At 66.4% G+C, this 113,908-nt stretch carries 93 protein-coding genes, 2 tRNA genes and 13 pseudogenes (1 of these 108 cut by a window edge); 54 read left to right on the top strand and 54 right to left on the bottom strand.

Annotation, left to right across the window (positions count from 1 at the left end; all coding sequences use genetic code 11):
• The 3 genes from ACFQE0_RS00540 to ACFQE0_RS00530 all read left to right on the top strand — a co-directional run.
• Positions 1–184 carry the 3' portion of a hypothetical protein gene (locus tag ACFQE0_RS00540; RefSeq protein WP_378966061.1) on the top strand. 65 nt of this gene lie to the left of the window's left edge, so 184 of the gene's 249 nt are visible here — the last part of the coding sequence; its start codon lies off the left edge, out of view; its stop codon occupies positions 182–184.
• Between the two features lie 4 nt (positions 185–188).
• Positions 189–413 carry a hypothetical protein gene (locus tag ACFQE0_RS00535; protein WP_378966058.1) on the top strand — a complete coding sequence of 75 codons (225 nt, stop codon included), beginning with the start codon at positions 189–191 and terminating at the stop codon, positions 411–413.
• An 87-nt stretch (positions 414–500) separates the two neighbouring features.
• Positions 501–1,388 carry a cation diffusion facilitator family transporter gene (locus tag ACFQE0_RS00530; RefSeq protein ID WP_378966056.1) on the top strand — a complete coding sequence of 296 codons (888 nt, stop codon included), beginning with the start codon at positions 501–503 and terminating at the stop codon, positions 1,386–1,388.
• A gap of 45 nt (positions 1,389–1,433) precedes the next feature.
• Here the strand turns inward: ACFQE0_RS00530 and ACFQE0_RS00525 are convergent, their stop codons facing one another.
• From ACFQE0_RS00525 to coxB, 10 genes are all read right to left on the bottom strand, one after another.
• Complete coding sequence (locus ACFQE0_RS00525; protein WP_378966054.1) at positions 1,434–2,708, bottom strand: SfnB family sulfur acquisition oxidoreductase; 1,275 nt, start codon at positions 2,706–2,708, stop codon at positions 1,434–1,436.
• A 22-nt stretch (positions 2,709–2,730) separates the two neighbouring features.
• Entirely contained in the window at positions 2,731–3,846 is a 1,116-nt protein-coding gene (gene sfnG / locus ACFQE0_RS00520; RefSeq protein WP_378966052.1) for a dimethylsulfone monooxygenase SfnG, read from the bottom strand.
• Positions 3,847–4,080: 234 nt separating this feature from the next.
• Positions 4,081–4,824, bottom strand: coding sequence for an SURF1 family protein (locus ACFQE0_RS00515; protein ID WP_378966050.1), 744 nt, complete (start codon positions 4,822–4,824; stop codon positions 4,081–4,083).
• Positions 4,821–5,180 carry a DUF983 domain-containing protein gene (locus tag ACFQE0_RS00510; RefSeq protein ID WP_378966048.1) on the bottom strand — a complete coding sequence of 120 codons (360 nt, stop codon included), beginning with the start codon at positions 5,178–5,180 and terminating at the stop codon, positions 4,821–4,823. Before ACFQE0_RS00510 ends, ACFQE0_RS00515 begins: the two co-directional genes overlap by 4 nt.
• Before the next feature lie 121 nt (positions 5,181–5,301).
• On the bottom strand, positions 5,302–6,159 hold the full coding sequence (locus tag ACFQE0_RS00505) for a cytochrome c oxidase subunit 3 (RefSeq protein ID WP_378966046.1): 858 nt from the start codon (positions 6,157–6,159) through the stop codon (positions 5,302–5,304).
• Between the two features lie 109 nt (positions 6,160–6,268).
• On the bottom strand, positions 6,269–6,886 hold the full coding sequence (locus ACFQE0_RS00500) for a cytochrome c oxidase assembly protein (protein WP_378966044.1): 618 nt from the start codon (positions 6,884–6,886) through the stop codon (positions 6,269–6,271).
• A gap of 11 nt (positions 6,887–6,897) precedes the next feature.
• Positions 6,898–7,065, bottom strand: coding sequence for a hypothetical protein (locus ACFQE0_RS00495; RefSeq protein ID WP_378975727.1), 168 nt, complete (start codon positions 7,063–7,065; stop codon positions 6,898–6,900).
• A gap of 3 nt (positions 7,066–7,068) precedes the next feature.
• Positions 7,069–8,004: a heme o synthase gene (locus ACFQE0_RS00490; protein ID WP_378966042.1), complete on the bottom strand. Its 936-nt coding sequence runs from the start codon at positions 8,002–8,004 to the stop codon at positions 7,069–7,071.
• Between the two features lie 204 nt (positions 8,005–8,208).
• Positions 8,209–9,840, bottom strand: coding sequence for a cytochrome c oxidase subunit I (gene ctaD / locus ACFQE0_RS00485; protein ID WP_378966039.1), 1,632 nt, complete (start codon positions 9,838–9,840; stop codon positions 8,209–8,211).
• 51 nt (positions 9,841–9,891) lie between these two features.
• Positions 9,892–10,731: a cytochrome c oxidase subunit II gene (coxB, locus tag ACFQE0_RS00480; RefSeq protein ID WP_378966037.1), complete on the bottom strand. Its 840-nt coding sequence runs from the start codon at positions 10,729–10,731 to the stop codon at positions 9,892–9,894.
• A 235-nt stretch (positions 10,732–10,966) separates the two neighbouring features.
• Between coxB and fdhD the strand changes: the two genes are divergently transcribed.
• Positions 10,967–11,752 (top strand): formate dehydrogenase accessory sulfurtransferase FdhD, encoded by a 786-nt coding sequence (gene fdhD / locus ACFQE0_RS00475; protein WP_378966035.1) that lies wholly within the window; start codon positions 10,967–10,969, stop codon positions 11,750–11,752.
• A gap of 12 nt (positions 11,753–11,764) precedes the next feature.
• Here fdhD and ACFQE0_RS00470 read toward each other — a convergent pair whose 3' ends face one another.
• Positions 11,765–12,547 (bottom strand): hypothetical protein, encoded by a 783-nt coding sequence (locus ACFQE0_RS00470; RefSeq protein WP_378966033.1) that lies wholly within the window; start codon positions 12,545–12,547, stop codon positions 11,765–11,767.
• Between the two features lie 549 nt (positions 12,548–13,096).
• Between ACFQE0_RS00470 and gltB the strand changes: the two genes are divergently transcribed.
• Positions 13,097–17,791 (top strand): glutamate synthase large subunit, encoded by a 4,695-nt coding sequence (gltB, locus tag ACFQE0_RS00465; protein ID WP_378966031.1) that lies wholly within the window; start codon positions 13,097–13,099, stop codon positions 17,789–17,791.
• A 106-nt stretch (positions 17,792–17,897) separates the two neighbouring features.
• The gene (locus tag ACFQE0_RS00460) at positions 17,898–19,331 is read left to right on the top strand and encodes a glutamate synthase subunit beta (RefSeq protein WP_378966029.1); all 1,434 of its coding nucleotides are present in this window, start codon (positions 17,898–17,900) and stop codon (positions 19,329–19,331) included.
• A gap of 12 nt (positions 19,332–19,343) precedes the next feature.
• Here the strand turns inward: ACFQE0_RS00460 and ACFQE0_RS00455 are convergent, their stop codons facing one another.
• From ACFQE0_RS00455 to galE, 3 genes are all read right to left on the bottom strand, one after another.
• Positions 19,344–20,735: an SGNH/GDSL hydrolase family protein gene (locus ACFQE0_RS00455; protein ID WP_378966026.1), complete on the bottom strand. Its 1,392-nt coding sequence runs from the start codon at positions 20,733–20,735 to the stop codon at positions 19,344–19,346.
• 76 nt (positions 20,736–20,811) lie between these two features.
• Entirely contained in the window at positions 20,812–21,999 is a 1,188-nt protein-coding gene (locus tag ACFQE0_RS00450) for a lytic murein transglycosylase (RefSeq protein WP_378975177.1), read from the bottom strand.
• 3 nt (positions 22,000–22,002) lie between these two features.
• Positions 22,003–22,995 (bottom strand): UDP-glucose 4-epimerase GalE, encoded by a 993-nt coding sequence (gene galE, locus ACFQE0_RS00445; protein WP_378966024.1) that lies wholly within the window; start codon positions 22,993–22,995, stop codon positions 22,003–22,005.
• Positions 22,996–23,161: 166 nt separating this feature from the next.
• On the opposite strand from galE, the gene ACFQE0_RS00440 reads away from it, so the two are divergent.
• Positions 23,162–24,028, top strand: a complete 867-nt coding sequence (locus ACFQE0_RS00440; protein WP_378966022.1) for a UTP--glucose-1-phosphate uridylyltransferase — start codon at positions 23,162–23,164, stop codon at positions 24,026–24,028.
• Positions 24,029–24,230: 202 nt separating this feature from the next.
• On the opposite strand, the gene ACFQE0_RS00435 is transcribed toward ACFQE0_RS00440, so the two are convergent.
• Positions 24,231–25,142 carry an N-formylglutamate amidohydrolase gene (locus ACFQE0_RS00435; protein ID WP_378966020.1) on the bottom strand — a complete coding sequence of 304 codons (912 nt, stop codon included), beginning with the start codon at positions 25,140–25,142 and terminating at the stop codon, positions 24,231–24,233.
• Positions 25,143–25,352: 210 nt separating this feature from the next.
• Between ACFQE0_RS00435 and cpdR the strand changes: the two genes are divergently transcribed.
• The 4 genes from cpdR (at position 25,353) to ACFQE0_RS00415 (ending at position 27,392) form a co-directional block, all read left to right on the top strand.
• Positions 25,353–25,709: a cell cycle two-component system response regulator CpdR gene (gene cpdR / locus ACFQE0_RS00430; RefSeq protein WP_003603128.1), complete on the top strand. Its 357-nt coding sequence runs from the start codon at positions 25,353–25,355 to the stop codon at positions 25,707–25,709.
• Positions 25,710–25,812: 103 nt separating this feature from the next.
• A complete protein-coding gene (gene grxC, locus ACFQE0_RS00425) occupies positions 25,813–26,082 on the top strand; it encodes a glutaredoxin 3 (RefSeq protein ID WP_378966018.1) in 270 nt (89 codons plus the stop codon).
• Positions 26,075–26,914 carry a carbon-nitrogen hydrolase family protein gene (locus ACFQE0_RS00420; protein ID WP_378966016.1) on the top strand — a complete coding sequence of 280 codons (840 nt, stop codon included), beginning with the start codon at positions 26,075–26,077 and terminating at the stop codon, positions 26,912–26,914. Before grxC ends, ACFQE0_RS00420 begins: the two co-directional genes overlap by 8 nt.
• A 19-nt stretch (positions 26,915–26,933) precedes the next feature.
• Positions 26,934–27,392: a DUF1178 family protein gene (locus tag ACFQE0_RS00415; protein WP_378966014.1), complete on the top strand. Its 459-nt coding sequence runs from the start codon at positions 26,934–26,936 to the stop codon at positions 27,390–27,392.
• Here ACFQE0_RS00415 and ACFQE0_RS00410 read toward each other — a convergent pair.
• Both ACFQE0_RS00410 and ACFQE0_RS00405 read right to left on the bottom strand, forming a co-directional pair.
• Positions 27,389–27,877 (bottom strand): disulfide bond formation protein B, encoded by a 489-nt coding sequence (locus ACFQE0_RS00410; RefSeq protein WP_378966011.1) that lies wholly within the window; start codon positions 27,875–27,877, stop codon positions 27,389–27,391. The two genes, ACFQE0_RS00415 and ACFQE0_RS00410, sit on opposite strands and share 4 nt — an antisense overlap.
• A gap of 2 nt (positions 27,878–27,879) precedes the next feature.
• Complete coding sequence (locus ACFQE0_RS00405; RefSeq protein ID WP_378966009.1) at positions 27,880–28,461, bottom strand: YqaA family protein; 582 nt, start codon at positions 28,459–28,461, stop codon at positions 27,880–27,882.
• Between the two features lie 162 nt (positions 28,462–28,623).
• Between ACFQE0_RS00405 and ACFQE0_RS00400 the strand changes: the two genes are divergently transcribed.
• Positions 28,624–28,708 (top strand) — tRNA-Leu (locus tag ACFQE0_RS00400).
• Positions 28,709–28,717: 9 nt separating this feature from the next.
• On the opposite strand, the gene ACFQE0_RS00395 is transcribed toward ACFQE0_RS00400, so the two are convergent.
• Both ACFQE0_RS00395 and ACFQE0_RS00390 read right to left on the bottom strand, forming a co-directional pair.
• Complete coding sequence (locus ACFQE0_RS00395) at positions 28,718–29,233, bottom strand: hypothetical protein (RefSeq protein ID WP_378966006.1); 516 nt, start codon at positions 29,231–29,233, stop codon at positions 28,718–28,720.
• Between the two features lie 29 nt (positions 29,234–29,262).
• A complete protein-coding gene (locus tag ACFQE0_RS00390) occupies positions 29,263–29,793 on the bottom strand; it encodes a hypothetical protein (RefSeq protein WP_378966004.1) in 531 nt (176 codons plus the stop codon).
• Positions 29,794–30,191: 398 nt separating this feature from the next.
• Between ACFQE0_RS00390 and ACFQE0_RS00385 the strand changes: the two genes are divergently transcribed.
• The 4 genes from ACFQE0_RS00385 to ACFQE0_RS00370 all read left to right on the top strand — a co-directional run bounded on the left by ACFQE0_RS00385 (position 30,192) and on the right by ACFQE0_RS00370 (position 34,175).
• Entirely contained in the window at positions 30,192–30,842 is a 651-nt protein-coding gene (locus ACFQE0_RS00385) for a metallophosphoesterase (protein ID WP_378966002.1), read from the top strand.
• A 561-nt stretch (positions 30,843–31,403) separates the two neighbouring features.
• Positions 31,404–32,921, top strand: a complete 1,518-nt coding sequence (locus ACFQE0_RS00380; protein WP_378966000.1) for a chromosome partitioning protein ParA — start codon at positions 31,404–31,406, stop codon at positions 32,919–32,921.
• A gap of 28 nt (positions 32,922–32,949) precedes the next feature.
• A complete protein-coding gene (locus ACFQE0_RS00375; RefSeq protein ID WP_378965998.1) occupies positions 32,950–33,420 on the top strand; it encodes a hypothetical protein in 471 nt (156 codons plus the stop codon).
• A 266-nt stretch (positions 33,421–33,686) separates the two neighbouring features.
• A complete protein-coding gene (locus ACFQE0_RS00370; protein ID WP_378965996.1) occupies positions 33,687–34,175 on the top strand; it encodes a hypothetical protein in 489 nt (162 codons plus the stop codon).
• 24 nt (positions 34,176–34,199) lie between these two features.
• Here ACFQE0_RS00370 and ACFQE0_RS00365 read toward each other — a convergent pair whose 3' ends face one another.
• Positions 34,200–35,342 carry a ceramide glucosyltransferase gene (locus ACFQE0_RS00365; RefSeq protein ID WP_378965994.1) on the bottom strand — a complete coding sequence of 381 codons (1,143 nt, stop codon included), beginning with the start codon at positions 35,340–35,342 and terminating at the stop codon, positions 34,200–34,202.
• A 141-nt stretch (positions 35,343–35,483) separates the two neighbouring features.
• On the opposite strand from ACFQE0_RS00365, the pseudogene ACFQE0_RS00360 reads away from it, so the two are divergent.
• Positions 35,484–36,388 (top strand): annotated as a pseudogene (locus tag ACFQE0_RS00360) (histone deacetylase family protein).
• A 312-nt stretch (positions 36,389–36,700) separates the two neighbouring features.
• Here ACFQE0_RS00360 and ACFQE0_RS00355 read toward each other — a convergent pair.
• Positions 36,701–37,150 (bottom strand): hypothetical protein, encoded by a 450-nt coding sequence (locus ACFQE0_RS00355; RefSeq protein ID WP_378965991.1) that lies wholly within the window; start codon positions 37,148–37,150, stop codon positions 36,701–36,703.
• A gap of 133 nt (positions 37,151–37,283) precedes the next feature.
• Here ACFQE0_RS00355 and ACFQE0_RS00350 point away from each other — a divergent pair, with 133 nt between their 5' ends.
• Positions 37,284–37,460 carry a hypothetical protein gene (locus ACFQE0_RS00350; protein ID WP_378965989.1) on the top strand — a complete coding sequence of 59 codons (177 nt, stop codon included), beginning with the start codon at positions 37,284–37,286 and terminating at the stop codon, positions 37,458–37,460.
• A 30-nt stretch (positions 37,461–37,490) separates the two neighbouring features.
• On the opposite strand, the pseudogene ACFQE0_RS00345 reads toward ACFQE0_RS00350, so the two are convergent.
• The 3 genes and pseudogenes from ACFQE0_RS00345 to ACFQE0_RS00335 form a co-directional block, all read right to left on the bottom strand.
• Positions 37,491–40,800, bottom strand: a pseudogene (locus tag ACFQE0_RS00345) (error-prone DNA polymerase).
• On the bottom strand, positions 40,773–41,912 hold the full coding sequence (locus tag ACFQE0_RS00340) for a DUF6504 family protein (protein WP_378965987.1): 1,140 nt from the start codon (positions 41,910–41,912) through the stop codon (positions 40,773–40,775). The pseudogene ACFQE0_RS00345 and the gene ACFQE0_RS00340 overlap by 28 nt, the downstream one beginning before the upstream one ends.
• Positions 41,913–42,215: 303 nt before the next feature.
• A complete protein-coding gene (locus ACFQE0_RS00335; RefSeq protein ID WP_378965985.1) occupies positions 42,216–42,962 on the bottom strand; it encodes an ImuA family protein in 747 nt (248 codons plus the stop codon).
• A 384-nt stretch (positions 42,963–43,346) separates the two neighbouring features.
• Here ACFQE0_RS00335 and ACFQE0_RS00330 point away from each other — a divergent pair, with 384 nt between their 5' ends.
• From ACFQE0_RS00330 to ACFQE0_RS00300, 7 genes and pseudogenes are all read left to right on the top strand, one after another.
• Positions 43,347–43,601, top strand: coding sequence for an acyl carrier protein (locus ACFQE0_RS00330; protein ID WP_378965983.1), 255 nt, complete (start codon positions 43,347–43,349; stop codon positions 43,599–43,601).
• Positions 43,598–44,764: an acyl-CoA dehydrogenase family protein gene (locus tag ACFQE0_RS00325; protein WP_378965980.1), complete on the top strand. Its 1,167-nt coding sequence runs from the start codon at positions 43,598–43,600 to the stop codon at positions 44,762–44,764. The genes ACFQE0_RS00330 and ACFQE0_RS00325 overlap by 4 nt, the downstream gene beginning before the upstream one ends.
• Positions 44,764–45,733: pseudogene (locus tag ACFQE0_RS00320) on the top strand (amino acid--[acyl-carrier-protein] ligase). Before ACFQE0_RS00325 ends, ACFQE0_RS00320 begins: the two are co-directional and overlap by 1 nt.
• Positions 45,734–45,756: 23 nt before the next feature.
• Positions 45,757–46,708, top strand: a pseudogene (locus ACFQE0_RS00315) (DUF1839 family protein).
• Positions 46,709–46,712: 4 nt separating this feature from the next.
• Positions 46,713–48,689 (top strand): glycosyl hydrolase 2 galactose-binding domain-containing protein, encoded by a 1,977-nt coding sequence (locus tag ACFQE0_RS00310; RefSeq protein ID WP_378965978.1) that lies wholly within the window; start codon positions 46,713–46,715, stop codon positions 48,687–48,689.
• A gap of 16 nt (positions 48,690–48,705) precedes the next feature.
• Entirely contained in the window at positions 48,706–49,152 is a 447-nt protein-coding gene (locus tag ACFQE0_RS00305) for a glycoside hydrolase family 2 protein (protein ID WP_378965975.1), read from the top strand.
• A 4-nt stretch (positions 49,153–49,156) separates the two neighbouring features.
• A complete protein-coding gene (locus tag ACFQE0_RS00300) occupies positions 49,157–50,866 on the top strand; it encodes an alpha/beta fold hydrolase (RefSeq protein ID WP_378965973.1) in 1,710 nt (569 codons plus the stop codon).
• 1 nt (position 50,867) lies between these two features.
• Here ACFQE0_RS00300 and ACFQE0_RS00295 read toward each other — a convergent pair whose 3' ends face one another.
• The 3 genes and pseudogenes from ACFQE0_RS00295 to ACFQE0_RS00285 all read right to left on the bottom strand — a co-directional run.
• On the bottom strand, positions 50,868–51,947 hold the full coding sequence (locus ACFQE0_RS00295; RefSeq protein ID WP_378965971.1) for a glycosyltransferase family A protein: 1,080 nt from the start codon (positions 51,945–51,947) through the stop codon (positions 50,868–50,870).
• Positions 51,948–52,217: 270 nt separating this feature from the next.
• A complete protein-coding gene (locus ACFQE0_RS00290) occupies positions 52,218–53,267 on the bottom strand; it encodes a TSCPD domain-containing protein (protein WP_465264085.1) in 1,050 nt (349 codons plus the stop codon).
• A pseudogene (locus tag ACFQE0_RS00285) lies at positions 53,244–55,921 on the bottom strand (vitamin B12-dependent ribonucleotide reductase); the annotation flags it as partial. The gene ACFQE0_RS00290 and the pseudogene ACFQE0_RS00285, both read right to left, overlap by 24 nt.
• Before the next feature lie 483 nt (positions 55,922–56,404).
• Here ACFQE0_RS00285 and ACFQE0_RS00280 point away from each other — a divergent pair.
• Positions 56,405–56,818: an NADH:ubiquinone oxidoreductase subunit NDUFA12 gene (locus ACFQE0_RS00280; RefSeq protein WP_378965968.1), complete on the top strand. Its 414-nt coding sequence runs from the start codon at positions 56,405–56,407 to the stop codon at positions 56,816–56,818.
• A 158-nt stretch (positions 56,819–56,976) separates the two neighbouring features.
• A complete protein-coding gene (locus ACFQE0_RS00275; RefSeq protein ID WP_378975173.1) occupies positions 56,977–57,555 on the top strand; it encodes a DUF2155 domain-containing protein in 579 nt (192 codons plus the stop codon).
• 51 nt (positions 57,556–57,606) lie between these two features.
• Here the strand turns inward: ACFQE0_RS00275 and aat are convergent, their stop codons facing one another.
• The 4 genes from aat to ACFQE0_RS00255 form a co-directional block, all read right to left on the bottom strand.
• Positions 57,607–58,287 (bottom strand): leucyl/phenylalanyl-tRNA--protein transferase, encoded by a 681-nt coding sequence (aat, locus tag ACFQE0_RS00270; protein WP_378965966.1) that lies wholly within the window; start codon positions 58,285–58,287, stop codon positions 57,607–57,609.
• A 59-nt stretch (positions 58,288–58,346) separates the two neighbouring features.
• Positions 58,347–59,699: an acetyl-CoA carboxylase biotin carboxylase subunit gene (accC, locus tag ACFQE0_RS00265; protein ID WP_378965964.1), complete on the bottom strand. Its 1,353-nt coding sequence runs from the start codon at positions 59,697–59,699 to the stop codon at positions 58,347–58,349.
• A 20-nt stretch (positions 59,700–59,719) separates the two neighbouring features.
• Positions 59,720–60,187: an acetyl-CoA carboxylase biotin carboxyl carrier protein gene (gene accB, locus ACFQE0_RS00260; RefSeq protein WP_378975171.1), complete on the bottom strand. Its 468-nt coding sequence runs from the start codon at positions 60,185–60,187 to the stop codon at positions 59,720–59,722.
• Positions 60,188–60,347: 160 nt separating this feature from the next.
• Positions 60,348–61,124 carry a DsbA family protein gene (locus tag ACFQE0_RS00255; protein WP_378965962.1) on the bottom strand — a complete coding sequence of 259 codons (777 nt, stop codon included), beginning with the start codon at positions 61,122–61,124 and terminating at the stop codon, positions 60,348–60,350.
• Between the two features lie 122 nt (positions 61,125–61,246).
• Between ACFQE0_RS00255 and ACFQE0_RS00250 the strand changes: the two are divergent.
• The 3 genes and pseudogenes from ACFQE0_RS00250 to ACFQE0_RS00240 all read left to right on the top strand — a co-directional run.
• A pseudogene (locus ACFQE0_RS00250) lies at positions 61,247–61,390 on the top strand (pyridoxal phosphate-dependent aminotransferase); the annotation flags it as partial.
• A 64-nt stretch (positions 61,391–61,454) separates the two neighbouring features.
• Positions 61,455–62,620, top strand: a protein-coding gene (locus ACFQE0_RS00245) for an IS3 family transposase (protein ID WP_089231777.1) whose coding sequence is annotated in 2 segments (ribosomal slippage) — positions 61,455–61,719 and positions 61,719–62,620 — 1,167 coding nt in all. Because the reading frame shifts where the segments join, the coding sequence is not laid out codon by codon here.
• 30 nt (positions 62,621–62,650) lie between these two features.
• Positions 62,651–63,667, top strand: coding sequence for a pyridoxal phosphate-dependent aminotransferase (locus ACFQE0_RS00240; protein ID WP_378975169.1), 1,017 nt, complete (start codon positions 62,651–62,653; stop codon positions 63,665–63,667).
• A gap of 6 nt (positions 63,668–63,673) precedes the next feature.
• On the opposite strand, the pseudogene ACFQE0_RS00235 reads toward ACFQE0_RS00240, so the two are convergent.
• Positions 63,674–64,352 (bottom strand): annotated as a pseudogene (locus ACFQE0_RS00235) (HAD family hydrolase).
• 161 nt (positions 64,353–64,513) lie between these two features.
• Here ACFQE0_RS00235 and ACFQE0_RS00230 point away from each other — a divergent pair.
• From ACFQE0_RS00230 to ACFQE0_RS00200, 7 genes are all read left to right on the top strand, one after another.
• On the top strand, positions 64,514–64,978 hold the full coding sequence (locus ACFQE0_RS00230; RefSeq protein ID WP_378965959.1) for a hypothetical protein: 465 nt from the start codon (positions 64,514–64,516) through the stop codon (positions 64,976–64,978).
• Between the two features lie 127 nt (positions 64,979–65,105).
• On the top strand, positions 65,106–65,816 hold the full coding sequence (rpiA, locus tag ACFQE0_RS00225) for a ribose-5-phosphate isomerase RpiA (protein WP_378965957.1): 711 nt from the start codon (positions 65,106–65,108) through the stop codon (positions 65,814–65,816).
• A 29-nt stretch (positions 65,817–65,845) separates the two neighbouring features.
• Positions 65,846–66,460 (top strand): DUF2059 domain-containing protein, encoded by a 615-nt coding sequence (locus tag ACFQE0_RS00220; RefSeq protein WP_378965954.1) that lies wholly within the window; start codon positions 65,846–65,848, stop codon positions 66,458–66,460.
• A gap of 157 nt (positions 66,461–66,617) precedes the next feature.
• Positions 66,618–67,610: an O-antigen ligase family protein gene (locus ACFQE0_RS00215; protein WP_378965952.1), complete on the top strand. Its 993-nt coding sequence runs from the start codon at positions 66,618–66,620 to the stop codon at positions 67,608–67,610.
• Positions 67,607–68,986 (top strand): glutathione-disulfide reductase, encoded by a 1,380-nt coding sequence (gene gor, locus ACFQE0_RS00210; RefSeq protein WP_378965950.1) that lies wholly within the window; start codon positions 67,607–67,609, stop codon positions 68,984–68,986. The genes ACFQE0_RS00215 and gor overlap by 4 nt, the downstream gene beginning before the upstream one ends.
• Positions 68,987–69,063: 77 nt before the next feature.
• Positions 69,064–69,387, top strand: coding sequence for an RNA polymerase sigma factor region1.1 domain-containing protein (locus ACFQE0_RS00205; RefSeq protein ID WP_378965947.1), 324 nt, complete (start codon positions 69,064–69,066; stop codon positions 69,385–69,387).
• A 133-nt stretch (positions 69,388–69,520) separates the two neighbouring features.
• The gene (locus tag ACFQE0_RS00200) at positions 69,521–70,903 is read left to right on the top strand and encodes a class II 3-deoxy-7-phosphoheptulonate synthase (RefSeq protein WP_378965945.1); all 1,383 of its coding nucleotides are present in this window, start codon (positions 69,521–69,523) and stop codon (positions 70,901–70,903) included.
• 41 nt (positions 70,904–70,944) lie between these two features.
• Here the strand turns inward: ACFQE0_RS00200 and ACFQE0_RS00195 are convergent, their stop codons facing one another.
• A complete protein-coding gene (locus tag ACFQE0_RS00195; protein WP_378965943.1) occupies positions 70,945–73,752 on the bottom strand; it encodes an EAL domain-containing protein in 2,808 nt (935 codons plus the stop codon).
• Between the two features lie 232 nt (positions 73,753–73,984).
• On the opposite strand from ACFQE0_RS00195, the gene ACFQE0_RS00190 reads away from it, so the two are divergent.
• Complete coding sequence (locus tag ACFQE0_RS00190) at positions 73,985–74,362, top strand: cupredoxin domain-containing protein (RefSeq protein WP_378965940.1); 378 nt, start codon at positions 73,985–73,987, stop codon at positions 74,360–74,362.
• Between the two features lie 5 nt (positions 74,363–74,367).
• Here the strand turns inward: ACFQE0_RS00190 and ACFQE0_RS00185 are convergent, their stop codons facing one another.
• Both ACFQE0_RS00185 and ACFQE0_RS00180 read right to left on the bottom strand, forming a co-directional pair.
• Positions 74,368–75,642, bottom strand: coding sequence for an efflux RND transporter periplasmic adaptor subunit (locus ACFQE0_RS00185; protein ID WP_378965938.1), 1,275 nt, complete (start codon positions 75,640–75,642; stop codon positions 74,368–74,370).
• 94 nt (positions 75,643–75,736) lie between these two features.
• Positions 75,737–76,435, bottom strand: coding sequence for a sulfate transporter family protein (locus ACFQE0_RS00180; RefSeq protein ID WP_378965936.1), 699 nt, complete (start codon positions 76,433–76,435; stop codon positions 75,737–75,739).
• A gap of 90 nt (positions 76,436–76,525) precedes the next feature.
• On the opposite strand from ACFQE0_RS00180, the gene ACFQE0_RS00175 reads away from it, so the two are divergent.
• Positions 76,526–77,842: a flavin monoamine oxidase family protein gene (locus ACFQE0_RS00175; RefSeq protein WP_378965933.1), complete on the top strand. Its 1,317-nt coding sequence runs from the start codon at positions 76,526–76,528 to the stop codon at positions 77,840–77,842.
• Between the two features lie 63 nt (positions 77,843–77,905).
• On the top strand, positions 77,906–78,526 hold the full coding sequence (locus ACFQE0_RS00170; protein ID WP_378965931.1) for a Crp/Fnr family transcriptional regulator: 621 nt from the start codon (positions 77,906–77,908) through the stop codon (positions 78,524–78,526).
• A 12-nt stretch (positions 78,527–78,538) separates the two neighbouring features.
• Here the strand turns inward: ACFQE0_RS00170 and ACFQE0_RS00165 are convergent, their stop codons facing one another.
• A complete protein-coding gene (locus tag ACFQE0_RS00165) occupies positions 78,539–79,537 on the bottom strand; it encodes a 2-hydroxyacid dehydrogenase (protein ID WP_378965929.1) in 999 nt (332 codons plus the stop codon).
• Between the two features lie 191 nt (positions 79,538–79,728).
• Here ACFQE0_RS00165 and ACFQE0_RS00160 point away from each other — a divergent pair, with 191 nt between their 5' ends.
• A complete protein-coding gene (locus ACFQE0_RS00160) occupies positions 79,729–80,280 on the top strand; it encodes an SH3 domain-containing protein (RefSeq protein WP_378965927.1) in 552 nt (183 codons plus the stop codon).
• A gap of 63 nt (positions 80,281–80,343) precedes the next feature.
• On the opposite strand, the gene irr is transcribed toward ACFQE0_RS00160, so the two are convergent.
• Entirely contained in the window at positions 80,344–80,862 is a 519-nt protein-coding gene (gene irr / locus ACFQE0_RS00155) for a Fur family transcriptional regulator Irr (RefSeq protein WP_378965925.1), read from the bottom strand.
• 192 nt (positions 80,863–81,054) lie between these two features.
• Between irr and fabA the strand changes: the two genes are divergently transcribed.
• The 3 genes from fabA (at position 81,055) to fabI (ending at position 83,938) form a co-directional block, all read left to right on the top strand.
• Positions 81,055–81,594 (top strand): 3-hydroxyacyl-[acyl-carrier-protein] dehydratase FabA, encoded by a 540-nt coding sequence (fabA, locus tag ACFQE0_RS00150; protein WP_378965923.1) that lies wholly within the window; start codon positions 81,055–81,057, stop codon positions 81,592–81,594.
• Positions 81,595–81,777: 183 nt separating this feature from the next.
• Positions 81,778–83,004, top strand: coding sequence for a beta-ketoacyl-ACP synthase I (gene fabB, locus ACFQE0_RS00145; protein WP_378965921.1), 1,227 nt, complete (start codon positions 81,778–81,780; stop codon positions 83,002–83,004).
• A gap of 103 nt (positions 83,005–83,107) precedes the next feature.
• Positions 83,108–83,938 (top strand): enoyl-ACP reductase FabI, encoded by an 831-nt coding sequence (gene fabI / locus ACFQE0_RS00140; protein WP_378965918.1) that lies wholly within the window; start codon positions 83,108–83,110, stop codon positions 83,936–83,938.
• 8 nt (positions 83,939–83,946) lie between these two features.
• Here fabI and ACFQE0_RS00135 read toward each other — a convergent pair whose 3' ends face one another.
• Positions 83,947–84,213 (bottom strand): hypothetical protein, encoded by a 267-nt coding sequence (locus tag ACFQE0_RS00135; protein ID WP_378965916.1) that lies wholly within the window; start codon positions 84,211–84,213, stop codon positions 83,947–83,949.
• A 129-nt stretch (positions 84,214–84,342) separates the two neighbouring features.
• Here ACFQE0_RS00135 and ACFQE0_RS00130 point away from each other — a divergent pair, with 129 nt between their 5' ends.
• Entirely contained in the window at positions 84,343–84,582 is a 240-nt protein-coding gene (locus ACFQE0_RS00130) for a DUF2188 domain-containing protein (protein ID WP_378965913.1), read from the top strand.
• Between the two features lie 43 nt (positions 84,583–84,625).
• Here the strand turns inward: ACFQE0_RS00130 and ACFQE0_RS00125 are convergent.
• A pseudogene (locus tag ACFQE0_RS00125) lies at positions 84,626–85,489 on the bottom strand (methyltransferase domain-containing protein); the annotation flags it as partial.
• Positions 85,490–85,635: 146 nt separating this feature from the next.
• Between ACFQE0_RS00125 and ACFQE0_RS00120 the strand changes: the two are divergent.
• On the top strand, positions 85,636–85,869 hold the full coding sequence (locus ACFQE0_RS00120) for a hypothetical protein (protein ID WP_378965911.1): 234 nt from the start codon (positions 85,636–85,638) through the stop codon (positions 85,867–85,869).
• Positions 85,866–86,651, top strand: coding sequence for a ComF family protein (locus ACFQE0_RS00115; RefSeq protein WP_378975167.1), 786 nt, complete (start codon positions 85,866–85,868; stop codon positions 86,649–86,651). The genes ACFQE0_RS00120 and ACFQE0_RS00115 overlap by 4 nt, the downstream gene beginning before the upstream one ends.
• Positions 86,652–86,720: 69 nt before the next feature.
• On the opposite strand, the gene ACFQE0_RS00110 is transcribed toward ACFQE0_RS00115, so the two are convergent.
• Complete coding sequence (locus tag ACFQE0_RS00110) at positions 86,721–87,242, bottom strand: GNAT family N-acetyltransferase (RefSeq protein WP_378965909.1); 522 nt, start codon at positions 87,240–87,242, stop codon at positions 86,721–86,723.
• 308 nt (positions 87,243–87,550) lie between these two features.
• Between ACFQE0_RS00110 and zapE the strand changes: the two are divergent.
• Positions 87,551–88,737, top strand: a pseudogene (gene zapE / locus ACFQE0_RS00105) (cell division protein ZapE).
• 3 nt (positions 88,738–88,740) lie between these two features.
• On the opposite strand, the pseudogene ubiB reads toward zapE, so the two are convergent.
• The 3 genes and pseudogenes from ubiB to leuB all read right to left on the bottom strand — a co-directional run bounded on the left by ubiB (position 88,741) and on the right by leuB (position 92,292).
• Positions 88,741–90,304 (bottom strand): annotated as a pseudogene (ubiB, locus tag ACFQE0_RS00100) (2-polyprenylphenol 6-hydroxylase).
• Positions 90,305–90,317: 13 nt separating this feature from the next.
• Positions 90,318–90,964 (bottom strand): annotated as a pseudogene (locus ACFQE0_RS00095) (class I SAM-dependent methyltransferase).
• A 218-nt stretch (positions 90,965–91,182) separates the two neighbouring features.
• Positions 91,183–92,292: a 3-isopropylmalate dehydrogenase gene (gene leuB, locus ACFQE0_RS00090; RefSeq protein WP_378965906.1), complete on the bottom strand. Its 1,110-nt coding sequence runs from the start codon at positions 92,290–92,292 to the stop codon at positions 91,183–91,185.
• A gap of 430 nt (positions 92,293–92,722) precedes the next feature.
• Here leuB and ACFQE0_RS00085 point away from each other — a divergent pair, with 430 nt between their 5' ends.
• Positions 92,723–94,297 (top strand): 2-isopropylmalate synthase, encoded by a 1,575-nt coding sequence (locus tag ACFQE0_RS00085; RefSeq protein ID WP_378965904.1) that lies wholly within the window; start codon positions 92,723–92,725, stop codon positions 94,295–94,297.
• Positions 94,298–94,398: 101 nt separating this feature from the next.
• A tRNA-Lys gene (locus ACFQE0_RS00080) sits at positions 94,399–94,474 on the top strand.
• 160 nt (positions 94,475–94,634) lie between these two features.
• Here ACFQE0_RS00080 and ACFQE0_RS00075 read toward each other — a convergent pair.
• The 10 genes and pseudogenes from ACFQE0_RS00075 to ptsP all read right to left on the bottom strand — a co-directional run bounded on the left by ACFQE0_RS00075 (position 94,635) and on the right by ptsP (position 107,445).
• Complete coding sequence (locus tag ACFQE0_RS00075; protein ID WP_378965902.1) at positions 94,635–94,862, bottom strand: hypothetical protein; 228 nt, start codon at positions 94,860–94,862, stop codon at positions 94,635–94,637.
• A 287-nt stretch (positions 94,863–95,149) separates the two neighbouring features.
• Positions 95,150–95,686 (bottom strand): hypothetical protein, encoded by a 537-nt coding sequence (locus tag ACFQE0_RS00070; protein WP_378965899.1) that lies wholly within the window; start codon positions 95,684–95,686, stop codon positions 95,150–95,152.
• A 77-nt stretch (positions 95,687–95,763) separates the two neighbouring features.
• Complete coding sequence (locus ACFQE0_RS00065) at positions 95,764–95,886, bottom strand: hypothetical protein (RefSeq protein WP_378965897.1); 123 nt, start codon at positions 95,884–95,886, stop codon at positions 95,764–95,766.
• 166 nt (positions 95,887–96,052) lie between these two features.
• On the bottom strand, positions 96,053–97,414 hold the full coding sequence (locus tag ACFQE0_RS00060) for an NAD(P)H-dependent oxidoreductase (protein WP_378965895.1): 1,362 nt from the start codon (positions 97,412–97,414) through the stop codon (positions 96,053–96,055).
• Positions 97,415–97,769: 355 nt separating this feature from the next.
• Complete coding sequence (locus ACFQE0_RS00055) at positions 97,770–98,030, bottom strand: hypothetical protein (RefSeq protein WP_378965893.1); 261 nt, start codon at positions 98,028–98,030, stop codon at positions 97,770–97,772.
• Positions 98,027–100,324 (bottom strand): FdhF/YdeP family oxidoreductase, encoded by a 2,298-nt coding sequence (locus ACFQE0_RS00050; RefSeq protein WP_378965890.1) that lies wholly within the window; start codon positions 100,322–100,324, stop codon positions 98,027–98,029. Before ACFQE0_RS00050 ends, ACFQE0_RS00055 begins: the two co-directional genes overlap by 4 nt.
• Before the next feature lie 309 nt (positions 100,325–100,633).
• Positions 100,634–102,072: pseudogene (locus ACFQE0_RS00045) on the bottom strand (carbohydrate porin).
• A gap of 125 nt (positions 102,073–102,197) precedes the next feature.
• Positions 102,198–103,910, bottom strand: coding sequence for a fructose-specific PTS transporter subunit EIIC (locus tag ACFQE0_RS00040; protein WP_378965888.1), 1,713 nt, complete (start codon positions 103,908–103,910; stop codon positions 102,198–102,200).
• A gap of 35 nt (positions 103,911–103,945) precedes the next feature.
• Entirely contained in the window at positions 103,946–104,896 is a 951-nt protein-coding gene (gene pfkB / locus ACFQE0_RS00035; RefSeq protein ID WP_378965886.1) for a 1-phosphofructokinase, read from the bottom strand.
• Entirely contained in the window at positions 104,893–107,445 is a 2,553-nt protein-coding gene (gene ptsP, locus ACFQE0_RS00030) for a phosphoenolpyruvate--protein phosphotransferase (protein WP_378965884.1), read from the bottom strand. Before ptsP ends, pfkB begins: the two co-directional genes overlap by 4 nt.
• A 188-nt stretch (positions 107,446–107,633) precedes the next feature.
• On the opposite strand from ptsP, the gene ACFQE0_RS00025 reads away from it, so the two are divergent.
• Entirely contained in the window at positions 107,634–108,623 is a 990-nt protein-coding gene (locus ACFQE0_RS00025; RefSeq protein WP_378965882.1) for a LacI family DNA-binding transcriptional regulator, read from the top strand.
• Here ACFQE0_RS00025 and ACFQE0_RS00020 read toward each other — a convergent pair.
• A complete protein-coding gene (locus ACFQE0_RS00020; protein WP_378965880.1) occupies positions 108,574–109,494 on the bottom strand; it encodes a LysR substrate-binding domain-containing protein in 921 nt (306 codons plus the stop codon). The genes ACFQE0_RS00025 and ACFQE0_RS00020 overlap by 50 nt on opposite strands.
• Positions 109,495–109,698: 204 nt before the next feature.
• Here ACFQE0_RS00020 and ACFQE0_RS00015 point away from each other — a divergent pair, with 204 nt between their 5' ends.
• From ACFQE0_RS00015 to ACFQE0_RS00005, 3 genes and pseudogenes are all read left to right on the top strand, one after another.
• Positions 109,699–111,009, top strand: a complete 1,311-nt coding sequence (locus tag ACFQE0_RS00015; protein ID WP_378965878.1) for a dicarboxylate/amino acid:cation symporter — start codon at positions 109,699–109,701, stop codon at positions 111,007–111,009.
• A gap of 51 nt (positions 111,010–111,060) precedes the next feature.
• Positions 111,061–111,900: a bifunctional allantoicase/(S)-ureidoglycine aminohydrolase gene (locus ACFQE0_RS00010; protein WP_378965875.1), complete on the top strand. Its 840-nt coding sequence runs from the start codon at positions 111,061–111,063 to the stop codon at positions 111,898–111,900.
• Between the two features lie 183 nt (positions 111,901–112,083).
• Positions 112,084–113,908: pseudogene (locus ACFQE0_RS00005) on the top strand (malate synthase G); the annotation flags it as partial.

Below are 113,908 nucleotides of genomic sequence, written 5' to 3'. Positions count from 1 at the left end.
GCGGATCGTCCTGAAGGCCGAGGGGCCTGAGGATGCGCGGGCGCGCTTCGAGGAAGCCTATCCGAGCGAGCCCTACGGCAGCCCCGCCGTGCCGGTGCCCAATGCCGGTCTCGGCAGCTTTCGCGGTGATCCCGACGCCCTCAACGTCGAGGAGACCGGCGAGCCCCCCGCACCGAAGGAGTGAGAGGATGGACGATACGGCCTCGCGCCCGCGCGTGACCCTCGACGGCCAGTTGGTGGATTTCTGGTCGCGCGAGGCCGCGCGCCTCGATGCCTTGAGCGCGAAGGCACGCTTCGGCTGGGAGAAGAGGCGCCTCGCCCGCAAGGCGGCGAAGGCGCGCGAGCAGGCCGACCGCAGCCGCATCCGGGAGGCCGCACGCACCAGTGGTGAGGCGCAAATGAGCCAAGGCTAAACGGTATTCCCCACGCTCCAAGCTTTGCCATGGTCTTCCGGGGGTGACCTCGGATATGCAGCCCGCGTCCCGCAAACCGGTCAGACCATGGAACGCTCGCAGCAAGCCGCCCTGCTCAGCGCAGGTATCGGCGTCGCCGTCACCGCGCTGAAATTCTATGCCGCGTGGCTCACCGGGAGCCTTGCGCTCTATTCCGATGCGCTGGAGAGCATCATCAACGTGGTCGCGGCCGCCGGGGCGTTCATCGCGCTCCGCATCGCCGCCCAACCGGCCGACGAAGACCACCCCTACGGACACCACAAGGCCGAGTTCTTCTCGGCGGTGATCGAGGGAGCGCTGATCATCGTCGCCGCCCTGCTGATCCTCAAGGAGGCCTATCACGGCTTCCTCGACCCGAAGCCCCTGGACGCTCCGATCGCCGGCTTGGCGATCAACGGCCTCGCGGGGGTGATCAATGCCGTCTGGGCCTGGGCGCTGATGCGCAAGGGGCGGGAGTGGCGTTCGCCTGCCCTGATCGCCGACGCGCGGCACATCTTCTCCGATGTGCTGACCTCGATCGGCGTGCTCGGGGGCGTGGCGGCGGTCTGGTACACCGGCTTGCCGATGCTGGATCCGATCATTGCCGGGCTGGTCGCCCTGCAGATCCTGTTCTCCGGCTACCGCATGGTACGTGAGTCGGTGGACGGGCTGATGGACAAGGCCGCTTCCCCGGAGGTGTTGTACCAAGTGCGTTCGGTCATCTCGCAACATGGGGAGGGGGCGCTGGAAGCCCACGATGTGCGGACGCGCTCGGCTGGCCGCGCGACCTTCGTGGATTTCCACCTCGTCGTGCCGGGCGACATGACGGTCGCCGAATCGCACACGATCTGCGACCGGCTGGAAGACGCTCTTGAGACGACCATTCCCGGCACGGTGGTGACGATCCACGTCGAGCCCGGCGACAAGGCCAAGGCACGCGGCCTTCCTGTTCTTTGAAAGAGAAGAGCGCCCCTGCCGGTTCACCGGGGCGCTCTTCCTCGTTCACGCGGGCTGCGAGGGTATCGAGCTCCATGCGTGGAACGGCGGGTTCACCCCGTTGAGGGCGTGATTTCCGATGATCGCGTATTTCCACCGCACCGGATCGTGCAGCGTGTGGGTGCGGGCGTTGCGCCAGTGCCGATCGAGGTTCTCGGCGGCGAGGGTCGAGCGCGTCCCGGCCAGTTCGAACAGCTTGTTCGATGCCGCCAGCGCGATTTCGGTGGTGAGCACCTTCGCCTCGGCCACCGCAAGCTGGGCCGCCGCCACGCTCTCGGCATCCGGTGCGGCGATGGCGGCATCGAGCGCATCCCCCGCCCGGTCGAGCAGGGCTTCCGCCGCGTGCTGGCGGATGGTCAGGTCTCCGATCGCCTGGATCGTATAGGGGTCGTCAGAGGCGCGGTCCTGACCGCTGTCGATCCAGGGGCGGGCCTTTTCCCGGACGAAGGCGATCGTGTCGTCCAGCGCCGCACGCCCGATCCCGGCATCGATCGCCGCCTGGATGATCTGGAACACCGCGCCATCGGTGCGCGGTCCCTCGTAGCCTTTCCAGGCCGGAACGAGATGCGTCTTCGGAACGCGTACATCCTCGATCAGCACCGTGCCGCTCGCCGTGCCACGCTGGCCGAAGGCGGACCAATCGTCGATCACCGTCAGGCCTGGCGCGTCACGCTCCGCGATGGCGTACCAAGCTCGGCCCTCGCCATCGACGGCGACGATGGGCACGAGATGGGCGAGGAGCGCCCCGGTCGAATAGAATTTCTGCCCGCGCACCAGAACGTGGTCGCCGTGATCCACGAAATGGGTCTCGAATTCGGCGGCGCGCTTGGTGCCACGCTCCGAGAAGGCGTTGCCGAAGCGGACACCACGCAGCACCTCCCCAAACAGCAGATGCTTCTGATCCTCGTCCGAAACCGTCTGGATCGCCGCGACGATGCCGAGATGGTTCTGAGCGATCTGGCCGATGGAAGGATCGGCCGCTGAGATGATGGCGACGACCCGCGCCAGCGTCCGATACGACACGCCTGGCCCGCCATAGGCACGCGGCACGTTGATGGACCAGAGGCCGCTCTGCGAGAAGGCGTCCAGCTCTGGCAGAGGACGCGTCGCGTGCCGGTCGCGCTCGGAAGCGCCCTTGCGGAACTCCGCTGCCAGGGCGGTGGCGACGGCAATCGCCTCGGCATCGTCGCGGATCACATGAGCCGGCGCCTCGGGCTTCACGGGGCCAGGCACGCCGCCCGCGCTCGCACCGAGGGCTTGGACATCGACAGCGATGGTCATGGCACTCTCCCTGTCGCGTGGGTCAAGCCGCCGCTGCGGCGGGCGCTGCCTCGCGGGCGGCTTCAAGGGCGCGGACCCGGGGCAGGATCTCGCGGCCGAAATAGGCGACCTCCTCCTGGAAGTGCAGGAAGGCGAGGAGGATGAGGTCGGCGCCCGCATCCTTCAAAGCGACGATGCGCTCGGCGATCTGATCCGGCGTGCCGATCAGGTTGGTGCGGAAGCCGTCATTGTATTGAACGAGATCCTCGAAGGTGGATTTCGCCCAGTTGCCCTCACCCTCCGGGCTGGCCTTGCCCGCGTTCTTCGCCTCATGTCCGAAGGCCTTCACGGCCTCGGGATCGGCCTGGGCGATGATGTCGTCGAGGACGGCGCGGGCTTCCTCCTCGGTATCGCGGGCGATGACGAAGGCGTTCACGCCGATCTTCGGCCTGTTGCCGAACTCGACCGATTTGGCGCGGATGTCATCCACCTGCTTGCGCAATTCGACCGGAGTAGCGCCGTTGGTGAAGTACCAATCCGACACCCGCGCCGCCATGTCCCGCGCCGCCCGCGATGAGCCACCCTGGAATATCTCAGGCTGTGGATCGGCTGGCTTCGGCTTCAATGTGTAATTCGTGTAGCGATAGAAGTCGCCGCGGAAGGTAAAGTTGTCCTGCGTCCAAATTCCTCGCAGGGCGCGGATGAATTCTTCGGAGCGGCGGTAGCGCTCATCATGGTCGAGCCACGGCTCGCCGATGGCGCGGAATTCACCCGCGAACCATCCGGACACGATGTTGACCGCAATACGCCCCTCCGACAACTGCGAGATCGTAGCGATCTGCTTGGCGGCGAGCGTCGGGTTCCAGGGCCCCGGAAGAATGGCCGCGATCACCTTCAGCTTGTTGGTATGGGCCAGAAGATCCTGGCTGAAGGCCACGGATTCATGCTGGTACTCGGCGCCGTAGCCGGCAGTGAAGCGGATCTGGGTCAGCGCGTAGTCGAAGCCCGCCTCCTCGGCGATCTGCGCGAGCTTGCGGTTGTAGCCAGCATCCCAACTCGTGCGCTGAGGAATGCGGCTGACGACGAGTCCTCCGGACACATTCGGCACCCAATAGGCAAAGCGCACGGGCTCGAGCGTCTGATCGCTGCGGATCGTCATGTTCGGCGATATCCTTTTGATGTAAGAAGTAAAGCGTCGCATTTGCGCCGAATGCATATGGCGCTGCGAAAGTACTTCTATCGATCGGGCAAAAGAAGTATCGCGAGGTTAATCCTGGCGGTCAAAGGAATGAAAAGCTCTTTTTCCGACGCGCTCGGAAACGACATGCCACCGCCGACGCGGGCGCGAGGGCGGTTCGTTTTCCTGTCGAAATGAATGCAGATCGTGGGAGGGTCAGGCCGGGTCGTGCAGCCGACGCCACGCGAACACCCCGAAGACGCCGACGAGGCAGGCGGCGATGCCGAACCACGTGAACGCGTATTGCAGGTGGTTGTTTGGGAGATCGACGCGCAGCTGCCCGCCGCGCGGCCACGAGGTCTGACCCGGCATGGCATCCGCCTCGATCAGATAGGGCGCGACGTCCCCAAGCCCGCGCGAGGCTGCGATTCCTGGCACGTCGCGGTTGAACCATTCCCCCTTTGCCGGATCGGGCGCGGGTACGAACATGCCGCGCGGCTCGCTCGCTCGAAGGATGCCGGTGACGCTCGTCTCACCCTCGGCCAAACCAGAGGTACGGTCCTTCTGCGCCTTCAACTCGGTCGGAACGAAGCCGCGATTGATGAGCACGGTGCCGCCACCCTCGCGTTCAAGCGGCGTGAGAACGTAATAGCCCTGGAGAGCCCGGCCCGGCGTCTCGCCCGCCGCGAGACCGTGGACCAGGGTCTCCTTGTCATTCAAGAATCGGCCCGTGACGCGGACGTGCCGGAACTCGTCCGTCGCGGGGTCCCAAGCGGACGTGGTGGGCGGCGCAACGGGCTCAGCCTTCGACTGGCTGATGATCCGCGCGATGAGATCCTGTTTCCAGGCTCTCCGCTCGACCTGCCAGACGCCGAGGCCGATCAGAATCGCCAAGGCAATGAGAGCTGCGACGCCCGGCCCGATCAGGCTGCGCCACGCACCGGGCCGAATCCCGCTCACGGCTCGAAGCGGCCCTGCTCGGCCTTGTTCTTGTACTGGAGCGCGATGAGCAGCCCCTTGAGCGGGCGGACCAGCATCAAGCTGAGACCGATGGAGAGCGTGCCCGCCACCAGGGCATGGACCCACATCGGCGGTTCGTAGGTCACCTCGAGCCACAGGGCCGTTCCGACCACGATGAGGCCGACGATGGACATCACGAAGAAAGCCGGGCCGTCAGCCGAATCGAAACTCGAATAGTCGAGGTTGCAGGCTTCGCAGCGTGGCCGGAGGGCGAGAAAGCCCTGGAACAGGTGGCCTTCGCCACAACGCGGACAGGCGCCGCGCAGGCCTGTCGGGATCGGCGGGGGCGTTGGCATGATGATCCCACTCACAACGGGTCGGCAGCCGGATAGCCGATCGGCGCCGAACGAAGAAGGGGCGGCCGAAGCCGCCCCGTCATGTGTCGTATGTATCGAACCGTCGCGAGGGGCGTCCGGTTCAGTGGGCGGCGTGGCCGATGCCCGAGCCCCACACGTAGATGGCGGCGAAGAGGAACAGCCACACGACATCGACGAAGTGCCAGTACCAAGCGGCAAACTCGAAGCCGAGATGCTGCTTGGGCGTGAACGAGCCAGCGTAGGCGCGCATCAGGCACACGGCGAGGAAGATGGTACCGATGATGACGTGGGCGCCGTGGAAGCCCGTCGCCATGAAGAAGGTGGACGAGTAGATGCTGCCCGAGAAGCCAAACTCGGCATGGGCGTACTCGTAGGCTTGGCAGGCGGTGAAGATGACGCCCAGGACGATGGTCAGCCAAAGGCCGTACTTCAGGCCCTTACGGTCACCGTTCAGCAGGGCGTGGTGAGCCCAGGTGATAGTGGTGCCAGAGGTGAGCAGGATCAGGGTGTTAAGCAGCGGCAGGTGCCACGGGTCGAACGCCTCGATACCCTTCGGGGGCCACGTGCCGCCGGTGAACTCGACGCGCGAGATCTGGATCGGGTCGGCGGTGTAGAGGGCAGCTTCGAAGAAGGCCCAGAACCACGCGACGAAGAACATCACCTCGGAGGCGATGAACATCATCATGCCGTAGCGATGGTGGAGTTGCACGACGCGCGTGTGGTCGCCAGCATCAGCCTCGTGGGCGACGTCCTTCCACCACGAGTACATCGTGTAGAGCACGCCGATGGTACCGAGGCCGAACACATACGGGCCGGGGCTCAGCGTCCCGATCTGCATGTTCTTCATCCAGAACACGGCGCCGAACGCCATGAGGAATCCGGAGAACGCACCGAGCAACGGCCACGGACTTGGGTTGAGGATATGGAAGTCGTGATTCTTGGCGTGCGCCTCAGCCATCGTCCCGTCGCTCCTCGCCCGGCGGTGTAAGCCCTTTCGGCACCACCGCTCTTGCCCAGCTTACCCGCAGCTTTAATCGCTACGGCCCCTCAATGTCACGCACCCGCGATCAGAAATCGCGCTTCGTCCCCGAGGCAGCCGTGTTGGCGACCGCAGCGGTCACCGGTTGGCCGTTCTTGGAGGCAAAGTACGTGTACGACAGCGTCATCTCCGAGAGATGCGCCGTGTTCGAATCGTCCCGCACAGCCGGGTCGATATAGAAGACGACCGGCACGTCGATGGTCTCGCCCGGTTGCAGCGTCTGCTCGTTGAAGCAGAAGCACGCGACCTTCACGAAGTACCCGCCCATCAGGCCGGGCTGGACGTTGAAGGTCGCGACGCCAGCCGTGGGCTTGTCGCTGGTGTTCTTCACGCGGAAGAACACCGTCTTGGTTTCACCGAGCTTCGCCTCGACTTGGTTTTGCTCCGGCGCAAACTTCCAGGGCAGGCCCGGCGCGACGTTGGTGTCGAAATGGACGACCATGCTGTCGTCGCTGCGCGCGGCGGCAACCGATAGGGCAGGGCCCTGACGAGGCGTGCCATCGTAGCCGGTCGCCTTGCAGAAGGCGTCGTAGAGCGGCACCGACGCGTAGGCGAGGCCGACCATGCCGACAGCGAGCCCGCCGCAGAGAATGGCCGTACGCGCTGCGCCGCGCGGAGTCGAAGGACGGGGGGAGGGGGCTGTCATCGCGTCTCCCCTTACAGTGGTCGGTTGAGGACCTGCGGTCCGAGCTTCGCGATGGTCAACACGAAGAACAGCAGGACCATTGCGCCGAGCGCTAGGGCGATCGCCACCGAACGCTTCCGGCGACGGGCCTCTTCCTCGGGCGTGAGCGGCCGATACTCGATCTTGGGATCGGGCATCATGGCTCAGGCCACGACTGCGCGGAACAGGCCGAGGCTCTGCTCGGCGAGCAGCGCCGAGAACAGCGCGAACAGGTAAAGGATGGAGAAGCCGAACATGCCCATGGCCGCCTTCTTCTCTGCCTCTCCCTCGCGGTTCTTCAGCACGCGCACGCTGAATGCCACCATGCCGAGGCCGCCCACGGTGCCCACGACGGCATAGAGCCAGCCGCCGAAGCCAAGGGCCACCGGCGCGAGGCCGAGGGGGAAGAGGAAGAGCGAGTACCAGACAATCTGGCGGCGGGTGGATTCCGGCCCGGCGACGTTCGGCATCATCGGGATACCGGCGCGGGCGTACTCACCGGCCTTGATCAGCGCGAGCGCCCAGAAATGCGGCGGCGTCCAGATGAAGATGATGGCGAAGAGGACGAGGGACTCGATGCCCACATGGCCCGTCACCACGGCCTGGCCGATCACCGGCGGCAGGGCGCCCGCGGCACCGCCGATCACGATGTTCTGCGCGGTCGCCCGCTTCAGCCACATCGAATAGATCACGGCGTAGAAGACGATGGTGAAAGCCAGCAGCCCCGCCGAAAGCCAGTTCGCAGCGAGCCCCAGCACCAGCACGGATGCGACGGACAGGAACAGACCGAAGCCGAGGGCCTCGCTCGGGGTGATGCGCCCGGCCGGGATCGGCCGCCCGGCGGTGCGGGTCATCACGGCGTCGATATCGGCATCCCACCACATGTTGAGGCAGCCCGACGCGCCCGCGCCCACCGCGATGGCGAACAGCGAGATCGCGCCGATGGCGGGCGAGACATGGCCGTGCGAGACGCTCATACCGACCAGCGCCGTGAAGATCACGAGCACCATCACCCGCGGCTTCAGGAGCGCGAAGTAGTCCGGAACGTCACCGCCGACGGTGGTGTCAGCGTGGTTCAAGGAAGTGGTGGCGCTTGTCATCAGGTCCGCTGCTGTTCGGCCCGCGATCCCGCACGCGGGCTCGCGCGACGGGATCCTGTCTATCGGTCTAGTCGGTTCAAGGTGTCGGGGTTCTGCGACCCTCGTCCCCCGGCATTCGCCCCGGGGCGCCCTTGCCGGGAGGTCGCTCTCAGGCGGCCTCCGGGGAAGGGCGGGGGCCGCAAGCGGCCCCCGGCTTCTGTTCTCTTAGTGAGCGCCCGGCTCGTCGACGATGCGGGGCAGCGTTTCGAACTGGTGGAAGGGCGGGGGAGAGGACAGGGTCCACTCCAGGGTGGTGGCACCTTCGCCCCACGGGTTGTCCGCAGCACGCTCCTTGGAGCGGAAGGCTAAGACGACACCGATGATGAAGACGAACATGCCCAGGCCGAAGATGTGGCCGCCGTAGGTCGACACCTTGTGCCAGCCCGCGAACGCCTCCGGATAGTCGGCATAGCGACGCGGCATGCCGGCAAGACCCAGGAAGTGCATCGGGAAGAACAGGACGTTCGCGCCGATGAAGGCCAGCCAGAAGTGCAGCTTGCCGGCCCATTCCGGGATGATGCGGCCCGTCATCTTCGGGAACCAGTAGTAGACACCGGCGAAGATGATGAACACGGCGCCGAGCGACAGCACGTAGTGGAAGTGCGCGACGACGTAATAGGTGTCGTGGAGGTACTTATCGACCGCCGAGTTGGCGAGCACCACGCCGGTCACGCCGCCGACGGTGAAGAGGAAGATGAAGCCCACCGCCCAGTGCATCGCGGCGGTGAAGCGGATCGAACCGCCCCACATGGTCGCGATCCAGGAGAAGATCTTCACGCCCGTCGGCACCGCGATGACCATGGTCGCGAAGACGAAGTAGGACTGCGTCTGGAGCGACAGGCCGACCGTGTACATATGGTGAGCCCACACCACGAAGCCGACGACACCGATCGCGACCATCGCGTAGGCCATCGCGAGGTAGCCGAACACCGGCTTCCGCGAGAACGTGGCGATGATGTGGGACACGATGCCGAAGGCCGGCAGGATCATGATGTACACTTCGGGGTGACCGAAGAACCAGAACAGGTGCTGGTACAGGATCGGATCGCCGCCGCCGGCCGGATCGAAGAAGGTCGTGCCGAAGTTACGGTCGGTGAGCAGCATCGTGATCGCGCCCGCGAGCACCGGCAGCGAGAGCAGGAGCAGGAAGGCAGTGACCAGCTCGGCCCAGGCGAAGAGCGGCATCTTGTGCAGCGTCATGCCGGGGGCGCGCATGTTCAGGATGGTAGTGATGAAGTTGATCGCGCCGAGGATCGAGCCGGCACCCGACAGGTGCAGGGCGAAGATCGCGAAGTCGACGGCCGGGCCGGGATGGCCGGCGGTCGAGAGCGGCGGATACACCGTCCAGCCCGTGCCCGCGCCGCTGGCGCCTGGAGCACCTTCGACGAAGAGCGAGCACAGCAGCGAGCAGAAGCCCGCCACGGTGAGCCAGAACGAGATGTTGTTCATGCGCGGGAACGCCATGTCCGGCGCGCCGATCATCAGCGGCACGAACCAGTTCCCGAAGCCGCCGATCAGGGCGGGCATCACCATGAAGAACACCATGATGAGACCATGGCCCGTGACGAAGACGTTATAGGTCGCCGGGTTGGAGAAGTACTGCAGACCGGGCTGCTCCATCTCCATGCGGATACCGAAGGAGAGGAAGGCGCCGATCATGCCCGCGCAGAACGCGAACAGCAGGTAAAGCGTGCCGATGTCCTTGTGGTTCGTTGAAAGGAACCACCGGGCAAAGAACCCCGGCATATGGTGGTCGTGGGCGTCGTGAGCCCCGGCATGGGTGGCGTGTGTTGCCATCTGAGACGTGCCTTAAGGGTGAACGATTGCGTTGCGGGATGCGGGCGCGGATCAGCGCGCCTCGGCGAAGCTCTTGCCGTTGTCGATGGCGGCGTACTTGGTCTTGGCCTCCTTCAGCCAGTCCGCGTAGGCCTGCTCGCTCACGACACGCACGACGATCGGCATATAGGCGTGGCGCTGACCGCACTGCTCGGAGCACTGGCCATGGAACGTGCCTTCCTTGTCGGCCTTGAACCACATCTGGTTCAGGCGGCCGGGGACGGCGTCGATCTTGAAGCCGAAGGCGGGCATTGCCCAGGAGTGCAGCACGTCAGTGGCGGTGACTTGGATCTTCACGATCTTGCCGACCGGAACGACCATTTCGTTGTCGGTCTGGAGCAGGCGGGGCTGCTTGTCCTCATCTAGGTTGGCGTCAAACGTGAAGCCGCCGCCCTGCTCGGTTTGCGGGTACTCGTAGGACCAGTACCAAGCGTGACCGATGACCTTCACGATCATGTCCGCCTTCGGGTCGGAGAGCTGCGTGCGCAGCAGGCGGAAGGAGGGGATCGCCACGGCGACCAGGATCAGCACCGGCACGATGGTCCAGGCGACCTCGATGGCGGTATTATGGGTGAAGCGCGACGGCGTCGGGTTCCGCTTCTCGCCGAAGCGGAAGATGCACCACAGGATCAGGCCCAGCACGAAGAGTGAGATCGCGAACGAGATCCAATGCAGGCCGATCTCGAAATTCAGGATGTCGCGGGCATTCTCGGTGACCGGGATCTGCCGGCTCATTTCCCACGGAACAGGTTGTCCGAACCCGGCGGCCGAAGCCGGTACCGTGCCGGCAAGTAATGCGCCGAGGAACGGTAAGGCCGAGCATGACCTGGTGAACGTCCGCACCTTACGCATTCCTCTCATGGCTCCCCGTCCATTTGCCCCATGTCGACTGCCCCATCTTGACTGTGCGGGAACCATCGCCGACCTGACGGATAGCTCGACCTGTCGCTGACCGAGCTTCTGCGAGTGGCTTCAGATCACAAGGACGTTCCCTGTGCAACCACCCAAGCGTCGCATGGAAGGCTTTCAAGAGGCCGGAAGCGTCGCAGATCGGCAACAGGGGCCGCTTCGTGCCGTCGATGCGCCCATGCTAGTCATCGACTACGTGGGTCAGCAGTTTCGCCCCGGATCGCGACCCCTCGCGGTCGAGGCACCGGTCAATCTCGTCTACGGCAGCGTGCCGCATGCGGTGATGATGGCCACCCCCGGCGATCTCGAGGATTTCGCCTACGGCTTCAGCTTGACCGAAGGCATTGTCGAGGATGCCTCGGAGATCCGTGAGGTGAGGCTCGAGGCTGTGGAAGACGGCCTTCGCCTTTTAGTCGAACTCGCGCCCGGTCGCCTGCGTGAGCACCTGGCACGCAAGCGGGCGATCAGCGGTCGAACGGGTTGCGGGGTCTGCGGTATCGAGGATCTCGCAGCGATCCCCCGCGCCGAAACGCGGCTCGCGCCGTCCGTGACGGTCTCCGTGTCGGCGGTGGCGAAGGCGCTCGCCGGGCTGGACTCCGAACAGCATCTCGGTGCCGTGACGCGAGCGGTCCATGCCGCTGCCTGGGCGCGGCTCGATGGGACCATTCACGCGGTGCGCGAGGATGTCGGTCGCCACAATGCTCTGGACAAGCTGATCGGCGCCCTGATGCGCGATGGCACCGATCCAGCCACTGGGTTTCTGCTGATCACCAGCCGCTGTTCGTTCGAAATGGTGGAGAAGGCTGCCCGTCTGGGTGCCGCCATCGTCGTCGCGATTTCCGCGCCAACCTCGCTGGCGCTAGAGCGCGCGACGGCACACGGGCTGACCCTTTGCGCCATCGCCCGGTCCGACTCCCTCACCGTCTTCACGGGCGGCGAGAGATTGCGGCGCGATCTCGGCTGAGGCGGCTTATTGCTACGGCTGCGCGGCGTCGCCGTCCTTGCCGGGCGTGCCCGGAACGACGGTCGCCCCGCCGATCACGCGGACGTTGCGCTTGCCCTCCGTAGGCGGATCCTTCCAATCCGGCTTCGGCGCCGTGGTCGAAGCGACGGGTTTGGGCTCCGGAGCGGGGTTCGTCGTGGCGGCAGGCGTCGCAGCGGCCGGTTGGGCCGCTTCGGGTGCGGCCTTCGGCGCGGGCACGACGGGGCTCACCTTCGCGAGCGACGGCTTCTCCGGCTGGCGCGTCGGGCTGGTTCGGGCGACCTTGCGCGGCGGTTCGGCGCGGTGACCACCATCGGGATTAAGCCCGAGCGGATTACTCTCCTGGGGCCGGACAGCCTCCGGAACCGGTCTGCGGGGTTGGCGCAACGCGGGGCCGGACTCGTAGGGCGCGGGCTGCGGCGGCCGGGCCGCCTCGTCTTCCGTCCAGCCATAGCCGGGCATCCCGCGGGTCGGTGGCCGTTCGAGTCGGGCGTAGACCTCCGGGCTCGGCCCGTGTTCACGACCCATGATGGCACCGGTCGCCGGGTCGACTACGACGCGGACCGGCATCCCGGCGGGGCTGACGGCATCGACCACGTAGGCGCGTCCATCGAATCGCGGGCGGCCGATCCCTGTAAAGCCGCGGTCGGCAAGACGCCACGCGATGACCCGCGGCGGCAAAACGTCGTCTTCGAAGAAGGATCCGGCGAAGCCCTGAGCCCCGGCGATTTGGCTCGAAGTCAGCAATAGGCCTGCGGAAAGGAGGGCCGCGCGCAAGGCACGGTTCCGCAGCTTCGCGCTCGAGGCCTTCGCGCTCACGCTCATCACACTCGTTCCCGATTCTGGAGACCCGGCCGGGTGATCCGGTATTGGCATGGCCCCCGTCCGGTGTGTCCGGTCGTCGGCCATGCCGTCGAGGTCGTTGCCCCGCATGCCGCTTGTGCTCGGCCCGGCCTATAGACCTCCGGAATCGGGCGACATTGCGAAGGCCGTGAGGCTGCGCGAGGCCGATGGGATGCGGCTGTTGGTTGCAAGGGGCCCAAGGCGCTGGGGCCCTTGCTGAAACCATTTCAATCTGCCAACTTCGCGATTTAGGACAGTAGCACTGTCCCATTCGCCTCGGTCGCGCGACGCGCGCGGGCGCAAATGCCGTGAGAAGAGACCGCGCCGCCTTGTGCGACCGGGCCTCCGGGCTCCGCCACATGGGGCGGCCCGCTGCGTCTTTTGCGCCCCGGCCGGTCGAAAGTGGTATCGAGGCACGAAACCTGCTCGCGGAACCCGAAGGGTCGGGCGCGGCTCGCGACGAGGGAAGGGACTAGAGGAAGCATGGCTGGACGCGGACACGCCCCCGAGCCGAACGCTCCCCGCGGCGCTGCGATGCCGCTGATCGTGCGCGACCCTGCGCTTCCCAAAGCTCAGGGCGCGTACAATCCTGCCCATGAACGCGACGCCTGTGGCGTCGGTTTCATCGCGGACATGCATGATCGCCGCAGCCACTCGATCGTGCAGCAGGGCCTGAAGATTCTTGAGAACCTCGACCACCGGGGCGCCGTCGGTGCGGACCCGAAGATGGGCGACGGTTGCGGCATCCTCACCCAGATCCCGCACGCCTTCTTTGCGGATGAATGCTCGCGCCTCGGCTTCGAGCTTCCGCCCGCCGGGCAATACGCCATCGCGCAGCTCTTCCTGCCGAAGGCCGAGCAACCGCGCCGGGTGATCGAGGGTATCGTGGCCTCGACGCTGGCCGCCGAAGGCCTGCCCCTGCTCGGCTGGCGCGACGTGCCGGTCGATTCGACCGATCTCGGCAAGGCTGTGCTCGCGACCGAGCCGTGCCACCGTCAGGTGTTCATCGGCCGCCCGGCTTCCGTGACGGATCAGGACGCGTTCGAGCGTCGGATCTACGTCGCCCGTAAGGCGATTTCGAACACCATCTACGGTCACGACGACCAGCGGATGAAGGAGTTCTACCCGGTCTCCGTGTCGACCCGCACCATCGTCTATAAGGGCATGGTGCTGGTGAACCAGCTCGGGAACTACTTCCTCGACCTGAAGGACGAGCGGTTCGTGTCCGCGTTGGCGCTGGTCCACCAGCGTTTCGCCACCAACACCTTCCCGACCTGGCGCCTGTCCCACCCCTATCGCTTCGTCGCGCATAACGGTGAGATCAACACCCTGCGCGGCAACGTGAACTGGATGGCCGCCCGTCAGGCGAGCGTCGATTCGGAACTGTTCGGCAACGACATTTCGAAGCTCTGGCCAATCTCCTACGAGGGGCAGTCCGACACGGCCTGCTTCGACAACGCGCTCGAATTCCTCGTGATGGGTGGCTATCCGCTCGCTCATGCGATGATGATGCTCATCCCCGAGGCCTGGGCGGGGAACCCGCTCATGGATGAGGAGCGTCGTGCCTTTTACGAGTACCATGCCGCTCTGATGGAGCCGTGGGACGGTCCGGCCGCCGTGGCCTTCACCGATGGGCGGCAGATTGGTGCCACCCTTGACCGCAACGGCCTGCGCCCGGCCCGCTACATCGTAACCGACGACGGTCTGGTCGTGCTCGCCTCCGAGGCTGGCACCCTGCCGATCCCGGACGAGAAGATCGTTCAGTCCTGGCGCCTCCAGCCGGGCCGGATGCTGCTCATCGACCTTCAGAAGGGCCGCATCGTCTCTGACGAGGAGATCAAGGGCGAGTTGGCCAAGGCGCACCCCTATGCCGATTGGGTCAAGAACACCCAGATCGTGCTGGAAGACCTGCGCCCGGTGCAGCCGCGCGAGTCACGGGGCGACGTGAACCTGCTCGATCGCCAGCAGGCCTTCGGCTACACCCAGGAAGACCTCAAGCTTCTGATGCAGCCCATGGCCGTCACCGGCCAGGAGGCGGTCGGCTCCATGGGTACGGATACGCCGCTCTCGGCGCTCTCCGAGAAGTCGAAGCTGCTCTACACCTACTTCAAGCAGAACTTCGCGCAGGTCACGAACCCGCCGATCGATCCGATTCGCGAGGAGGCCGTGATGAGCCTCGTCTCGTTCATCGGTCCCCGGCCGAACCTGCTCGACATGGAAGGCGCCTCCCGCCGCAAGCGGCTCGAGGTGCGCCAGCCGATCCTGACCAACGGCGATCTGGAGAAGATCCGCTCCATCGGTCATTTCGAGGATCGGTTCGACACCAAGACGCTCGACATGACCTACCCCGCCGAGAACGGCGCTGCGGCCATGGAAGGCGCGCTGGACCGGCTGTGCGACCGCGCCGAGGCGGCGGTGCGTGGCGGTTACAACATCATCGTGCTCACCGACCGGGCAGTCGGGCCGGATCGTATCCCGATCCCGGCGCTGCTCGCCACGGCGGCCGTTCACAATTACCTGATCCGCAAGGGACTGCGGACCTCGGTCGGCCTCGTGGTCGAGTCGGGCGAGCCGCGCGAAGTGCATCATTTCGCCTGCCTCGCCGGCTACGGCGCCGAGGCGATCAACCCGTACCTCGCCTTCGAGACCCTTCTCGAAATGAAGGACGAGTTCCCGCCGGACCTGACCGACGACGAGATCATCTATCGCTACATCAAGGCGATCGATAAGGGCCTGCTGAAGGTCATGTCCAAGATGGGCATCTCGACCTACCAGTCGTACTGCGGCGCGCAGATCTTCGATGCCGTCGGCCTCAACTCGGCCTTCGTGGCCCGGGACTTCTTCGGCACGGCGACGACCATCGAGGGCGTCGGCATGGCCGAGGTCGCCGAGGAGACAGTGCGCCGTCACCGCGATGCCTTCGGCGACGCGCCGGTCTACCGGAACGCGCTCGATGTCGGCGGCGAGTACGCCTACCGCCTGCGCGGCGAGGTTCACACCTGGACGCCGGACACCGTGGCGACCCTGCAGCACGCGGTGCGCATGAACGTGCCCGAGCGCTATCGGGAATACGCCAAACTGGTGAACCAGCAGGAAAACCACCTCAAGACCCTGCGTGGCCTGTTCCGCATCAAGTCCGCCGAGGAACTCGGCCGGGCACCGGTGCCGCTCGACTCGGTCGAGCCCGCCGCTGAGATCGTGAAGCGGTTCGCCACGGGCGCCATGTCCTACGGCTCCATCTCCAAGGAGGCGCATGAGACGCTGGCCATCGCGCTGAACTCGTTCGGCGGTCGCTCGAACTCGGGTGAGGGCGGCGAGGAGGTGGAGCGGTTCAAGCCACTGCCGGATGGGCGCTCGCGTCGGTCGGCGATCAAGCAAGTGGCCTCGGGCCGGTTCGGCGTGACGACGGAATACCTCGTCAACTCGGACATGATGCAGATCAAGGTGGCCCAGGGTGCCAAGCCCGGCGAGGGCGGCCAGCTGCCCGGTCACAAGGTCGATGCGAAGATCGCCAAGGTCCGCTACGCCACGCCGGGCGTCGGCCTGATCTCGCCGCCGCCGCATCACGACATCTACTCGATCGAGGATCTGGCTCAGCTGATCTTCGACCTGAAGAACGTGAACCCGTCGGCCGACGTGTCGGTGAAGCTCGTCTCCGAGGTCGGTGTCGGCACCGTCGCGGCGGGCGTCGCCAAGGCGCGGGCGGACCACATCACTATCTCGGGCTTCGACGGGGGTACGGGCGCGGCGCCGCTCACCTCCCTGAAGCACGCGGGTGGCCCGTGGGAGACCGGGCTGGCTGAGACCCAGCAGACACTGGTGCTCAATGGCCTGCGTGGCCGCGTCGCCCTCCAGGCGGATGGTGGCCTTCGCACCGGCCGCGACGTGATGATCGCGGCCCTGCTCGGCGCCGACCAGATGGGTTTCTCGACCGCGCCGCTGATCGCGGCGGGCTGCATCATGATGCGCAAGTGCCACCTGAACACCTGTCCGGTGGGCGTGGCGACGCAGGATCCCGTTCTGCGCAAGCGCTTCAAGGGCACGCCCGAGCACGTGGTGAACTACTTCTTCTTCGTGGCGGAGGAGGTTCGGGAGATCCTGGCTTCCCTCGGCTTCACGAAGCTCGAAGAGGTGGTCGGCCGTTCGGACATCCTCGATAAGGTCGCGGCCATCCGGCACTGGAAGGCGCGGGGCCTCGACTTCACCAAGCTGTTCCACCGGCCGGATGTCGGTCCCGAGATGGCGATCCGCCATGTCGAGACCCAGCATCACCCGATCGACGACGTCCTCGACCGGCGGCTGATCGCTGGGGCGCGCAGCGCCATTGATACCGGCGAGCCGGTGGTGCTCACCGACACGATCCGCAACTCGGACCGTGCGGCGGGTGCGATGCTCTCCGGCGAGGTCGCCAAGGCTCTTGGCCACGAGGGCCTGCCCGACGATACGATCAAGGTGCAGCTCTCCGGCACGGCCGGCCAGAGCTTCGGTGCCTGGACGGCGGCGGGCGTGACCCTCGAACTGACGGGCCATGGCAACGACTACATCGGCAAGGGCCTTTCCGGCGGCAAGCTGATCATCCGGCCGAGCGACGCCCTCAAGGCGCCGTCCGAGCGGACGATCATGGCGGGCAATACGGTGCTCTACGGGGCAATCGCGGGCGAGTGCTACATCCGCGGTTCGGCGGGCGAGCGGTTCGCCGTGCGCAACTCGGGCGCCATCGCGGTGGTCGAAGGCATGGGCGACCATGGCTGCGAATACATGACCGGTGGCGTCGTGGTGTCGATCGGCGAGACTGGGCGCAACTTCGCGGCGGGCATGTCTGGCGGCCTCGCCTATGTGCTCGACGAGGACGGATCGTTCTCGAAGCGCTGCAACCTGTCGATGGTCGATCTGGAACCCGTCGAGGAGGAGGACGACCTGATGCGTCGCTTCCACCAGGATGGCGACCTGGAGACCAAGGGCCGGGTCGACATCCTGGCCGACATGTCGGGCCACGACGAGGAGCGGCTGAGCCAGCTCATCACCAACCATCTCAAGTACACGGGCAGCCCCAAGGCCAAGGCGATCCTCGACAACTGGGCGGAGTACCGCACCAAGTTCGTCAAGGTGATGCCGGTGGAGTACCGCCGGGCGCTGCGCGAGATGGAAATGGCGCGGATGCCGGTGGCGGCGGAGTAATCCGAACCGCGATCAACCGGCGCGCGGAAAGGGCCGCGCGCCGCAGCCAGCATTTTTTCATAGGCCACCGGACCGCACGATCCGCCTCGGCCGCAAGGGTTGATCGATGGGCAAGATCACGGGCTTCCTCGAATTCGATCGGCAGGAGCAGAAGTATCAGCTCGCCGCCGACCGCGTTCGGCACTTCCGCGAGTTTACGCTCCCGCTGGACGAGCATGACCTGACCAAGCAGGCGGCGCGCTGCATGGATTGCGGCATCCCGTTCTGCCATGGCCCGACGGGTTGCCCGGTCCACAACCAGATCCCGGATTGGAACGACCTCGTCTTCCAGTCGGATTGGGAAGAAGCCTCGCGCAACCTCCACTCCACGAACAACTTCCCCGAATTCACCGGCCGCATCTGCCCCGCGCCCTGCGAGGAAGCGTGCACCCTGAACCTCGAGAACCAGCCGGTCGCCATCAAGACGATCGAGCAGGCCATCGCGGATCGCGCTTGGAACATGGGCTGGATCAAGCCGGAGATTTCCGAGATCCGCACTGGCAAGCGGGTGGCGGTGATCGGCTCCGGTCCGGCGGGCATGGCGGCGGCGCAGCAACTCGCCCGCGTCGGCCACACCGTCCATGTGTTCGAGCGCGAGCCGAAGGCGGGTGGCCTGCTCCGTTACGGCATTCCGGACTTCAAGATGGAGAAGCGCCACATCGATCGGCGCGTGAAGCAGATGGAAGCCGAAGGTGTGGTCTTCCACTACAATCAGAACGTCGGCGTCACGAAGCCAGTCGAAGAGCTGAAGGCGGAGTACGACGCCGTGATCTTCTGCGGCGGCGCCGAGGATCCGCGCAACCCGAACCTGCCGGGGCAGGAGCTCGAGGGCGTGCATTATGCGATGCCCTACCTCGTGCAGTCGAACCGCCGCGTCGGACAGGAGCCGATGCGGGGTAACGGCGAGGCGCCGATCCTGGCCAACGGTAAGAACGTCGTCGTCATCGGCGGCGGCGATACCGCGTCCGATTGCGTCGGCACGGCCTTCCGCCAGGGCGCGCTCTCGGTAACCCAGCTCGACATCCGCCCCCGCCCGCCGGAGCGCGAGGACAAGCTGACCGTGTGGCCTTACTGGCCGACGAAGATGCGCACCTCGTCGAGCCAGGCGGAAGGCGCGGAGCGTGAGTTCCAGGCTGCCACCCTTCGCCTCGAAGGCAACAAGAAGGGTGTGCTGACGGGCGTCGTCTGTGCACGTGTGGATGCCAAGCGTCAGCCGATCCCTGGCACCGAGTTCGTCCTGCCCGCCGATCTCGTCTTCATGGCGATCGGCTTCGCCGGATCGGTTCAGAAGGGCCTGCTCGAGCAATCCGGCGTCACGGTCGACAAGCGCGGCAACGTGACGGCGAACGAGGACGATTACCGCACCTCCGATCCGAAGATCTGGGCGGCAGGCGACATGCGCCGTGGCCAGTCCCTGGTGGTGTGGGCGATTCGCGAGGGACGTCAGGCCGCCCGCGCCATCGACGAGGCGTTGATGGGCGCGAGCGTCCTGCCGCGCTGAGGCGCGATAGGATCAGCCGGGGGGCCAGCGGAAATCGTCGGCTCGCCCTGGCTGCGGCGCGGGAGCGTTCCCACGCAACAGGGTGCGTTCCACGGTTCCGGTGGAATCGCCGTCGAGGGGGCGCCCCGTCATCAATGCGCCGCCGGGCGATGTCTCGTTTCGTGAGAGGGGGACGACCGGCCCGGCCACCGGCTTCACCGGCAAGGCAGGAATGCCCGCTGGCTCGGGCAAGCTCGGCAGCATCGCGGTGATCTGCCGGTCGATCGCGGCCGTGTCCGACGGCGGCGCCTCGCCGCCATCCAGGCTCGCGGCCGGAACGCCCGCGGGGGCACCCGGTGTCACGGCCGCCGTCGGCGGTTGCTCCGACAGCGCGGGCGCGGCGGTGCCCATCAGGCGCTTCAGTTCGATATCCGCGAAGTGCGCGAGCTTGCGATCGCCCGCCTTCGTGAAATGTACGCCGTCGGAGGTCCGCAGCTTCGCGATCTGACCTTCCGGATCTGGGCCAGATGACGCATAGCGATCCCGGTCGTCCACGAAGCCCGGCCAGATGTCGACGTAGGTTGCCCCTGCCTTGGTCACCGCTTCGCGAACCAGATCGTTGATCGAGGCGAGGTCGCGCATGAGGCTCGGGTTCTGCATCGGCGGCAGCCCGACCCAGATCAGCGGTATCTTACGGTCGGTGAAGGGCTTCACCATCGCCTCGACCCGCGCCCGGTACAGCTCCTTCCAGCGATCGGTCAGGGGTTCGATCGTGGCATCACCGTCGCGGATGACCTGCCGGTCGTTCGCGCCCACCATCACGAGCCCGTAGCGCACCTTCGGGTTGGCCTGAAGATAATCGTCCGCCACCTTCGGCCAGTCGACGACGTCCTTGCGGACGAGGCCGCTATCGCCTTTCGAACGGTCCATCACCGCGACGTCGGCATTGTCCTCGAAGGCATCGTCGAGGCCCTTGGCCAGATGGTCGGCCAGGGAATCGCCGAACACGGCGATCTGCACGCTCGGATCCGGCTTGGCGGCCACGGCCTTCGGCGGCTGCGGCGCGCGGGCAGGTTGCTGGCGGCGGCGCACGCTCGCTGGCGGGCGCTGGCTATCCGCCGTGCCGTAGTTGCGCTGGCGCGGCGGCGGGGGACGATAGGCGCGCTCGGGCGGCGGCGCGACCTGCGGCTGCGGCCGGTCTTCCCACGGCCAATAGAACTGGCGCGGCTGCTCCGGCGGCGGCGCGTAGCGCTGCGGGCGTGCATAGGCGTCATCGCGATAGGCGCGGCGGCGCGGCGGCGCCTGGTAGTTTCCCCCGCGCGGATCGGCATAGCCGTCGCCCCATTGGGCTTTGGCCTCGCCCGGCGGGAGCAGGGCCAAGCCGAGCACAACCGCGAGGGAAAGAGGGTAGAGCGGCTTCGTCATTCACCCACGCCTTCCGCGTCCGCCCGAGAGCGCTCCTTACGATAACGAAATGAACCGTCTTCGTCTAAGCGCCCGCTTAAGGACCTTTGAGATGCGAGAGCAGCGCGGGCGAGGCATAACCGTCGGCGGGCAAGCCGGCGTCGATCTGGTAGCGGCGCACGGCCTCGCGCAATTTCGGCCCTGCTCTGCCATCGGCGTCGCCCCGATAGAAGCCCTTCGCGGTCAAGCCTTGCTGCAAGGCCTTGATGCCGGCGCCATCGAGGCGTGGCGCCTTGGTCGGCCACGGCGCCGCAAGCGCTGGCCCTCCGGCCAAGCGATCCGCCAGATGACCGACCGCCAACGCGTAGGAATCCGAGGTGTTGTAGCCTCGGATCACCTCGAAATTGTCCGTCAGCAGAAAGACCGGACCGCCGAGCCCACCCGGCAGGAACAGGCTTCCTTTGCCGATACCGGGCAGCGCGCCGCCATCGGTGCGCATGACGCCGCGCGACGTGAAATCGGACAGGTCGGCCGCATAGCGGCTGAGATCGAAATCCTGTGGCAGCCGCACCTCGTAGCCCCAGGACAAGCCGGGCCTCCAGCCCAGATCCTTGAGGTAGGAGGCAATGGAGGCGAGGGCGTCGGCATCGTCCTGCCAGATGTCGCGGCGTCCATCGCCGTCGAAATCGACGGCGTGGCCGAGATAGGTCGAGGGCAGGAACTGGACCTGACCCATCGCGCCCGCCCAGCTTCCGCTCATCGCTGACGGGGTGATGTCGCCGCGTTGGAGGATCTGCAGCGCGTCGAGCAATTCGTTCCGGAACAGATCGCCACGATGTCCTGCCGAGGCCAAAGTCGCCAGGGCACGGATCGTCGGCACTGTCCCGGCGCTGGCACCGAAATCGGATTCGACGCCCCAGATCGCCAGCACGACGCTCTCCGGGACGCCGTAGCGCGCCTCGATGGCTTGGAGTGTCGCGGCTAGCGCTTGCGCCCTCGCGCGTCCCCGCGCGATCCGGCCCGGTGTCACCGCACCGACGAGGTAGTCCCAGACCGGTCGGCTGAACTCACCCTGCTTCTTCGTCCGCGCGAGGATCGACGGATCCGGCGCCTTCACTTCCCGGAAGGCAGCATCCAGTGTCGCATCCGAGACGCCACGCGCCGCCGCATCGCGGCGCAGGTCGGTGAGGAAGGCAGCGAAGCTCGCCCCGCCCTCTGGTTTGGCTCCCGCCGGAGCGGCACCGCACAAGATCAGAAGAGTGAGCGCTGCCGCGAGCCGGCGCATCATTCAGGTCCGGTTGCGCTTGGCGAGATGGTCTTCCCAGGCAAGCGCCTGTGTCACGATCGTCTCCAGATCATTGAAGCGCGGCTCCCAACCCAGGCTCTCGCGGATCTTGTCGACACCGGCGACGAGTTGGGCCGGGTCGCCCGGCCGACGCGGGCAAATACGCACGTCAAAATCGACGCCGGAGACTCGCTTCACGACCTCGACCACTTCCAGCACCGAATAGCCCTGCCCGTAGCCGCAATTCATCACGAGGCTTTCGCCTCCGCTACGCAGATGGTCGAGGGCGAGACGATGGGCGTCGGCGAGATCGGTGACCTGGATATAGTCCCGAAGGCAGGACCCGTCCGGCGTGGGATAGTCCGTTCCGTAGACGTCGAGCCGCTCGCGACGACCGAGAGCCGCCTGGGTCGCCACCTTGATGAGGTGGGTGGCATTCGGCGACGACTGACCGGAGCGGCCCTTCGGATCGGCCCCGGCGACGTTGAAGTAGCGCAGCACGACGTAGGTGAAGCCGAGCGCCGCCGCCGCGTCGGCGATCATCCACTCGCTCATCAGCTTGGAGCGGCCATAGGGGTTGATCGGGTTGAGCGGCACGGATTCGAGGACCGGCACGGCCTCCGGCTCGCCATAGACGGCGGCGGTCGAGGAGAAGATCACATGGCGCACACCCGCGCCCACCGCCGCCTCGATCAGGGCGCGCGTCTTCACCGTGTTGCCGAGGTAGTAACCGAGGGGATCGGACACGGAATCCGGCACCACGATCTTCGCGGCGAAATGCGCCAGCGCGTCGATCTCGTGCTCCCGGATCGTGCGCACGACGAGATCCTGATCGGCCACGTCGCCGACGACGAGGTGGACGCCCTCGGGCACGGCCCAATCGAACCCGGTCGAGAGATCGTCGAGGACCACGACCTTATCGTGCCCAGCATCGAGCAGGGCCAGCACCATGTGGCTGCCGATATAGCCGGCGCCGCCCGTCACGAGGACTGCCATCCCGATTTCTCCGTTGATCGTGGGCGTTAACGCTACACGTAGCGTCCGCCGATATATTTACGTCGGACTACCCGGCAGTATCATGAAAAGGGCCTTGCGAGGGCCGTCGCGGTCTGTCTCATCGTCCCAGTGTCGTTCCAACTCACAGCTTCAAGGCCATCGCACGATGAAACCGATCCGCAAGGCCGTCCTCCCCGTCGCGGGTCTGGGCACGCGTTTCCTCCCGGCGACCAAGGCCGTCCCCAAGGAAATGCTGACCGTGGTCGACCGGCCGGTCGTCCAGCACGTGGTGGATGAGGCGCGCGAGGCGGGCATCGAGCATTTCATCTTCGTCACCGGCCGGGGCAAGGCAGTGATCGAGGACCATTTCGATATCGCCTACGAACTCGACCGCACCCTCCAGGAGCGCGGCAAGCAGGCGATCTACGAGGAGTTGAAGAAGGATCTGCCCCAGGCCGGCCAGACCAGCTTCACCCGCCAGCAGGCGCCCCTCGGCCTCGGCCATGCGGTCTGGTGCGCTCGAGAGATCGTCGGCGACGAGCCCTTCGCCGTTCTTCTGCCGGACATGCTGAGCCGGGGCTGCATGGGTCAGATGCTCGCGGCCTACGAGCGGCACGGCGGCAACGTCATCGCCGTGGAAGAGGTCGCCCCCGAGGAGACCCACCAGTACGGCATCGTCAGCGTCGGCGAGACCTACGGCCAGACCTTCGAGATCACCGGCATGGTGGAGAAGCCGAAGCAGGGCACGGCCCCGTCGAACTACATCATTTCCGGTCGCTATATCCTTCAGCCCGAGATCTTCGGTATCCTCGAGCACGGCAAGAAGGGCGCAGGCGGCGAGATCCAGCTCACCGACGCCATGATCGACCTGATGGGCGAACAATCCTTCTTCGGCATGAAGTACGAGGGCCGCACCTACGACACCGGTTCGAAGCTCGGCTTCCTGACCGCGAACCTTGCCTACGGACTGGAGCGGCCGGACCTCGCCGGCCCGCTCAAGGCCGAGATCGCCAAGCTGCTCGCCGAGCAGTGAGAGGGCCTACAGCTTAGCAAGGGAGCCATGCGCCGAAAGCGGGCATTCGGGGACGAACGCCTCTTGTCTTTTGTGCGGCGCACTTTAGATTGTGCATTGCAGGAACGCGATGGCGTCGCGGTCCTGCTGCCCTTCTTGGGCGTTTCCTCCCTAGACTTCGGGCCGCTCCTTCGGGAGTGGCCTTTTTTCTTGGCGCAATCGCCTATTCGGCGGCCATGCGGGGGAGGGGTATCTCTGTCGACCCCGTCGCCACGGCTGTCACGATCGCTTCAAGCGCCGTGACGAGGCCGGAAAAACTTCGGGTCAGAGCCATGCTCGACTCGTTCATGTAGAGCGCGCGGTTCAACTCGATTTGTAGAGCGTGCCGCCCAAGGTTCGGCTCACCGTAATGCTCGGTGATGAACCCTCCCGCGTAGGGTTTGTTACGCACCACGCGGAAACCGTGTGCCTGAAACTGGCTCTCGAACGCGTCGATGAGTGTTGGCGCGCAGGCCGTACCATAGCGATCACCGAGCACTACGTCGGCCTTGGCATCGTCGCGCCCCAGGCTCGTCGAGGGCATCGAGTGGCAATCGATCAGAATGCAGCGGCCGTGGCTCTTCGCCGTACGCTGGATCAACCCGCGCAGGGTGCGGTGATACGGTTTGTAGAGCGTCTCGATCCGGGCGACCGCTTCTCCGGCGGGGATCCGGCCCGGATAGATTTCCTGCCCATCGGCCACGACGCGCGGAACGGTGCCGAGCCCGCCCGCCACTCGCATGGAGCGTGTGTTGGCGAAAGGCGGCAACCGCCCGTCGAACATACGCGGGTCGAGCTCGTAGGGCTCCCGGTTCACATCGAGATAGGCGCGGGGAAAGTTCGCCCGCAGGAGGGGCGCACCGAGGCGTACGACGGGCGCGAAAAGCCGGTCGACATGCGCATCTTCTGATCGCCGAAGGCTCAACCCGTCCAGACGCGAGGCCGCGAGGAAGCTCGACGGGTAGATCGCCCCGGAATGGCCGGTGTTGAAGACGAAGGGGATCGAATGGTCGTCCGGCTCGTCCACGACGAAGGGTGGATCGAACAGGCTGGCGGGCTCGGCTGGCCCCGGTGTTTCCGTGGCGGAGATTGTCATCGTCGGCGTGGACGCTCCGGTCGCGATCCCGTATCCCGTCTGCACAGTCTGGGGCGGAGATTCGCCCCTGTCCACTGGGCGGATGCCCCGTTGCAGCGACACAACGGCTGGCAGTTCACCAGCGAGCGGTTCCCGCTGAGGTTACCACTTGTTTACCAACCCGTCCCTTTATGGGATCAACGCTTCGATTCGAGGACTCGGAACCGTCCGATGAAAATTCTGCTGGCGGAAGACGACAACGACATGCGCCGGTTCCTCGCGAAGGCGCTGCAGAACGCGGGCTACGACGTGCTCTCGTTCGACAACGGGCTCTCGGCGTATAACCGCCTGCGCGAAGAACCGTTCGAGCTGCTGCTGACCGACATCGTCATGCCGGAAATGGACGGAATCGAGCTGGCTCGCCGGGCCACCGAACTCGATCCGGACATCAAAGTGATGTTTATCACCGGCTTCGCCGCCGTGGCCCTGAACCCGGATTCGAAGGCCCCGAAGGACGCGAAGGTCCTCTCCAAGCCATTCCACCTCCGCGATCTCGTGAACGAGGTCGAGAAGCTGCTGGCGGCCTGAGGCCGAAGACCGTCTGGCTGCGGCCGCGCGTGACCGCGCGGCCATAGGCAACTGGCTCGGGAAGCCCCTATATGGGGCATCTTCCGTGCGAGATGCAGCGACGATGCAGCCGGTCACCATCTACACCACGTCCTGGTGCCCCTATTGCGCGGCGGCCAAGAGCCTGCTGACGCAGAAGGGCGTGGTCTTCCAGGAAATCGACGTGGAGCGCACGGCAGGCTCGCGTGCGACCATGGTCGAGCGGGCGGGCGGCCGCACGAGCGTGCCGCAGATCTTCGTCGGCGCGACCCATGTCGGCGGTTGCGACGACCTCTACGCCCTGGATCGTGCGGGCAAGCTAGATCCGCTGCTGAAGGCATCCGCCGATGCCTGAGCGTTTCGTTGCCGCGTGCATTCAGATGTGCTCAGGCCGCGACCCTGCGGCCAATCGCGACGCAGCGGTCGCGGGGCTGCGCGAGGCAGCGTCACGGGGGGCTCAGTACGTCCAGACGCCGGAGATGACTTCTCTGGTCGAACGGGGCCGCGAGAAGCTGTTCGCCGTCGTGACGGACCAGGATTCCGACATCACCCTCGCTGCCCTTCGCCAGACGGCGCGGGACGTCGGGACGTGGGTGCAGGTTGGCTCGATCGCCGTCCGCAACGGCGACAAGATTGCCAACCGTGCCTTCCTCATCGATCCCGAGGGCGGCATCGCCGCCTCCTACGACAAGCTGCATTTGTTCGACGTCGACCTGCCGAGCGGCGAGAGTTGGCGGGAATCCTCGACCTATACGGGCGGTAGTTGCGCGGTGGCGGCCGAAACGCCGCTCGCTACATTCGGTCTTACGATCTGCTACGACATTCGCTTCCCTTCCCTCTACCGCTCCCTTGCGGAGGCGGGCGCGGACGTCCTGACGGGGCCGGCCTGCTTCACGCGCCAGACCGGCGAGGCGCATTGGCACGTTCTGCAACGGGCGCGGGCGATTGAGACCGGATCGTTCATGATCTCGGCGGCGCAGGGCGGGACACATGAGGATGGCCGCGAGACCTTCGGTCACTCGCTCATCATCGATCCCTGGGGCCGGGTGCTCGCCGACGGCGGCACCGAGCCGGGCGTGATTTTGGCCGAGATCGACTTGGCCCTCGTGGCCGATGCGCGGACGCGTATCCCGTCTCTTCGCCACGCCCGTCCGTTCACCATCGAGCGCGCCGGACTGAAGTCCTGACACACAAAATCGCACGCGAATGATCCGGTACAATCTGGTCTGCGAATCCGCACACGACTTCGAATGCTGGTTTCCCTCCTCGGATGCCTACGACGCCCAGGTCGAACGTGGCCTCGTCGGCTGTCCGCATTGCGGCAGCACGTCCGTGTCGAAGGCGGTGATGGCGCCGCGTGTCGCACGGAAGGATCGCGAACCCTCGAAAGCCCTCGTCGCCGCGCCGCCCACGGAGGCTACGGTGCCGATGATCTCCGAACCGGAGCGCAAGCTGCGGGAGATGATCAAGGCGCTCCACGAGCATGTCGCGGCGAATTCCGAGCATGTCGGCGATCGCTTCGCCGAAGAGGCGCGGAAAATCCATTACGGCGAAACGGAAGGCCGTTCGATCCATGGGCAGGCGAGCCTGGACGAGGCCCGCGCGCTGATCGAGGAGGGGATCGAGGTCGCTCCCCTGCCGATGCTTCCGGATGATCGGAACTAGCCCCGGAGCGCCTCTGTCCCGGCCCATGAGGCGAGGATCGCGGAGATCGCCGCGCTCCACCCAGCGAGCGAAACGCCGAGGACCCGCAACGACGCGGTCGAGCAATCCACGACCTTCGTGACCTTGAGCGAAGACAGGAAGTCGGTCACCGCAGCGGGGTTTGCGCCCGTGCCACCGCCGCAATCCATCGGGCCCGCCCAAAAGCCCCATTCGGCGCCTGCGTGATAGATGCCGATGCCCGCGCCGTAGAGCAGACCGAGCGCCGCAAGGCCGAGAGCGAGGCGAGCGAGGCGGATTGGTGCGAACAGCGCGATGAGGCCAAGCGGCACAGCGGCATAGTAGGGCAAGCGCTCAGTCAGGCAGAGCTTACAGGGCGCGTATCCAAACACGTATTGCAGCACCAGGGCGCCGCCGACGGTGATCGCAGCGGCGATGGCGACCCACAATCCGGTCGTCTTGAGGCGAAGGGCGGTTTTCGTATCCATTGCTACAGGATCACCTTGAACAGCACGAAACCAAGAACGATCACCGCGAGAGAAATGGCGGCGACCGCGTTGAGATGCCGGTCCAGAACGCCGCGGATCTGGACGCCGTAGCGTCCGAGCAGGGCGGCGAGGATGAAGAAGCGCGCCCCCCGGGTGATGACCGACAGCACCGTGAACCAGAACAGGCTGTAATGGGCGAAGCCCGACGTGATCGTGACGAGCTTATAGGGGATCGGGGTCAGGCCCTTCAGCAGGATCACCCAATGTCCGTATTCGGCGTAGGAGCGCTCAAACGCTTCGGCCGAGTTCTGCAGCCCGTAAAGCTTGATGAGCGCCTGCCCGAGGGAATCGAACAGTAGCGCGCCGATCGCATAGCCGACGAGCCCGCCGAGGACCGAACACACCGTGGCGACGGTGGCGAAGAACCAGACCCGATCCGGGCGGCTCACCGACATCGGCACCATCATGGCGTCCGGTGGCACGGGGAAGAACGAGCTTTCCGCGAAGGCCACTGCCCCGAGGGCGTATGGCGCGGAAGGCCGGTCGCTCAGGGCCAGGATCCAGGCATAGAGCCGCCGCAGCATCTAGTCGTCCGGGGAGAGCGAGGGAAAGCGGCGCCCCTTCAAGCACAGCCCACCGCGTAAGGCCAGAGTTGGCACCTCGCGAAGAAACCTGCCTGCGGAAAGCATCTGCCGCGCGAAAAACCCTTGGCCGATCGGGCTCACCTGTGCGATGAGCCCCGGCGCGCGGGTATGGCGGAATTGGTAGACGCGGGCGACTCAAAATCGCCAGCCGCAAGGCGTGGGGGTTCGATTCCCTCTACCCGCACCACAGCCAGGATCAGGGATCCTCGCTCAGATCGCGAAACTCGATCTGGACACTGCTGTAGAGCCGCTTCAGCCACATTTGCGCTTCCGCGAGCTTGGCCCGGTTCAGTTCGATTTCCTCTTCCGCGCGCCGCGCACGGGCATCGGCCATTTGCGCCGCGAGTTCGGCCCGCTCGGCGCGGAGATGGGCATCCCGCGCCGCCGATTCCGCGAGACGGAGGCGGCGCTCCGTCTCTTCGAGGCGATGCATGGCCCCGTCGATGACGCTTTGCGAATGCTCCACCACATCGCGCGTGTAGCGTCGTGCCTGACGGACGCGGGCGCCGACATCGCGGATCAGTTCGATGGCCGCCGGCCAGTTCGGCTCCTCGGTCTCGCTCGAGTCCAAGACCGGAGGCTCGGGAAAGAGTTGAACTACACCGCTGCGCTCGACCGTGTGGCGCGTGGGCGCCAGCAATTGCCGCAGGCTCGGGCGGTCGTTCGTCCGCTCGCCTTCGAGGGGCGCGACTTCGCCGGTGCGACTGCCCACGGGCGGACGGTCCTTCACGTTCCGCGCCATCAGCCGTTCGCCTCATCGATGATGGAGAACTCGCTGAAGATCGTCTCGTGGATCTGCCGCAGCCAAGCCTCGGCGGTGTTCGCGCGTTCCTCCGCCTGGGTGGCCCGCTCCTCGGCGGCGCGAACACGCTCATGCGCTGCGGCTTCCGCTTGGGCCGCCTTGGCTTCGGCCGCGCGCACCCGTTCCTCTGCAAGCCGGATATCGGCACGGGCGCGACTGAGAAGATCCTCGACCTGCATCGCGCGTTCGCGCGTCTGAGCCTCGGACTCGCGCATGCGGCTCGCCGTCGAGCGGATGCGTTCGATCAGGGCCGGCCAGTCGGAATTCTGTTCGGGCATCGGAGTCCTCGGCAGGTCTTCATCGATAGAGGACCCTATAGCCTTAAGAATCGTCGCGATGCCGTTGGTGGCCGACACAGCCGCACTTTCCATCCCAGCGGGTGATTGGAAGTCTACGGCACGCTCAAGGCGTAATTTTCTTGCCGGATTGATGCTCGCAAACATGATTGACGACGCCCGAACGAAGGCCATGCTCGTAACCGAGCCATGTGATTAATTTTGTCTGAAAAGCGCCATGACTCAAGGCCCGTAATGCTATCCGTGGGTTGTTTTCCCTGTTTTCGCTGGGTTTCTCCGCATTCAAACGCAAGGACAGTTAATCTTGGGCGCTGCACCAGATCTTCAATCTTGTGCGGAGACATGCCGGGGTGTCTGCGTGGGCTAACATATTACAGTGCCGGTGGGAGGGTGGGAGAACTGGCGCGGATGTGGAAACTGAAGCGCCCCAACCTTTTCAGCCAAAACGAAAAATGTGATCAAGCTCTCGCGTTGGACGAAGGAGGACCTTCGTCTGCGTGCCGTCACAGCCGGATCGGGCGCGAAGCCTGAGGGGGGCTATCGAGGGTTCGATCAACACAGGCTGGGGTGGGATGAATACATACGCCGTCGGCGATATCCACGGTTGCTTCGACGGGTTTCGCGCCATTCTTGATCGCATCGCGTCTCACGCGGCAGGCGAACCGCACCGGATCCTGGTGCTCGGCGACTACATCAATATTGGCCCCGACTCCCGAAAGGTTCTCGATCACCTCATCGAGACACCCGCCATCACCGCGCTCTGCGGCGACCACGACATGATGCTACTCGCGGCGGCGCGCGGGGATGCGCGGTCGATCTGGAACTTCGAGTATCACGGCGGCGGCGAAACCCTTCGAAGCCTCGACGTGGCCAAGGCGGCAGACATCCCGGCACGCTACACCGATTACCTGCGGCAACGCTTGGTCCGGTACGTCGAAGACGGGCAGCGCGTCTTCGTCCATGCCGCAATCGATCCTGCCGTCGGCGAGATGGCCTTCCAAGATGACACGACGCTTCTCTGCGCCCGGAAACCCGTAAGTCCCGCGCCTGACCGGTCGGCGCCCTTCGTCGTCCACGGTCATTTCCCTCAGGCCGATGGGTTGCCGGAAATCCTGCCGCATCGCTGCAACCTCGATACGGACGGATGCCATACGGGGGTGTTCACCTGCGGCATCTTCGACGACGCACAGGCCGACCCAATCGACATCCTTCAAGTCCGCTAGGTCGGTTCAACTTGTGATGGGGGCAGCAAACGCGGCAGGAGAAAGTTGCAAATATGCAACAAACAGAAAACGTCTTGTGTCTTGATGACTTCAAAGGCGATGTTTGAAGCTCGAAACTGACGGCTTTCAACGATTGACGCGCGCATACTATCGTGGCGGGATCACTTTAAGAGATAAGAACCGGTTGCAGGCTCTGCGCGACCTCCCGGCGAGCCCCCTCGGATGTTCAAAGTGGGCGCAAGCGCTCTGGTCTCGCGACTGGTAAAACAATAGGGTCTTTCCGGCGCGCGGGACGAGGGCGGCCGTTTGTCGGCGCGGCGCGAAGGAGTTCGGGACAATGGCATGGACGCCGATCAAGCGTCTGCTCGGGCAGGGATCGGGATCATCTGATTCTTCCCGGGGTAACGACTCCGCCTGGCTCCCGGAACTGGGCTCGAGGCAGCCCTGCGCCCGGAGCCGAAGCGTCAGCCCCCGCAGCAGAAGCAGCCGCAGCCGCCGCAAAGGCCGCAGCCCGCTTATCAGTCGGAGCCCGAGACCTATCCCGAACTGAGTCCGCAGGCAGTGCAGGAAGCGCGGCGCCAACTGGCGGAGCGGCAGCAGGCCGAGCGACGGCAGGAGGCAAAGCGTCAGCCGGAGCCCCCTCCTGCGCCCCCGGTCGATCCCTACAGCGCCTTCGACGCGATCGGCCAGCGCAACGAAATGGTGCGCGTGCGCATCAGCCAGATGATGGAACGGCTGGACGACCTGAAGTCGCTTCAGACGGACTTCGCGCAGATCCTAGAGCCGCTGGCAGGCGTCGCGGACGAGCTGCCGCAAGCGAAGATCAAGATCGCGGAGCTCGAAGTTCTGCTCGCCCGCGAGCAGGAGCACATGCGCAACCTGCATCGTGAGTTGAACGAGGTGAACGGGCGCGCCGCTACGAGCGCGAACGAGTTGGCCGCGACTTCGAACGAGTTGCAGCGCCTGGAAGGTCAGCTGCGCGAGCGGGAGGCCGAAACCGAGGAGCTTCGCGTCCGCATCCGCGACCGGTCCGTCGCAGTGGAGAACCTCGAGCGGCAGTTGTTTGCCGAGACGGAACAGGTTCGCGCGCTGACCGGCGAGAACAAGTCGCTGCGTATCGAGGCGCAGGCCGCCGATCAGGCGATGACCCGCGCCGAGCGCGAGTTGAATGACCTGAGCGAGCGGCTGAGCCTGAGCGAACAAGATGCCCGCCGCCTGCAAACCCTGGCCGGCGAGCAGGCCGTCCGGCTGTCCGAGGCCGAGGCCAGGGTGGTCGAGCTGACGCAGCAGATCGAGGTGCTGCGGCAGCGGGCCCGCGATCTGGAAGCGCAACTTGCGGCCGAGACCGCAGCCCGCGAGCGTGCAGAGAGCCAGTACGAGACCGAGATGTCGGCGATCCGTGCCGACCGGGCAAACCTCGCCATGAAGCTCGATGCCTCGCTTGGCCGGGCCGCGACACTGGAACAGCTTCTCAGCCAAGTTCGCAGCCAGCTGCGCGAGCGTGAGGAAACGTCCCGGACCGCCGACCGCACCCTGAAGGAGCTTCAGATCGAGCGGACGACCATCGATCGGCGACTCGAAGGACTTCAGGCGGAATTGCAGCGGCAGACGGAGCGGGTGTCCGAAACTCAGCGTCTGCGCGCCGAGGCCGATGCGCGGGCGGACATGCTCTCGAAGGCGCTCGCGGCCAAGGAAGCCGCGATGGAGCAATCCCAGACCCGCGTGACGGCCCTGGCCGACCGGATGGAGCAGCTCGGGCGCCGCCACGATGCCGAAAAGGCCGAGTTGCAAGCCGCCAACCGGCGTCTGGTCGAGGAATTACAGAACGAGCGGTCGGAGCGGGCGCTGGCGCAGGGCGCCCTCGATATCGCCCGCGAGACCCGTGCCTCGTTGCAGAAGCAGCACGAGACCCTTAAGCGCGCAGTGCGTAACCTCCACGGCGTCGACCCGGCGGCCCTGCTCGGGTTCGCTGCTCAAGAGGCCCGCGCCGAGCGCGGCGAAGACAGCAATGTTACGCCTTTCGTCGCTGCAGAGCGGGAAGGGCGTGACAACAAACTCAATAACGACATGAATGCTTGAGTGAGTCACCATGATGGAACAGGTTCGCATGCCCATCGAGGACGACGCCGACGCGGCGGCCTATGCTGCCCTGAAGGCTCATGCGGCCGCAGCCGCCGCTGCGGCTGAAGCGGTGCAGAATTTCGAGCCGATCCCGCTGCCGGGCAACGTGTCGTTCTTCCCGTCCCAGCCCCAGCCGAGTGAGGGCGGACCAGTTCGCGACTTCAAGTCGGCCATCGACCTCATTAAGGAGGCAAGCGAGGCGATCCGCTTCTCCGAGGAGCGTGCCACCGAGCTTGAGCAGCAGCTCCATCAGGTCACCAGTCGTTCGGCCGAGCAGGTGAAGGCCCTCGAATTGCAGGTCGCTGCGCTCGAGCGTCGGCTGATCAAATCCGAGGAGCGCGCCCGCGCCGCCGAAGTTCGTGCGAACGACGCGGAAACGTGGCTGTCGCGTCTTCACGACACGATCATCACGAGCTTCCGTCGTCCCCTTCACCCCGGCGAAGGCGACCCGCACTAGGGTTTCCCGCGTCGAGGTGACGACCGTTCCGTTCTAGGACGGCAGAGTAAACAAGGGATTAAAGCCGCGCTTGGCTCAAGGAACCGGGCGCCGCAAGAGGGACGGGGCTGGCATCTTCGCGGTCTGGAACCGTCGCGGGTGCCGCCGCGGAGTCAGGCGAACCGGGCCGCTCAGTACACGGCCGGGAGCGGCTCCGGGGTCGGGGGCCATTCCCGCCGGAAGGCGGCTGCAGGCGAGCGACGGTGCGATCCGGAGCGGAGCGGGCGGTGGCTGAGATCAATGTTACGGTCGAGATGCGCGAGAGGACCATGGAACCTGCTCGGCTCTTGATGACCCCGACGATGCGCAAGGAGCTGAAATCTCTCAGCCCCGTCGAGCGCGCATTGGGCAATTCGGTGTCGAAGACCGGAAGCGATATTGCCGCGCATATGAAGCGCTTCGGACAGGAGGAGTGGCAGGCGGTCTGCGAACGCATCCAGGATGCCGCCGAATACATCCAGGAACTCGAAGCGGGCCGGCACCAACAGGAGATGCAGGCCCAGAAGATCTTCGCGAACATGCAGGACGAGATCGCCGCTGCCAATGCGCGCGCCCTGGCGGCGGAACGGATGCTGCAGGAAGTCCAGCACCGGGCGACTAACGTCGTGAAGACCCTGGAAGACCGGCTTCAGGCGGCCGAGGACCGTGCCCGCGAGGCCGAGGATTGGCTGACTCGGATTTCCGAAGCGGTTCGCTCGAACCTCAGCTTCCCCTGATCGGGAGGGGACGGGTTTCCGCCCTCAAGCCGTCCGGACCCGGCTGGGTTTTGTTTCGATCGCCATGGCATTGCCGCGCCAGACGACGTCGCTGCGCATCCAGGCCATCGTCCAGATGAAGGGGATGAGCAGGTCGCGGGCTATGAAGGCCGCGAGAAGCGCGGGAGAGCGCAGCCATCCGGCGCGGGCGGCGAGGGCGACTTCGCCGCCATAGGTAACAGCGACCATCAGACCGAGGCCGAAAGCCATCTCGGGAGAGCCGATCGATAGTGCCGCCAGAAGGCAGGGCACCAGCATTCCGCTGAAGATTTCCGGTGCGAAGAACAATGGGAAGGTGACGCGGCGCAGGCGCGCCCACCGGATCTGGCGAGACCACATCTCCGCGAAGCTGCGCTTGCCGAGGGGCTGCGAGAAGGGGGCCGCGACGAGGTTGACCCGCCTCCCGGCCGCCCGCACCACTTTGGTGGCGGCGGCGTCTTCGGCGATCTCAAGGGCGAGTGCCCGGATGCCGCCGACCGAGTTCAGAAATGGTCGGTGCCAGAGCATGCTCTTGCCCTGCGCGAAGCCGAGGCCGACCGCCTCACCCGCATATTGCCAGCGCGCCTGAAGGGTATTGAGGAAGGCGCATTCAACCATGGCCCAGAATCCATCCGGCTGGGCGCCTATGGGTGTCGCGCAGACGAGGCCGGTATCGGGCCGCCATGCCGCTTGAAGGGTCTGGAGATAGTCTGGCGGCATCAAAACATTGGAGTCGGCCAGCACGATCCACTCATGCAACGCTGCGTCCCAACCGCGGACGCAGTTGTTGAGTTTGGGATTGTCGCTGATCCGCTCTTCCCCAACGATGACCCGCGCCGCGACATGCGGATGCTTGGCGATGAGTCGTCGCACCAGGGGCAGAATGGGATCTCCCGAGTCGGCCACGCAGAAGATCAATTCGTAATCGCGGTAGGCGAGACGGAAGCCGCTTTCCAACGTCTCCTCGCTAAATCGCTCCAGCCCGCAGATCGGGCGAATGAGTGAGACCGGCGCGCCTTCCGGGAAGGTCGAACGCAGCATCGCGCGCCTGAGCCGCAGCCCGGCAAGGGAGAGGCTTACGAGATTCACCAGCATCAACACGAGGCAGCCGACGAAGGCCAGGAAGGGGCCGTCCAGCGCGCTGATCATGCGAAAGAGCCGTCGGCGCCGGTCCGGGCGCGTCGTGGGGGCGCACCTGCGCCCGTGGCGGCCGGGTACCAGCCGCAGCATATCAGTTGTGTGACGCGGTGCAGCTTGGTCCGCCGCCTGGAAAGGATCGTTGCGAGAGGCATGAGACCCCCCATCTGCTTCCACTCTGCCTACGAGGCGGCCCTGCCCGATGGCCATCGCTTTCCCATGCGCAAATACGGTCTGCTGGCGGAGGCCATACGCGCGCGCGGCCTCGTGCCGGATGGGTTCGTGCAGCCAGAACTGGCAGATGCGGCCATGCTGGAGCGGGCGCATGATCCTGCCTACGTCGCCAGTATCCTGGCCTGCGATGTGCCGCGCGGCATCGAGCGCGATATCGGCTTGCCGGTGAGCGAGGCGCTGGTCCGCCGCTCCCGGGCCAGCGTCGGCGGGACCGTGCTGGCTGCCCGGCTTGCCCTGTCTCATGGTTGCGCGGGAAGCGCGGCGGGGGAAGCCACCACGCGCGGCGGTCGCAAGGGGCGGGTTTCTGCGTGCTGAACGACGTGGCGGTGGCGGCGCTGACCCTGCGCGCGGAGGGTCTGATCGGCCGCGCGATGGTTGTCGATCTCGACGTGCACCAGGGCGACGGCACGGCCGATTGCCTGTCCAGCGAGCCCGATCTCTTCACCCTCTCGATCCATTGCGAGAAGAACTACCCCTCGCAGAAAATCCCCGGCGATCTCGATATCGGTCTGCCGGACGGACTAGAGGATGCGGACTACCTCGCGATGCTGGAAGCGCGCCTGCCTCCGCTGATCGATGCCCTGCGACCGGATATCGTTTTCTACAACGCCGGGGTGGACCCACATCTGGATGACCGGCTGGGACGGCTGAATCTGACGGATGAGGGGCTGGCCGCTCGCGACAGGTTCGTGGTCCGATCGGCGCGGGCGAGGGGGCTTCCCATCGTGGGTGTGATCGGGGGTGGCTACACCCACGATGTCGAGGCCCTGGCAAACCGCCATGCCCTCGTTTTCGAAGCCCTCGCCGCTGAGGCGGCGGGTTGAGGCGTTCGAGCCACGAATGTTGTGCAATGCGGTGAAATCTCACCGTCGTAAGGTTTTGGGAAGGAGCGACCCTGAGGATCGCCGGAATTGAGACGCCTGCTTCTCGTCGAGGGGGCGTCCAACCGGAGTGCTGTCGGGGGGCCGTCATGTGGGCGCGGGTTTGGGAAGCGATCAAGGCGACTTTGGCGGTCGCTGCGTTGATCGCCGCTGCCCTTGTGTCGGCGGACAAGCTCGACCGCGAAAAGGCCGCGCCCGCGCGCGCCTCCCTGGTCGAACCGGTCGTCACCGGGGCCATTGCCCCAACCAGATAGGTCAGCCCGGCGGAATGCGGCCGACGGAGCAGAGCGTGCGCATCGTGCTGCTCGTCGGATCGGCGTAGCAACTCGCAGACCACCCATTCTGCTGGATGAAGGATTTGCGCCCCTCTGAGAGGGCCGTGCGGTAGGCCTTGGCGATGATCGGCTCCACGGTCGCGGCCGATTCACCGATCAGGATTTCCGACGCCGTCGAAAGTTCGCGGAAGAAGGCGGCAGAGGGCTGTGGCTCGGCCGAGATCGCCTGAACGATGGGCTCGGCCCGGCAGGTCACGTCGAACTTATTCGGGCCGGCCACGCGGATATCGATACTCGGGCCTGACCGCCGTCCGACCTTGCCGCCAATCGCTTTGGCGATCTGTTTGGTGAGGTCGTCGCAGGAATCGGCGTGGGCCACAGCAGGCGCCAGGGCGAGGCAGGCAGCGAGGAGGACGGGCAGACGCGGCATGGAAAGCTCTCAGAAAGCGAGCCCCGTTCTGGCGTGGGACGCATGCGCTGTCGAGAGCCCTGACGAAAGACTCAGGCCCTTGAAAAGATAGATCTCTTTTGCCATCTGAGCCTCCCCGCAACAGGAGTTATGAATGGCTGAGCAGACCACCGAACAGACGTATTACGGGCTGACCCTCGCGCAGCACCGCGAGCGCATCAAGAAGCTCGGTGCCGAGAAGGGTCTTCAGGGTGAGCACCTCGAGCGGATTACAGCCAAGGCTCTTGAGATGCTCCCGACGATCCGCCTGGATGAGTCTGCGCAGCGCTAAGTGATCTAACCGGCGCCGCCATTGGCGGCGTCAGTGAAAATCACGGCTGCGATAGGGGTGCCGATGCGTCGGCGCCCCAAAATCGGTGGTCTCCGGCGGCAATTTCAGCCCTGACTCTCGCAAGTCCCTGAGGGACCCGGTGAGATCGCGGAACCCTTCGGCCACGAGGTGAACCACCTCGCCCGCACGCTGGATCCGCCCCTTCACCGCCAGGAAACGCGCCTGCATGGCGATCCGGCGGTTGGCTTCGAACACCTTCTTCCACACGATCACATTGGCCGTACCGGTCTCGTCCTCGATGGTGAGGAAGACCACGCCCTTGGCCGTGCCCGGCCTCTGCCGCACCAGCACGATCCCCGCCACGATGGCCCGTGCATTCTGCGGCAGGGTTGGGTCGAGATGGGCGCGGGCGGTCATCGCGCCGATACGGCTCAGGCGCTCCCGGAAGAACGCCACCGGGTGGCCGCGCAGGGATAGGCTCGTCGTCGCGTAATCGTCCGCCACCGTCTCGGAGGGCGCCATGGCGGGCAGGTCGGCCGCCGCCTCGTTGCGGAACAGGCCGTCATCGGCATGCCACGCGAAAAGCGGCAGGGGGCTTCGAGCAGGTCCGCCCTGCGTCCGTTCTCTCGGGAGGGAAGAGCCCGCCGGGACAGCCCTTCCAGCGCCCGCACCGCCCAGAGCGCATCCCGCCGGGCAAGGCCGAAGGCGCGGAAGGCATCTGCATCCGCGAGGCGTTCCAGCACGTTCCGTGGTAGGGCGAGTGCGGCCTGCAACCCTTCGATGCTGGCATAGCCGTTGGCCCGCAGGCGCACGAGACGCCGCATGGCCATTTCGGGCAGACCGCTCACCAGCCGCAGCCCAAGGCGGACGGCATGATGGCGAGGGGTCTCGCTAGGCTCGAGGGTGCAATCCCAATCGCTCGCGTTCACGCAGACATGGCGCACCTCGACCCCGTGAGCGCGGGCATCGCGCACCAGCTGGGCCGGTTGATAGAAGCCCATCGGCTGCGCGTTGAGGATGGCGGCCAGGAAGACATCCGGATGATGGCACTTCATCCAGGCCGAGGCGTAGACCAGCAGGGCGAAGCTCGCCGCATGGCTTTCGGGAAAGCCGTAGGTCGAGAAGCCGCGGATCTGCTGGAAGCAGCGTTCGGCGAAATCCTTCGGATAGCCGCGCCGGGTCATCCCGCCGATGAACTTGTCCGCGAAGCCGCCGATCTCGCCATTGTGCCGGAAGGTCGCCATGGCCCGCCGTAGCCCATCGGCCTCGGCCGGGGTGAAGCCAGCCGCGATGATCGCGATCTGCATCGCCTGCTCCTGAAACAGGGGCACGCCGCAGGTCTTCTCCAGAACCGCCTTCAACTCATCGGCCCGCGCCGGATCGTCGGAGGGAGAAGGATACTCGACCGTCTCCTCATTGCAGCGGCGGCGCAGGTAGGGATGGACCATTCCGCCCTGGATCGGGCCGGGGCGCACGATCGCAACCTGCACGACGAGATCGTAGAATTCCCTCGGCTTCAGGCGCGGCAGCATCGACATCTGCGCCCGGCTCTCGACCTGGAACACGCCGATGGAATCGGCCTTCGACAGCATGGCGAAGGTCGGATCGTCACCTTGCGGGATGTCCGCGAGGGTCGGGAGATCGATGCCGTGGTTGCGCTTCAAAAATCGAGTCCGCGCTTCAGGCAGGTGAGCATGCCGAGCGCCAGCACATCGACTTTCATCAGCTTGAGGGCGTCGATGTCGTCCTTATCCCACTCGATGAAGGTGCGGTCCGGCATGGCCGCGTTGCCGACCGGCACGGTCTCGTCGAGGCGCCCCCGTGTCAGCACGAAGCCTCCGACATGCTGTGACAGGTGCCGGGGGAATCCGATGAGCTGATGGGCGAGGTCGAGGGCCTGACGTAGGGCCGGGTTATTTGGGTCGAGGCCGGATTGGGTAACGTGGGCATCTGGCAGGTCCTTGCCCCAGGAGCCCCAGACCGTGTCAGAGATCGCCGCCGCCACATCCTCGGACAGGCCGAGAACCTTGGCGACTTCGCGGATCGCCATGCGCGGCCGGTAATGGATCACCGTCGCGCATAGGGCAGCCCTCTCCCGGCCGTAGCGCTCGTAGAGGTGTTGAATCACCTCCTCGCGCCGTTCATGCTCGAAATCGACATCGATATCAGGCGGCTCACCTCTGTTTTCGGAGATGAAGCGGGCGAAGAGCAGCTTATGCTTCGTCGGATCGACCGCCGTGATGCCGAGGCAGAAGCACACGGCCGAATTGGCCGCCGACCCGCGCCCCTGGCAAAGGATGCCCCGGTCGCGGGCGTGATCCACGATCTGGCTGATCGTCAGAAAGTAGTGGGCGAATTTCTGCTCTCGGATGAAGTCCAGCTCCATTCGTAGGGTGTCGTGCACCTCCTTCGGAATCCCGTTCGGGTAGCGCCAATATTGCGCGCCCTTCCAGGTCTTCTCTTCAAGGTAATCCTGCGCCTCGCGGCCGGGCGGGACAGGCTCGTCCGGGTACTCGTAATGGAGTTGCGCCAGGTCGAAGTCGCAATGCTCGGCGATCTCCGCCGTGCGGGCCAGGGCCTCGGGATAGTCCCGGAACAGCCGGGCCATTTCGACGGCGGGCTTCAGGTGGCGCTCGGCATTGGCCTCCAACCGGTAGCCCGCCGCGTCCAGGGTGCAGCCCTCGCGGATGCAGGTCAGCACGTCCTGAAGTGGGCGTCTTTCGGGGTGGTGGTAGAGAGCATCGGCCAGGGCGACCATCGGCGTGCCGCAGCGGCGCCCGGCTTCGTCCAGCAGGCGAAGGCGGGTGCGCTCGTCGCCCCGGCGGCGATGGCTGGCACCGAGCCAGACCCGCCCCGGTGCGGTGGCGGCCAGGGCTTCCAGACGTGCCAGGAAGGGAGCAGGGGGCTCGGGCTTCTTGCCCGGCGGCATGGCGATGAAGACCAAACCATCCGCCGCATCCAGCATCTCCGTGAAGGAGAAGCGGCATTCACCCTTGCGGGCGCGGCGGTTGCCCAGCGTCAGCAGGCGGCAGAGGCGCCCCCAGGCCTCCCTGTCCATCGGATAGGTGATCGCCTCGAAACCGCATTCTGTGACGAGGCGCACACCCGGCAGGAAGCGGATGGGCGTGCCGTCCTTCTGCGCTTGCAGTGCGGCCGTATGAGCCCGCACCAGACCCGCCATGGAGTTGCGGTCGGCGATGCCGATCCCGGCGAGGCCATATGAAGCCGCCTGCGCCACGTATTCCTGCGGATGAGACGCGCCGCGCAGGAAGGAAAAATTCGTCGTGGTGGCAAGTTCGACATAAGCCGCGCTCACGGGAACATCCCGTGGACGAACCACGCAGCCGGGCGATCCGGCCCGTGCGCCCCGTCCCGGTAGAGCCAGAGGCGACGCCCGACCTCGCATTCGATGCGGTAATAGTCACGCGGCTCGGCCTGCTCGCGCCACCATTCGGGAGCGATCCGCTCCGGTCCCTCGGCGCGGGCCACCCGGTATTCCCGCGCCCGCCAGCGGAAGCGGTGTGGCGGCCCGTCCGGCGCGGTGGCGAACACGTCCTGCGCCGCCTCGCTGCGGGCGAAGAGCACCAGGGGCCGGGCCGGGTGAAAAGCCGGATAGGGCAGGGGCGGTGCGACGAAGGATACGATGCCCTCGGCCCGTTCCGGAATGTGGCTCTCGCGGGGGGTGAGGCGCATGAGGCGCCGTCCGATGCGCTGAGCTAGGATGTCCGCGAGCCCCGCGACACGCTCGACTGCGCCTCCGCCACCGAATTCGGCCTGCCGGGCCACCATCGGCTCGGTGGATGTGACGGCGATATCGACTGTTTCGAACCCGAACCCGGCATCGAGCCCCGCGCCGAGCCTATCGAGCCGCAGCCCGACCAGAGTTGCGATCCGATCCGGGCAGCGCTCCGGCCGAGACAGTCCGAGATCGAGGGATCGTACGGCGCCGTCGACCCGGTGCAGGGTCAGGCGCAGGCCGCAGGCGCCGAGCCCGGCCCGCTCGAGTCGTGGGGCGATCTCCTCCATGAGGGCTCGGGCGGCGGCGACCACATCGGACTGCCGACCAATCGGATCGAGGAAGCCGCGTGCCGCCGAGAAGGTCCGCTCCTCGTCCAGGGGCGATAGCGGTTCGGGCCGACGGCCAGAGGCCTGATCGAGCCGCAGCAGTGGTGCCAATCCGAAACGCCGGGCCAAACCGGCGCGGGGCAGGGCTTCGACATCGCCGATCCGGCGCAGGCCGAGGCGTCTCAGTCCGGCCGCGACATCGGCATCGAGCCGCAGGGCCTCCACGGGGAGGACGGCGATGTGGGGCTCGCTCTCGCCGGGAGGGACGAGGACCGGTGACTCACGGCCGAACATGGCCAGGGCGAAGGCAGCGCCCGGCGTGTCGGCCAGCGCGATCCGCGCCGGGACGCGTGATCGCGCGAGGCGCGTGGTGAGGTCGTCGAGCAACGCCGCTTCCCCACCCAGCAGATGGGCCGCGCCTTCGATGTCGATGAACAGGCCGTGCCCCCTTCGGCAGGCCCGAAAGGCGCGACGATGGGCGCGTAGCGCATCGCCCAGCGGCAGAGCCGGGCCAGCGCCTGGGCATCCGCATCCGGATCGGCGGGGTGGACGCGCAGTGGCACGCCGATCCGTGCCCGAACCCGGCCGAGCAGATCCCCCGGCCGCAGGCCGAGGGCGCGGGCCTGCTCATCGACGGCGACGAGGCGCAGGCCGCCTGGACCAGCGGCGGCGACGGCGTGCGGCCCGTCCTCAGGAGCGAGCCCTGCCCGCCTGAGCCGCGTCATCGGCCAATCGTTCAGGCAGATGCAGACGACGCGCGGCACTGTCCCACTCCACAAGCCAGGATCCACCGCGCCCGTTGCGGCATCGTTCGAGGCGCACCCGCCAGCGCGGGGCGAGGAGACCGCCGGAGCGGCCGGGGCCTTCTGGGGCTGCGGAGACGAGCCAGCGGGTGGCGGCTCCGTTGGGGAGCCCCAGTCCGGCCTGCCGCAAGACGAGGAGGAGGGGCGGTTCGCCCGTCTCTGCCGCCAGTTGCAGCCGTCGCCCCGCCTTGAGGGGCATCCCCTCGCCGACGAGCCCGATCAGGACCGACAGACAGTTCGCGTGAAGCGCGGCTTCCAGGGCGCGGAACACATCCCGGTCTCCTCCCGCCTCCAGCAGCAGGATGCGACCCGGATCGAGGCCCAGGCAGGCGAGGCCGTGGCCATAGGGCAGAGAATGGCCCGAAGCGGCTGCGATCATCGCCTCGCCCGGATCCTCCCCGAGGCGGCGGGCACAGAGGGCCATGGCGAAAGCCAGGGCGGCGATGGCGTCGTCGGGTTCGGCGGGCACGATTTCGTGAGGAGGTCCCAGGACGAGACCACCCCCCGGTAGATGAGCGTCGAGCGCAGCCAGCCCGAGGGGCATGACGGGGATCGCGGGGGAATGTCTTGCGGACAGCTCCGCCCTCAGGCGTGCAAGGTTGTTCACCACGCTCGCCGACTTCGGGGGGCTCATCGGCACCTGTGCCATTGTCGCTGGGTCCGGTCATGCTCCGAGATGGGAACATAACAAGAACAAACTCAACCGGATCCTGAGTGGTCCCAGATTCAAACGACGACTCAGCGGTTTGGCCTGTGGACTGGTGTGGATGGCTGTGGATGCGCCCCGAACCGTGACTGCTTCCACAACTCTAGTGGGTGATTCTGCGTATCTCGCGCTTTGGTGGAACGATTCATTTGTGAAGGTCTGCGAGAGTGCCCTAACGAGGCAAAAGCCAAATCCGAAATCAAAGCTTAATGCCGCCGCCGCAAAAAGATCAAAATTTACGATAGATAATCGCTAGATTTGACAATCATTATCTGCGGCGTATGAGTGCCAACATCAATAGAGGGCATCGCAATGGTCTCCGACGAAGTCATCAGGGACATCCTTCGGCAGAATGAGGCGATGTCTCCCATCGTCGATAGCTTGAGCGAAGACGATGACCTGTTCGAGAAGGGTCTCGACTCTTTCGGTTCGGTGCAGCTGATGCTGGGCCTTGAAGAGAAGTTCGAGGTCGAGTTCCCGGATACGCTCCTGAACCGTCGCTCCTTCTCGACCATCCGGATCATCCGCGAGACGGTCACCAAGCTGTCCATGGGAGCCGCCGCGTGAGCACGGACCTCGCTCGCCGGGCAAAGCGCGTTGCCGAGGTCGCCGCGCTTCATGCCGATGCGGTCGATCGCGAGGGCCGCTTCCCCGCCGAGGCCGTCGCCGCCCTCAAGACGGAGCGGCTGCTCGGCCTCCAGGTTCCGACTCAATACGGTGGTGAGGGCGCCGGCCTCGCTCAGATCGCGGAAGTGTGTTGCACCCTCGGCCAGGCGTGCAGCGCCTCGGCGATGGTCTTCGCCATGCACCACATCAAGCTCGCGAGCCTCGTGACCCATGGGCTCACGAGCGATTGGCATTGCGGCCTGATGGCCAAGGTCGCCAACGAGCAATTGCTCATCGCGTCCTCGACCACCGAGGCGGGCATCGGCGGGGATCTGCGCAACAGCCTCTGCGCCGTCGAGGCCGAGGGTGAACTGTTCAACCTCGGCAAGGATGCCAGCGTCATCTCCTACGGGTCGCAGTCCGACGTGATCCTCGTCACCGCCCGGCGCAACCCTGAGGCTCCGACCTCCGATCAGGTGCTCGTCGCGCTGATGCGCGATCAGATGAGCTTGAGCCGGACCTCGACCTGGGACACGCTCGGGATGCGCGGGACTTGCAGCGAAGGCTTCCGTTTGGAAGCCAAGGGCGTCCCAACCGTCCAGATCCTGCCGAAGCCCTTCGCCGAGATCGCGGCGCAGTCGATGCTCGCCTCCTCGCACCTGCTGTGGAGCAGCGTGTGGTTCGGCATCGCGACCTATGCCGTGGACCGGGCCCGCAGCTTCGTCCAAGGCGAAGCTCGCCGCCGCCCCGGCACGGTCCCACCGAGCGCCTTGCGTCTCGCCGAGGCCGCCAGCGCACTCCAGGCGATGAAGGCCACCGTCCTCGGCGGCCTGCGCCGCTACGAGGGCGCCCAGCACGAGCCCGACGAACTCAGCTCCCTCGGGTTCGCGGTCAGCCTCAACAACGTCAAGACGACCTCGTCCAACATGGCCGTCGACATCGTGCAGAAGTCCCTCGGGATCGTCGGCATCGCCGGTTACCGCAACGACACGCCATTCAGCCTCGGCCGTCCGCTGCGTGACGTGATGTCGGCGCCGCTGATGATCGCCAACGATCGCATCCTCTCCAACACCGCCAACCTCCTGCTGGTGCAGAAGGGCGGCGGACAGCTCCTGAGCGCCTGATGGACAGCCTGCCCGCCCTCGACGCCGTCGCCTCCTCCGAGGTGCCGCAGGATTCTACGACTGTGGAATCCCCGACCTTCCTCGACCAGCTGTTCGATGCCGGTCTCCTCGTCCGCACCGGCGTGGACGGCCTCTACGGCCGCAGCGGCGCGTTCGAATCCGTGGTCGAGGCCCTCGACCGTCTCGTCTCCCGCCTCGGCGGCGAAGATGGGGCCGAAGTGATGCGCTTCCCGCCGGGCATGAGCCGCTCGGCCTTCGAGCGCAGCGGCTACCTGAAGGGCTTCCCCCACCTCGCGGGCACCGTTCACAGCTTCTGCGGCAACGAAGCCGACCATGCGCGCATGCTGGCCTGCGTCGAGGCCGGGAAGGATTGGACGGAGAAGCAGGCAGCGACCGACATCGTCCTGACGCCCGCCGCCTGCTACCCGCTCTACCCGACGGCGGCGGCGCGTGGCCCTCTCCCGCAGGGCGGCCTGCTGTTTGACCTGCAATCCTATTGCTTCCGGCACGAGCCTTCGCTGGAGCCGACCCGGATGCAGCTGTTCCGGATGCGCGAATACGTTCGCATGGGCAGCCCCGACGAGGTGCTGGCCTTCCGCGAGACGTGGCTCGACCGGGGCACCAAGATGATGGCCGGTCTCCGCCTGCCGCTCGAAGTCGATCTCGCCAACGATCCGTTCTTCGGTCGCGCGGGCAAGATGCTCGCCAACAATCAGCGTAATCAGAACCTGAAATTCGAGCTCGAACGTGCCGGTCAACAGTGTCGAGAAGCCGACCGCCTGTCTCAGCTTCAACTATCATCAGGACCATTTCGGCACGACCTGGGGGCTCACTCAGGCCGATGGCAGCGTCGCCCACACGGCCTGCGTCGGCTTCGGCCTGGAGCGCATCACCCTCGCCCTGCTGCGCCACCACGGGCTCGACCTCGCCCAATGGCCGGCCGACGTGCGCGCCACCCTCTGGGGCTGAGCGCCTTGTCCGCCAGCCTTGCCATCCGTGAAGACCGGCCGGGTACGCCGGTCTTCGCCTCCCATCCGCTGCACGGGCAGGACCGGGCGTGGCCCGAGACCAATTGCTACGTCGATCTCTGGATCGAGCTTCTGCATCATCGCGGCCTCGTGCCCGAGGCGATGCTCGGCTTCACCCTGCGGCAGGATTTCGAAGGCGACCAATTCACCTTCTTCAAGCCGTCCATGGCCGAGATCGAGGCCCTGTACGGCCTGCGTCTTGATGAACTCGCCGTCTATGACGGCCTCGAACGCCACGCCCTGATCCAGGCGGCGCGCGGCAACGTCGTGCTGGTGGAGGTCGATGCGATCTTCCTGCCCGATACAGCGGGCACGACCTATGGCCGCGAGCATTCGAAGACGACGATCGGCATCCTCGCCATCGACAAGGCCGGGCGTCGGCTCGACTACCTGCACAATGCTGGGCGCTTCATCCTGGAAGGCACCGATTACGACGGTATCTTCGCAGAGACGACGCTACCGCCCTATGCCGAGTTCGTGCGCCCGGTCGCAGATCCGGTCCCGGCCGGTCGGCTGCCTGCGGTGGCTCTCGATCTTCTGCGGGCGAACCTGACCGGCTCTCCCAAGCACAACCCGGTGAAGGCCTTCGCCTCAGCGCTTGGTGAGACCGGCGATGGGCTGGTGGTGCGTCCGCTTTCGGTGTTTCACAAATACGCGTTCAACACGACGCGTCGAGCTCGGCGCGAATTTCGAGATGCTGGGAAGCCATCTTGCGTGGCTGACTACAACCGGCGAGGGTGACTTCGCTGCCGCCGCTGAAGCCGCGCTACGGCTCGGCAGCGAGGCCAAGGCGTTTCAGTTCCAACTGGCCCGCGCTTTCGCCAAGCGCAGTGCCGTGGGCCTGCCGCAGCGGCTCGACAAGGCCGCGGAGACCTACGACGAGGTCTTCGGCGCCCTCCGCGACGCCCTGGCTTGATACCATGGCCCGGATCCGCGCGATCGACGGGGCGGCGCCTCGCGTCGTCGATGGCCCGTGGCAGCTCCTCGCCACGCAAGCCGGCGCCTGCGCCACGCCTGCCGATTGCGACGGACGCGACGGCTGGATTCCTGCTGCCGTCCCCGGCACCGCAGCCTTGGCCTTGCGTGAGGCGGGCCTCTGGCGTGAAGCCCAGCCCGCGCCGATCCATGATCAGGACATTTGGTATCGTGCGCCGATCTCCGGATCGGGCCGCGAGCGCCTGACTTTCGAGGGCTTGGCGACGAATGCCGAGATCTGGATCGACGGCGATAAGATCCTCGCCACCGACTCTATGTTCCGCCCCTATACCGTCGAGGCTGACCTGACGGAGACGAGCGAACTCGTTCTCTGCTTTCGTTCACTCGCGGCGTCGCTGGCTAGGCCGCACAAGCGCGGGCGTTGGCGTCCGCGCCTCGCGACGCCGGGCTCCCTGCGGAATGCCCGCACCACGCTCCTCGGCTTCATGCCCGGCTGGTCGCCGGTCATCGACCATGTCGGCCCATTCCGCCCCGTGACCCGCCAGACCGGCGCCCCGTGCGAGGCGGATCTGCGTGCAAGCCTCGACGGTGACGTCGGCACCCTCGCCGCCCGCCTGCGCCTGCCGGGTTCGGAGGGCGGTAAGGCCGTGCTCCGTTGCGGCGGATGCGAGACGATCCTCACCGAGGAGACGCCCGGCCTCTTCGTCGGAGAACTGACGCTTCCCGGTATCGCGCCCTGGTGGCCGCATACCCACGGCATGCCGGTGCTCCACGCGGTCGAGGCCGAGATCGGTGGCCAACGTCTCTTGCTCGGCCGCGTCGGCTTCCGCAGTCTCGCCATGACCCGGCCATTCGAGCAAGGCCTGAGCCTTGCCATCAACGGCGTGCCGGTCTTCTGCCGGGGCGCCATCTGGACGCCCGCCGACCTCGTCGGCCTCTCCGGCGAATCGAAAACCTTGCGGCCCATGCTCGACCTCGCCCGCGAGGCCGGGGTGAACATGCTGCGCGTGCCGGGCATCACCCTCTACGAGGCCGATGCCTTTCACGACCTCTGCGACGAATACGGCATTTTGGTCTGGCAGGACCTGATGCTCGCCAATTTCGACTATCCGCACGACGATCCCGCCTTCCGCGACAATCTCGCCGCCGAGATCGCAGCCTTCATTGACCGTACCCAGACCTCGCCCTCCCTCTGCGTCATCTGCGGCGGCAGCGAGGTCTGGCAGCAGGCCTCCATGCTCGGGCTGCCGCGTGAGACATGGAGCGGCGGTTTTCCCGGCGAGACCCTACCGGGGCTCGTGGCCGACAAGCGGTCGGACCTGATCGTGGTGCCGAACTCACCCTCTGGGGGTGATCTGCCCTTTTCGGTGAGCGCGGGCGTCGCGCATTACTTCGGCGTCGGCGCCTATCTTCGACCGTTCGAGGATGCCCGCCGGGCGGAGGTCGGTTTCGCAAGCGAATGCCTCGCCTATGCCAACGTGCCGGAGCCGGAGAGCCTGCGCCGCGCCGACCTGACGGACCCGACGGATCCCCGCTGGGCGGCGGGCGTCCCCCGTGACCGCGGCGCGGATTGGGATTTCGAGACCGTTCGCGACCATTACGTCGCCACGCTCTACGGTGCCGATCCCGACCGTCTGCGCCGGGAGGACCCGGAGCGCTATCTGGCCCTCGGCCGGGCCGCCGTGGCCGAATGCATGGAGGCGACTTTCGCCGAGTGGCGGCGCGCGCGTTCGCCGACCATGGGAGGGCTCGTCCTGTCCTGGCGCGATCTCGCTCCTGGCGCGGGCTGGGGCGTGGTGGCCCATGACGGCCTGCCGAAATCCGCTTGGTATGCCCTGAAGCGAGCCTTCCGGCCGGTTCGAGCTCGTCCTGTCCGACGAGGGGCTGAACGGGCTCCACGTCCATCTCATCAACGAAACCGCCGAGCGTGTCGGGGCGACCCTGCGCCTCGCTTTCCTTGATGCCTCGGGCAAAGCGGTGGCCAAGGCCGAACGGCTGGTAGACATCCCTGCACGCGGCGGGCTGACCTTCAGTTCCGCCGAACTGCTCGGCCGGTTCTTCGATGCCACCTCGGCCTATCGCTTCGGACCGGCACAGCATCGCATCGCCCATACCGCCCTGCTCGATAGCGCGGGGGACGTGATCGCCGACGCGATCCATCATCCCGCCGGGCGTGACGTGACGCCTGTCGAGACCGGCCTGTCGGCCGAGATCGCGAATGGGCCGGACGGCTGGGTCCTGCATCTCGCCACGGAGCGCCCGGCCCTCGGGGTGCAGATCGATCTCGAAGGGCAGGGGCGGCCCGCCGATAACGGCTTCCACCTCCTGCCCGGATACCCGCGTCGCATCGCGCTTATCGGCCTCTCTCGGCGGCCCGAAGGTCGCGTGCGCGCCCTCAACGACGTTTCATCCGTAAGGCTCTGACGCGATGACGCTCGCCACGCCCGACAAAGCCTTCGCCGGAGCCGCCCCAGTTTCGGCCGTGCCCGTCAGCTTCGAGAACATGCTCGGCTGGTACGGCGCGGGTTTGTCCCGCCGGGGTATCGTCCTGTGCGGCACCCTCGGTTATGAGCAGATCTCTGCCGGTCGCGGCTGGCGCCATCTCGCCGCTGACCTGTCGGCCGCCGGATTCCCGACCCTGCGCTTCGACTACCCGGGGGAGGGCGATTCCGGCGAACCGAATCAGTCCAACGTCGAGACGATGGTCCGCGCCATCAAGAGTGCCGTGCGCTTCCTGCGCGTGCAGGGCGGCGTCGATGAAGTTGTCCTCGTCGGCTTGCGCGTCGGGGCGACCCTCGCTCTCCTGTCGGCCGAGGAAGGCGGTATCGACAGGCTGGTCCTCCTGGCGCCCTTCGCCTCCGGCCGCGCGTATCTGCGCGAGATGAACATCCGCGCGAAAACCATCGACCAATTGCCCGATGGCCGCCCGTTCCCGCAGGACCCGGCCTCTCCGGTCTTCGGCGGCTTTCGGCCGGCGGCGGGGCTGCTCGCCTCCCTTGGCCAAGTCGATCTCGCCAAGCTTCCGCCCGCCCCCGTCCCGGATGTCCTCATCCTCGGCGCAGACCCGGCCGGGCTCGCCGGGCGCTTGCGAGCGGGCGGCAGCCACGTCACGACCGGGCCGTTCCCCGGCCTCGCGCCGTTCCTGTCGAACGCCTTGATCTCCGAAGCCCCGACCGAGGTGTTTGCGCAGGTTATCGCCTTTGCCAAACAGGGTGCTGCGGCACCGCTGGGCGCTCCGCGCCTTCCGGCTCCAGCCACGCCCATCACCGGACCCGGCTTCACGGAGACGGTGATCCGCTTTGGCGAGAATGTCGGCATCGTCTGCGCGCCGGAGGTCCCGGACCCGGACAAGCTGCCGGTCCTGTTCCTGAATTCCGGGGTGAACCCACGCTCGGGCTACGGCCGCCAGACCACCGAACTCGCCCGGTCCCTGGCTGCCCTCGGCCTCAAGTCCCTACGCATGGATCTACGCGGCGTCGGCGACAGCGGCGACCGGCCGGATGGCAAGCCGCCGCTTTACAGTGCCGATGCCCTCGATGAGGCGCGGGCGGGCATCGACCGCCTGGACGAGGGCAGGGGGGTCGTCGTTACCGGCAATTGCAGCGGCGCCTATTTCGGCTTTCACCTGCTCTGTGCCGATCCGCGCGTGCGGACCGCCGTGATCTCGAATCTCTATTGCTTCGATTGGGACCCCAACACGGATCTCAGCGCGGCCTTGAAGCCGAGCTTCCGCAGCCCGGCGGCCTACGCTTCGATGCTCCGCCAGAAGGGGGTATGGCAGCGTGTGCTGCGCGGCGAGGTGAAGGTCGGTGCCATCGCGTCGCGTCTCATCTCCATCGGCCTCGGCCGCATCGGCCAGATGGCGGCGAAGGTTCTGCATCCCTTCCCCTCGGCGACCAGCGTCGCGGGCCGCTGCGCCGCCTTCCGCAAGCGCGGGGCCAAGCTCGTCCTCATCTTCAGCGAAGGGGAGGCGGGGATCGGCGAGGTCGCAATGCATCTCGGCCGCTCGCCGGCCAGGATCGCGAAGCGCCTCGGCCACCCGGTGATCCTGCTGCCCGACACGGATCACAACATGAGCACCGAGGGTGCTCAGGAGCGGATGCGGCAGATCATCATCGACGCAATCTCATCGACGTGAGTCAGAACCACGCGCGCAGACCGTGCAGTTCGAGACGCGTGGCGATAGCCTCGACATGGCGCAACAGGCCTGCTCGCAACGGCTCGTCGACATTTCTCAGCTGTAATAGTTCCCGAACGAGCATCGCCTTCACCTTGTCCGCTGGAAACTCGAGCTTTATTCGCAGGTTTCCCTGCGCTTCCTTCACGTTCGAGAATAGTTCCCATGCGGTCAAGACGGCCCAGAGAGGCATGTAGCCGAAAGGGGAGCGCGAGATGACCTGTTTCGTCTCGATACTCAAGGTGCTGAAGACATAAGAAAGATAGCGCCAATCATTCAGTTGCGCGCCCGCCGCGCCGGTTCGTGCAAGCATGCTGCTGATGCGGGGCTCGAAATCCTTGAAGAGGTGCACATGCTCCTCGAGATCCATGACGCGGTAGCCCAGCCGAGAATCCCCAGCGAACCGGCCCGCCACGATCGCCCCGAACCGTTCCTTCACCCGAGCGAGCAACTCAGCCGAAAACACGGCATGGGAGCTGAACGGCATGGTAAGATGCGTATTCGTATAGGGAGATTCGTATCCATGATCTGCGAAAGCGGCTACGCTTTCTACGAAGATCTCTCGACTGTCGAATACTTCCGGACCGGAACCGTCCCACGGGCTTCCGAACTCGATCGGCCCTAAGTCAGTGAAGCTTCCCTGGTGAATATCGTAGTCGGTGTATAGCGATTTGAAGGCGAAGCAGGGCAGTTTCGGGTAACGCTCGATGATCCGATGCAGGTTCTCCACGCCGTCCGGCCGCCACATGGCCTTATGGGTCATCGGGCAGATGTACTCACCCTTGGCTTGGTTGAAGGCATACTCGAATGCATCGGCCATGTTCGGTGACGGCAAATGGATCCTTGCGTAGCGAAACCGATGATCGAGATGGGGCGCGAAATCCCGCCACCATCTCTCCATGGTCAGATCGTCCGAACTCGTGTCCACCAGAACGTATTCGAAGTCGGGGCATGTCTGATTGACCAAGCTGTAGAACAGACGGTCCAACAGGTGCGGTGCGTTGCGCGTTGGCGTAACGATCGACAAACGAATGGAAGACATCGCACGAGGTCCAGGCGCGTCAGCGCAGGCAAAGGATCTTCCGGCCTCGACGGGCAGAGATGATCTTACCTACGAGTTATTTGCCTCAACCAAAACAATCTCAAAATTGTATTTTTGACGGAGATGCAATTTTCGATGTTAGCTTGGAGACCCTAAAGCCAATACGGCATGCGCCGACTTTGAGTGGCACCTCAGTGTCGAGCCAATAAAACAAAGCCCTGCCCGACTGTTTCACAGTCGGGCAGGGCTGAGTTCGACCCGCGCGCTACGTTACGAGCAGCCGGTGGTGCCGCCGCAGGTGTCGCACTTCAGGCAGGTCCCGTTCCGCACCAGCGTGAAGTTCGCGCATTCCGGGCAGGCTTCGCCGACATAACCCTTCATCTTCGCCTCGGCCCGGCGATCCTCGACCGAGCGCGTCGGCGCGGCGAAGGGCAGGGTTTCGGCGATCTGGGCCATCTCGGCGGGCTCGGCCTTCAGGGCCGTCGCCCCCCGCACAGCGTGGACCGTGCCGCTGACCGGAGCAGGGGCGACGGCGAGCGTCTGGCCCGCCGGGCCACCCTGGATCACGGTCAACCGGTCGGCCGAGCCGCGCAGCAGGCCACGCGACACGATGGAGGCCGCCGAGGTCGATTTCGGGCCCTCGCGGGTAGTGTCCCCCGCTTCGCCGCCCCCGAGCACCGTGTTCCCGATCTCGTTGGGGTTGACGTGGGCGAGGTCCGTGCGGCCGAGATACGAGATCGCCAGCTCGCGGAACACGTAGTCCAGCAGCGAGGTCGCGTTCTTGATCGCGTCGTTGCCCTGAACGAAGCCCGACGGCTCGAAGCGCGTGAAGGTGAAGGCCTCCACGAACTCTTCCAGCGGCACGCCGTACTGGAGGCCGAGCGAGATCGCGATGGCGAAGTTGTTCATCAAGCTGCGGAAGGCGGCGCCTTCCTTGTGCATGTCGATGAAGATCTCGCCCAGCCGACCGTCGTCGTACTCGCCGGTGCGCAGGTAGACCTTGTGCCCGCCGACCACGGCCTTCTGGGTGTAACCCTTCCGGCGGCCCGGGAGCTTCTCCCGCGAGCGGATGCGCTCGACCCGCTCGATGACGCGCTCCACGATCCGCTCGGCCGCCGCTGCAGCCTTGGCCGCTGCCGGAGCCTGGACCAGAGCCTCGACCGCCTCGTCCGCATCCTCCTCCTCATCGGCAATCAGAGCCGAGTTGAGCGGCTGCGAGAGCTTCGAGCCGTCGCGGTAGAGGGCGTTTGCCTTCAGGGCGAGGCGCCAGGACAGCAGATAGGCCGCCTTGCAATCCTCGACCGTGGCATCGTTCGGCATGTTGATGGTCTTGGAGATCGCCCCCGAGATGAAGGGCTGCGCCGCCGCCATCATGCGGATGTGGCTCTCGACCGAGAGGTACCGCTTGCCGATTCGACCGCAGGGATTGGCGCAATCGAACACCGCGTAATGCTCGGTCTTCAGGAACGGCGCGCCTTCCAGCGTCATCGCCCCACACACATGGGTATTGGCGGCCTCGATCTCCTTCTTGGTGTAGCCGAGGAAGGGCAGCAGCTCGAAGGTCGGGTCGGCGAGCTTCTCGGTCGGGACCTTGAGGTCCTTCGTGAGGAAGTCGTCGCCCAGCGTCCAGCGATTGAACACGAACTTGATGTCGAAGGCCGACTTGAGACCCTTCTCCACCGCCGCGATCTTCTCGTCGGTGAAGCCCTTCGCCCGCAGGCTCGCCGGGTTGACCGCTGGGGCCTGACCCATCGAGCCGTGCCCCACCGCATAGGCCTCGATCTCGGCGATCTCGCTCTCGCGGTAGCTCAGCGCCCGGAGGGCATCCGGCACCGCGCGGTTGATGATCTTGAAGTAGCCGCCGCCCGCGAGCTTCTTGAACTTCACCAGGGCGAAGTCCGGTTCGATACCGGTGGTGTCGCAATCCATCACGAGGCCGATCGTGCCGGTAGGCGCGATGACGGTCGCCTGGGCGTTGCGGTAGCCATGCTCCTCACCGAGCGCCAGGGCACGATCCCAGGCGGCGCGGGCGTGCTGGCCCAGGTCGTCCTGCGGGATGTTGGCGTGGTCCAGCGGAACCGGGGCGATCTGAAGGAACTCGTAACCGTCGGCCTCGCCATGGGCGGCCCGGCGGTGGTTGCGGATCACCCGCAGCATCGCGTCGGCGTTCTCGTCATAGGCCGGGAAGGGCCCAAGTTCCGCCGCCATCTCGGCCGAGGTCGCATAGGACACGCCGGTCATGATCGCGGTAAGGGCACCGGCGAGCGCCCGGCCCTCATGCGAGTCGTAGGACAGGCCCATCGTCATCAGCAGGCCGCCGATATTGGCGTAGCCGAGGCCCAGCGTGCGGTAGCGGTAGGACAGCCCGCAATCTCGCGGGACGGGAACTGCGCCATCAGCACCGAGATCTCGAGAACCACCGTCCATAGGCGGTTCACGTGCTCATAGCCAACCACGTCGAAGCGCTTCGCCTGACGGTCGTACAGGGTCAGCAGGTTCGTCGAAGCAAGGTTACAGGCTGTGTCGTCGAGGAACATGTACTCGGAGCACGGGTTCGAGGCCCGGATCCGGCCACCTGACGGGCAGGTGTGCCAATCGTTCATCGTGGTGTTGAAGTGCAGGCCCGGATCGGCCGAGGCCCAGGCCGCTTCGCCGATCTTCTCCCACAGGTCGCGGGCCTTCAGGGTCTTGGCAACCTTGCCGGTGACGCGGGCGGTGAGGTTCCAATCCTTGTCGGCCTCCACGGCGCGCAGGAAGTCGTCGGTCAGAGAGACCGAGTTGTTGGAGTTCTGGCCGGCGACGGTGAGATAGGCCTCGGAATCCCAGTCGGTGTCGTAGACGGGGAACTCGATCTTGGTGAAGCCCTGCTTGGCGAACTGCACGACGCGCTTGATGTAGGAATCCGGCACCATCGCCTTGCGGGCGGCCTTAATCTCACGCTTGAGCGCCGGGTTGCGCTCGGCATCGAAGCAGGCATCGCCCTCGGCCTCGCACTGGGTGCAGGCCTTCATGACGGCGGTGAGGTGCTTGGAGACCACCTTCGAGCCGGTCACCAGGGCGGCGACCTTCTGCTCTTCCTTCACCTTCCAGTCGATGAAGGACTCAATATCCGGGTGGTCGATATCGACGATCACCATCTTGGCCGCGCGGCGCGTCGTGCCGCCCGACTTGATCGCGCCCGCCGCGCGGTCGCCGATCTTCAGGAAGGACATCAGGCCAGACGACTTGCCGCCGCCGCCGAGCTTCTCGTTCTCCGAGCGGAGCATGGAGAAGTTCGAGCCCGTGCCCGAGCCGTACTTGAACAGACGCGCCTCACGGACCCACAGGTCCATGATGCCGCCTTCGTTCACGAGGTCGTCCTGCACCGATTGGATGAAGCAGGCATGCGGTTGCGGGTGCTCGTAGGCGCTGCTGGAGCGCGTCAGCTCACCGGTGCGGTAGTCGCAGTAGAAGTGTCCCTGGCCCGGACCGTCGATGCCGTAAGCCCAGTGCAGGCCGGTGTTGAACCATTGCGGCGAGTTCGGTGCCACCATCTGCCGGGCGAGCATGAAGCGCAGTTCGTCCATGAAAGCGCTGGCATCCTCCTCCGACGAGAAGTAGCCGCCCTTCCAGCCCCAGTAGGTCCAGCAACCCGCAAGACGGTCGAACACCTGCGTCGCGGAGGTCTCGGAGCCGAAGCGCTCCTCCACCGGAACCTCGGCCAACGCCGCATCGTCCGGCACCGAACGCCACAGGAAGGAGGGGACGTCGTTCTCCTCGATCTTCTTCAGCCGCGCGGGGACGCCCGCCTTGCGGAAATACTTCTGGGCCAGCACGTCGCTCGCGACCTGGCTCCAGCTATCCGGCACATCGATTCCGTCGAGGCGGAACACGACCGACCCGTCCGGATTGCGGATCTCGCTCAGTGCCTTGCGAAACGCGATCTCCGCGTAAGGCGACTGCCCGGCCGTGGTGAAGCGACGTTCGAACCGCATAAGTCACACCTCTCCCGACGGGGCACAGAGCCCCGATCCCGCCACGAGCGGGGGCAGCGGTTCCGACCCGGCCCGCACTAGGCTCGGTTCGGTTCCGCGACGTTGATTTTAGAGACGGAGGCGGCCCACTGAACGCCGTGACCGAGGGGGCACCACCATGTCCAAGAGATTAACGCCGACCCGCCTTTCACGTCAACAAGTGGTGTGCGGGCGGAAGGTTTCCCGCTACATCTTGTGGTGTGAGGAATAACCCTGTGGATATCCCTTGCACTCCACCTAAGTGTCGTTCCAGCGTCGAGGATTTCCGCTGGGAAAATTTTACGTCCACAAGGCAACCGAGCCCGGGTGGAAAATGCCAAGCCGGCGCCGTGGCTTCCGTGCGACAGGTCGGCTCATCGCATCGCAGTACTGGACTCGCGCGCGCTGCCTGCTCATAACCGCGTCCGACGCGCCCGCGGGCGCGGCCACGGACCGGATCGGGTGATGGCTCTCAAGGATACCCTGCTGCGCATCTTCACGTGGTGGAACGGGCAGACCGTCTCGGTCGCCGTCGATACCGCGCGCTCGGGAATCTTCGTCGGCGAGGACGAGCTGGGCAACAAGTACTACAAGGCGCAGGGCGCGCTAATCGACCGGTCTGTCGGCAGCGAGCGGCGCTGGGTGGTCTATAACGGCTATGCGGATGCCTCGAAGGTGCCGCCCGGCTGGCGCGGCTGGCTCTGCCACAACGTCGATGTGGCGCCGAGCGAGGAGCAGTACACGCCCAAGCCCTGGCAGAAGCCGCATGTCGAGAACCAGACCGGCACGGTCAACGCCTACCGGCCGCAGGGCTCGCAGCTTTCCTGGGGCTCCCGGCCGGCCGCGACGGGCGATTACGCGCCCTGGTCGCCGGAATAGGCCCGGCGCAGCGCCCTTTGCCGCCACCGTTGCGGTGTTGAACCGGGCGCAACCCGCTTAGTCCCGACCGCCGAAAGGCAGACGCCTTGAGCCGCACCACTTCCCGCGCCGTTCGGGCGCTCTGCTTCGGCGCCGTCTGCCTGGCGGCCGTCCCGGCCATGGCCGACAAGATCAAGAACCCGACCGCGGTATTCTCCGGTCTCGACAAGATCACCGGCCGCATCGTCTCGTTCGAGGTCGCCGTGGACGAGACCGTCCAGTTCGGCGCTTTGCAACTGACGCCGCGCGTCTGCTATTCGCGCCCGCCGACCGAGCCCGCCAAGACCACGGCCTTCCTCGAGGTCGATGAAGTCACACTCGACAACAAGTATCGCCGGATCTTCACGGGCTGGATGTTCGCATCGAGCCCCGGCCTGCACGCCATCGAGCACCCGATCTACGATGTGTGGCTGGTCGATTGTAAGGGCGGCAACGATGTGATCGCCGAGGCCAAGGAACAGGAAGACGTCCCTGCCATGGCCGCCAAGCCCGAGAAGCCGGGCAAGCGCAAGGACGCGACCAAGACCGCCCAGCAGGTCAATTCGGCGGGGCAAGTAGATGTCGAGGCGCCGCGCGGCGTGCCGGTCCAGCCGAAGCAGAAGCCGTCGCGTAAATTCTTCCCATCGAACGAAGGCCCGGCCCCGGCCCCCGTGGCTCCGCCCCAGCCGCAATCGATCTTCGACGCGATCTTCCGTTAATCGGCGTCATCAACGCGTTTGCAATGATGGAATTGCCCGGTCGAGGGGGAATTACTCCTCGACAGGATCGAGCGCCAGCAGCGCCTGCTCTCCGGTGACGGACCCGTCGCACGGCCAGATATTCCAATCCGCCTCCGCATCGAGCGCGGCGGCGAGACGGCGCTTATAGGCGTGGCGGGGAATTTCCTCGGCGCCGAACTGGGCAAGATGGTCGGTCACGAACTGCGTGTCGGCCAGCCGGTAGCCGCCCGTGCGCAGCCGGGCCATCAGGTGGACGAGCGCCACCTTCGACGCGTCGCGGGCAAGGTGGAACATGCTCTCGCCGAAGAAGGCGGATCCGAGCGAGACGCCGTAGAGGCCGCCGACGAGTCGTCGCGGCTCGCGGGCATAGACCTCGATCGTGTGAACGTAGCCCTCATCGAACAGCGCGCCGTAGAGGTCGCGGATGCGCTGGTTGATCCAGGTGCGCTCACTGTCGCGACGCGGTCCCGCGCAGCCCTCGATCACGCCCTCGAAATCGGTGTCCGAGCAGACCTCGAACACGTCGGATCGCACGGTCCGAGCGAGGCGGCGGGGAATGCGGAACCCGTCGATCGGGAGGATGCCCCGGGCGCGCGGCTCGACCCAATAGAGGGTCGGATCGTCCGCGTCCTCCGCCATGGGGAAGATCCCCGCGGCGTAGGCTCTCAGCAGGATCTCGGGCGTGATGTCTATACGGGCGCCGTCATGCATGGCGATGACTGTCGCCCGCTCGAGGGGGAAAGACCAGAGGGTCCTATGGCCGCTCCCGCTCAGGTTTTCAGGACGCCGTTCGCCAGGGCCGTTTCCAACCAATGGATGTCGTACAGGCCGTTCTGAACGTCCTGATTGCGCACCAGGGCGCGGAACAGCGGCAGCGTCGTATCGACACCGTCGATGACGAACTCATCGAGGGCGCGGCGAAGGCGCATCAGGCACTCGTTGCGGGTACGTCCATGGACGATGAGCTTGCCGATCAGCGAGTCGTAGTTCGGCGGGATCTTGTAGCCCTGGAACGCGGCCGAATCGACGCGCACCCCAAGACCGCCCGGCGGATGGTAATAGGTGATCTGCCCCGGCGAGGGCCGGAAGGTCTCCGGATCCTCGGCATTGATGCGGCATTCGATGGCGTGGCCTTCGACCTTGATGTCGCTCTGCGACACCGAGAGCGGGGCTCCCGCCGCGACCCGGATCTGTTCGTTCACGAGGTCGATGCCGGTGATCATCTCGGTTACCGGATGCTCCACCTGGATGCGGGTGTTCATCTCGATGAAATAGAAGCGACCGTCCTCGTAGAGAAACTCCACCGTGCCCGCGCCGAGATAGCCCAATTCCTTCATGGCGTTGGCGCAGATGCCGCCGATTTCAGCTCGCATCGCCTCGTTGAGGGCGGGCGAACCGCCTTCTTCCCACACCTTCTGGTGACGGCGCTGAAGCGAGCAATCGCGCTCGGCGAGGTGGACGGCGCCGCCCTTGCCATCGCCCAGCACCTGGACCTCGATGTGTCTCGGCTTCTCGAGATACTTCTCGAGATAGACGGCATCGTCACCGAAGGCGGCCTTGGCCTCGGAGCGGGCCATGCCGATGGCCTGATCGAGATCGGCCTCAGTGCGGGCGACCTTCATGCCGCGCCCACCACCGCCCGAGGCGGCTTTCACCAGCACGGGATAGCCGATCTCGGCGGCGACACGCTTGGCTTCGTCGCCCGTTTCGACCCCGCCCTCGGAACCGGGAACGCAGGGGATCCCGAGGCGGAGCGCCGTCCGCTTCGCTTCGATCTTATCGCCCATGATGCGGATGTGCTCCGCCTTGGGGCCGATGAAGCCGATATCGTGGTGAGCCAGCACTTCGGCGAAGCGGGCATTCTCGGAGAGGAAGCCGTAGCCGGGATGGACGGCATCCGCCCCGGTGATCTCACAGGCGGCGATGATCGACGGAATGTTGAGGTAGCTGTCCCGCGCGGCGGGTGGGCCGATGCAGACGCTCTCGTCGGCGAGGCGCACGTGCATCGCATCCGCGTCGGCGGTGGAATGCACCGCCACGGTGGCGATACCGAGTTCCTTCGCCGCCCGCAGAATCCGCAGCGCGATCTCGCCCCGGTTGGCGATCAGGATCTTGTCGAACATGGCGGCTGCTTCCCGGGGCGTCAGGCGATGACGAGGAGCGCCTCGCCGAACTCGACCGGCTGGCCGTCCTCGACGAAGATCGCCGTCACGGTGCCGGCGCGGGTCGCAACGATTTCGTTGAAGGTCTTCATCGCCTCGATCAGCAGAAGCTTGTCGCCGACCTCGACTCGCGTGCCGACCTCAATGAACGGCTTCGCGTCGGGCGACGGACGCAGGTAGGCGGTGCCGACCATGGGGGAGGGCACGGTACCCGGATCGGCGCGGACGGGCTCGGCCGGGGCGAGGGCCGCCGGCATGTGAACCGGAGCGGGCGCCGCAGCTGCGATCGGCGCGGGCGCCGCCACCTGGACGGAGACGGGCTCGATCCGGCGGGCGACGCGGATGCGCAGATCGCCCTTCTCGACCTCGATCTCGGAGAGACCCGTCTCCGTGACCAGGTGGGCGAGCTCGCGAACGAGCTCGGGATCGATGGAATCGTGCTTGGGCATCCGGCCTTCTTCGTCTGGCATCGGGTCCGATCGTCCGGCGGGCGGGGGCTCAGGCTCAACCGGGCGCCGGGAGCACCGCGCTTCGCCGCGGGCCTCGTGGTCTTAGACGACCAGACTGCCCCGCGACAAGCCGCGATGTAATGTTGTCTCGTTCAGAGGCTCAGCAGGAGGCGTGGCCGCACTGGCGGACATCCGCGATGGTCTTGCGCATTGGCTCGACGCCGACAGCGCCCGGAATCACCTCGTCACCGACGATGAAGGCAGGCGTGCCCGACAGGCCGAGCCGGTCGCCGAGGCCGCGATTCTCGGAGATCACCGCCTTCACCTCAGGGGACGACATGTCCTTCTGGAGCTTGGTGGTGTCGAGGCCCATCTGCTTGGCCACATCGAGGGCCTTGGCGCCGTTCACGCGGCCCTTGGACTCGAGCAGCTTCTGGTGGAATTCGAACAGCTTATCGCCCTTCAGCTGCTGCGCCACGGCGACGGCCACTTGGCTCGCTTCCAGGGATTCCTGGCCGAGCACCGGGAAGTCCTTGATGACGACACGCAGCTTGGGATCCGCCTTGATCAGCGCCTGTAAATCGCCGAGCGCCTTGCGGCAGTAGCCGCAATTGTAATCGAAGAACTCGACGAGGGTGATGTCGCCCTGCGGGTTGCCCGCAACCACGTCGTGCTTGCCGTTCACCAGCAGCTCACGCGACTCCTTGAGGGCGGCTCCTTGAGCGAGGCGCTGCGTCTCGACCTGCCGCTTCTCGGCCTCGGCCATCGCATCCTGCAGAACCTCGGGGTTCTTGATTAGGTAATCCTTGATGATGCCCTCGATCGCCGAACGCTGGGCGTCGGTGAAGGGAGCGGCGGCATTCTGCGCCAGGGCGGTGGCGGAGACGCCGAGGCTGAGCGCAAGGGCGAGGACGGGCAGGGGGCGGAAGAAAGACATGATTCCTCGCGTGACGCGGGCGTCGGACGGGCTGAGCCTATTGCCGCCGGGTTTGGCGTTTTCGCGGCGCGCGGTCAAATAGACCGATTGCGCCCAATGGGCACCCTGAGCAGACGGATCCCATGCCGAACCCCTCCCGCCGGTCCTCGCAGGTCGCGCCGTTCATGGTCATGGACGTGATGAGCGCCGCCGCCGCACGGGAGCGTTCGGGCCTTGAGGTGGTGCATATGGAGGTGGGCCAGCCCTCGGCGGGAGCGCCCCGCCCGGTTGATCCGCCCCCAATGAAGTGGTCCGCCCTTTGGTATGGCTTTGAGCCTGGAGGACGGATCGATGTCGAGGAAGCGACCCAAGCCTGAGGAGATCGTCGCCAAGCTGCGGCAGGCGGACGTGCTGGTCGGGCAAGGCCAGAGCGTGGCGGAGGCGATCCGCGCGATCGGCGTGAGTGAGGTGACCTACTACCGCTGGCGGCGTGAGTACGGCGGCCTGAAGTCGGATCAGGTCCGGCGGATGAAGGATCTGGAGACGGAGAACCAGCGGCTCAGAAAAGCCATCGCCGATCTCACCCTGGACAAGCTGATCCTGCAGGAAGCCGCCCGGGGAAACTGACCAGCCCCGCGCGCCGACGCGCCTGCATCGAGCATGTCCGGACCGTGCTGAAGGTCTCCGAGCGTCGGGCCTGCAAGGCACTCGGGCAGCATCGCTCGACACAGCGCAAGGCGCCGCGGGGCAAAGATGACGAGGCGGCGCTCGTCGCCGAGCTGATCGAATTTGCCCGTAGCTACGGGCGCTACGGCTATCGGAAGGTCGCCGCCCTACTGCGGGCGGACGGCTGGCTGGTCAACGACAAGCGGGTCGAGCGCCTATGGCGGCAGGAGGGGCTGAAGGTCCCGGCCCGCCAGCCCAAGCGCGCACGGCTGTGGGACGGGGATGGTTCCTGTATCCGGCTGCGCCCGGAGCACCGCAATCACGTCTGGTCCTACGACTTCGTCGAGACGCGCACCCACGACGGGCGCAAGTTCCGGATGCTCAACGTCCTCGACGAGTTCAGCCGCGAGTGCCTGGCCATCCGAGTGGATCGCAAGCTCAAGGCGGCCGACGTGATCGATGTGCTGTCCGACCTGTTCATCCTGCGCGGCGTGCCGGCGCACATTCGGTCAGACAATGGTCCGGAGTTCATCGCCAAGTCGGTGCAGTCCTGGATTGCGGCCGTTGGCGCAAGGACGGCCTACATCACCCCTGGTTCGCCGTGGGAGAACGGATATGTCGAGAGCTTCAACGCACAGATACGCAACGAGCTGCTGAATGGCGAGATTTTTTACACGCTCAAGGAGGCGCAGATCATGATCGAGGGCTGGCGACGGCACTACAATACGGTTCGGCCGCATGGCGCATTGGGCTACCGGCCGCCAGCGCCAGAGGTGTTCGTGCCAGCTATAGCCGCTAGGCCGGCTGCACCGGCCAAGCTCGCCGTGGTCCAGCGACCAACCCTGCACTAACTTTGACCTTGGACCACCTCGTGGGGGCCGATCACGGTCATCGAGGCCACGCGCAATGCACTCACGCTCGGGCGCGTGCCCTACACCGAGGCTCTGGGCCTGCCTGCCTTGCGCGAGCGGATCGCGCAGGACTACCGGGGGCGGTACGGTGTCACGGTCGCGCCGGAGCAGGTCGTGGTTACGACGGGCTCCTCCGCCGGATTCCTCCTCGCCTTCATGGCGCTGTTTGATGCGGGTGACCGGGTTGGCGTGCCGCAGCCGGGCTATCCGGCCTATCGCAACATCCTCGCCTCGCTCGGCATCGAGCCGGTGCCCATGGTGCTGCGCGAACAGGATCGCTTCGCCCCTACGGCCGATCTGCTGCAATCCACTCACGAAACAAGGGCCCTGAACGGCGTCCTCGTGATGAGCCCGGCCAATCCCTCGGGCACGGTGATCGTGCCGGACGCCCTCGGCGATCTCTGCGCTCGCGCCCGTCGCCTCGGCCTGCCGCTGATCTCGGACGAGATCTATCACGGGCTCACCTACGGCGCGCCCGCCGCCACCGCGCTGCAGTTCGAGCCCGATGCGGTGATCATCAACTCCTTCTCGAAGTACCATTGCATGACCGGCTGGCGTATCGGCTGGATGATCGTGCCGGACGGGCTGGTGCGGGCCGTCGAGCGGCTGGCGCAGAACCTCTACATTTCCGCGCCTTACCTCTCGCAGGTAGGGGCCATCGCTGCCTTCGACGCGACGGAGGAACTGGAGGCGGTGCGCGAAGGCTATGCCCGTAACCGTGCGATCCTGCTCGATGCGTTCCCCGGCCTCGGCCTTGGCAAGGTCCACCCGGCGGACGGTGCTTTCTACATCTACGCCGACGTGTCGAACCTCACGAACGACGCCGCGGGCTTCTGTCGGCGCATGCTCGACGAAGCCGGCATCGCGGCGACGCCCGGCCTCGATTTCGACCCCGCGGCGGGCGGCCACCACATCCGCTTCTCCTTCGCCGGTTCGGAGAAGGATTGCCGGGATACCGTGGGCCGCCTCAGGACGTGGCTTCGCTGAACCGTCTCAGTGCAGCGGCACCAACGCGGTCACGGCCTCGTAGAGATCGGCGAAATGCTCGATCACGCGGTCCGGCCCCAACTCGCTGACATGGGTGTCGGTGTAGCCGAAGGTAACGGCGACGACGGGAATGCCCGCCGCCTTCGCCGTGTCGATGTCGGTGCGGGAATCGCCCACCATTACCGCGCGGGCCGGATCGCCGCCCGCCTGGGCGATCGTATCGGTCAGATGGCGGGGATCCGGCTTATAGACCGGGAAGGTGTCCCGGCCGCAGATCGCCGCGAAGCGGTCGGCGATGCCGAGGATGTTAAGGAGCTTCACCGACTGCCCCTCGTATTTGTTGGTGCAGACGGCCAGCGTGAAGCCCGCTTGGGCAAGCCGGTCGAGCGACTCGACCACGCCCTCGAACAGGTGGGACGAGTCGGCGAGGTGCTCGCCGTAATGGGCGATGAAGTCATCGAACAGCCGGTCGTGTTCGGCCGGCGCGAGGGCGCGGCCCTCCGCTTCAAAACCGCGCTTGATCAGGGCCTTCGCCCCGGCCCCGATCGAGCTCGCGAGCCTGAGACAGGGGCAGTTCGGCCAAACCCTCGCGGGTCAGGAGCACGTTGAGCGTGCCGATCAGGTCGCCCGCTGTCTCGGCGAGGGTGCCGTCGAGGTCGAAGACGGCGATGGGCGGGGCGGCCATGTCGGAGATCCACTTTCTCGAAAAGTGGCGCTTGGCTAACGGCGACGAGGCCACCCGGCAAGGGTACGCGGCGAAGCAGGGGGCAGCCCTGCCCGGCCGTCCCTGCCTAAGACTCGCCTGAAACCTCCGCGAAAGCGGGAACTCCCTTCAGTGGAAGTCCCATGCGCCCCATCCTGCCGACGCTCATCGTCTGCGGTCTGCTGCACGCCCTGCCGGCGGCGGCGACCTCCTACGAATTCGTGCCCGCCCCCCAGACCGACCTGAACCGCATGTACCGGATCGACAAGGTGACCGGCGAGGTCATCTCCTGTCAGTATGGTCTGCAGGAATCCGGCGGCGGCATCGGCCAGACGGTGTGCTTCGGCGCAGGTGAGGGGGCGGGGCCGCAGGCGCCGTCCGAATACGGCCTCGTCGCGAGCCGCCACGGCCGCGAGGCGGGCGTGTTCCGCGTCAACTACCGCACCGGCGAGATGAGCATTTGCTTCGTGCTGGTGAAGAACCAACAGGTCGTCTGCACGCAGCAGTCGCGCCCAGGTGCAGAGCCACCGGACAATGCACCGATTCCCGGCACCTCGGCCGGTCGGCCGGGGACGAGCGTCACCCCTTCACAAGGTGGGCGTCCGTGATCAGCCACGCGCCGCAGGCCCGTTCCGGTCCGGCAATCGGCGTGTTAGGGGCGCGGCGAGCATCCCTCAGGGCCAGCCCGACCATGTCCGATTCGACCCCCGTTCAGCCCCGCCGGAGCGATCTGCGATGAGCGGCCCCGACCTCCGCCGCGCCGCCGCTGCCCGCGCGCTCGAACTGGTTCAGCCGGGCATGAAGCTTGGGCTCGGCACGGGTTCGACGGCCGCCGCCTTCGTGGACCTGCTGGGCGCGAAGGTCCGCGACGGGCTCGACGTCGTCGGCGTGCCGACCTCGGAGGCGACGCGTATCCAGGCCGCAGGGCTGGGCATCCGCCTCGCCACCCTGGACGAGGTGCCCCAACTCGATCTCACCATCGACGGTGCCGACGAAGTCGACGACCAGTTGCGGCTGATCAAGGGTGGCGGCGCCGCCCTGCTGCGCGAGAAGATCGTCGCCTGCGCCAGTCGCCGCATGGTTGTGATCGCGGATGCCGCCAAGCATGTCGGCACTCTCGGCGCCTTCCCGCTGTCGATCGAGGTGAACCCGTTCGGCCTCGCCGCCACGCGCCTTGCCGTCGAGGCCGCCTTGTCCGCCTCGGGCTGCGAAGGCCCGGTGGTCGTGCGCGAGAAGGACGGCCGTCCCGTCATGACCGATGGCGGTCACATGATTCTCGATGCCCGGCTCGGCCGCATTCCCGATCCCGAACGGCTCGGGGCTGCCCTCTGGTCCGTGCCCGGCGTGGTGGAACATGGCCTGTTCCTCGGCATCGCCTCCGCCGCGATCCTCGCCGCCGATGTCGGCGGGAAAGCCGAAGTGACCATCCTCGGCTCCCTCGCCTGAACCGATTCTCCAACCGACAGGACCCATCGATGTCCCGCCTCCTCGCCGCTCTGCTCGGCCTTGCGCTCGCGGCGCCCGTCATGCCGGCCCTCGCCCAGGCGAAGAAGCCCGCCCCGGCCCCCGCTCCCGCAACGGCCGCCCCGGCCGCGCCGACCTACAGCGCGAACCACCTCGCGCTCGCCCGGGAGGTCATGCTCAGCTCCGGCATCGCCCGGTCGTTCGATTCGATCATCCCGTCTTTTGCGGACCAGATCCGTAAGCAGGCGATCACCCGGCCGGAGATCCAGAAGGACCTCGAAGAGGTTCTGACCGCGATTCAGCCGGAGATGGAGCTGCAGAAGCAGCGCCTGATCGACATCGCCGCGCGCACCTACGCCGCAAAGTTTACCGAGGCCGAACTCACCGACATCGCCAACTTCTTCCGCTCGCCCGCAGGCAAGCGCTACGTCGAGATGCAGCCCGCGCTGCTCGACGAGATGGTCCGCGCGATGCAGGGTTGGACCGAGGAAGTCTCGGAATACATCATGGTCCGCGTCCGCGCGGAGATGGCCAAGCGCGGCCACGAGCCCAGTAAGCCGACATGCAGGCGGCGCGGCCGTTCTACGCCCTGGGCGGGGCGGCCCTGGCGCTGTTGCCGCTCGTGATGGTGTTGGCCAACCGGTCGAGCCCCGCCGTCGTGGCCATCGCCGCCCTGGCCTTCCTGGCTGGGCGCTGGCGCGAGCGGCGGGGTGACTTGTCCGCCCTGCTCGTCGCGCCGTTGCGGACGCCGACGGGTTTAGCGTCCCTGGCCTTTCTCGGCTGGTGCGTCGTCTCCATCGCCTGGAGCCCCTTCCCGGCTCCTCGCTACGAATGCTCGGCGAGTTCTTCCCCACGCTGGTCGCCGCCTATCTCCTCGCGCGGCTCGCGCCGGGGCGTCTGCCGAATTTCGCTGCGCCGCTCGCGTGCCTCGCGATCCTCGTGGCGGGTCCGCTCATCGCCATCGACCTCGCTTTGGATCTTCCGGTCGAACGGCTGTTCGGCAGCCGGGTCGCAGCCTTCGTGCATAACCGGCCCGCGATGATCCTGGATCTCGTGGCCGCCCCATTGGCCCTCCTGTTGTGGCGGCGGGGTTCGCGGCTCGCGGCGCTGGCGGTGCTCGCCTGTGCTGCCCTCGGCATCCTGAAGTCGATCAGCGGCGCGGCGGCGATGGGCCTGATCGCCGGTCTCGCCATGGCTGGCTTGAGCCGGCTGCTTCCGCGCCGGGGCGCCGTGGCCCTCGCGGGGCTGGGGCTCGGCCTCGCGGTCACGCTGACTCCGATCGAGGGGGACCTTCTGTCGAAGGTGATGCCGGAGGCGGCGCATGCCCGGCTCACCCAATCCTCGTCGCGGGCGCGGGTCGCCATCGCCCGAAGCTTCGGCACGGCGGTGGCGCTCTCGCCGTGGCGAGGCGCCGGCTTCGGCATTAGCGGGCGTTTCGCCGAGACGCCCGTCGCGGCCAGGATCGAGCCGGAAATGCGCATCCTTCTCGGCGTGGGCCATCCGCATAACAGCTTCCTCCAGGTCTGGGCCGAACTCGGCCTGCCCGGCGCGTTTCTTGCCACCCTCGTGCTGATGCTGATGCTCGCCCGGTTGAGTGTGCTTCCGGTCGCCGATCTTTCCGTTGCGCTCGGCCTCGTGGCTTGCGCGGCGGCCATCGCCTTCGTGGAGCACAACGCCTGGGCGGGCTGGTGGACGGCCGGGCTCGGTGCTGCCATCACCTGGGCGAGGGCCGCCCGCGCCCGAACGGACTTTTCTGCGACGGATCTGCCGACATGAGTTTCGACGTCGATCTCTTCGTCATCGGTGGCGGCTCCGGCGGCGTCCGGGCCGCGCGCATCGCCGCCGGTTACGGCGCCAAGGTGATGCTGGCCGAGGAATATCGCGTCGGCGGTACCTGCGTGATCCGCGGCTGCGTGCCGAAGAAACTGATGGTCTATGCGGGCCGCTTCGCCGACGAATTCGAGGACGCTGCCGGGTTCGGCTGGAGGGTGGAGAGGCCACGCTTCGATTGGAGTGTGCTGAAGGCTCGGCGCGACGCCGAGGTTACGCGGCTGGAAAGCATCTACGATGCGAATCTGATGCGGGCGGGCGTCGAGATCGTGCCCGAGCGGGCGGTCATCGAGGACGCGAACACGGTTCGCCTTCTGAAGTCCGGCCGCCTCGTGCGCGCGCAGCGCATCCTCGTGGCGGTGGGCGCCCATCCCGTGAAGGAGCCCGCCGTGCCGGGCGTCGAACTTGCCATCACCTCGAACGAGGTGTTCGAGTTGGAGAGCCTGCCTGAGCGCATCCTCGTGATCGGCGGCGGCTACATCGCCGTCGAATTCGCGGGCGTGTTCGCGGCGCTCGGCAGCCGTACCACCCTGCTGCACCGGGGCGACAAGCTTCTGCGGGGCTTCGACGACGAAGTGCGCGATGCCTTGGCCGATGCCTATGGCAAGCGCATGGACCTCCGCCTCGGTGTGACGCTGGCGGAGATCGAGCGCCGCGATGGCGGCCTCGCGGCGACCTTGAGCGACGGCAGCGTGATCGAGGCGGACCAGATCCTCCTCGCCACCGGCCGCAAGCCGAATATCGGCGGGCTCGGCCTCGACCGGGTCGGCATCGTGCCGGACGCAGCGGGAGCTATTCCCGTCGATGAGTTCTCGCGGACCCATGTACCGTCGATCTACGCCGTGGGCGACGTGACGAACCGTGCAAACCTGACCCCCGTCGCGATCCGCGAGGGGCACGCCTTCGCGGATACCGAATTCGGCGGCAAGCCGACGAGTGTCGATCACCACCTCATCCCCACCGCCGTGTTCTCGACACCGGAGATCGGGACGGTCGGATTGTCCGAGGCGGCGGCCCGGCAACAATGCGGGGAGATCGACGTCTACAAGGCCTCGTTCCGTCCGATGAAGGCGACGCTGTCGGGCCGCGACGAGAAGGTGCTGATGAAAGTTATCGTCGAATGCGCGACGGATCGCGTGCTCGGCGTCCACCTGTTCGGGCAGGATGCGGGCGAGTTGATCCAGGCCGTCGGGATCGCCGTCACGATGGGTGCGACCAAGGCGGATTTCGACCGCACCATCGCCGTCCACCCCACCGCCGCCGAGGAGCTTGTGACCATGCGGGTGCCCGCCGTCACGAAGCATCCGGTCGGGGTCGGTTAGGCTCTCGTTCAGGGATAGCGACGGAAGCCGCACCGGTAGGGTCTCGACGCGCCCAATCGCTGAGCCATATCAGCTTCATGGGCAAGCACGGTTCTGGCGACGGAAAGCGCGACGACGCCCAAACGCGGCGTCAAGCGATCATAGACGGCCTTCTGGCCGATGCCTTGCGGCCGGCTTTCACGTATCGCCTGCCGAGTCAGGATGCGTTGCCCGCCGACATCAGGCGGGCAATCGACCAGCTATTGGCGAAGGCCGAGGCGCAGCGAAGCCGCTGCTTGACCTACGACGATCTGGAGGAGGCGCTGCCGCCTAGGGACGTCTCGGCGGAGGATCTGGAAGCGATCTTCTGGATTCTGGCCGAACACGGCATCGAGGTCGAGGATGGCGACCCCGGCCTCTAGGCCGGTGACGCAACTCAGCCATTCGACACGCCGCGATGGTGTTCGGGCTCTCGCGATCCGATCTGAACTTCTCTATAAGCCCCCATCCGCGCGGTGGGCGCGGTCGCACGAACGAGGTGCGTGGAGAAAGATCATGGGCGAGCGCTGGACACCGACGACGTGGCGGAACCTGCCGATTCAGCAGGTGCCGGCCTATCCGGACGCTGCTGCCCTGGCTGCCGTCGAAGCGCAGATCGCGACGTTTCCACCGCTTGTTTTTGCAGGCGAGGCGCGCAAGCTGAAGGCGGCTCTGGCACGCGTTTCGGCTGGTGAGGCCTTCCTGCTGCAGGGTGGCGATTGCGCCGAAAGCTTTGACGAGCATTCCGCCGACAACATCCGCGATTTTTTCCGCGTGTTCCTGCAGATGGCGATGGTGCTGACCTTCGCGGGCGGATCGCCCGTGGTGAAGGTCGGCCGCATCGCCGGGCAGTTCGCCAAGCCGCGCTCGTCCCCGAACGAGACGCAGGGCGACGTGACCCTGCCGAGCTACCGCGGTGACATTGTCAATGGCCTCGGCTTCACGGAAGAGGCCCGCGTGCCGGACCCGCGCCGCCAGCTCGAGGCGTACCGCCAGTCGGCGGCGACGCTTAACCTGCTGCGCGCCTTCGCGACTGGCGGCTACGCCAATCTCGAGAACGCGCATCGCTGGATGCTCGGCTTCGTGAAGGATTCGCCGCAATCCTCACGCTACCAGGACGTTGCCTCGCGCATGAGCGATGCGCTCGGCTTCATGCGCGCCATCGGCATCAACCCGGAGACGCACCAGGAGGTGCGGACCACCGATTTCTACACGAGCCACGAGGCGCTGCTGCTTGGCTACGAGCAGGCTCTCACGCGCGTCGATTCGACGAGCGGTGACTGGTACGCGACTTCCGGCCACATGCTATGGATCGGCGATCGCACCCGCCAGCCGGACCATGCCCACGTGGAATACGCACGCGGCATCAAGAACCCGATTGGCCTGAAGTGTGGGCCGTCCATGACGGGCGAGGGGCTGATCAAGCTGATCGACGCCCTGAACCCCGAGAACGAGGCGGGCCGCCTCAGCCTCATTTGCCGCTTCGGCGCGGACAAGGTGGGTGAGCACCTGCCGAACCTCGTGCGGGCGGCGGAGCGGGAAGGGCGGTCTGTCGTGTGGGTGTGCGATCCGATGCACGGCAACACGATTTCGGCGGGCGGCTACAAGACGCGTCCCTTCGACCGGGTGATGCAGGAGATCGAAGGCTTCTTCGGCGTTCACCGGGCCGAGGGCACGATCGCGGGCGGCATCCATCTGGAGATGACCGGCAAGGACGTGACCGAGTGCACCGGCGGCGCCCGTGCGCTGACGGCTGACGACCTGCGCGACCGCTACCACACCTACTGCGACCCGCGCCTCAACGCGGAGCAGGCGCTGGAAGTGGCCTTCCGCACGGCCGAACTGGTGAAGCGCGAACGCGCCGACCTCGACACGCCGCGCCTCGACGCGGCTGAGTAAAGCAAAAGGCCGGGCGATGAGCCCGGCCTTTTTCGTCTGGATCAGGCGATGGCCCTGGCCGCGCCGTTCCACCTCGCGAGGATGTTCGGCACCTCGGTGATCGGCACCGGGCGGCTGAACAGGTAGCCCTGCACCTCGTCGCACCCTTCCGCCCGCAACCGGGCGAGTTGTGCCTCCGTCTCGACACCCTCTGCCGTCGTCGTCATGCCGAGACTGGCGCCGAGGCTGATGACGGCGCGAACGATGAAGTCCGTGCCGTCCTCCTCGCACAGATCTCGAACGAAGGACTGGTCGATCTTGATCTTGTCGAAGGGGAAGCTGCGCAGGTAGCTGAGGGACGAGTAGCCGGTGCCGAAATCGTCCATCGAGACGCGCACCCCGAGCCCCTTGAGGCTGTGCAGGATCGCGGTGGTGGTCCCAGGATTGGCCACCAGGACCGACTCGGTGATCTCCAGTTCGAGGCGTCGTCCGGGGAGGCCGGTGACACGCAGTGCATCGCGGACGGCGGAGACGAGGCTCGCCGAGGTGAATTGTACCGCCGAGACGTTCACGGCGATCTTCAGTCCATCCGGCCACCGCACGGCATCGGCGCAGGCCTTGGCAAGCACCCATTCCCCGAGGGGGATGATGAGCCCCAGTTCCTCAGCCAGAGGGATGAACTCGGCGGGCGAGATGAAGCCGCGTACCGGATGCTTCCACCGCAGCAGCGCCTCGAAGCCGCAGACCCGCTCTGCGCCGAGGCTGTAGATCGGCTGGTAGTAGACCTCGAACGCTTCGGTCTCCAGGGCGTGACGCAGATCGTTCTCGAGCACGCGCCGGGCCTGGAGCCGGGCATCCATGTCGGGCTCGAAATAGCGGAATACACCGCGTGCTTCAGCCTTCGCACGGGCCAGGGCAACATCGGCGTTCTTCAGCAGCTTACCCGCGCTCGTGCCGTCACCCGGCGCCACGGTGATTCCCAGCGTGACGCCGACGCTGATGACTTGGTTCGACAGAACGTAGGGTGCCTTGACGACGTCGATGATCCGGCGTGCCAGAACGGCCGCATCCTCGGGCCGCTCGACAGCACGTTGGACAACTACGAATTCATCGGCGCCGATACGCGCGACGCAATCGATTTCGCGGACGCAGGCGCTCAGCCGGTTCGCGACGGCCACGAGCAATTCGTCGCCGACCGCGTGGCCGAACATGTCGTTGACCGGGCGGAAATCGTCGAGATCGATGGCGAAGAGGGCGAAGCCCTGGTCGCGGCCGGTCTGGGCGACGGCCGAGGTGATCTGCTGTTCGAGAGCCACGCGGTTGGGCAGGCCGGTGAGCACGTCGTGATGAGCGAGGAAGGCGATGCGCGCTTCCGCATGGCGCCGTTCGGTGACGTCCTCATAGGTCGCTACGAAGCCACCATCGGCGGTATTCCGGCGCTCGATGGCGATGACCTTGCCGTTGGGCAATTCGTCGATAACCGGGAAGGAGGTCGGGCAGGGTGATCCGTCGCGCGCTCCGCGGGCAGCTTCGGTCAGCATGCGTCCCGCATCGGGGCCGGCGAAACTGACCGCCATCACCTGCTTCGCCGTCATCCCTGGTACGACGGCGCCCACCGGCAGTCCGTAGATCTGCGTGTAGCGGCGGTTCACCACCATGAGCCGGTCGTTGGCATCGAACAGACAGAGGCCCTGGGACATGTTGTCCAGGGCCGCATCGAGGCGCAGGTTGGTCTCGCGAAGCTGGTCTTCCAGTTCCTTCACGACACTGATGTCGCTGCACACGGCGATGAAGCCGCCTTCCTCGATCGCGCTGCGGCTCACGCGCAACCACCGGCCGTTCGGCAGGCGGAATTCGCCGTCCTGCCACAGGGCTTCGCGGAAAATCGCCTCGCCGGCAGCATCACCCTGCGCCTCGACGCCGTCGAAGAATTGAAGCGCAACCGGGTTCGCGAAGGCGATCTGACCTCCCGCATCGACCACGATCACGCCCTCGCGGGAGCTTTGCAGAGCGTCGGTGAGCATGCGCTCGGCCGAGCGGCGCTGACGCACCTCCCGTTCCATCATGGCGCGGATGTTGTCCCGCATGGCCGCCATAGAACGGAGCAGGCTGCTCAGTTCGTCCCGTCCATCCGTCGGGATCGAATCGTCGAGATGGCCCGCTGCGATGCGCTCGGCGGCGATCGAGGCCGAGACGATCGGTCCGCGAATCCGCCGATGGAGAAGCCAAGCGATGATGGCCGAACCGAAAATGGCCAGCGCCGCTGCCGCCATGTTGAGCCGCAGTTCGCTGTTCACCGCCATGCGGGCAGCCTGACGGAAGGTGAAACCGTCACCCGCCGTGTAGTTCACCAGCATATCGAGCTGTGCGTCGATGATGTCGGCCTGATGGTCGAGGGCATCCCACCTGTCCTGGCGAACGGTGGAAAGATCTCCGAAGCTTCGGCGGATGTCGTCCCAGGCTGCGACGCCGGCCTGCACGGCATGGGCCGCCCGGACGGCCCGGTCTGACTGAGCACGTTCGACGGCGATGGTCAGGTCTTCAGCGAGTGTCGTGTGCAACTCGATGATGGTGGCATCGAGCTTGGCGATGGCGGCCTTATCGCGGGTGAGACCTTGGCGGGCAAAGGCCGCGCGCATCTTGGCGAAGTCCGCCGCCGTCGCTCGCGCGTAATTGATGGACATCAGCGACTGGTCGTAGGTCTTGCCCACGAGGTCGCCGACGTGATCGATCGCGACGATGGCATAGATGCCGAGCGCTCCGGACAGAAGGCTCATGGCGAAGAAGGCGATGAAGATTCTCGCCTTGATCGTGGCGACGAAGGTGCCGAGCGACGAGACCCGTCCGCGAACGGACGTCCTCGCCTTCATCGGAATTACCGCCTCGGAATATTGCATCTCGCCGGGTCACCGCTCGGTCGTCGCGCACAGTCCTATGGGCGAGATATTAAAGTGTGATTAGCTCAGCCTTTCTTTGATCTAGATAAGTGCCTCGCTGGCATCGCTTGTGCAGGTGGAACCGAACGATCGCTTGCAACAGCATTGTGCAGAAGCTTTTTCTCAACCTTGTTCGCGTAGGACCCGCGAGGACACGGGAGCGGATATGCTGAGCCTAGCAACAGCCAAGCTGCGGAAGTCCCGCCTTGCATTTTTGCTTCCCAGTCTCGCTGCACTCGGCGCCGGGATGCTGGCGGGTATACCGGTCGTCGGCGGCCTTCAGGCCGCGGGCATCGTCGTTTCGCAGAAAGGGCGCATGTTCCATCCGGACTCGCTCTCGGTGAAGAAGGGCGAGACGGTCATCATCGTGAACGATGACAGCGACCTGTTGCACCACGCCTATATCGAATCCCCGACCTTCAGCTTCGATTCCGGAGACCAGGATCCCGGGAGCCGCACGCCTGTCGTGTTCACCCAGCCGGGCATATTCCAAGTGTTGTGCGGCATTCACCCGAAGATGAAGTTGACCGTGCGGGTCAACTGATCCGGTCAGCGGGCCGCCGAGCGCATCGGCGTGCCGCCTGGGGCGCCGCCTTCGGGAGCGACCGGCTGATCCTCGCGCAGATCGGGGGAGGGGCCGAGGATGATGCGGGTCTGTGCATCGAGCCCGTCTTCGACCTCCAGAGCCCGGCCGAAATCCCGCCGCAGGGTAATCGTCCGCCATGTGACCCGGCCGTCATCCTTCACGACAGCCACGCGTAGCTTGCCCCGGCTGAAGATGGCCGCCTCCGCAGGCACCACGACGCCCGGCTTGTCGCGCGGGATCTTCAGCGTGACATCGGTATGCATCCCTGAGCGGAGCACGCCGTCCGGGTTCGGCACGTCGACCTCGGTGGTCAGCGTGCGCGAAGCCGTCTGAAGCGCGACGGAACTGCGCTCGACGGAGCCCGTGAAGCGACGGCCGGGAAGTTGCGGCACGCGGATCGTCGCATCGATGCCCGGCGTCACCCCCTTCGTGAGATTCTGAGGCACGTTCACGGCGATGCGCAGGGTGCTGTCCTGGTCCATGGCGAGCAGCGGTGTGCCACCATTGTCGGCACGGACCAGATCGCCGACATCGACATTGCGTGTCGTCACCACACCGTCGAAGGGCGCCACGACGCGTTCGAAGGCCGTGAGCGCCCGCAATCGCTCCACCGCCGCCTGCTGCGCCTTGATGTTCGCTGCTGCGACTTTCACCCCCGCCTCCGCGGCGGCAAGCGTCGCCGCCTGCGACAGAAGCCCAGCCTGGGACGTGTCGGCGTTCTGGCGGGAGGCCCATCCCTGGTCGGCGAGCGTCGTCGTGCGGTTATTCGTCAGGCTGGCGAGCGTGACGCTCGCCTTGGCCTGCTCGACGCGGGCGTCGGCCTGCAAGCGCAGGGCTTCGAGCTGACCGAGTTGCGCCTGGGCCTGCGCAAGTTGTTGATCGAGATCCGGAGCGGCGATCCGGATAAGCAGGTCGCCGGCCTTCACCCGCGAGCCGATATCGACATGCCGTTCGGCGATGTAGCCCGTCGCCCGGGCCGCGATGGCGGCCGTGAGGAACGGACGCGTCTCGCCTGGCAGGGTCAGGTCGATCGGGCCATCGGCTCGCTCGGCCATGGCGGTCCGCACGCGGGGAACGACGTTGCGGATCTTCTCAAGCGTTTGGGTCGCCTCGATATCTCGCTGCCAATGCCCGTAGGCACCCCAGCCAACCAAGCCGATTGCGGCGAGCACCACGAAAACGAAGGGCGTTTTCCCGGGCGGGGGCGGCGGATCCGGCCTGTCCTCACGCGTTTCCATGCCAGGCTCGCTCCGGCCCGGCGACGTCCCAGGCTCATCCAAACTAGTGGCAGCGCTGCCGGAAGGCCAGGGCGCCGCCTCGCCGCATCACCGGTCAGCGGGGCAGGGCTCGTAGGCTGCGCCGCGTGAGACGCTTGTGCAGATGAACCATTAGGGCGATCCCGAAGAGCGGCGTCACGAGATTGACGACCGGCACCACCATCATGCCCGCAAGCAGGCAACCCGCCAGCATCGTGCGCACCGCGTGAGCGCGACGCATTTCGGAGGCGCCGTCCACGTCACGGAACCGCGCCGCGGCCATCTCGAAATACTCGCGCGACAGGAGGTACGCATTGGCGCCGAAGAAAGCCGCCACGCCGATCACCGGCACGAAGAAGATGACGAGCGCCGCGAGATTTACGAGAAGCGTGAGCCCGGCAAAGCGGAGTGCGTAGAGCATCGACCGGCCGAAGGGCATGGCCTCGCCCGGCGGGTCCCCCGGAAAGTCTGTTCGCTCGACGATCTCGGCCGCTTCGTCGAGGAAGAAGCCCGCGACGACGATCGACACGGCGGGCAACAGGTAGATCAGCGCGACGAAGAGTCCGAAGCCTGCGAGATAGTAGGCGAGGCTGTCGAGGATTGGATACTGCGCCGAGATGTGGTGGCTGGCCTGGAAGGCCTGGATCAGTCGCGTGACTCCGAGCCAGAGCAACGCGAGGATCCCGACCGTGAGGCCGAGCGATTTCCAAAGGATACCGCGCAGGGCGGGCGACAGCGTCTGACGCAAAGCCGCGGAAGCGGAATCGAGAATCATCGGTTCTGGTCCGGGGAGGATCGAAACGGCTGGGTTGTGGGATCGCGCATGCAGCAGTGCAAGGGTGGAGCAGTGAGCAAGGCGACGGCAATGGCGAGGCAAACCCCCGCGACGGCCCATTCTCCCGATTATCGGCCTCCGCTCTCGAACCTGCCCGATACGCCTGACGTGATCGTCATCGGCGCAGGTGCGGCGGGCATCGCCGCAGCGCGCGGCCTCATCGCAGCGGGGCTGACAGTCGCAGTGCTGGAGGCGCGGGACCGCGTCGGCGGCCGCGCCATGACGGTGTCGCTACGGGGCCACCCGGTCGATCTCGGGGCGCACTGGCTCCATGCCGGGCCGATCAATCCCCTCGTCGCCCTCGGGCATGAGCGCGGCGAGCGGCTGCGCCGGGCGCCGCAGGAGATGCACAGTTGGGTTTCCGGCAGGCCCGCCCGCCCCGCCGAGTCTCGCGCGGGCAGCCGTGCCTTCGATCGGGCCGATCAGGCCATGACGAGCAGTGCCGGTCGGGAGGGCGAAGATCGCCCCGCCGCCAGCGTCCTGCCGCCTGGCCTCGGCCCTTGGGGCAAGCGGGTGGCGCAGGTCCACGGCCTCGTCTCCGGGCGACCGCTGGGAGAGGTTTCTCTGCACGATTTCCCGAGCATGGAATACGGCGACAACTTCTTCATCGCGGGCGGCTACGGCAATTACCTCGCCCGCCTCGCCGCCAACCTGCCGATCCGCCTGTCCGCCGCTGTCCGTCGCATCGACTGGTCGGGCGAGGGGGTGAGAGTCGAAATGGAGGACGGCACGAGCCTGCGCGGCGAGGCCGCCATCGTCACCGTTCCGATGATGGTCCTGCGCGAAGGCCCAGCCTTCTCGCCACCGCTGCCGAACGCCGTGCGCGCGGCCATCGACGGTTTCACCACCGGCATCTACGAACATGCCGTCCTGCATTGGCCATCGAGCCCGTTCTCGGGGCACGACCGACTCGCGGGCTTCCATGGCGGACGCCGTTCGCCCGCCGGTCTGCTGACGCGGATCGACGGGACGCCGTTCCATTTCTACGAACTCGACGTCCACGAGGCCGCCGCGATCGATGCGGCGGGGGGCGGTGTGGACCTCGTCCGGCGCCATGTCCGCGCGGTGCTGGACGAGCAGGTCGGGCGTGCGCGCATCCGCGACCTGACGATTCCTGCCGTCAGCGCATGGCGGCACGATCCGCATGCGCGCGGCTCCTGGGCGGTTGTGCCGCCAGGCCATGCCCAGGCACGCCTGACCCTTCGCGACGGCATCGGCGACAAGCTGTGGTTCGCGGGCGAGGCGTTGTCGCGGGAGCAATGGGGCACGGTGGGCGGTGCTTATGAGCAGGGGATCCGCGCCGCCGAGGCGGTGCGCGAAGTCCTCACGCCCGCGAAGTCCGGTTGAGTCGCCTTGCCGGATGCAGCGGGGACGGGCATTCCCCCGCCGCAACCGCCTCCGGGGATGGCGATGAATTGGATCGAAGCCGTCGGCTATCTCGGCACCGCGCTGACCATCGCGGCGACTGCGATGAGCACGATGATCCCGCTGCGGATCATCTCTCTCTGCGCGAGTTGCGCCGTCGTGACCTACGGCATCCTGATCGGAAGCATGCCGGTGGTGCTCACCGAGTGCATCCAGATTCCCTTTAACGCCTACCGGCTTTGGGAGATGGTGCGCCTGATCCGCCAGACGGAGATCGCGTCCTCGGGCGACCTGACGCATGAATGGCTGGCCCCGTTCGGGACCAAGCGCCGTTTCCGCGCCGGACAGACCGTGTTCAGCAAAGGCGATGCGGCGGACGAGTTGTTCTATGTCGAGAACGGCGTCTTCCTGATCCCCGAGGTCGGCATAGAGGTTGGGAAAGGCGGCATTGTCGGGGAACTCGGCCTGCTCTCGCCCGGCAATACCCGCACCGCCTCCCTCGTCTGTCTCCAGGCGGGGAGCGCGCTGCGCATCTCCTATTCGGAGGTGAAGCAGCTCTACTATCAGAACCCGGAATTCGGGTTCTACTTCCTGAAGCTTACGAGCGAGCGGCTATTTCAAAGCGCCAAGGGCGGCGAACGCATCGCCGCTGGAGACGCGATCTAGGCGCGGCGCGCCTCAGAGCATGCTCGGCAGGATGCGGTCCGGCGGGCGGTGGCCGTCCATGAAGGTCCGGATATTGATGATGACCTTCTCGCCCATGTCCACGCGGCTCTCATGCGTGGCCGAACCCATATGTGGTAGCAGCACGACCTTGCCCTGGCGGGCAAGCTTTACGAGGCGCGGGCTCACCGCAGGCTCCTGCTCGAAGACGTCGAGGCCCGCCGCAGAGACGTCGCCCGCCTCGATGAGCCGAGCGAGGGCGTTCTCATCGATCACCTCGCCACGGGCGGTGTTCACGACGATCGCTTCCGGCTTGAGCAGCTTCAGCCGCCGGGCCGAGAGCAGGTGATAGGTCGCGGGCGTGTGCGGGCAGTTCACCGACACGATGTCGACGCGGGCCAGCATCTGGTCGAGCGATTCCCAATAGGTCGCGTCGAGGGCGCTCTCGATCGCCGCCGGAACGCGGCGGCGATTGTGGTAGTGGACTTGAAGGCCGAAAGCGCGGGCACGCTTGGCCAACGCCTGACCGATACGGCCCATGCCGACGATGCCGAGGCGCTTACCGGTGATACGGCGGCCCAGCATCCAGGTCGGCGACCAACCGGTCGTCCAATCGTCGTCGGGAATGATCCGCGCGCCCTCGGCCACGCGGCGGGCAACGGCGAGAATCAGCGCCATCGTCATGTCCGCCGTGTCCTCGGTGAGGACACCCGGCGTGTTGGTCACGGTGATGCCGCGCTCGAGCGCGACGCCGACATCGATGTGATCGACGCCGTTGCCGAAATTGGCGATGAGCCGGAGGTTCGGACCCGCCTGAGCGAGCAGGGCGGAATCAATCTCGTCCGTCACGGTCGGCACGAGCACGTCGGCCTCGCGCAGGGCCGAGGCCAGAGCCTCGCCGCCGAGAGGCGTATCGCTCTCATTGAGGCGGACGTCGAACAACTCTCGCATCCGCGTCTCGACGGCGTCCGGCAGACGCCGCGTCACCACCACGAGCGGCTTGCGCTTCGACACGTCTCACTCCCCCGGCCTCATGGCCGCAAGCATCCATTAACCGAGTTCGGCCACATAGGACCGGCTTTCGCCCCCCGGTTGCCGGCTGATGCCGGCCATGTTGGTCTGTCTAGCAGAGGCAGGGCGGAACACAATCGGAGCCCGGATCCCCCGATCGGAGATCCGGCCCGGACGTCATTCCCGGAGGGACGATGCGCGCGCTACGCCCGACTCTCATCGCCATCCTGTTCGGTGCCGCCGGGACCTTCGCCGGTCCCGTTGCAGCTCAGGAGAACGGTGTCGGCCCTGTCACAAAGCTTCCGCTACCCCGCTATGCCAGCCTGAAGACGGACCGCGTGAACCTGCGCGAGGGTCCCTCGAAGGATCACCGCACCCTCTGGGTGTTCCAGCGGGCGGGGCTCCCGGTCGAGATCATCGGCGAGTTCGAGACGTGGCGGCGCATCCGCGACTCGGAGGGCACGGAGGGCTGGGTGCTGCACTCGCTCTTGTCCGGGCGCCGCACCGCCGTCGTCAATGCGGGGCCTGACAAGGACGGCGTCAAGGCGACCATCCCGCTGCGGTCGAGCCCCGACGATTCGTCCGGAGATGCCGCGCGGCTTCAGACCGGTGTCATCGGCAACATTAAAAGCTGCACCGGCACGTGGTGCCGGATGATCGTCATGCTCCCATCCAAGCGGGATGTGGACGGCTACATCCGCCAGAACCGGCTGTGGGGCGTCTATCCCAACGAAAAGGTCGAATAAGAAAAGGCCCGGCGCGAGCCGGGCCTTATGCTGTGAACAACCAAGCAGGAACGAAGGGTTCGCTCAGCCCTGCGTGCGGCGGCCTGCCGGACGGCTGCGGCGGAGACGCACGATGACCTCGACGCCAGCGATCTCCATGCCCTCGGGAGCCTCGGGCAGCGAATCGACCGTAATGCCGCAATCCGGCATGTCGATCACCGCGCCCTCTTCCTCGAGATAGAAATGGTGGTGCTCACTCGGGTTCGTGTCGAAGTAAGCTTTCGACCCGTCGAGGGCGAGCTGGCGCAGCAGGCCGGCCTCGGTGAACTGGTGAAGCGTATTGTACACGGTCGCGAGGGACACCGGCACCTTGGCCCGCATCGCCTCGTCGTACAGCATTTCCGCCGTCAGGTGGCGGTCGCCACGACCGAACAGAAGCCAGCCGAGCGACAGGCGCTGACGGGTCGGACGCAGGCCGGCACGGCGCAACCGCTCCCGCAGGTCCGACAGCGGGCAGCCGCGACGGCCGGCACCGTTGGCCTCCGTCGGGAGGGCGGGCATGCGACCGCTGAGGACAGCCTGCAGTGGCACCATCTCTGACATTTCGGACTGAACGCTCGACAGGAGGGCTGACAATTACGTGACACTATACGGAAGGTGGCCCTCCGTCGCAACCCGGCGCAGCTTGACGGGCGGATCCGCTTTGAACCCGCACCCGACCGTGTTAACCCGCGACCGGGCGCGTCGGCGGTGGTCGCCGGCCTGTCGCTATCGAACGGGAATTGCTCCGCTTTCATGCCGCCTGACGCCGATACCGCGCAATCGCCGGCTCCGAGCCGCCGCTCGAGCTACTCCTACGAGGACCTGTTGGCCTGCGGACGCGGCGAACTGTTCGGGGCGGGCAACGCGCAGCTGCCTCTGCCGCCGATGCTGATGTTCGACCGCATCACCTCGATCGGCACCGAAGGCGGCGCCCATGGCAAGGGCCATGTCCTCGCCGAATTCGACATCCGGCCGGACCTCTGGTTCTTCCCGTGCCACTTCCAGGGCGACCCCGTCATGCCGGGCTGCCTCGGCCTCGACGCGCTCTGGCAATTGGTGGGCTTCCATCTCGGCTGGCTCGGTGCCGCCGGGCGTGGTCGCGCGCTCGGTGTCGGCGAGGTCAAGTTCGCCGATCAGGTGCTGCCGACCAACAAGAAGGTCGTCTACGGCATCGACATCAAGCGCGTCCGCCAGGGACGCCTCGTGCTCGGCATCGCCGATGGGTGGCTGGAAGCCGATGGCAACCGCATCTACGAGGCGAGCGACCTGCGCGTCGCGCTTTTCCAGGCCTAGAACGCCTGATATCCGCTCCCATTTAGAACCGTGATTGGGTCGAATCCGGCCCGGCACGGTTATAGTTCAGGGTGGCGCGGGCAACGCCTTACGTTTCCGGCTGTTGAGATTGCACCGGCTACCCCTTAGCTGACCGCAACGCGGCGTGGGCAACCGACGTCGTGACGGAGGTTTGGTCTTTCCATGCGCCGCGTCGTCATCACCGGGATGGGTATCGTCTCGTCCATCGGCAACAACACGCAGGAGGTTCTGGCCTCGCTGCGCGAAGCTCGCTCGGGCATCACCCGTGCCGTCCCCTTCGCCGAGCACGGTTTCCGCTGCCAGGTTCAGGGCGCGCCGACGCTCGATCCCGAGACCGTGGTCGACCGGCGCGCCATGCGCTTCCACGGTGGTGGCACCGCCTGGAATCAGGTGGCGATGGAGCAGGCGATCCGCGACGCCGGGCTCGAAGAGAGCGACATCTCGAACGATCGCACCGGCATCATCATGGGGTCCGGCGGTCCCTCGACCCGGTCCATCGTGGAAGCGGCCGATATCGCCCGCAGCAAGGGCCCGAAGCGGGTCGGCCCCTTCGCTGTGCCAAAGGCCATGTCGTCCACCGCTTCCGCCACCCTGGCGACGTGGTTCAAGATCAAGGGCGTGAACTATTCGATCTCGTCCGCCTGCGCGACGTCGAACCACTGTATCGGCAACGCCGCCGAGATCATCCAGGGCGGACGTCAGGACATCATCTTCGCGGGCGGCTGCGAGGAGCTCGACTGGACGCTCTCCGTCCTGTTCGACGCCATGGGCGCCATGTCCTCGAAGTATAACGACACGCCCGCTCGCGCCTCGCGCGCCTATGATGCGGGCCGGGACGGCTTCGTCATCGCGGGCGGTGCCGGTGTGCTGGTGCTCGAAGAGTACGAGCATGCCAAGGCGCGCGGCGCGCGCATCTATGGCGAGGTCGCTGGTTACGGTGCCACATCGGACGGCTACGACATGGTCGCCCCCTCTGGCGAAGGCGCCATCCGCTGCATGAAGCAGGCGATTGCCGGGCTGAAGGGCGTGCGTATCGACTACATTAACCCGCATGCCACCTCGACCCCCGTCGGCGACGACAAGGAGATCGAGGCGATTCGGGAGGTGTTCGGGCGGGGCGATGCCTGCCCGCCCATCGCGGCCACGAAGTCGCTGACCGGGCATTCCCTGGGCGCCACCGGCGTTCAGGAGGCGATCTACAGCCTGCTGATGATGAATAATGGCTTCATCTGCGAGAGCGCCCATATCGATGAGATCGATCCTGCTTTCGCCGACATGCCGATCCTGCGTGCGCGGAAGGACGATGCGAAGCTCGGCCATGTGCTTTCGAACTCCTTCGGGTTCGGCGGCACCAACGCTACGCTGGTCCTGAAGCATATCGACGCCTGAGCGAAGCGCTGTCCATTGGACAGCGCCGCGACGGGCGGGATAAGGCAGACCTCGGTGCCGCCTTCTTCTCGAGGGCGGCCGACGGTAGTGAAGACGGGTTCGCATGACAGGTTTGATGGCGGGCCGGCGCGGCCTGATCATGGGCGTCGCCAACGATCATTCGATCGCCTGGGGCATCGCCAAGATGCTTCATGCTCAGGGAGCGCAGCTAGCCTTCACCTATCAGGGCGATGCCCTTGGTCGCCGTGTCGCCCCGCTTGCCGCCAAGCTCGACTCGGACATCGTGCTGCCTTGCGACGTGGAGGACCTATCCTCCGTCGATGCAACCTTCGCGGCCCTGGACGATCGGTTCGACGGGAAGCTCGACTTCGTGGTCCACGCCATCGGATTTTCCGACAAGGCGCAGCTGAAGGGCCGCTACGTCGATGTGACGACGCGCGAGAACTTCGTGCGCACGATGACGATTTCGTGCTTCTCCTTCACCGAGATCGCCCAACGCGCGGCCAAGCGGATGCAGGCCGGCGGCTCGCTGCTGACGCTGACCTACGGCGGCTCGACCCGGGTCATGCCGAACTACAATGTGATGGGCGTGGCCAAGGCGGCCCTCGAAGCCTCGGTGCGATACCTCGCCACCGATCTCGGGCCGGACGGCATCCGTGTGAATGCCCTCTCGGCGGGGCCGATGCGCACCCTCGCCGGGGCGGGCATTTCCGATGCACGCCTGATGTTCAATCACCAGCGTGCCCACGCCCCCCTTCGCCGCACCGTGACGCTGGATGAGGTCGGGGGGTCGGCGCTGTATCTTCTCTCGCCCCTCTCCGGTGGCGTGACCGGCGAGGTCCATTTCGTGGATTCGGGCTACAACATCATCTCGATGCCGCGCCCCGACGTGCTTCAGGCGCAGGACGAGGCGGGCGTCGTCGGCGACGCCTGAGCGACGGTTCACTCCTCAGGAATGCGGCCGGGCGGAATGGGCCCGGCTTCCACGCCGCGTGAGCGCCGCGCCGCGCGCTCGGCCCGCGCGGCGGCAACCTCGCGCTGCGACGGCGTAGCCGACGGATAGTTCGACGCAAAGGGATTGGCCGGAGCCGCTTCCGGCGTGCCGCCGAACAGCCCGTCGAGGAAGCCGGATTCGGCCTGCGCGGGCAAGGCGGTGCCGCACATCACCGCGCAAGCGATCAGAGCGAATAGGCGAGGGCGGTGCTGCATCGGCGGATCCTGCGATCTCATGGCTGATCCGCCTCTGAGGCCGCATTCGGGCGGATCGGTGGCTACGGAACCGCCCCGGCGCCCCAACGGTTCGCGCTCCGAAACCCTGTGAAAGAGTTCGGAGGCGTGATGACCGAAGTCACCTACCATATCGTCGAACACGATGGCGGCTACGCCTACAAGGTCGGCGACGTCTTCTCCGAGACCTTCCCGAGCCGAGAGGAGGCGCTGCAGGCCGCCCAGGCCGCAGCCGCCGAGCAGCAGGTTCCGGGCTCGACGGAAGGCATCCGCTACCAGGATCAGGCTGGGCAGTGGCACGACGAGACGGCGCAAGGCAACGATCGACCCGTCGCCAAGGTCGAGGACTAGGACCAACCGGGGAGGGCGGGTCAACGCACCTCGCCTTCCCCTTTATCTCGATGGTGCCCAGGGCATCCGCCAATCGCGCGGTGGCGCTGCCGGGCTTGAGCGGCTTCTGCTGGCTTTCATGCGGCGCCCAGCCCAGCAGCCAGACCATTTCGAAACTGGCGCGAATACGCCCGTCACGATCCGCAAAACGTTCGCTGTAGATCTGGGCTGCGCGCAACAAGGTGGCCCGGCGCATCACGTGACGGCGGCGGTCAGTGAGGGCATTCGTCATACCCATGGCTCGCAGGTCGCGCATCAGCGCGAATGCATCGGCGTAACGCACAGTCAGCAAATCGGAATCGGCGACGGGAAGGGCAAAGCCTGCGCGCTGCAGCAGGCCCCCCGCCACCCGGATCGCCACGAAGGGCGCGACACGCGGGCTCGCGCCGCCTTCGATCTCGGCCTCGGCTTGGGTAAGGCTCTGGCGCAGCTCGGTCAGTGTCGCACCGCCGAGAAGGCAACCCACGAACAAGCCGTCCGGTCTGAGGGCGCGGCGGATCTGTACCAGCACCCCCGGCAAATCGTTCACCGCGTGGAGCGCGAGGAGCGAGACGACGAGATCGAGGCTGGCGGCCCCGACCGGCAGAGCCTCCGCATCGGCCACCGCCCGGCCCGCACCGGATTCCGGAAGAGGCGATAGGCGAAGCCGCACCGCTTCAGGATAGCGGTGAGCGAGGATCGTATCCGCTGCCGCAACGGGGCTCGCGAGGTCGAGCACTGTCCGGAACTCGCGCAGCACCGTGCTCAGCCGATCATCGAGATCCTCCGCAGCGCGGGCAAAGAGAAAGTCCGCGAAGCCACTCGCTCGCGCGCGGGCGAGGCGGCGGCGGATCAAAGCGGTGTCGAAAAGCGGATGGGGCGTGCTCATCACGGGATGAAATGGCGTATGAAGGGGCTGGATGCCACCCGCGAAGACGTGAAGTCGGCTCAGCGGCGAAAGGGGAACCAGACCTTCGCGTCCGTGTTCCTGCCGCGACAGCCATTCGGCTCATGTATTCGAACGGGAGATACCTGATGAAGCGCCTGATCCTCGGCACCGTCGTCGCCCTCTCCGCCCTCACCGCTGCCGGCGCTGCCGAAGCGAAGGGCTGCATCAAGGGCGCTATCGTCGGCGGCATCGCGGGCCATTACGCGGGCCACCATGGGTTTGCCGGCGCCGCTGCCGGCTGCGCGGTTGGCCGTATGCGGGCGAATGCCAAGGCGCGCGCCGCCGACCAGCAGGCGATCCAGCCTGCCGGGGTTCGCTGAGTACCCTTACCGACCATCGTGGCGGCGCCCTCAGGGGCGCTGCTGCCCTTTGGCGGCGGGCGCGCGCCGCCACACTCGGCCTCGTCTATCCTCCGACCTGTGCGGGGTGCGGCGCGGCTACCGCCGATGTCGGGGCCTTTTGCCCCGCCTGCTGGTCCGGCCTTCGGCTCATCGAAGAGCCCCTTTGCGACCGACTCGGCATTCCCTTCGCGGTCGATCTTGGGATTGGCCGTTTGATCTCGCCTCAAGCCTTCGCGCAGTCGCCCGTCTTCGCCCGATCGCGCGCGGTGGCGCTGTATGACGATGTGGCGCGTGGCCTCGTCCATCGGTTGAAATACGAAGACCGGCACGATCTGGCCCGCCCCATGGCGCGCATGATGTCTGCCGCTGGGCGGGATCTGATCGCGGAGGCTGATTGCGTGGTGCCCGTCCCGCTGCACCACGGGCGGCTCTGGCGGCGGCGCTTCAACCAGGCGGCGTTGCTCGCGCGTCCGATCGCCGCTTCGGCGGGGCTTCCGTTCCTGCCGCAAGCCCTGTCACGTCGGCGTTCGACGCGTAGCCAGGTAGGACTCAGCCGCGCGGCGCGAGCCGAGAACTTGGCGGGCGCCTTTCAGGTCCCGCCCGCGTGTCGGCACCTGGTTGCTGGGCGCCGTGTCCTGCTCATTGACGATGTGCGAACGACTGGTGCCACCGGAAACGCCGCGACCCGCGCGCTGATGCGCGCTGGGGCAAGCTCGGTCGATCTTCTCACCTTCGCGCTGGTGGGGGAACCAGTCGGCTAAGCGGCGTCCTGACGGCTGGGAGCCCTCTGCGCCACCGATAGGGTGAAGTCGAAGGCTTCCGCGATGCTCTCATACCAAAGAGAGAGGCGTGGCCCGGTCGAGATGCAGGGCGCCATCGGCTTCCAGCCCATCCCGGTGAAGCGATGCACCTTGACCCGCGGCCAAGCGGATCATCGGTCCGTTCCGCGAGAAGCAGCGCACATGAAGGTCGCTGACGCCACGGTTGCGTGCCGCCTGCGTGATGCGCCGGAACAGCGCCGCCCCAAGCCCCATGCGCCGGAACGGGCGTTCCACCGCGAAAGCGGCTTCCGCCTCCGGTCCTACGAAGTAGCTCGAGGAGCCGGGCCCGGCAGGGCGCAATTCCCCCAGGCCGCGCAGGGTGCCGTCGATGAAGGCGCCGAACATCACGCCGCGCGCGGTCATCGCCTGCTCGGCATAGAGGCGAATGCCGGCCTCGCTGACCTGACCCATGAAGCGGTTCGCCCGGGTGTCCGGATCGAGCCGACAGAAATAGTCGAGAACAGCCTGCCGATCGCTCAGCCAGAGGCGGCGGACCAAGTGTTGTGTGTCTGATTGCCGAAGGTCGGCCATGAACGTCTCCGGTCTGCTGGCGCATCGGCGCCAAAGGATCCGGACGTTCCTCCCGAGAAGCCAAGCCATATGACAGACGCTGCCAATTTGTGCAATGCAACAATTCCGCGCTGGCTGCGTAGGGCCGTCTGCCATGACGGCGGGGCATGGAACGGTTCGGGCAAACCGTCGATCCCCATACTTGATTCATCGCCGCCCTCCGCTGCACAGGTTCGGCATCCTCAAAGCCCGGTTGGGCGGGAATTTTTGCAAGGATCGGTTTCGTGAACCAGACATCCGGGTCGGCACGCGGTCCGTCTCCCGACGCGATCCGCAGCGCCGTCTCACCGGGCTCCGTCCATGACCGCTACGAGGCATTGATCGCCACCGGCGCCATCGAACGTGATCCGGCTCAGGTCGCGGCCATCCGCAGTCTCGATGCGATCGCGCAGGAACTTGGGCGGCGCAAGCGGGCGAGCAAGGGCAGCGCCCTCGGCTGGCTGTTCAAGCGCAAGGACGAGCCCGAGCAGGTTCGCGGCCTCTACGTCTGGGGCTCCGTCGGGCGCGGCAAGACGATGCTGATGGACCTGTTCTACGAGGCGGCGGCGGGCAAAAAGCGGCGTGTCCACTTCCACGGCTTCCTCGCGGACGCCCACGAGCGCATCCACGCCTATCGTCAGGCACTTAAGCGCGGCGAGGTGAAGGGCGACGATCCGATCGGACCCGTGGCCGATGCGCTGGCCGACGAGGCGACGCTGCTCTGTTTCGATGAGTTCACCGTCACCGACATTGCCGACGCGATGATCCTGGGGCGGCTGTTCAATCACCTGTTCCGCCGGGGCGTGACAGTGGTCGCGACGTCGAACGTCGAGCCGGACAGACTCTACGAGGGGGCCTGAACCGCGCCCTGTTCCTGCCCTTCATCGAGGTGCTGAAGGAGCACGTCACGGTGCTGCGGCTCGACTCGCGCACCGATTTCCGGCTGGAAAAGCTCGGCGGCGCCAAGGTCTGGCACGTTCCGGCCGACGACGCGGCCAAGTCTGCCCTGGACGCGGCCTTCAAGGGCCTCACTGGTCGGGTCAGGGGCACGGCAGGTTCGCTCACCGTGCATGGTCGTGAGGTGAAGGTGCCGCAGGAAGCCGGTGGCGTCGCCCGGTTCGGTTTCGACGATCTGTGCCGCCAGCCTCTCGGCGCTTCGGACTACATGGCGATTGCCCGAGCCTACCACACGGTGGTGATCGACGGCATTCCCGTGATGCAGGAGGCCGAGCGCAACGAGGCCAAGCGCTTCATCACGCTGATCGACACGCTCTACGACCGCAATGTGAAGCTCGTTGCGTCAGCCGATGTCGAGGCGCAGGACCTCTACAAAGCGACGACGGGGCGGGAGGCCTTCGAGTTCGACCGCACTGTGTCGCGGCTGATCGAAATGCGCTCCGAGGAGTACATCGCCAAGCCGCATGGCCGCGCGACCTCGGAGGCCAGCGGATCGACCACGGGTCTTGCCGAGACGTAGGGCCTAGAACCCTCGGAACGCCATCGTCAGCGCGCCGATGGCGATGCCCCACAGCGCGAGCGTCGACCAGACGGCGCGGGTGCGCTCATCGCGGGCGAAGCGTTCGGCGCGCTTCGCGTCGCCGGTGCCGCTCTCGTCCAGGCGGATCAGCAGGCGCTTCATGCGCAGCGCGAGATCGGGGAAGTCGGTGATCACATCGGATAGGGTGCGCAGGGCCTCGCCACCGCTCTGAAGGCGGCCGATGGGCCCCAGATTGTGGGCGATCCACGAACGGACCACCGGCTCCGCCGTGGTCCACATGTCGAGCTTGGGATCGAGCGAGCGGGCGACACCTTCCACGACGACCATGGTCTTCTGCAGCATCACCAGCTCGGTGCGCGTGCTCATGTCGAACAAAGCGGTCACGTCGAAGAGCAGCGTGAGCACCTTGGCCATGGAGATCTCATCGGCCTTGCGCTGATGGATCGGCTCGCCGATGGCCCGGATGGCCTGCGCGAAATCCTCGACCGAATGGTGCGCAGGCACGTAGCCCGCCTCGAAATGCACCCGGGCAACCCGCAGATAGTCGCGGGTGATGAACCCGAGCAGGATTTCCGCCAGGAAGCGCCGCTCGTTCGGCCCGAGGCGGCCCATGATGCCGAAATCGACCGCGACCAGGCGGCCCTGGTCATCCACGAACAGGTTTCCCTGGTGCATGTCGGCATGGAAGAACCCGTCGCGGATCGCCTGCCGCAGGAAGCTCTGGATCACCGCCCGCCCGATGGCGCGGGGATCGTGTCCGGCCGCGATGAGGTCCGCCGGCCCGTGCAGCTTGATGCCGTCGATCCATTCGGAGGACAGGACATCCCGCGCCGTCGAGCTCCCATTCGGGCCGGGGCACGCGGAAATCCTCGTCACCCTTCGTGTTCTGAGCGAGTTCAGAGGCCGCCGCCGCTTCCAGCCGGAAGTCCATTTCCATCAGGACGGAGCGCGCGAGGATCTCCACCACCTCGCGCGGACGCAGGCGCTCGGCTTCCGAAGAAAAGGCGTGGACCACCCGCGCCACGAAGCGCATCACCTCGAGATCGCGCTTAAAGCCGTCCCGCACTCCCGGCCGCATCACCTTCACCGCGAGAGTGCGGCGCGTGCCGTCGGCATCCTCCACCACCGCCCGGTGGACCTGCGCGATGGATGCGGCAGCGATCGGCTCGCTGAACGAGACGAAGAGCGACGAAATCGGTTTGCCGAACGCAGCCTCGACCACGCGGATCGCCGTGGCCTGCGGGAAGGGCGGAACCCGATCCTGAAGCTTTTCCAGATCAATGGCGGCGCGCATGCCGACGATGTCGGGACGCGTCGCGAGGAACTGGCCGAACTTCACGTAGGACGGACCGAGCCGCGTCATCGCCGCCGAGAGGCGCGCCGCACCGTCGCCGATCCCTTTCCGCTCGATGGAGCGGCCGAGCTTCAAGGCGAGGCGCAGATGCGCGGGCATCTCGGACGGATCCGCGAAGGCGAGCGCGCCCTCGCGGGCGAGCACGAAGCCCACCCACGCCCCACGGACGAGGTTGATGGCGGCGCCGATCACGAGTGAAGCACCCTCAGAAGACTTTCCAGCCGGAATGGATCGCGACGATGCCGCCCGAGAGCGGCCGGTCGGTGACGTGGCGGAAGCCCGCCCGCTCGATCATGCCGGCGAAGGCGCCGCGGGTCGGAAACTTGCGGATCGATTCCACAAGGTAGCGATACGACTCAGCGTCGCCCGCCACGCGCTCGCCGATGCGCGGGATCACGTGGAAGGAATAGGCTTCGTAGATCTTGTCGAGCAGCGGAACGTCCACCGCCGAGAATTCCAGGCACAGGAAGCGGCCGCCCGGCTTCAGCACCCGGCGCGCCTCTTCCAAGGCAAGGTCGATGCGCGGCACGTTCCGGATGCCGAAGGCGATGGTGTAGGAATCGAAGGCCGCATCCGGAAGGGGCAAGCTCTCGGCATTGCCGGTGACGAAGGCAATGCGGTCGCCGTAGCGCCCCCGGTCCGCTCGGCGCCGACCCGCAGCATCGATTCATTGATGTCGAGCACGGTGACGTTCGTGGCGGGGCCGCCGGCCTCAAGCACCCGGAAGGCCACATCGCCCGTGCCACCCGCCACATCGAGATGGGCGTAGGGGCGGCTCTTCGACGGGCGCAGCATCGAGACGAGCTGCGCCTTCCAGGCCCGGTGCAGACCTGCCGACATCAGGTCGTTCATCAGGTCGTAGCGGCGCGCCACCGAATGGAACACGCTGTCGACGCGCCCCTGCTTTTCGCTAAGGGCCACGCGCTCGAAGCCGAAATCCGTGGTTTCGCGCCGCGAGCCTTCGTCCGACACCGTCATGCTGCTCCCGCCATTCGCGCCCGGACCGTCGAGCGATCCGGGCCTCTTAGCCGGAGTCCGGCCAAGCCGCCATGCGTCCCAGGGCGCGACCCTCAGGCCGCGCGTGCCTTGAGGGCGTTGGCGATGGTCTCTGCCATGGCCTTCGTGCCGATCGCGCTGGTACCCTCACCGGCGATGTCGGCGGTACGGGCACCCCCGGCCAGCGCATCGGTGATCGCTCCGTCCAGGGCGTCAGCAGCCTCGCCCAGGCCGAACGAGTAGCGCAGGCACATGGCGAGCGAGCCGATCATGGCGATCGGGTTCGCGCGATCCTGGCCCGCAATGTCGGGGGCCGAGCCGTGGACCGGCTCGTAGAGGGCCCGGCGCAGGCCCTTCTCATCCACGGCGCCGAGGGAGGCCGAGGGCAGCATGCCCAGAGACCCGGTGAGCATGGCCGCGATGTCCGAGAGCACGTCGCCGAACAGGTTGTCGGTCACCAACACGTCGAACTGCTTCGGGCGGCGCACCAGCTGCATGGCGCAATTGTCGGCCAACACATGCTCGAGTTCGATATTGGCGTAGTGCTCGGAATGGACGCGCGTGACGACCTCCTTCCAGAGGACACCGGTCTTCATCACGTTATGCTTCTCGGCCGAGGCGACACGACCGGAACGCTTGCCCGCGAGGTCGAAGGCGACATGCGCAATGCGTTCGATCTCACCCGTCGTGTAGACCTGCGTGTCGACAGCGCGCTTGCTGCCGTCCGGAAGGTTGGTGATCTCCTTCGGCTCGCCGAAATACACGCCCCCGGTCAGCTCGCGCACGATCATGATGTCGAGCCCCTCGACCAGCTCGCGCTTCAGCGCGGAGGCCTCGGCCAGGGCCGGGTAGCAGATCGCCGGACGCAGGTTGGCGAAGAGGTCGAGATCCTTGCGCAAGCGCAGCAGACCGGCCTCGGGACGGTTCTCGTAGGAAACGCCCGCCCATTTCGGCCCGCCGACCGCGCCGAGCAGGATGGCGTCGGCATCCTTGGCGCGCTGCAGAGTGGCATCCGCAAGCGGCACGCCGTGGGCGTCGATGGCGCAGCCGCCGACGAGGTCCGTCTCGGTCTCGAAGCTCGCGAGGCCGGTATCCTTCAGGGCGTCCAGCACCACCTGAAGCCCGCCCGCCACTTCCGGGCCGATGCCGTCGCCGGGCAGGAGCAGAAGCTTGTAGGTGGCCATGGTCGGTCTCGCGAAAGTCGTTGGCTGTGCGGCGGGCGTTGAGGCCGGTGCCGGTACACCCGCGCTTTAGTGCGGTCTCCGCCCGAGGGGAAGCGGCCCTTGAGTTTCGGATGCGCCGGATGTACCCCTTTCGGCCACGACGCGCAGCGGGTTATGAGCCCGGCCTAGGCGCGACCCTCGAGGAGACACGAGCCTTGGCCAGAGCCGGCTCAGCGTTTGACGGTACCGGTGCCGCTTCCGCGGCCCTGCTGTCGCGCGCGCCCTCGGCCCCGCTCCTTCTCGACCTTCTGCTTACCCGCCCCTGAGGGCCGTCCGGGCGTGCGCCTGGGCCCTTAGGGGATTATTCTCGCGATAACAGCCCATCCTGGGCATCACCCGCCTCCGGCCGCGAGCCCGGGCGGAGCGCGACAGGGTTCAAGAAGGCACTTCCATGAGCACGCAGACCTCCACCCCGACGACCGGCACCCGCGACCGCGTCTTGATCTTCGACACGACCCTGCGCGACGGCGAGCAATGCCCCGGCGCGACCATGACCTTCGATGAGAAGCTCGCCGTGGCCGAGCTGCTCGACACGATGGGCGTCGACATCATCGAGGCGGGCTTCCCGATCGCGTCTGTCGGCGATTTCGAAGCGGTTTCCGAAATCGCCAAGCGCACAAAGCGCGCCACCATCGCAGGCCTCGCCCGGGCCATCACCGCCGACATCGCCCGTGCGGGCGAGGCCGTGCGCCATGCGCAGCGCGGGCGCATCCATACCTTCGTATCGACCTCGCCGATCCATCTCGCGCACCAGATGCGCAAGAGCCAGGACGAGGTGTTGGAGATCATCCTGAAGACCGTGGCCCAGGCCCGCGACCTCGTGGAGGACGTGGAATGGTCGGCCATGGACGCGACCCGCACGCCGATCGACTACCTGTGCCGGACGGTGGAGGCGGCGATCAAGGCGGGTGCCACCACGATCAACCTGCCCGACACGGTCGGTTACGCCACGCCCGCCGAATACAAGGAGATGTTCCGCGCCGTCCGCGAGCGTGTGCCGAACTCCGATAAGGCGATCTTCTCGGTTCACTGCCACAACGATCTCGGCCTCGCGATTGCCAATTCGCTGGCTGGCATCGAGGGCGGTGCCCGGCAGGTCGAGTGCACGATCAACGGTATCGGCGAGCGCGCGGGCAATGCGGCGCTGGAAGAGATCGTCATGGCGATCCGCACTCGCGCCGATGTCATGCCCTACGAGACCGGCATCGAGTCCCAGATGTTGACCCGCGCTTCGAAGCTCGTGAGCCATGCCACGAACTTCCCGGTGCAGTTCAACAAGGCCATCGTCGGCCGCAACGCCTTCGCGCATGAGAGCGGCATCCACCAGGATGGGATGCTCAAAAACTCCGAGACCTACGAGATCATGACCCCGGCCTCGGTCGGCCTCACCAAGACCTCGCTCGTCATGGGCAAGCATTCCGGTCGGGCGGCCTTCCGCTCCAAGCTGGAGGATCTCGGCCTGCTCCTGTCCGACAACCAGTTCCAGGATGCGTTCGAGCGGTTCAAGGCGTTGGCCGACCGGAAAAAGCATGTCTACGACGAGGATATCGAGGCGTTGGTCGATGAGAACCTCGCCACGGCGCAGGATCGCATCCGTCTCGTCTCGCTGTCGGTCATCGCAGGCACGCGTGGGCCGCAGCGGGCTACCCTGCGCATTCAGGACGAAACCGGCTCGCGCATCGAAGAGGCGGACGGAAATGGCCCAGTGGACGCGGTGTTCAACGCGATCCGCGCGCTGGTCCCTCACGAGGCGCAGCTCGACCTGTACGATGTCCATGCTGTGACCGGCGGCACCGACGCGCAGGCCGAAGTCACCGTGCGTCTGCGCGATGGCGACCGAAGCATCACGGCGCGTGGCGCCGATCCGGACACGCTCGTCGCGTCGGCGAAGGCCTATCTGTCTGCGCTGAACAAGCTCTCGGCCCAGGCCGTGCGGCTTCATGCACAGCATGCGGCGGCCGAGTGAGAAAAACTCCCTGCCGGGGGTAGACAGCCCCCGGCAGCGTTGGTATCAGCCCACCACCGCGGACGGACTTGGTGGCCGGACGGGGCGATCGCAAAGCGATCGGGCGCATAGCTCAGTTGGTAGAGCAGCTGACTCTTAATCAGCGGGTCCTAGGTTCGAACCCTAGTGCGCCCACCAAGACCTAACATCCCAAAATCGATTATCACCGGGTGCGGCAAGTCGATCTTGCCGCCGGTCCGTTTTGCGGACGGTGGTGGAAGCCGATGCTACGGCGGCTTTCGCGCGTTGGGTGCTTTTTCTTCCGTCATGACGGCTGAGGGTGTCGGTTGGCAGCGCCTCAGCGATAGTGAGGGCGCTGCACGCGTCGCGGCGACGACCCATTGTTGCGGTCGCAACCGATGCACACGCGCGGGTCCCACGGGCGATCGACACCAAGCGGTTTGACGCTCAGCATACCGAGCGTCACTGCGCCGGTATTCTCCGGCATCGATCTCGCGAAATACCGTTCGATCGATGAGGCCGAACGTGCCTCGACCGTTTCGGCCCCGCCGCTGGCTGCCAGCATCGCGCTGCAAGCCACAAGGCTGAGTGTTTTCCGTCTAGCCGTCATCCGTCCCTTTCGTTGCGCCGCGCCTTTTCGGCCAACGCGGCGCGAAGGAATAGGGGCGTCCTTGGCTGAATTTGAGGCAGATCGAGGCTGAGATCCGCCGTGACGAGACTGCTTTAGCTTCTACAGCATCACAGAACAATTAGACGGATTGTACCGATAAAGGGCTTAAATGCTGACACGCCGATCGTCATCCGCGCGATGTTCGGCCGCTCCCGTCACAGTGACTTCCTGCCTCTCCCTCGTCAGCCCTTGGAGACCGCGACGATGCGGCGCGACACCGTTCCGACCAGCACGAACCTGTCGCCTACCTGACAGAAGCCCAGCGGATCGCTTGGCTGCGAGAGGCTGGCCAGTTCGGGGGGCAACGGGTGAAGGTAGACTTGCTGTGGAACCGTCGTGCCCGGCTCCAGAGCGAAGGTCATCCGCGTGACCGGGCGGGCATGCCGACGCTCCGCCTGCGCGCGCAGGGCGTTCACTTGGGTGGGGTTGAGGGCGGGCCCGGCGGCGCTGTCCGCCGTATCCCGCGTGCGCAATTCGTCGAGGGTCTTGGAGACATCACCCAGCACGTCGGGTGTTTTCGCGCCACCTCCGCCCGAGGGGGCCGGGTTGGGATTTCCGGCGTCGCTCGGACGCATGGGGATAGATCGCACCGGCGGTGCGGTGACGCCCTGCTGTCGAGCGATCTCCGGCGGGCGGCCACCGCGCGGCATGAACTGATACGCCACCGCGCCGACCGCCACGATCGCCGCGATAAGACTAAACAGAAGGAGATGTCGCATGGTGGCGGACCCGCGCTTGATTGGGACCGGCCGTCTAGCCTGTCACCCGCGCGAGAGGTAGCCCGGCCCCGAGAGGATCAGATCCGCAGGGTGAGGAGCCAGACCAGACTAAAGGCCGCCGTCAGGAAAGCGGCTGAGGACACGAGCACGGCCACCTCTTCGCGGTGACGTTGAACGAAGGTCTGTGAATAAGCGAGCATGACGATGTCATCGACTGTGATCGGATCATCCTCGCGCCCGAACCTTGATCATTCGGAGGCAGGCTGGGTCATCCACAGCGACTGTGCGACCGGTGTCGCCCTTCTGCCACAACCAGAGATAGCTGGGACGCGGTCACCCTCTCCGCTCGTCCTGATCGGCGCTGGGTCACGCCTGCCCGAGGCCCTTCTCGACACGGAAGAGCGATTCCATCTCGAGGCGGAAGGCTATGGCGTGGTGAGAGGCGTCGACCTCGACATCCGACCAGCGAACGGGTTGGCCCGCCGCGACGGCGCCGCGCAGCTTGAGGCCGTGAGCGAGGCCGATCGGCACCGCGCCGAGCTTCAGCGAAGTCTCGGCAGGCACGACCTTGCCGTAGACGGTGTAGCCGCCTTCACCATCCAGGGTTTCGCCTGCCTTCAAGGTGCGCTTGGAGACGGCGATGACATCGCCGCGCCAGTCGTTCGTGGAGCCGGTGGGCTCGCCGCGCGTCGCGATGCTGGCGACCGAAGTCCCGAGTTCCAACCCGATCAGATGGTACGGCTTGAACATCGCCGCGTAGCGACCGGACTCGTCGGTCTTCAGCCCGTACTGGTTGAAGCAGTCCATGACGTATTTCGTCGGCGCCTCGAACACGGCGTAGACACCCCAGCGCAGGTCGCGGAAGACCGGACGCCCATCGCGTTCGATGGACGAGACCACCTCGACGGTGCCCTTCCTCGGCAGGATGCCTCCATCCGATACCGGACGCAGAACGGTCGGTAGATCATCGACGCCGCAGGCCGGGAAGGCGAGTCCGTCATCCGGCGGGCTGAGATCGCATCCGTTGGCGACGGCCGCCATCTCCAGGGCGGACTTGGTACCGTCGAGGAAGGAATTGAACATCTGCGGGTTGAAGTCGCCGCCTGCGACTTGAGCCTCGCTGAACCCGTAATGGCCCCAGACGGTATCCGGCGTCGATTGGTGGTATACGGGCAGATACTTGGTGCCCTTGCCCGCACAGACGACATCGAGGCCGATGCAGCGCGCCCAATCGACCAGTTCGGCGATGAGCGCGGGCTGATCGCCGGAGGCCATGGAGTAGACGATTCCCGCTTGCGCGGCCCGGCGGGCGAGGAGCGGGCCAGCCAGAGCATCCGCTTCGACATTGACCATGATGACGTGCTTGCGGTGCTCGCAAGCGGCCAAAACGTGACGGATGCCGGCGGCGGGACTGCCGGTCGCGTCGATGATGATGTCGATGAACGGGCTCGCGATCATCGCCGCCGTGTCATCGGTCACGAATGTCCTCTGAGAGCGGGCCGCCTCCTCCAGCGAGCCGACCTGAAAGCGCTCGTCGCTCCACCCCACGCGGCGCATGGAGTCCTGCGCGTGGGAGGGCGAGAGGTCCGAGACGCCGACGAGGTGGATGCCCGGCGTCCGCCACGCCTGCGACAGGAACATGGAGCCGAACTTGCCCGCGCCGATCAGCCCGACGCGGGCGGGCCTGCCATCGGCCGCACGCTGCTTCAGCTTGGCGTACATCGACATCGCGTTCCTCCGCCGACGGGCCGGGGTCGTGACTGGACCCCTGATTTGTGTGGCTCCGTTCGAAGGGCGACTTGTATCGAGGGTTTGGGCTCGGGAAAATGTGGGGCACGCGAACGCGATGCGCGTGGATTTCAGGAAGTCGCGGTGACCGCGCCCGACTTCGACAGGAACGATCCCCGCTCATCCCCGAGCCGCCTCCGAGCCCATCGCAAGATTATCCAAGCGGGTTGGGCCGGGTGCGGCAGGTGGACTTGCAGATGTCCAACATCATCACACAAAATCGTCCGCGACTCTGATCCGGCCTTCCACGACAAATTGATTGATGTCGCGTTTCCAAGGACAGCATCGGCGGCCCTCAAACGGAATAGCGCGTCCGCTGTGTGCGGGTGTCGCGCTCTTTGATGGTGATGCGACCCGCCTCGTCCAGGCTCGTCAATGCGCGCAGTACGAGCGCGTGCTCCACGCCGAACGCGCGGGCGAAGGCGCGGCTGTCGCCGGGCAGGCCGAGGGCGAGTGCGGCCAACAAACCCGCTTCCATCGGCGAAAGATCGGGATGAGCGGCCGAGACCCGTTCGAGGGCGGCGACGAACGCCGCCTCGTCGGGCACCTCGCTCATGCCGCCGCGCGGGCCTGAAGGGTCACGAGAACCGATTTCGAGGTCGGCGTGTCGCTCTTCTCGCCATAGGTCGAGAGCGGCACGAGCACGTTCAGCTCCGGGTAGTATCCCGCGAGGGAGCCGCGCGGCATGTCGAACGGCACAAGGCGGAAATCCTCCGCGCGGCGGGTTGTACCGTCGTCGTGGACGCCGACGATGTCGACACGCTCGCCGAGCCGGTCACGGATTTCCGCAAGGTCGTCGGGATGGGCGAAGACCACGCGACGCTCGCCATAGACACCGCGATAGCGGTCATCCAAGCCGTAGATCGTCGTGTTGTACTGATCGTGGCTGCGGAAGGTCTGCAACACGAAGGTATCGTGCGTCTTCTTGGCGGCCTGATGCTCCGTTTCGAGGGGCAGTGCGGCCGTCGAGAAGTTCGCCCGACCCGATGCGGTCTCGAAAACGCGCTCGGCCGCTAGATTGCGCAGCATGAAGCCGCGGGGCTTGCGCACGCGGGTATTGTAGCCGGTGAACCCGCCGATCGTGGCAGCGATGGCGTCTCGGATCCGATCGTAATCGGCCGTGAAGCCCGCCCAATCGATGGACGCGGAGCCGACCGTCGCCTGCGCCATCCCAGCAATGATGGCGATTTCTGAGCGCAGATGCTTCGACGCCGGCTTGTTGATGCCGCCGGAGCCGTGAACCATGCTCATCGAATCCTCGACGGTCACGATCTGGATTTTGCCCTCGGCGTTCCGGTCGATCTCCGTGCGGCCGAGACAGGGCAGCAGGTAGCCGATAGCGCCAGGCACGAGATGGGCGTGGTTGAGCTTGGTAGCGATGTGCACAGTGAGGCGGCAGGAGGCCAGCGCCTTGGCCACCACCGGCGTATCCGGCGTCGCGCGCAGGAAGTTGCCCCCGAGGCCGATGAAGGCTTTTGACGTCCCATCCCGCATGGCGCGGATGGAGGCCAGAACGTTGTGCCCGTGTTCGCGCGGCATCGGCAGCCCGAAATGCCGCTCCAACGAATCGAGGAAGGCGGCGGGCGGGCGTTCGTTGATGCCCACCGTCCGATCGCCCTGAACGTTGGAATGACCGCGCACCGGGCAAAGGCCCGCGCCGGGGCGGCCGATATGGCCGCGCAGAAACAGAAGGTTGGCAATCTCCCGGATCGTCGCCACGGAATGGCGGTGCTGCGTAACGCCCATGGCCCAGGTGGCGATGACGCGCTGCGCCCCAAGATAGACATCCGCCATTGCGGTGATCTCGCCGAGCGTCAGACCCGACTGGTCGAGGATCGCCTCCCATGAGGTCGACTCGACGGCGGCGCGATAGGCGTCGAGTCCGTCCGTGTGATGCTCAAGGAAGGCGCGGTCCAGCACCGAAGGACGCCCGGCCGCCAACGCCTCGGCATCGCGCTCGAACACGATCTTGGCGATGCCCCGAAAGGCGGCCATGTCGCCGCCCGAACGCGGCTGCAGATAATGGCTCGCGATGGGGCGGCTCGAACCGCGCAGCATCTCCACCGTGTTCTGCGGATCGGCGAAACGCTCGAGGCCGCGCTCCCGCACAGGATTCAGCACAACGACCTGCGCCCCGCGTTCGGCGGCACGGCGCAGGTCGCCGAGCATGCGCGGATGGTTGGTGCCGGGGTTTTGGCCGACGCAGAAGATCGCGTCCGCCTTCTCGAAATCTTCGAGGAGAACCGTGCCCTTGCCGACGCCGATGGCCTCGCCGAGAGCGACACCGCTCGCCTCGTGGCACATGTTCGAACAGTCGGGGAAGTTGTTCGTGCCGTAGGCGCGAGCGAATAACTGATAGAGGTAGGCCGCTTCGTTCGAGGCGCGGCCGGAGGTGTAGAACTCCGCCTGATTCGGATTGTCCAGGCTGCGCAGGGTCGCGCCGATCTCAGCGAAAGCCTCGTCCCAGCTTACCGGCAGGTAGCGATCGCTCGCCGCGTCGTAGCGCATCGGGTGGGTGAGGCGGCCCTGGCCTTCGAGGGCGTAATCACTCCAGCCCCGCAACTCGGTGAGGGTGTGCCGGGCGAAGAAGGACGGCGGGGTGCGCTTGTCGGTCGCCTCCCAGGACACCGCCTTCACGCCGTTCTCGCAGAACTCGAACGACGAGCCGTGCTCTGGGTCGCCCCAGGCGCAACCCGGACAATCGAAGCCATCGGGCTGGTTGGCCTTCAGCAGCGCGCGCGCACCGGTAAGCGGTGCCCGGCTACCGAGCAGGTGCTTGCCGCAGCTCTTCAGAGCGCCCCAGCCGCCTGCAGCGGATGAACGCTTGGAAGCCCCCTCAGACTGGGCCATGAACCGTCCTGAACTTGCTGACGCGAGCAATCTCGCAAGCGCGAGATAAGCGTCTCCGCGCGACGCTCACAATGGCGTGCGGGCGCAGGCCCCTCATGCACGAAACACAGGCTAAGCCTTCGCAGTGAATAGTCTTTCTAATGTGCGGTGCTCTATAGCCTCGGAGGGACAGCCTCTCGGCGACCGTTGATTAACGTGGCATTTACCCTTTTGTGAGTAATTGAAGCGTCGCTGCGGCTCCGAGGCCTCGGAGCCGAACGGCAAGCGGCCCGATCCACCATAGGTGGCTCGGGCCGCGCCTCGTTTGGGTCACCGGCTTCCCGGCCCAGGGGCGAGCCCGGCGAGGGTGAACAGATCGACCGACAGCTTGGCACCGACGACGAATGCGTCGGGGATGTTCTTGCGGACGAAGGGAAACCGCGTCTGGTCCGGGTTGATGATGTACTGGAGGTTCGGCGTCAGGCGGATCGCGGGGGTGATCTGAATGCCGTAATTGGCTCCATCATCACCTGCTGCTTGGGGATCGACCGGAACACCCCGAGGCTACTTTGCGCGAGCGTTATGTTCGACAGGGCGAGCGGGCTGAATTTCTGCGTGTTGATGACGAAGCCCACCGTATCGAACGGACGCCCCGCGAAGGTGCCCGTCTGCAGGGCGCCGATTTCGAGGAAGTAGTCCTCGACCAACCGTCCCGACGTCCCCGCCATGGCGACACCGAAAAGGGTCAGGCCCTGGATACCGTTCGGATCGGGCCGCCAGACCATCTGATCGAACCGGGCATAGATCCCCGAGCGTCCGAACCGGGTCTGCGCCGGCAGCCCGGTGAGTACTGCGGCCCGGCCGGTCACATCGCGCACGGGATCGGCATAGTCGGACGCGTCGTACCAACCGCCGATGCCGTAATTGCGCGGAAGGACATCGTTTGCGAAAGTCGTCGTGTATCCAAGTTCGAACGGCACGATGGCGCCTGTCGCGCCTTTCAAGGAGAAGTCCAGACCATTGTCGCCGGGTTGCTGATGCAGCGGATTCACTTCGTAGGCGCCCGCATGGAAAAAGAGCTTGTCCGTCAACCATGCCTTGGCATGCGCGCCCCAACTGGACACCGGCCAGAAGGTAAAGTTCGAGGTCTTGAAGACGAAGGTCGGATTTCCGCAGGCGGAATTTGATTGGAAGTTGCAATAAATCGCTGAGTTCAAGAAGGCGATGTTGGCGACGAGGCGGCCGACTTCGAAATCTAGACGATTGTCGAACAGTTTCTGCTGATACGAGAACAGGGTCAGCCGGGTCGTCTGACCGCCGCCGAAGATCTCCTGCACGCTCGTATTGTTGCCGATGAAATCGTTCGAGAGGCTTCGACCGTGGCGGTTCGTGACCGCGATGTGGAACGAGCCGCCTTCGATCCCGGCGAGGCGCTGAAGGTCGCCGTCGATGCCGAAGAAGAGCTGGCCGGCATAAGCCGAACCCTGGCGAAGGCCGCCGATCGGGTTGATGGCGCCCTGGCCGGTATAGTTCGCCAGCAGGCTGAGGCCGTTGCCGAGGTCGAGGGTTCCGGGCGGAAGGGTCGGCGGCGTGGCGGTCTGCCCGAGAGTGTCGGCGGCGCCCGCTGCGCTCTCGGCACCGCTGATGCCCTGACCGTCAGGGCGAGGCGGCGGCGGAGGGCTGGCCTGCCGCCGCAGGATCGGAGCCACCGCCGTCCCGGGGACGGCCAAACCGGTCCCCGCATCCTGCGCCCACGCGGTGTGAGGCATCGCGACAGCGAGCCCGAGCGCGATGGAGACGTGCGTCGCCAAACCCCGCATCGTGAATCCCCCTCTTCGTCTTCGTGTTGGTCGGCGGGCCCGATCGTTCGCCGGGCTCCGGTGGTTCTGGTGCGTCAGGCCGGTCGCTTCTTGAGAAGCCCTGCCAGCATGGCGGTGACGAGGGTGCCTGCGGCGAGCGCGAGCACGGCGCCGAGCGGGTTCGTCACGGCATTCGGGATCGGCAGGACGAACAAGCCGCCATGGGGTACCTTCAGGGTCACGCCGAGGGTGAGGGCCAGTGCCCCGGCCACTGCCGAGCCCGCGACGAGTGAAGGGATCACCCGCAGAGGATCCGCGGCTGCGAAGGGAATCGCCCCCTCGGTGATGAAGGCCGCGCCGAGCACCGCCGCCGCACCGCCCGCCTCGCGCTCGGGCTTCGTGAACCGGGCCGGGAAGAGCCGCGTCGCAAGGGCGAGGCCGAGGGGAGGGGTCATGCCGCCAAGCATCACGGCGGCCATGGGTGCATCGACCCCGGAGGAGAGCAGGGCCGCCGCCGAGGCATAGGCCGCTTTGTTGATCGGGCCGCCCATGTCGATGGCCATCATGCCGCCGAGGACCAGGCCGAGGACGAGGGCACTCGCCCCCTGCATACCCTTCAGCCACGCCGTCAGCGCCGACAGGACCGCCGCCACCGGCACGCCGACGACGTAGATCATGAGAAGGCCGGTGATGGTGGTAGCAAGCAGCGGCAGGATCAGGACGGGCTTCAGACCTTCGAGATTCTTGTGCAGCCGGATGTGCTGATTGAGAAAGCGTGCGGTGTAACCAGCGATGAAGCCCGCCGCGATGCCGCCAAGGAAGCCCGCCTGAAGGTTCGCGGCCAGCATGCCGCCGACCATGCCCGGTGCGATGCCGGGTCGGTCCGCGATGGAATAGGCGATGTAGCCTGCGAGCGCCGGAACGATCAGGGCGAAGGCCCCCTTGGCGCCGATCTGACCGAGGGCGTAGCCGAGCGTTCCCTCATGCCCGGGCGCCATGGCGTCGATGCCGCCCACGGCGAAGGCAAGGGCGATGAGCAGGCCGCCCGCCACCACGAAGGGCAGCATGAACGACACGCCGGTCATCAGGTGCTTGTAGGCACCCGCCTTCCCCTCAGCCGTGTCCGGCTTCTCGGCGGCGGCCTCGGTCGTGCCACCTGCCGCATGCATCTGCGCCTCGGCGAGGGCGGTGGCGATAAGGCTTTTTCCGTCGCGGATCGCGGCCTTGGTGTTCGTGGCGTAGAGGCGTTTGCCCGCGAAGCGCGTCCGGTCGACACCGGTATCGGCGGCGATCAGCACGATATCGGCCGCCGCGATTTCTGCGGCGGTCAAGGTATCGCGAGCGCCCACCGAGCCCTGCGTCTCGATACGGATCGAATGGCCCAGGGCGTCGGCCGCCGCCTGCAAGCCTTCCGCCGCCATGAAAGTGTGGGCGATGCCCGTGGGGCAGGAGGTGATCGCCACGATGCGCTTCGTCCCGGCCGCCGCCGTCGCCGTCGGAGTGTCGACGGAACCCGAGAGCGCCCGGTCGAGCACGGCATTTACATCGGTGAGGACGTCCGTGATCGCCGCCCGCGCCCGGTGCAGCGCGCCGAACCGGCCTTCGCCGAGATCACCCGATCCGACCAGCAGGACGGCGCCCGCGTTGCGAATGGTCTCGTCGGGCAGGGGATTGCCGCCGGGCGCACCGCGCAATTCCAATGCGATCGGCTGGTTTCGCCGGTCGGCAGCCTTGCGGAGCGCTTCGAGGGCGAGAACGGCGTGCGTGGAGAGGTCCCCGCCTCCGACCACCGCCAGCAACTGAGCCATGGCTTCCTCCCTGTCTTGTTTGTTGTGTGGTGGGGTCAGTCGAGCATTCGAATGCGAACGTTGCGCATCAGCGCTTCGACGGTCGCGCGCGGCGGCAGGTTCGCCCCCGCCTGGGTGAGCTTTCCGGCCGCGAAGGCCATGGCGAGCCGAGCGGTGTCTTCGAGGCCGAGACCGGCCCGGAGCGCCGCCACGAGACCCGCGACCAGGGCATCCCCGGCGCCGACCGTGCTCGCGACATCGATGGCGGGCGGGCTGGCGAGCAAAGCGCCCTCTGCCGTCAGGAACAGCGCTCCCTCCTCGCCGAGGGATACGACCACCGTCGAAATGCCCCTCCCACGCAGTGTCAGGGCGGCCTCGTGGATGTCGCTGAGCGTCGGCAGGCCACGCCCGGCCCATTCTTCCAGTTCGTGCCGGTTCGGTTTCACGGCGTGGGGCAGGGCGCTCGCCCCGGCCGAGAGTGCTGCCGCGAGGGGTGGTCCCGAGGCATCGAGGAGCACCCGCGCCCCCCGTGTCTTCAAGCGCGCGGTGAGATCCGAATAAGTGGAGGGCGGCAACGCGCCAGGCAGGCTTCCGGCCAGAACCACCCAGGCCTCGCCGGATGACACCTCATCGAGCGTCGCAAGAACCGGATCGAGGTCGGCCGCTGTGACGGCGAGGCCGGGCAGGTTGATGTCGGTCGTGTCGCCGGTGCGCCGGTCGAGGAGCTTCAGGTTCGTCCGGGTATCACCGGGGATGCGCAGGAACCGGTCGGCGATGCCCTTAGCGTCCATCACCTGCACGAAGGGCGCAGCGTTATCGGCCCCAAGAATCCCGGTGGCGGTGATGGGCAGGCCCCAATCGGCAAGGCAGCAGGCGACGTTCACGCCCTTGCCCCCGGCATGGGAGCGCACGGCGCTCGCGCGGTGAACCGTGCCGGGCTCCAGCCCATCGAGAACGACGGTCTGGTCGATCGCGGGATTGAGGGTGAGGGTGACGATCGCGCTCACGCTGCGCCTCCCGTGCCGGCGGCGGGATCGAGCGCGCGGACGGCGGCGGCGTCCTCCTGCTCGCAGGCTTGGCTCGCCAGCGCCCGCAATTCACGGATGTCGGCGCCGCGAAGTCTTGCCTTCACGCCGGGAACATCGCGGGGCGTCATCGACAGTTCGTGGACGCCGAGCCCCGCGAGCAGGCAGGCGCCGTAGGGGTCGCCCGCGATCCCGCCGCAGACACCGACAAAGCGCTTGTGCCGGGCGGCGCCCTCGCAGGTCATGTGGATCAGCCGGAGTACCGCCGGGTGCAGGGAGTCCGCCTCCGGAGCGAGTTCGGTGTTCTGGCGGTCGATGGCGAGCGCGTATTGCGTCAGGTCGTTCGTGCCGATCGAGAAGAAGTCGCAGTAACGGGCCAGCGCATCGGCCTGGATCGCGGCGGCCGGCACCTCGATCATGATGCCGAGCGGGACGTAGGGCGCACCGATCTCAGTCCGGATCGCCTCCGCGATGGAGCGCAACCGCTGCACCTCCGGCACCGAGGTGATCATCGGCATCATGATGGAGAGGGGAGCGTGCTGTCCGGATGGCGCCGCCGGGTCGATATGGTCCTTCGCGGCCCGGTAGAGGGCGCGAAGTTGCGGCTCCATCAAATCCGGTCGGCGTAGCAGCAGCCGCGCGCCGCGCACGCCGAGGAAGGGGTTCTCTTCGTGCGGCAGGTGCAGATGCGCCACCTGCTTGTCGCCTCCGATATCGAGGGTGCGCACGATCAGCGGGCGGCCGTCGAGGGCCTTCAGCATGCCCGAATAGGTCTCGTACTGATCATCCTCGGAGGGCGTGTCGCCGCGTTCCAGGAAGAGGAACTCCGTGCGCATGAGGCCGACACCCTCCGCGCCCTGATCGAGGGCGAAGGCGACCTGCTCGGGATTGTTGACGTTGGCGCCAATGGCGATGTCGTGCCCGTCTCGGGTGCGGGCGGGGAGGGCGCGCTCGCGGGCCTCGTCCTGGGCGCGCTTTTGCTGGCGCTCACGCCACGCTTGTGCCGAGGCGATGTCGGCTTCGCTCGGGTCGAGGTAGAGACGGCCGGTGCCGCCGTCGAGAATTGCCATCGATTGGTTGGGCAGCGCCAGCAATCCCGGCCCACCCGCCACCGTCGCGGGGATACCGAGGGTCCGCGCCAGGATCGCCGTATGGGAGGTCGGGCCGCCTTGAGCGGTCGCGAGGCCGATGACGCGCGACGGTTCAAGCCCGGCCGTATCGGACGGCGCGAGATCCGTCGCGATCAGGATGCAGGGCCGGTCGGGCAGATCGTGACCGCTTTTTAAAGCGGGATCGATCTGCGCCAGCACGCGGCGCCCCACATCGCGCAGATCCGTCGCGCGACCCGCCAGGACCGGGTTGCTTAGTGCCGAGAGCTGACCGGCGAGGCGGTCCACCGCCATATGCCACGCAAAGGCGACCCCGTGGCCCTCCACCATGAGCTGGCAGGCCAGGGTGATCAGGTCGGTATCGGCGATGAGTTCGGCCTGTGCCCGGAAGATCCCAGCATCGGCTTTGCCGAGGCGCCGCTCGGTATCGTCAGCCAGCGCCTTGAGCTGATCGGAGGTGGCGGCAAGTGCGTGATGAAGGCGGTCGGCGCCGCTGGTCAGCGGCTCGGGCTCGTCCGGCACGCTCAGCTCGGCGCTGGCAAGCACGTGGATCGGGCCGATGCTGATGCCGGGGCTGGCGCCGATCCCCGCGAAGACCTTCGGGGAATCGGATGGGTTCCACCCCGCGACGGGACCGGCGGCCTTGGCGGCCGCCTCGGCCGCGCGCTGAGCCGCTGCCTTCTCCCCAGCGCTGAGGCCGGTGACCGCCGCGCAGATCCGCGCCAGGGCTCCCGCCTCGTCATCGCCTTCAGCGGAAATCGTGACGTGATCGCCGCAATGCAGGCCGAGTTGCAGCAAGCCGATCAGGCTCTTGGCGTCGGCGACCTGGGATTCGTGCCGGACCTGAATCCGGGCCGAGCAGCTCTTGGCGACCTCTACCCAATGCGCGGCGGGGCGGGCGTGCAGCCCGGTCGGGTAATCGACCGTCCAGTCGAAGCGCTGGCGAAGATCGGTCGCCGGATCGGCGGTGCCGATAGCGGTGTCCTGCGAAAGCGCGTCGGCGATCTCGGACTCGCGGGCCGTGATGCGCAGCGAGTCCAGCCGGGCCTCGTCCTGGATCAGGCGGGTCAGCCGCCGCAGGACCGTGATGTGCGTGTCGGATTGCGCCGCGATGGCGACGACGAGATGCGCCATCTGCCCATCGTGCCAGAGCACTCCATCGGGCACCTGCAACACGGCGAGGCCGCTATGGCGGACGAGGTGGCGGTCATCGACCATACCGTGGGGAATGACGACGCCGTGGCCGAGATAGGTGTTCGACACCGCTTCCCGGCGCAGCATGCTCTCGCCGTAGCCCGCATCGATGCAGCCCGAAGCGGTCAGAAGCTGCGCGGCTTCGCGGATCGCCTCTTCCTTGGTGGCCGGTGCAGCCGCGAGGCGCACGAGAATGCGCGGCGAGAATGTCGGCGTCGGCGCGAGCATGGCGTGCTCTCCTCCCGTCACGAATGGCGGATGGTTTGCCGCCTTGATCGTTGCGGCATTGAAAACGTTTTCAGTGAGCATGTCAACGCCGCATCAGGGTGGCAGGCTGAGCGAGCGGTTGCCTATGGCGGGTGACAGTGGCAAACAGGCTGTAACGGCGCTGGAAACGTTTCCTGAGTGATGACACGATGAAGGTGGGTATTCGCGACGTGGCCCGTGTGGCGGGCGTCTCGACGGCGACCGTGTCCCGCGCCCTCGGCCGGGGGCCGGTGAGTGAGGCGCTGCGCGAGCAGGTGGAGGCGGCGGTCCGCACCACCGGCTACCGGCCGAACCTCTCGGCCCGGCGGCTCCGTTCGCAGGCGACTCAGACGATCGGCCTGATCGTCGCGGATATCCGCAACCCGTTCTTCACTGCAGTCAGTCGCGCCGTAGAGGATGCTGCTTTCGAGGCGGATATGCGGGTGATCCTCTGCAATACGGACGAGGATCCGGTTCGCGAAGCGATGTATCTGCGCCTCATGGAGGAAGAGCGGGTGACGGGTGTCATCTTCGCTCCGACCCTCGCGACCACAAAGGCCTTGGGCGAGCACAAGTTCGACTTTCCGGTCGTGCTGATCGACCGTTCCGGCCCGCCCGGCGCCTATGACAGCGTTGTCCTCGACAATATGAGCGCCTGCGCGACACTGGTCGATCATCTCGCGGCAAAGGGCCATTCGAGGATCGGCGGCCTGTTCGGCTCCACCAGCTCCACCGCCGCAGAGCGGCGTGCGGGCTACGACGCGGCCATGCGGATGCACGGGCTATCGCCGGAAGTTCGCAGCGTCCCTCCGAACGCCGCCGCCGCGATGGCGGAGGTCACTCGCTGGCTCGGCGAGAAGGATAGGCCCCAGGCGCTCGTGGTCTCGAACGGCCTCATCCTGATGGGCGCGGTGCGGGCGGCCCGTGCCCTGAACCTGTCCCTCCCGCGCGACCTTGCCCTCGCAGGCTTCGACAACGAACCCTGGACCGAGCTCGCCGAGCCCGGTTTCACGGTGATCGAGCAGCCGGTGGCTGAGATCGGTGCTCAGGCGATGCGGCTGCTGTTCGAGCGGATCGACCGGCCGGATCAGCCGGTGCGCAAGGTGGTCCTCAGCGGGGCGCTGGTTCCGCGCGGTTCGACCCGGGCTGCGAAGGGCTGATATCGGCCCGCACGATATCGAGGAAGTTCGCGATCAACGGCTGCGCGTTCTCTCGTACCCATAGGGCATGGACGTCGGCGCAGATCGGTTTCCCCTTGAGAGGCCGATGCACGACTTCATCATGCGCGAGTCGCCCGACGAATTCCGGAATAAAGGCGATCCCCAATCCGGCGGCCACGAGGCTCGTCAGCGATGTCGCCTCGACGGCTTGGTGCGTTATCGTGGGTTGGAAGCCCGCCTCGACGCAGCAGGACCAGATGTCCTTCGCGAAGAGCGAGTCGGACAGGCGGAAAAAGACGAAGCGTTCTTCACTCAACTCCGAGAGGGCGATCGAAGCCGCCTTGGCGAGGCGGTGACCCCTCGGGAGCAGGAGGCTTACGTTTTCCCGCCACGCCAGTGCGGTGGCGAGGTCCGCCTCGTCCGGCGGGCTCCGGAGGAAGCTGATATCGGTCTGGCCTGCTTTGAGCATCGCGATCTGCCGGTCCGGCGACATCTCGTGGATGCGCAGGTCGACATTCGGATAAGCCTCTGAGAAGTCGCTGATCGCGCGGCCGAGGGGCCCGGCGAGCATGGAGCCCGTCAGCCCGACATTGACGATGCCAGCCCGGCCGGCCCCGATGGCGCGGGCCCGGTCGATGGCCTCGCCGGATTTGTCGAGAATGAACAGCGCCTGGGCGTAGAAATCCATGCCCGCTCGGGTCAACGTCACGCGGCGGGTCGTGCGCTCGAACAGGAGCGTGCCAACCTCCGCCTCAAGATCGCGGATCTGCTGGCTGAGAGGCGGTTGCGCTACGCCCAGACTCTCGGCTGCGGCCGTGAAGCTGAGATGCCGGGCGACGGCCACGAAGTAGCGCAGATGCCGCATTTCCATTGCGCTGAACTCATATTCAAAAAGTATAAGTTTAGATTTATCCGATATTTGACGTCTTAATCAACCGGAACCATGGTGCCGTAGGCCGCTCCTTCGATTCAACGAGCTGCACGATAACACTAGTGACGGACGCGCTCTCCATCGTCGCCCCTGACGACGGCAGGGGCTTGAACCGGATCACACGGTCACCCTGGGAGATTTGCGATGAAACGCTTCTTCTCGTCATTGTTCGGGCAGGTGGTCGCCGCCCTTATCCTCGGCGTCGTGCTCGGCATGGTCTGGCCGAATTTCGCCATCGCGTTGAAGCCGCTCGGCGACGTGTTCATCAAGCTCATCAAGATGGCGATTGCACCGTTGGTCTTCGGCGTGGTGGTGCATGGGATCGTCGGGGCAGGCGACCTCAGGAAAGTCGGTCGCGTCGGGCTTAAGTCACTCATCTACTTCGAGGCGGTGACGACCATCGCTCTCGTGCTGGGCCTCGTCCTCGCCTACGTCTTCGCGCCGGGTCACGGCATGAACGTCGATGTCTCGACGCTCGATGCCAAGTCGATCGCGAGCTACACGGATCGGGTCGGGCAGGTGACCGGCACCGTCGACTTCCTGATGAAGCTCGTGCCGACCACAGTGGTCGATGCCTTCGCCAAAGGCGATATCCTCCAGGTCCTGATCTTCGCGATCCTGTTCGGCGCCGGGCTGTCGCTGCTCGGCGAGCGCGGCAAGCCGCTGGCCGACAGCCTGGAGCGCATCACCGAAGTCCTGTTCAAGATCATCGGCTTCATCGTCCGTCTCGCCCCGCTGGGCGTCCTCGGCGCGGTGGCCTTCACGGTCGGCAAATATGGGATCGGCTCGCTGAAGCAGCTCGGGATGCTGGTCGCCTTGTTCTACGTGGGCGTCGCCTTCTTCGTCTTCGTCGTGCTCGGCACCATCATGCGCATGGCGGGGTTCAGCATCGTCAAGCTGCTGGGCTATCTCAGGGAGGAGCTGCTGGTCGTAGCGGGCACCGCCTCGTCGGACAGCGTGCTCCCGCAGGTCATGCGTAAGCTCGAGAAGCTCGGTATCAAGGATTCGACGGTCGGCCTCGTGATCCCGACCGGCTATTCCTTCAACCTCGATGCCTTCTCGCTTTACCTGACCCTGGCGACCGTCTTCATCGCTCAGGCCACCAATACAGATCTGTCCTTCGGACACCTCTTGCTGATCCTCGGCATTGCGCTTCTCACGTCGAAAGGCGCTCACGGCGTGCCGGGCTCGGCCATCGTCGTCCTCGCCGCGACCCTTTCGGCGGTGCCGGAAATTCCGGTGATCGGCCTCGTCCTGGTGCTGTCGATCGACTGGTTCGTCGGCATCGCCCGCGCGCTTGGAAACCTCATCGGCAATTGCGTGGCCACGGTGGTGATCGCCGCCTGGGAAGGAGACATCGACCGCGTCCAGGCCCGTCAGGTTCTCGACGGCAAGGTCACGATGGACACGGCCGACATCCTGGATGCGCCGATCGCCGAACCCCGGACCGTCTGAGGGCGCCTGCGCCCTCAGCCCCTGCCACAGACGGATCGTCGGAGACCCACCATGAACGCACCGATCTTCAACCCGCCCTGCGGCGGCCTCCCTCCTCAAACCTCGCTGATGACCGGCCGGGCGGTCTTCACCGAAGCCTATGCCGTCATTCCGCACGGCGTGATGAGTGACATCGTCACCAGCCTGCTTCCGGGCTGGGACCGGACACGCGTCTGGATCCTTGCGCGTCCGTTGACCGGCTTCGCGGAAACGTTCGCGCAATACCTGATGGAGGTCGCCCCCGGCGGCGGCAGCGAGGCTCCCGAGCACGATCCTCAAGCTCAGGGCGTGATTTTCGTAGTCGACGGCACGCTGACCCTGACGCTCGAGGGCCGCCCGCACGCTATGCGTTCCGGCAGCTACGCCTACCTGCCGCCCGGTGCGACATGGAGCCTGCGCAACCAGGGTGAGGCGCCCGCGCGCTTCCATTGGGTGCGCAAGCGCTATGAGCCTGCGCCGCGCCTCGCAGTGCCGGAGGCGTTCGTGACCCATGTCTCCGAAGTCGATCCCGTCGGCATGGTCGGCACGGACGGCGCCTGGGCGACGACGCGCTTCGTCTCGCCGGACGATCTGCGCCACGACATGCATGTGAACATCGTGACGCTGCGCCCTGGCGCCTCGATCCCCTTCGAGGAGACCCACGTGATGGAGCACGGCCTGTTCGTGCTGGAGGGCAAGGCCGTGTACCGGCTGAACCGCGACTGGGTCGAGGTCGAAGCGGGCGACTTCATGTGGCTGCGCGCCTTCTGCCCTCAGGCCTGCTACGCGGGCGGCCCCGGCCCGTTCCGGTATCTGCTCTACAAGGACGTGAACCGGCACGCGTCGCTCGGCCCGCGACATCTGCGCGGTTAGGTGCGACGCAAAATCGGCTCCATTTTGCCGGTTCTGTTGCAAGTTTCAGCCCCGGACCGGTCTCAGGTCCGGGGCGATTTGCATTAACGGTCGTGGCGTTCGCTGCGGCGCACCCAGGCGACGGCTGGTCGCGACCGCATCGGGCGGCTTTTTACCGCCGGTTTCACCCCGAGTGTTTCGACAATGGATCGACTGACAATTGGCGGCCTTGCCGTCGCACGGGAGCTCCACGATTTCGTGGAGCAGGAAGCCCTGCCCGGCACCGGCATTTCGTCCGAGGTGTTCTGGGGCGGGCTTGGCGCGATCGTCCGCGACCTGACCCCAAAGAATCGGGCGCTCCTTGCCAAGCGCGACGCATTGCAGGCGCAGATCGACGCCTGGCACCGCGACCGCGCGGGCAAGCCGATGGATCCGGCCGCCTATAGGGCGTTCCTGACCGAGATCGGCTACCTGCTGCCAGCCCCCGGCAAGGTGCAGGTAAAAACCAGCAACGTCGATGACGAGATCGCCCGCATTGCCGGGCCACGCTCGTCGTGCCGATCTCGAACGCCCGCTACGCCCTGAACGCCGCCAATGCCCGCTGGGGCTCGCTCTACGATGCGCTCTACGGCACGGATGCGGTGTCCGAGGAGGGTGGCGCCGTTCGCAGCGGCGGCTACAACCGCACCCGCGGCGCCCGCGTCGTCACCCGCGCCCGCTCATACCTCGACCGCTTCGTGCCGCTGGCCGGTGGCCGCCACGCCGACGTCGTGACCTATGCCGTGGAGGATGGCGTCCTCGTCGGCAACATGAATACCGGTGAGACCGTGCCGCTGGCGCGCCCGGAATTGTTCGCGGGCTATCGTGGCCGGGCGAGCATGCCCTCGGCCCTCCTGCTGCGCCACCACGGGCTGCATGTCGAAGTCGTTATCGACCGCACTCACCGGATCGGCCGGTTCGACGCCTCCGGCGTGGCCGACATCCTGCTCGAATCGGCCATCTCCGCGATCATGGATCTCGAGGATTCGGTCGCCACAGTGGACGCCCAGGACAAGGTCGTCGTTTACCGGAACTGGCTCGGCCTGATGAAGGGTACGCTCACGGCGGCCTTCGAGAAGGACGGGCGCAGGCAGGAGCGCCGCCTGAACCCGGACCGGCACTACATCGCGCCCCATGGCGGCGAGGTGGTCGTGCCCGGCCGCTCGCTGATGCTGGTGCGCAATGTCGGCCACCACATGGACACCGACGCGGTGCTCGATGCGGACGGCAACGAGATTCCCGAGGGAATGCTCGACGCCGCCATGACGGCGATGATCGCGATCCACGATCTGAAGGGCGATTCCGGCCTGCTTAACAGCCGCGAGGGCTCGGTCTATATCGTGAAGCCGAAGATGCACGGGCCGGAGGAAGTCGCCTTCGCCGTCGAGCTGTTCAGCCGTGTTGAGGCGATGCTCGGTCTGGAGCCTAACACCCTCAAGATGGGCATCATGGACGAGGAGCGCCGCACCACGGTGAATCTCGCCGCCTGTATCGCCGCCGCGTCCGAGCGGGTTGTGTTCATCAACACCGGCTTCCTCGACCGCACCGGCGACGAAATCCACACCTCGATGGAGGCCGGGCCGGTCATCCGCAAGAATGACATGAAGGCGACGCCCTGGATCAAGGGATACGAGGAAAACAACGTCGATGTCGGCCTCGCCTGCGGCTTGCTCGGCCATGCGCAGATCGGCAAGGGCATGTGGGCGGCACCCGACGCCATGGCCGACATGCTGATGCAGAAGGGCGGCCACCCCAAGGCGGGTGCCTCGACGGCGTGGGTGCCGTCGCCGACCGCAGCGACGCTCCACGCGCTGCACTACCACGAGACCGACGTGCATACCCGGCAGGCCGAGCTGGCCCGCCGTCCGCGCTCGGCGCTCGATGAGATCCTCGATATCCCGCTCGCCCGCTCGAACTTCGCCCCCGACGATGTTCAGCAGGAGATCGAGAACAACGCCCAGAGCATTCTCGGCTACGTCGTCCGTTGGAT

The sequence above is a fragment of the Methylobacterium komagatae genome (assembly GCF_042661665.1).
Taxonomy (GTDB): Bacteria; Pseudomonadota; Alphaproteobacteria; order Rhizobiales; family Beijerinckiaceae; genus Methylobacterium; species Methylobacterium komagatae.
This window is presented reverse-complemented; position numbering and strand designations above follow the sequence as displayed.

Bases quoted from the DNA above. Each gene is read 5' to 3' on its own strand.
- ACFQE0_RS00455 (WP_378966026.1), bottom strand. From the start codon at position 20,735: ATGACGAAGCCGCTCTACCCTCTTTCCCTCGCGGTTGTGCTCGGCTTG.
- ACFQE0_RS00525 (WP_378966054.1), bottom strand. From the start codon at position 2,708: ATGACCATCGCTGTCGATGTCCAAGCCCTCGGTGCGAGCGCGGGCGGC.
- ACFQE0_RS00195 (WP_378965943.1), bottom strand. From the start codon at position 73,752: ATGAAGGCGAGGACGTCCGTTCGCGGACGGGTCTCGTCGCTCGGCACC.
- ACFQE0_RS00180 (WP_378965936.1), bottom strand. From the start codon at position 76,435: ATGATTCTCGATTCCGCTTCCGCGGCTTTGCGTCAGACGCTGTCGCCC.
- aat (WP_378965966.1), bottom strand. From the start codon at position 58,287: ATGCATGACGGCGCCCGTATAGACATCACGCCCGAGATCCTGCTGAGA.
- ACFQE0_RS00020 (WP_378965880.1), bottom strand. From the start codon at position 109,494: ATGGAAATGCGGCATCTGCGCTACTTCGTGGCCGTCGCCCGGCATCTC.
- ACFQE0_RS00310 (WP_378965978.1), top strand. From the start codon at position 46,713: ATGGCCCGGATCCGCGCGATCGACGGGGCGGCGCCTCGCGTCGTCGAT.
- ACFQE0_RS00185 (WP_378965938.1), bottom strand. From the start codon at position 75,642: ATGGAAACGCGTGAGGACAGGCCGGATCCGCCGCCCCCGCCCGGGAAA.
- ACFQE0_RS00330 (WP_378965983.1), top strand. From the start codon at position 43,347: ATGGTCTCCGACGAAGTCATCAGGGACATCCTTCGGCAGAATGAGGCG.
- ACFQE0_RS00375 (WP_378965998.1), top strand. From the start codon at position 32,950: ATGCCCATCGAGGACGACGCCGACGCGGCGGCCTATGCTGCCCTGAAG.
- ACFQE0_RS00230 (WP_378965959.1), top strand. From the start codon at position 64,514: ATGCGCCCCATCCTGCCGACGCTCATCGTCTGCGGTCTGCTGCACGCC.
- sfnG (WP_378966052.1), bottom strand. From the start codon at position 3,846: ATGACGATCCGCAGCGATCAGACGCTCGAGCCCGTGCGCTTTGCCTAT.
- ACFQE0_RS00365 (WP_378965994.1), bottom strand. From the start codon at position 35,342: ATGATCAGCGCGCTGGACGGCCCCTTCCTGGCCTTCGTCGGCTGCCTC.
- ACFQE0_RS00355 (WP_378965991.1), bottom strand. From the start codon at position 37,150: ATGCCGCGTCTGCCCGTCCTCCTCGCTGCCTGCCTCGCCCTGGCGCCT.
- leuB (WP_378965906.1), bottom strand. From the start codon at position 92,292: ATGGCCACCTACAAGCTTCTGCTCCTGCCCGGCGACGGCATCGGCCCG.
- ACFQE0_RS00135 (WP_378965916.1), bottom strand. From the start codon at position 84,213: ATGCAGCACCGCCCTCGCCTATTCGCTCTGATCGCTTGCGCGGTGATG.
- ACFQE0_RS00070 (WP_378965899.1), bottom strand. From the start codon at position 95,686: ATGCGACATCTCCTTCTGTTTAGTCTTATCGCGGCGATCGTGGCGGTC.
- ACFQE0_RS00160 (WP_378965927.1), top strand. From the start codon at position 79,729: ATGCGCGCGCTACGCCCGACTCTCATCGCCATCCTGTTCGGTGCCGCC.
- gor (WP_378965950.1), top strand. From the start codon at position 67,607: ATGAGTTTCGACGTCGATCTCTTCGTCATCGGTGGCGGCTCCGGCGGC.
- ACFQE0_RS00405 (WP_378966009.1), bottom strand. From the start codon at position 28,461: ATGCTGCGGCGGCTCTATGCCTGGATCCTGGCCCTGAGCGACCGGCCT.
- ctaD (WP_378966039.1), bottom strand. From the start codon at position 9,840: ATGGCAACACACGCCACCCATGCCGGGGCTCACGACGCCCACGACCAC.
- ACFQE0_RS00535 (WP_378966058.1), top strand. From the start codon at position 189: ATGGACGATACGGCCTCGCGCCCGCGCGTGACCCTCGACGGCCAGTTG.
- ACFQE0_RS00220 (WP_378965954.1), top strand. From the start codon at position 65,846: ATGTCCCGCCTCCTCGCCGCTCTGCTCGGCCTTGCGCTCGCGGCGCCC.
- ACFQE0_RS00505 (WP_378966046.1), bottom strand. From the start codon at position 6,159: ATGGCTGAGGCGCACGCCAAGAATCACGACTTCCATATCCTCAACCCA.
- ACFQE0_RS00450 (WP_378975177.1), bottom strand. From the start codon at position 21,999: ATGCGCCGGCTCGCGGCAGCGCTCACTCTTCTGATCTTGTGCGGTGCC.
- fabB (WP_378965921.1), top strand. From the start codon at position 81,778: ATGCGCCGCGTCGTCATCACCGGGATGGGTATCGTCTCGTCCATCGGC.
- ACFQE0_RS00440 (WP_378966022.1), top strand. From the start codon at position 23,162: ATGAAACCGATCCGCAAGGCCGTCCTCCCCGTCGCGGGTCTGGGCACG.
- accC (WP_378965964.1), bottom strand. From the start codon at position 59,699: ATGTTCGACAAGATCCTGATCGCCAACCGGGGCGAGATCGCGCTGCGG.
- grxC (WP_378966018.1), top strand. From the start codon at position 25,813: ATGCAGCCGGTCACCATCTACACCACGTCCTGGTGCCCCTATTGCGCG.
- ACFQE0_RS00500 (WP_378966044.1), bottom strand. From the start codon at position 6,886: ATGACAGCCCCCTCCCCCCGTCCTTCGACTCCGCGCGGCGCAGCGCGT.
- ACFQE0_RS00200 (WP_378965945.1), top strand. From the start codon at position 69,521: ATGGGCGAGCGCTGGACACCGACGACGTGGCGGAACCTGCCGATTCAG.
- ACFQE0_RS00010 (WP_378965875.1), top strand. From the start codon at position 111,061: ATGAACGCACCGATCTTCAACCCGCCCTGCGGCGGCCTCCCTCCTCAA.
- ACFQE0_RS00350 (WP_378965989.1), top strand. From the start codon at position 37,284: ATGGCTGAGCAGACCACCGAACAGACGTATTACGGGCTGACCCTCGCG.
- ACFQE0_RS00255 (WP_378965962.1), bottom strand. From the start codon at position 61,124: ATGTCTTTCTTCCGCCCCCTGCCCGTCCTCGCCCTTGCGCTCAGCCTC.
- ACFQE0_RS00290 (WP_465264085.1), bottom strand. From the start codon at position 53,267: ATGCCGAACGATGCCACGGTCGAGGATTGCAAGGCGGCCTATCTGCTG.
- ACFQE0_RS00040 (WP_378965888.1), bottom strand. From the start codon at position 103,910: ATGGCTCAGTTGCTGGCGGTGGTCGGAGGCGGGGACCTCTCCACGCAC.
- ACFQE0_RS00085 (WP_378965904.1), top strand. From the start codon at position 92,723: ATGAGCACGCAGACCTCCACCCCGACGACCGGCACCCGCGACCGCGTC.
- ACFQE0_RS00055 (WP_378965893.1), bottom strand. From the start codon at position 98,030: ATGAGCGAGGTGCCCGACGAGGCGGCGTTCGTCGCCGCCCTCGAACGG.
- ACFQE0_RS00120 (WP_378965911.1), top strand. From the start codon at position 85,636: ATGAAGCGCCTGATCCTCGGCACCGTCGTCGCCCTCTCCGCCCTCACC.
- ACFQE0_RS00130 (WP_378965913.1), top strand. From the start codon at position 84,343: ATGACCGAAGTCACCTACCATATCGTCGAACACGATGGCGGCTACGCC.
- cpdR (WP_003603128.1), top strand. From the start codon at position 25,353: ATGAAAATTCTGCTGGCGGAAGACGACAACGACATGCGCCGGTTCCTC.
- ACFQE0_RS00435 (WP_378966020.1), bottom strand. From the start codon at position 25,142: ATGACAATCTCCGCCACGGAAACACCGGGGCCAGCCGAGCCCGCCAGC.
- ACFQE0_RS00190 (WP_378965940.1), top strand. From the start codon at position 73,985: ATGCTGAGCCTAGCAACAGCCAAGCTGCGGAAGTCCCGCCTTGCATTT.
- ACFQE0_RS00110 (WP_378965909.1), bottom strand. From the start codon at position 87,242: ATGGCCGACCTTCGGCAATCAGACACACAACACTTGGTCCGCCGCCTC.
- fabA (WP_378965923.1), top strand. From the start codon at position 81,055: ATGCCGCCTGACGCCGATACCGCGCAATCGCCGGCTCCGAGCCGCCGC.
- ACFQE0_RS00385 (WP_378966002.1), top strand. From the start codon at position 30,192: ATGAATACATACGCCGTCGGCGATATCCACGGTTGCTTCGACGGGTTT.
- fabI (WP_378965918.1), top strand. From the start codon at position 83,108: ATGACAGGTTTGATGGCGGGCCGGCGCGGCCTGATCATGGGCGTCGCC.
- ACFQE0_RS00205 (WP_378965947.1), top strand. From the start codon at position 69,064: ATGGGCAAGCACGGTTCTGGCGACGGAAAGCGCGACGACGCCCAAACG.
- irr (WP_378965925.1), bottom strand. From the start codon at position 80,862: ATGTCAGAGATGGTGCCACTGCAGGCTGTCCTCAGCGGTCGCATGCCC.
- ACFQE0_RS00300 (WP_378965973.1), top strand. From the start codon at position 49,157: ATGACGCTCGCCACGCCCGACAAAGCCTTCGCCGGAGCCGCCCCAGTT.
- ACFQE0_RS00530 (WP_378966056.1), top strand. From the start codon at position 501: ATGGAACGCTCGCAGCAAGCCGCCCTGCTCAGCGCAGGTATCGGCGTC.
- ACFQE0_RS00280 (WP_378965968.1), top strand. From the start codon at position 56,405: ATGGCTCTCAAGGATACCCTGCTGCGCATCTTCACGTGGTGGAACGGG.
- ACFQE0_RS00495 (WP_378975727.1), bottom strand. From the start codon at position 7,065: ATGATGCCCGATCCCAAGATCGAGTATCGGCCGCTCACGCCCGAGGAA.
- ACFQE0_RS00420 (WP_378966016.1), top strand. From the start codon at position 26,075: ATGCCTGAGCGTTTCGTTGCCGCGTGCATTCAGATGTGCTCAGGCCGC.
- ACFQE0_RS00415 (WP_378966014.1), top strand. From the start codon at position 26,934: ATGATCCGGTACAATCTGGTCTGCGAATCCGCACACGACTTCGAATGC.
- accB (WP_378975171.1), bottom strand. From the start codon at position 60,187: ATGCCCAAGCACGATTCCATCGATCCCGAGCTCGTTCGCGAGCTCGCC.
- ACFQE0_RS00175 (WP_378965933.1), top strand. From the start codon at position 76,526: ATGGCGAGGCAAACCCCCGCGACGGCCCATTCTCCCGATTATCGGCCT.
- galE (WP_378966024.1), bottom strand. From the start codon at position 22,995: ATGGCAGTCCTCGTGACGGGCGGCGCCGGCTATATCGGCAGCCACATG.
- ACFQE0_RS00065 (WP_378965897.1), bottom strand. From the start codon at position 95,886: ATGCTCGCTTATTCACAGACCTTCGTTCAACGTCACCGCGAAGAGGTG.
- ACFQE0_RS00390 (WP_378966004.1), bottom strand. From the start codon at position 29,793: ATGGCCTTCGTTCGGGCGTCGTCAATCATGTTTGCGAGCATCAATCCG.
- ACFQE0_RS00275 (WP_378975173.1), top strand. From the start codon at position 56,977: ATGGCCGACAAGATCAAGAACCCGACCGCGGTATTCTCCGGTCTCGAC.
- ACFQE0_RS00460 (WP_378966029.1), top strand. From the start codon at position 17,898: ATGGGCAAGATCACGGGCTTCCTCGAATTCGATCGGCAGGAGCAGAAG.
- ACFQE0_RS00410 (WP_378966011.1), bottom strand. From the start codon at position 27,877: ATGGATACGAAAACCGCCCTTCGCCTCAAGACGACCGGATTGTGGGTC.
- ACFQE0_RS00510 (WP_378966048.1), bottom strand. From the start codon at position 5,180: ATGCCAACGCCCCCGCCGATCCCGACAGGCCTGCGCGGCGCCTGTCCG.
- ACFQE0_RS00335 (WP_378965985.1), bottom strand. From the start codon at position 42,962: ATGAGCCCCCCGAAGTCGGCGAGCGTGGTGAACAACCTTGCACGCCTG.
- ACFQE0_RS00015 (WP_378965878.1), top strand. From the start codon at position 109,699: ATGAAACGCTTCTTCTCGTCATTGTTCGGGCAGGTGGTCGCCGCCCTT.
- coxB (WP_378966037.1), bottom strand. From the start codon at position 10,731: ATGCGTAAGGTGCGGACGTTCACCAGGTCATGCTCGGCCTTACCGTTC.
- ACFQE0_RS00170 (WP_378965931.1), top strand. From the start codon at position 77,906: ATGAATTGGATCGAAGCCGTCGGCTATCTCGGCACCGCGCTGACCATC.
- ptsP (WP_378965884.1), bottom strand. From the start codon at position 107,445: ATGCTCGCGCCGACGCCGACATTCTCGCCGCGCATTCTCGTGCGCCTC.
- ACFQE0_RS00060 (WP_378965895.1), bottom strand. From the start codon at position 97,414: ATGTCGATGTACGCCAAGCTGAAGCAGCGTGCGGCCGATGGCAGGCCC.
- ACFQE0_RS00490 (WP_378966042.1), bottom strand. From the start codon at position 8,004: ATGACAAGCGCCACCACTTCCTTGAACCACGCTGACACCACCGTCGGC.
- ACFQE0_RS00075 (WP_378965902.1), bottom strand. From the start codon at position 94,862: ATGCTGGCAGCCAGCGGCGGGGCCGAAACGGTCGAGGCACGTTCGGCC.
- fdhD (WP_378966035.1), top strand. From the start codon at position 10,967: ATGCTAGTCATCGACTACGTGGGTCAGCAGTTTCGCCCCGGATCGCGA.
- ACFQE0_RS00050 (WP_378965890.1), bottom strand. From the start codon at position 100,324: ATGGCCCAGTCTGAGGGGGCTTCCAAGCGTTCATCCGCTGCAGGCGGC.
- gltB (WP_378966031.1), top strand. From the start codon at position 13,097: ATGGCTGGACGCGGACACGCCCCCGAGCCGAACGCTCCCCGCGGCGCT.
- rpiA (WP_378965957.1), top strand. From the start codon at position 65,106: ATGAGCGGCCCCGACCTCCGCCGCGCCGCCGCTGCCCGCGCGCTCGAA.
- ACFQE0_RS00025 (WP_378965882.1), top strand. From the start codon at position 107,634: ATGAAGGTGGGTATTCGCGACGTGGCCCGTGTGGCGGGCGTCTCGACG.
- ACFQE0_RS00295 (WP_378965971.1), bottom strand. From the start codon at position 51,947: ATGTCTTCCATTCGTTTGTCGATCGTTACGCCAACGCGCAACGCACCG.